General features: G+C 44.4%; 102 protein-coding genes (1 of these 102 cut by a window edge). 91 read left to right on the top strand and 11 right to left on the bottom strand.

All coding sequences use genetic code 11. The features are described 5' to 3' along the window. The 10 genes from KHZ77_RS05950 to nrdG form a co-directional block, all read left to right on the top strand. A protein-coding gene (locus KHZ77_RS05950) for a hypothetical protein (RefSeq protein WP_295196660.1) crosses the window boundary here: on the top strand, window positions 1-285 show its 3' portion. 147 nt of this gene lie to the left of the window's left edge; the window shows 285 of its 432 coding nt (coding positions 148-432); the start codon falls outside the window, past its left edge; its stop codon occupies window positions 283-285. Between the two features lie 18 nt (window positions 286-303). Beyond that, window positions 304-1500 carry a hypothetical protein gene (locus tag KHZ77_RS05955; protein WP_295196663.1) on the top strand — a complete coding sequence of 399 codons (1197 nt, stop codon included), beginning with the start codon at window positions 304-306 and terminating at the stop codon, window positions 1498-1500. 27 nt (window positions 1501-1527) lie between these two features. After that, on the top strand, window positions 1528-3141 hold the full coding sequence (locus KHZ77_RS05960; protein ID WP_295196665.1) for an OstA-like domain protein: 1614 nt from the start codon (window positions 1528-1530) through the stop codon (window positions 3139-3141). 94 nt (window positions 3142-3235) lie between these two features. Continuing rightward, window positions 3236-4120 (top strand): UTP--glucose-1-phosphate uridylyltransferase GalU, encoded by an 885-nt coding sequence (gene galU, locus KHZ77_RS05965; RefSeq protein WP_295196667.1) that lies wholly within the window; start codon window positions 3236-3238, stop codon window positions 4118-4120. Window positions 4121-4488: 368 nt separating this feature from the next. After that, window positions 4489-5169, top strand: a complete 681-nt coding sequence (locus KHZ77_RS05970) for a hypothetical protein (protein ID WP_295196670.1) — start codon at window positions 4489-4491, stop codon at window positions 5167-5169. Window positions 5170-5324: 155 nt separating this feature from the next. Beyond that, entirely contained in the window at window positions 5325-5843 is a 519-nt protein-coding gene (locus tag KHZ77_RS05975; RefSeq protein ID WP_295196673.1) for a biotin transporter BioY, read from the top strand. 66 nt (window positions 5844-5909) lie between these two features. Further along, the gene (locus KHZ77_RS05980; RefSeq protein ID WP_295196675.1) at window positions 5910-7088 is read left to right on the top strand and encodes a thiolase family protein; all 1179 of its coding nucleotides are present in this window, start codon (window positions 5910-5912) and stop codon (window positions 7086-7088) included. 61 nt (window positions 7089-7149) lie between these two features. Next, complete coding sequence (locus KHZ77_RS05985) at window positions 7150-8574, top strand: AMP-binding protein (RefSeq protein ID WP_295196678.1); 1425 nt, start codon at window positions 7150-7152, stop codon at window positions 8572-8574. 314 nt (window positions 8575-8888) lie between these two features. After that, window positions 8889-11039, top strand: coding sequence for an anaerobic ribonucleoside-triphosphate reductase (gene nrdD / locus KHZ77_RS05990; protein WP_295196681.1), 2151 nt, complete (start codon window positions 8889-8891; stop codon window positions 11037-11039). A gap of 261 nt (window positions 11040-11300) precedes the next feature. Continuing rightward, window positions 11301-11798, top strand: coding sequence for an anaerobic ribonucleoside-triphosphate reductase activating protein (gene nrdG, locus KHZ77_RS05995; protein ID WP_295196684.1), 498 nt, complete (start codon window positions 11301-11303; stop codon window positions 11796-11798). 65 nt (window positions 11799-11863) lie between these two features. Here the strand turns inward: nrdG and KHZ77_RS06000 are convergent, their stop codons facing one another. Together KHZ77_RS06000 and KHZ77_RS06005 are read right to left on the bottom strand one after the other, a co-directional pair. Next, a complete protein-coding gene (locus KHZ77_RS06000) occupies window positions 11864-12409 on the bottom strand; it encodes a gamma carbonic anhydrase family protein (protein WP_295196687.1) in 546 nt (181 codons plus the stop codon). Window positions 12410-12513: 104 nt separating this feature from the next. Beyond that, window positions 12514-13470 carry a nitronate monooxygenase gene (locus KHZ77_RS06005; RefSeq protein ID WP_295196689.1) on the bottom strand — a complete coding sequence of 319 codons (957 nt, stop codon included), beginning with the start codon at window positions 13468-13470 and terminating at the stop codon, window positions 12514-12516. A 631-nt stretch (window positions 13471-14101) separates the two neighbouring features. Here KHZ77_RS06005 and KHZ77_RS06010 point away from each other — a divergent pair. From KHZ77_RS06010 to KHZ77_RS06025, 4 genes are all read left to right on the top strand, one after another. After that, the gene (locus KHZ77_RS06010; protein ID WP_028255687.1) at window positions 14102-14236 is read left to right on the top strand and encodes a rubredoxin; all 135 of its coding nucleotides are present in this window, start codon (window positions 14102-14104) and stop codon (window positions 14234-14236) included. 292 nt (window positions 14237-14528) lie between these two features. Beyond that, window positions 14529-15047, top strand: coding sequence for a DUF177 domain-containing protein (locus KHZ77_RS06015; protein WP_295196696.1), 519 nt, complete (start codon window positions 14529-14531; stop codon window positions 15045-15047). A gap of 35 nt (window positions 15048-15082) precedes the next feature. Then, a complete protein-coding gene (rpmF, locus tag KHZ77_RS06020; protein ID WP_295196698.1) occupies window positions 15083-15265 on the top strand; it encodes a 50S ribosomal protein L32 in 183 nt (60 codons plus the stop codon). 234 nt (window positions 15266-15499) lie between these two features. Then, window positions 15500-16636 (top strand): acyl-CoA dehydrogenase family protein, encoded by a 1137-nt coding sequence (locus KHZ77_RS06025; protein ID WP_295196700.1) that lies wholly within the window; start codon window positions 15500-15502, stop codon window positions 16634-16636. On the opposite strand, the gene KHZ77_RS06030 is transcribed toward KHZ77_RS06025, so the two are convergent. Both KHZ77_RS06030 and KHZ77_RS06035 read right to left on the bottom strand, forming a co-directional pair. Then, window positions 16629-17195 carry a DNA glycosylase gene (locus KHZ77_RS06030; protein ID WP_295196929.1) on the bottom strand — a complete coding sequence of 189 codons (567 nt, stop codon included), beginning with the start codon at window positions 17193-17195 and terminating at the stop codon, window positions 16629-16631. The two genes, KHZ77_RS06025 and KHZ77_RS06030, sit on opposite strands and share 8 nt — an antisense overlap. Before the next feature lie 297 nt (window positions 17196-17492). Further along, on the bottom strand, window positions 17493-17693 hold the full coding sequence (locus tag KHZ77_RS06035; RefSeq protein ID WP_295196703.1) for a hypothetical protein: 201 nt from the start codon (window positions 17691-17693) through the stop codon (window positions 17493-17495). Here KHZ77_RS06035 and KHZ77_RS06040 point away from each other — a divergent pair. Then, window positions 17679-17795 (top strand): hypothetical protein, encoded by a 117-nt coding sequence (locus KHZ77_RS06040; RefSeq protein ID WP_295196706.1) that lies wholly within the window; start codon window positions 17679-17681, stop codon window positions 17793-17795. The genes KHZ77_RS06035 and KHZ77_RS06040 overlap by 15 nt on opposite strands. A gap of 194 nt (window positions 17796-17989) precedes the next feature. Here the strand turns inward: KHZ77_RS06040 and KHZ77_RS06045 are convergent, their stop codons facing one another. After that, window positions 17990-19771 (bottom strand): DUF438 domain-containing protein, encoded by a 1782-nt coding sequence (locus KHZ77_RS06045; protein WP_295196708.1) that lies wholly within the window; start codon window positions 19769-19771, stop codon window positions 17990-17992. A gap of 331 nt (window positions 19772-20102) precedes the next feature. Between KHZ77_RS06045 and fapR the strand changes: the two genes are divergently transcribed. From fapR to trxA, 31 genes are all read left to right on the top strand, one after another. Next, a complete protein-coding gene (gene fapR, locus KHZ77_RS06050) occupies window positions 20103-20663 on the top strand; it encodes a transcription factor FapR (protein ID WP_295196711.1) in 561 nt (186 codons plus the stop codon). 4 nt (window positions 20664-20667) lie between these two features. Continuing rightward, window positions 20668-21696: a phosphate acyltransferase PlsX gene (gene plsX, locus KHZ77_RS06055; RefSeq protein ID WP_295196714.1), complete on the top strand. Its 1029-nt coding sequence runs from the start codon at window positions 20668-20670 to the stop codon at window positions 21694-21696. Continuing rightward, window positions 21680-22675, top strand: coding sequence for a beta-ketoacyl-ACP synthase III (locus KHZ77_RS06060; protein ID WP_295196717.1), 996 nt, complete (start codon window positions 21680-21682; stop codon window positions 22673-22675). Before plsX ends, KHZ77_RS06060 begins: the two co-directional genes overlap by 17 nt. A gap of 11 nt (window positions 22676-22686) precedes the next feature. Continuing rightward, on the top strand, window positions 22687-23631 hold the full coding sequence (gene fabK / locus KHZ77_RS06065) for an enoyl-[acyl-carrier-protein] reductase FabK (protein WP_295196720.1): 945 nt from the start codon (window positions 22687-22689) through the stop codon (window positions 23629-23631). Window positions 23632-23647: 16 nt separating this feature from the next. Next, on the top strand, window positions 23648-24589 hold the full coding sequence (fabD, locus tag KHZ77_RS06070; RefSeq protein WP_295196723.1) for an ACP S-malonyltransferase: 942 nt from the start codon (window positions 23648-23650) through the stop codon (window positions 24587-24589). 1 nt (window position 24590) lies between these two features. Beyond that, window positions 24591-25334, top strand: coding sequence for a 3-oxoacyl-[acyl-carrier-protein] reductase (gene fabG, locus KHZ77_RS06075; RefSeq protein WP_295196725.1), 744 nt, complete (start codon window positions 24591-24593; stop codon window positions 25332-25334). A gap of 40 nt (window positions 25335-25374) precedes the next feature. Beyond that, complete coding sequence (locus tag KHZ77_RS06080; RefSeq protein ID WP_006554975.1) at window positions 25375-25611, top strand: acyl carrier protein; 237 nt, start codon at window positions 25375-25377, stop codon at window positions 25609-25611. Between the two features lie 69 nt (window positions 25612-25680). Beyond that, window positions 25681-26637, top strand: a complete 957-nt coding sequence (locus KHZ77_RS06085; RefSeq protein WP_295196728.1) for a nitronate monooxygenase — start codon at window positions 25681-25683, stop codon at window positions 26635-26637. Window positions 26638-26675: 38 nt separating this feature from the next. Then, window positions 26676-27920 carry a beta-ketoacyl-ACP synthase II gene (gene fabF / locus KHZ77_RS06090; protein ID WP_295196729.1) on the top strand — a complete coding sequence of 415 codons (1245 nt, stop codon included), beginning with the start codon at window positions 26676-26678 and terminating at the stop codon, window positions 27918-27920. Then, the gene (gene rnc, locus KHZ77_RS06095) at window positions 27921-28709 is read left to right on the top strand and encodes a ribonuclease III (RefSeq protein WP_295196732.1); all 789 of its coding nucleotides are present in this window, start codon (window positions 27921-27923) and stop codon (window positions 28707-28709) included. 94 nt (window positions 28710-28803) lie between these two features. Beyond that, a complete protein-coding gene (locus KHZ77_RS06100; RefSeq protein WP_295196736.1) occupies window positions 28804-29871 on the top strand; it encodes a radical SAM protein in 1068 nt (355 codons plus the stop codon). 60 nt (window positions 29872-29931) lie between these two features. Beyond that, the gene (gene smc, locus KHZ77_RS06105; RefSeq protein ID WP_295196737.1) at window positions 29932-33483 is read left to right on the top strand and encodes a chromosome segregation protein SMC; all 3552 of its coding nucleotides are present in this window, start codon (window positions 29932-29934) and stop codon (window positions 33481-33483) included. After that, window positions 33483-34394, top strand: a complete 912-nt coding sequence (gene ftsY, locus KHZ77_RS06110; protein ID WP_295196740.1) for a signal recognition particle-docking protein FtsY — start codon at window positions 33483-33485, stop codon at window positions 34392-34394. Before smc ends, ftsY begins: the two co-directional genes overlap by 1 nt. Before the next feature lie 5 nt (window positions 34395-34399). Further along, window positions 34400-34828, top strand: a complete 429-nt coding sequence (locus KHZ77_RS06115) for a hypothetical protein (RefSeq protein ID WP_295196743.1) — start codon at window positions 34400-34402, stop codon at window positions 34826-34828. A gap of 3 nt (window positions 34829-34831) precedes the next feature. Further along, window positions 34832-37054 (top strand): excinuclease ABC subunit UvrB, encoded by a 2223-nt coding sequence (gene uvrB, locus KHZ77_RS06120; RefSeq protein WP_295196744.1) that lies wholly within the window; start codon window positions 34832-34834, stop codon window positions 37052-37054. 27 nt (window positions 37055-37081) lie between these two features. Beyond that, the gene (gene uvrA / locus KHZ77_RS06125; RefSeq protein WP_295196746.1) at window positions 37082-39928 is read left to right on the top strand and encodes an excinuclease ABC subunit UvrA; all 2847 of its coding nucleotides are present in this window, start codon (window positions 37082-37084) and stop codon (window positions 39926-39928) included. A gap of 176 nt (window positions 39929-40104) precedes the next feature. Further along, window positions 40105-41949, top strand: a complete 1845-nt coding sequence (gene uvrC, locus KHZ77_RS06130; protein ID WP_295196749.1) for an excinuclease ABC subunit UvrC — start codon at window positions 40105-40107, stop codon at window positions 41947-41949. A gap of 159 nt (window positions 41950-42108) precedes the next feature. After that, window positions 42109-43464, top strand: a complete 1356-nt coding sequence (gene brnQ, locus KHZ77_RS06135; RefSeq protein WP_295196752.1) for a branched-chain amino acid transport system II carrier protein — start codon at window positions 42109-42111, stop codon at window positions 43462-43464. A 75-nt stretch (window positions 43465-43539) separates the two neighbouring features. Beyond that, window positions 43540-44457 carry an NAD-dependent epimerase/dehydratase family protein gene (locus tag KHZ77_RS06140; protein ID WP_295196755.1) on the top strand — a complete coding sequence of 306 codons (918 nt, stop codon included), beginning with the start codon at window positions 43540-43542 and terminating at the stop codon, window positions 44455-44457. A 198-nt stretch (window positions 44458-44655) separates the two neighbouring features. Further along, window positions 44656-45249 carry a rubredoxin-like domain-containing protein gene (locus KHZ77_RS06145; protein WP_295196758.1) on the top strand — a complete coding sequence of 198 codons (594 nt, stop codon included), beginning with the start codon at window positions 44656-44658 and terminating at the stop codon, window positions 45247-45249. Between the two features lie 219 nt (window positions 45250-45468). Beyond that, entirely contained in the window at window positions 45469-46467 is a 999-nt protein-coding gene (locus KHZ77_RS06150; RefSeq protein ID WP_295196761.1) for a nucleoid-associated protein, read from the top strand. 74 nt (window positions 46468-46541) lie between these two features. Further along, on the top strand, window positions 46542-47072 hold the full coding sequence (ybaK, locus tag KHZ77_RS06155) for a Cys-tRNA(Pro) deacylase (RefSeq protein WP_295196763.1): 531 nt from the start codon (window positions 46542-46544) through the stop codon (window positions 47070-47072). A 3-nt stretch (window positions 47073-47075) separates the two neighbouring features. Beyond that, window positions 47076-47855 carry a viroplasmin family protein gene (locus tag KHZ77_RS06160; RefSeq protein ID WP_295196766.1) on the top strand — a complete coding sequence of 260 codons (780 nt, stop codon included), beginning with the start codon at window positions 47076-47078 and terminating at the stop codon, window positions 47853-47855. 217 nt (window positions 47856-48072) lie between these two features. Continuing rightward, window positions 48073-49506, top strand: coding sequence for a glucose-6-phosphate isomerase (locus KHZ77_RS06165; RefSeq protein ID WP_295196769.1), 1434 nt, complete (start codon window positions 48073-48075; stop codon window positions 49504-49506). 123 nt (window positions 49507-49629) lie between these two features. Next, the gene (galE, locus tag KHZ77_RS06170; RefSeq protein ID WP_295196771.1) at window positions 49630-50622 is read left to right on the top strand and encodes a UDP-glucose 4-epimerase GalE; all 993 of its coding nucleotides are present in this window, start codon (window positions 49630-49632) and stop codon (window positions 50620-50622) included. Window positions 50623-50669: 47 nt separating this feature from the next. Further along, window positions 50670-51578 carry a hypothetical protein gene (locus KHZ77_RS06175; protein ID WP_295196773.1) on the top strand — a complete coding sequence of 303 codons (909 nt, stop codon included), beginning with the start codon at window positions 50670-50672 and terminating at the stop codon, window positions 51576-51578. Between the two features lie 63 nt (window positions 51579-51641). After that, a complete protein-coding gene (locus KHZ77_RS06180; protein WP_295196776.1) occupies window positions 51642-52829 on the top strand; it encodes a secretin N-terminal domain-containing protein in 1188 nt (395 codons plus the stop codon). A 71-nt stretch (window positions 52830-52900) separates the two neighbouring features. Further along, window positions 52901-54901, top strand: coding sequence for an ABC-F family ATP-binding cassette domain-containing protein (locus tag KHZ77_RS06185; RefSeq protein ID WP_295196779.1), 2001 nt, complete (start codon window positions 52901-52903; stop codon window positions 54899-54901). Continuing rightward, on the top strand, window positions 54880-56016 hold the full coding sequence (gluQRS, locus tag KHZ77_RS06190; RefSeq protein ID WP_295196782.1) for a tRNA glutamyl-Q(34) synthetase GluQRS: 1137 nt from the start codon (window positions 54880-54882) through the stop codon (window positions 56014-56016). The genes KHZ77_RS06185 and gluQRS overlap by 22 nt, the downstream gene beginning before the upstream one ends. A gap of 26 nt (window positions 56017-56042) precedes the next feature. Beyond that, window positions 56043-56417 (top strand): CoA-binding protein, encoded by a 375-nt coding sequence (locus KHZ77_RS06195; protein WP_295196784.1) that lies wholly within the window; start codon window positions 56043-56045, stop codon window positions 56415-56417. Window positions 56418-56561: 144 nt separating this feature from the next. Further along, window positions 56562-56885, top strand: a complete 324-nt coding sequence (trxA, locus tag KHZ77_RS06200; RefSeq protein WP_295196786.1) for a thioredoxin — start codon at window positions 56562-56564, stop codon at window positions 56883-56885. 207 nt (window positions 56886-57092) lie between these two features. Here trxA and KHZ77_RS06205 read toward each other — a convergent pair whose 3' ends face one another. Continuing rightward, window positions 57093-58448 (bottom strand): threonine/serine exporter ThrE family protein, encoded by a 1356-nt coding sequence (locus tag KHZ77_RS06205; protein WP_295196789.1) that lies wholly within the window; start codon window positions 58446-58448, stop codon window positions 57093-57095. Between the two features lie 422 nt (window positions 58449-58870). On the opposite strand from KHZ77_RS06205, the gene mraZ reads away from it, so the two are divergent. The 16 genes from mraZ (at window position 58871) to KHZ77_RS06285 (ending at window position 75092) form a co-directional block, all read left to right on the top strand. Further along, window positions 58871-59302, top strand: coding sequence for a division/cell wall cluster transcriptional repressor MraZ (gene mraZ / locus KHZ77_RS06210; RefSeq protein ID WP_295196791.1), 432 nt, complete (start codon window positions 58871-58873; stop codon window positions 59300-59302). Window positions 59303-59355: 53 nt separating this feature from the next. Further along, window positions 59356-60288, top strand: coding sequence for a 16S rRNA (cytosine(1402)-N(4))-methyltransferase RsmH (gene rsmH, locus KHZ77_RS06215; protein WP_295196793.1), 933 nt, complete (start codon window positions 59356-59358; stop codon window positions 60286-60288). Between the two features lie 27 nt (window positions 60289-60315). Beyond that, entirely contained in the window at window positions 60316-60738 is a 423-nt protein-coding gene (locus KHZ77_RS06220) for a septum formation initiator family protein (RefSeq protein ID WP_295196795.1), read from the top strand. A gap of 61 nt (window positions 60739-60799) precedes the next feature. Beyond that, window positions 60800-62287 carry a UDP-N-acetylmuramoyl-L-alanyl-D-glutamate--2,6-diaminopimelate ligase gene (locus KHZ77_RS06225; protein WP_295196797.1) on the top strand — a complete coding sequence of 496 codons (1488 nt, stop codon included), beginning with the start codon at window positions 60800-60802 and terminating at the stop codon, window positions 62285-62287. Between the two features lies 1 nt (window position 62288). Next, on the top strand, window positions 62289-63665 hold the full coding sequence (gene murF / locus KHZ77_RS06230; RefSeq protein ID WP_295196800.1) for a UDP-N-acetylmuramoyl-tripeptide--D-alanyl-D-alanine ligase: 1377 nt from the start codon (window positions 62289-62291) through the stop codon (window positions 63663-63665). Window positions 63666-63840: 175 nt separating this feature from the next. Further along, window positions 63841-64818: a phospho-N-acetylmuramoyl-pentapeptide-transferase gene (gene mraY / locus KHZ77_RS06235; protein ID WP_295196803.1), complete on the top strand. Its 978-nt coding sequence runs from the start codon at window positions 63841-63843 to the stop codon at window positions 64816-64818. Window positions 64819-64830: 12 nt separating this feature from the next. Then, the gene (gene murD / locus KHZ77_RS06240; protein ID WP_295196806.1) at window positions 64831-66228 is read left to right on the top strand and encodes a UDP-N-acetylmuramoyl-L-alanine--D-glutamate ligase; all 1398 of its coding nucleotides are present in this window, start codon (window positions 64831-64833) and stop codon (window positions 66226-66228) included. Then, window positions 66228-67334 carry an undecaprenyldiphospho-muramoylpentapeptide beta-N-acetylglucosaminyltransferase gene (gene murG / locus KHZ77_RS06245; RefSeq protein ID WP_295196808.1) on the top strand — a complete coding sequence of 369 codons (1107 nt, stop codon included), beginning with the start codon at window positions 66228-66230 and terminating at the stop codon, window positions 67332-67334. Before murD ends, murG begins: the two co-directional genes overlap by 1 nt. 54 nt (window positions 67335-67388) lie before the next feature. Further along, window positions 67389-68768, top strand: coding sequence for a UDP-N-acetylmuramate--L-alanine ligase (gene murC / locus KHZ77_RS06250; RefSeq protein WP_295196810.1), 1380 nt, complete (start codon window positions 67389-67391; stop codon window positions 68766-68768). Window position 68769: 1 nt separating this feature from the next. Then, a complete protein-coding gene (locus KHZ77_RS06255) occupies window positions 68770-69702 on the top strand; it encodes a D-alanine--D-alanine ligase (protein WP_295196813.1) in 933 nt (310 codons plus the stop codon). A gap of 15 nt (window positions 69703-69717) precedes the next feature. Further along, window positions 69718-70617: an FtsQ-type POTRA domain-containing protein gene (locus KHZ77_RS06260; RefSeq protein ID WP_295196816.1), complete on the top strand. Its 900-nt coding sequence runs from the start codon at window positions 69718-69720 to the stop codon at window positions 70615-70617. Window positions 70618-70630: 13 nt separating this feature from the next. After that, window positions 70631-71329 (top strand): DUF881 domain-containing protein, encoded by a 699-nt coding sequence (locus KHZ77_RS06265; protein ID WP_295196819.1) that lies wholly within the window; start codon window positions 70631-70633, stop codon window positions 71327-71329. Further along, window positions 71326-71670, top strand: coding sequence for a small basic family protein (locus KHZ77_RS06270; protein WP_295196822.1), 345 nt, complete (start codon window positions 71326-71328; stop codon window positions 71668-71670). The genes KHZ77_RS06265 and KHZ77_RS06270 overlap by 4 nt, the downstream gene beginning before the upstream one ends. Before the next feature lie 249 nt (window positions 71671-71919). After that, entirely contained in the window at window positions 71920-72927 is a 1008-nt protein-coding gene (gene ftsZ / locus KHZ77_RS06275; protein WP_295196824.1) for a cell division protein FtsZ, read from the top strand. A 90-nt stretch (window positions 72928-73017) separates the two neighbouring features. Beyond that, the gene (locus KHZ77_RS06280; protein WP_295196828.1) at window positions 73018-73596 is read left to right on the top strand and encodes an outer membrane beta-barrel protein; all 579 of its coding nucleotides are present in this window, start codon (window positions 73018-73020) and stop codon (window positions 73594-73596) included. Window positions 73597-73841: 245 nt separating this feature from the next. After that, entirely contained in the window at window positions 73842-75092 is a 1251-nt protein-coding gene (locus tag KHZ77_RS06285) for an aminotransferase class I/II-fold pyridoxal phosphate-dependent enzyme (protein ID WP_295196831.1), read from the top strand. Between the two features lie 352 nt (window positions 75093-75444). Here KHZ77_RS06285 and KHZ77_RS06290 read toward each other — a convergent pair whose 3' ends face one another. Further along, the gene (locus KHZ77_RS06290; protein WP_295196833.1) at window positions 75445-75678 is read right to left on the bottom strand and encodes a DUF896 domain-containing protein; all 234 of its coding nucleotides are present in this window, start codon (window positions 75676-75678) and stop codon (window positions 75445-75447) included. 237 nt (window positions 75679-75915) lie between these two features. Between KHZ77_RS06290 and nth the strand changes: the two genes are divergently transcribed. The 13 genes from nth to KHZ77_RS06355 all read left to right on the top strand — a co-directional run bounded on the left by nth (window position 75916) and on the right by KHZ77_RS06355 (window position 86860). Continuing rightward, window positions 75916-76554: an endonuclease III gene (nth, locus tag KHZ77_RS06295; RefSeq protein ID WP_295196835.1), complete on the top strand. Its 639-nt coding sequence runs from the start codon at window positions 75916-75918 to the stop codon at window positions 76552-76554. 94 nt (window positions 76555-76648) lie between these two features. Further along, the gene (locus KHZ77_RS06300) at window positions 76649-78211 is read left to right on the top strand and encodes a hypothetical protein (protein ID WP_295196838.1); all 1563 of its coding nucleotides are present in this window, start codon (window positions 76649-76651) and stop codon (window positions 78209-78211) included. Window positions 78212-78331: 120 nt separating this feature from the next. Continuing rightward, window positions 78332-78634, top strand: a complete 303-nt coding sequence (locus KHZ77_RS06305) for a PC4/YdbC family ssDNA-binding protein (RefSeq protein ID WP_295196841.1) — start codon at window positions 78332-78334, stop codon at window positions 78632-78634. 126 nt (window positions 78635-78760) lie between these two features. Further along, window positions 78761-78958, top strand: a complete 198-nt coding sequence (rpmE, locus tag KHZ77_RS06310; RefSeq protein WP_295196844.1) for a 50S ribosomal protein L31 — start codon at window positions 78761-78763, stop codon at window positions 78956-78958. Between the two features lie 133 nt (window positions 78959-79091). Next, window positions 79092-79922: a DUF1385 domain-containing protein gene (locus KHZ77_RS06315; RefSeq protein ID WP_295196932.1), complete on the top strand. Its 831-nt coding sequence runs from the start codon at window positions 79092-79094 to the stop codon at window positions 79920-79922. A 36-nt stretch (window positions 79923-79958) separates the two neighbouring features. Further along, window positions 79959-81044 (top strand): peptide chain release factor 1, encoded by a 1086-nt coding sequence (prfA, locus tag KHZ77_RS06320; protein ID WP_295196847.1) that lies wholly within the window; start codon window positions 79959-79961, stop codon window positions 81042-81044. Beyond that, window positions 81037-81915, top strand: a complete 879-nt coding sequence (gene prmC / locus KHZ77_RS06325) for a peptide chain release factor N(5)-glutamine methyltransferase (RefSeq protein ID WP_295196850.1) — start codon at window positions 81037-81039, stop codon at window positions 81913-81915. The genes prfA and prmC overlap by 8 nt, the downstream gene beginning before the upstream one ends. A gap of 162 nt (window positions 81916-82077) precedes the next feature. After that, complete coding sequence (locus KHZ77_RS06330; protein WP_295196852.1) at window positions 82078-83184, top strand: L-threonylcarbamoyladenylate synthase; 1107 nt, start codon at window positions 82078-82080, stop codon at window positions 83182-83184. A gap of 21 nt (window positions 83185-83205) precedes the next feature. Beyond that, a complete protein-coding gene (locus KHZ77_RS06335) occupies window positions 83206-83655 on the top strand; it encodes a low molecular weight protein arginine phosphatase (RefSeq protein ID WP_295196855.1) in 450 nt (149 codons plus the stop codon). A 211-nt stretch (window positions 83656-83866) separates the two neighbouring features. Beyond that, window positions 83867-84304 carry a ribose 5-phosphate isomerase B gene (gene rpiB, locus KHZ77_RS06340; RefSeq protein ID WP_295196857.1) on the top strand — a complete coding sequence of 146 codons (438 nt, stop codon included), beginning with the start codon at window positions 83867-83869 and terminating at the stop codon, window positions 84302-84304. Window positions 84305-84366: 62 nt separating this feature from the next. Beyond that, window positions 84367-85608 carry a serine hydroxymethyltransferase gene (gene glyA / locus KHZ77_RS06345; protein WP_295196860.1) on the top strand — a complete coding sequence of 414 codons (1242 nt, stop codon included), beginning with the start codon at window positions 84367-84369 and terminating at the stop codon, window positions 85606-85608. A gap of 97 nt (window positions 85609-85705) precedes the next feature. Further along, a complete protein-coding gene (upp, locus tag KHZ77_RS06350; protein WP_295196863.1) occupies window positions 85706-86332 on the top strand; it encodes a uracil phosphoribosyltransferase in 627 nt (208 codons plus the stop codon). Window positions 86333-86584: 252 nt separating this feature from the next. Then, window positions 86585-86860 carry a PepSY domain-containing protein gene (locus KHZ77_RS06355; RefSeq protein ID WP_295196865.1) on the top strand — a complete coding sequence of 92 codons (276 nt, stop codon included), beginning with the start codon at window positions 86585-86587 and terminating at the stop codon, window positions 86858-86860. A 291-nt stretch (window positions 86861-87151) separates the two neighbouring features. Here the strand turns inward: KHZ77_RS06355 and KHZ77_RS06360 are convergent, their stop codons facing one another. Both KHZ77_RS06360 and KHZ77_RS06365 read right to left on the bottom strand, forming a co-directional pair. Beyond that, window positions 87152-87616: a YjiG family protein gene (locus KHZ77_RS06360; RefSeq protein ID WP_295196867.1), complete on the bottom strand. Its 465-nt coding sequence runs from the start codon at window positions 87614-87616 to the stop codon at window positions 87152-87154. Next, entirely contained in the window at window positions 87603-88280 is a 678-nt protein-coding gene (locus tag KHZ77_RS06365; RefSeq protein WP_295196870.1) for a nucleoside recognition domain-containing protein, read from the bottom strand. Before KHZ77_RS06365 ends, KHZ77_RS06360 begins: the two co-directional genes overlap by 14 nt. Before the next feature lie 332 nt (window positions 88281-88612). Here KHZ77_RS06365 and KHZ77_RS06370 point away from each other — a divergent pair, with 332 nt between their 5' ends. From KHZ77_RS06370 to KHZ77_RS06425, 12 genes are all read left to right on the top strand, one after another. Beyond that, window positions 88613-89725: an amidohydrolase gene (locus tag KHZ77_RS06370; protein WP_295196872.1), complete on the top strand. Its 1113-nt coding sequence runs from the start codon at window positions 88613-88615 to the stop codon at window positions 89723-89725. A gap of 462 nt (window positions 89726-90187) precedes the next feature. Continuing rightward, window positions 90188-91213, top strand: a complete 1026-nt coding sequence (locus KHZ77_RS06375) for a sugar-binding domain-containing protein (protein WP_295196875.1) — start codon at window positions 90188-90190, stop codon at window positions 91211-91213. Between the two features lie 112 nt (window positions 91214-91325). Then, window positions 91326-92333: a type I glyceraldehyde-3-phosphate dehydrogenase gene (gene gap / locus KHZ77_RS06380; protein WP_295196878.1), complete on the top strand. Its 1008-nt coding sequence runs from the start codon at window positions 91326-91328 to the stop codon at window positions 92331-92333. 109 nt (window positions 92334-92442) lie between these two features. Next, window positions 92443-93621 carry a phosphoglycerate kinase gene (locus tag KHZ77_RS06385; protein ID WP_295196881.1) on the top strand — a complete coding sequence of 393 codons (1179 nt, stop codon included), beginning with the start codon at window positions 92443-92445 and terminating at the stop codon, window positions 93619-93621. 8 nt (window positions 93622-93629) lie between these two features. Then, the gene (gene tpiA / locus KHZ77_RS06390; RefSeq protein WP_295196884.1) at window positions 93630-94382 is read left to right on the top strand and encodes a triose-phosphate isomerase; all 753 of its coding nucleotides are present in this window, start codon (window positions 93630-93632) and stop codon (window positions 94380-94382) included. 141 nt (window positions 94383-94523) lie between these two features. Further along, entirely contained in the window at window positions 94524-96053 is a 1530-nt protein-coding gene (gene gpmI / locus KHZ77_RS06395) for a 2,3-bisphosphoglycerate-independent phosphoglycerate mutase (RefSeq protein ID WP_295196887.1), read from the top strand. A gap of 349 nt (window positions 96054-96402) precedes the next feature. Beyond that, window positions 96403-97692, top strand: a complete 1290-nt coding sequence (gene eno / locus KHZ77_RS06400; protein WP_295196890.1) for a phosphopyruvate hydratase — start codon at window positions 96403-96405, stop codon at window positions 97690-97692. A gap of 206 nt (window positions 97693-97898) precedes the next feature. After that, window positions 97899-98471 carry an RNA methyltransferase gene (locus KHZ77_RS06405; protein WP_295196892.1) on the top strand — a complete coding sequence of 191 codons (573 nt, stop codon included), beginning with the start codon at window positions 97899-97901 and terminating at the stop codon, window positions 98469-98471. A gap of 28 nt (window positions 98472-98499) precedes the next feature. After that, window positions 98500-99234 (top strand): YebC/PmpR family DNA-binding transcriptional regulator, encoded by a 735-nt coding sequence (locus KHZ77_RS06410; protein ID WP_295196895.1) that lies wholly within the window; start codon window positions 98500-98502, stop codon window positions 99232-99234. 240 nt (window positions 99235-99474) lie between these two features. Beyond that, entirely contained in the window at window positions 99475-99723 is a 249-nt protein-coding gene (locus tag KHZ77_RS06415) for a hypothetical protein (protein WP_295196897.1), read from the top strand. Window positions 99724-99873: 150 nt separating this feature from the next. Then, entirely contained in the window at window positions 99874-101391 is a 1518-nt protein-coding gene (locus KHZ77_RS06420) for an FAD-dependent oxidoreductase (RefSeq protein WP_295196900.1), read from the top strand. A 256-nt stretch (window positions 101392-101647) separates the two neighbouring features. Beyond that, complete coding sequence (locus KHZ77_RS06425) at window positions 101648-102832, top strand: cation diffusion facilitator family transporter (protein ID WP_295196902.1); 1185 nt, start codon at window positions 101648-101650, stop codon at window positions 102830-102832. A 110-nt stretch (window positions 102833-102942) separates the two neighbouring features. Here KHZ77_RS06425 and sstT read toward each other — a convergent pair whose 3' ends face one another. Beyond that, entirely contained in the window at window positions 102943-104232 is a 1290-nt protein-coding gene (sstT, locus tag KHZ77_RS06430) for a serine/threonine transporter SstT (protein WP_295196905.1), read from the bottom strand. Window positions 104233-104506: 274 nt separating this feature from the next. On the opposite strand from sstT, the gene KHZ77_RS06435 reads away from it, so the two are divergent. Then, entirely contained in the window at window positions 104507-105322 is an 816-nt protein-coding gene (locus tag KHZ77_RS06435) for a class I SAM-dependent methyltransferase (RefSeq protein WP_295196907.1), read from the top strand. 190 nt (window positions 105323-105512) lie between these two features. Here the strand turns inward: KHZ77_RS06435 and KHZ77_RS06440 are convergent, their stop codons facing one another. Continuing rightward, on the bottom strand, window positions 105513-106247 hold the full coding sequence (locus KHZ77_RS06440; protein WP_295196909.1) for an SIMPL domain-containing protein: 735 nt from the start codon (window positions 106245-106247) through the stop codon (window positions 105513-105515). A gap of 312 nt (window positions 106248-106559) precedes the next feature. Between KHZ77_RS06440 and KHZ77_RS06445 the strand changes: the two genes are divergently transcribed. From KHZ77_RS06445 to KHZ77_RS06455, 3 genes are all read left to right on the top strand, one after another. Beyond that, a complete protein-coding gene (locus KHZ77_RS06445) occupies window positions 106560-106949 on the top strand; it encodes a hypothetical protein (RefSeq protein ID WP_295196910.1) in 390 nt (129 codons plus the stop codon). A 135-nt stretch (window positions 106950-107084) separates the two neighbouring features. Continuing rightward, complete coding sequence (locus KHZ77_RS06450; RefSeq protein ID WP_295196912.1) at window positions 107085-107831, top strand: NADPH-dependent oxidoreductase; 747 nt, start codon at window positions 107085-107087, stop codon at window positions 107829-107831. A 179-nt stretch (window positions 107832-108010) separates the two neighbouring features. Next, the gene (locus tag KHZ77_RS06455; protein ID WP_295196914.1) at window positions 108011-108880 is read left to right on the top strand and encodes an NAD(P)/FAD-dependent oxidoreductase; all 870 of its coding nucleotides are present in this window, start codon (window positions 108011-108013) and stop codon (window positions 108878-108880) included. Window positions 108881-109330: the final 450 nt, after the last annotated feature.

The raw sequence follows: 109330 nt of genomic DNA on the forward strand, positions 1-109330 counted from the left end.
AATGACTTCTTGAACAAATTATTAAGCCAGAACAATTTGAGCACTACTTACACAACTAAAGTAGTTCCAATTGTCAGCGTTGGTAATAACGGCTACATCGGTGCCGCTCAGGTAACCGGCCCTGCATCAGAAGTCGAACGCGTTCAGGCGGTAGCACAGCTTGAAGCAAGCTTCAATAATGTGGCGCGTGTAAAAGGCTTGGTGCCAATTGACAGCACAAACCCTGTAAATGCTACTCGTATTCAAGGTGTAGGGGTATCAGCAATTATTGACGTTAAGTTTTAATGTAGTTGTGGAGGATATATGAAGAAACAAGTCGTACTGTTAGCGGTAGCAGCTTTGTTTTCCGGACAAGTTTGGGCTGCTCCTGAAACTGTATTAGAAAAAACAGATGCATTGGAAACCACTATTTATGGATCCGTTCAAGTAGGCGCTCTTGTGGACCGCGTTGATCAGATCGGCCAGACTGTATATGGTAAACAGGGAGATGGCACTTTAACATCTCGTGTAGACTCTTTATACAGCTCTATTGAAGGCAATAAACAGGGTAAAGTATCTGTACAGCAACAATTGGCCATGTTGGAATGGTCTTACCAGAATAAAGTGGGCTCCGGTTCTTTAATATCCCGCATCGAGCACTTGGAACGCAGCGTGAACGGCCGCATTGCCACCGGTTCGTTGGAAAGCCGTATTCAGTCTCTCAACAAAACAATTAACGGACAACCGTTGAAATTGACTTCTCAGGTGGGGACTGTAAGCAGTACTGACGTATTCTCCATAACATTGAACACGCCAATTTCTTCAAAAACCAATAAATTAGGTGACACATTCTCCTTTACCGTAGCGGACGATATTATGGACGGTAATGTACTTCTCGTTCCTGCCGGTACAGTCGGGGAAGGTCATATTTCTGAAATCAAATCGGCTTCTTCCTTCGGTCGAAGTGGCAAATTAGATATGGTGTTCGATAAGGTTCCAACGTTGGATGGCGGTTCTTTCACAGCTATTCAAGGTGAAGAAGCAAAAGAACGAACTAAACAGGAATTGAAAGCGGCCGGTGCTTCCGTAGCCGGTGCCGTACTTCTCGGACCTGTCGGTATTGTGGGCGGTTTCTTCGTAAAAGGAAAAAATATCGAATTGCCTGTAGGTTCTTTAGTGTATGTACAGCCGCAGGAAGCTGTTACTGTACAGGGCATCGTTATCGGTGGTGACGGGCTCGCTCATACGAATAACAGCGGCGTAAGCAGCTCTAATTATGACGACTATGAATTAGGTAATTCTGACGAATCCGTAACATTGGTTCCGGCTGATGATGCCGCTGACCATACGTCCACGGTTTCCGATGACAGTTCCGAACAGACTGTAGAAGAAAGTTCAGTAGAAGAAGATACAACAGATAACAGTGCAGACAATACAGAAAGCACTGTTCAGGAAGAAGAGGAGAGTTCCTCCGCAGCAACAGCACCGGCTCAGCCGATTATTGTAGTTAAGCGGAGCTAATCTAAGCAATAAATGAGGTATTAGTAAATGGTAAGGAAAAAAGCGACATATGCTTTAGGTGCGGCTTTGATGTTAATGCCCCTTATAGGTGTGCAGGCTGCCGACGGGACTGAACAGAATACAACTGATGCGCTGAGTACGGCAAATTCTTTGTCCACTCAGACAGCTTCTGAAGCTCGTTACAACGAGATCAATCGTCAGGCTGAAGCTGACAGTAAAAGTCAGAGTACGGCGGTGACTATGTACAGTGCGGATATACTGAATCCGCCTGTTCAAGTAGTGCGCCGAGGCAAGGTACAAGTTGCACAGGATCCGAGTACATTGCCGATTCGCATTGATGCGGACAGTATGTACTATAGCGACTTAACAGGCAATGTGGTCGCTGTGGGCAAAGTGGAAGCCCGGCAGGGGAATCGGGAGATGTTCTCCGAAAAGTTATTGGGCAATAGTAAAACACAGGACTATACAACGGAAGGTCCGTTCCGCTTTTTAGAGGATAAAGGGGCTACTAAAAATATTACCGGTAGTGATTTACAATTCAATAGTGGCACTAATGCCATGTCTGTACCTGATGTAATCGGCTTTGTGGCGCCTTACTATGTGAAGGCGGAACACGCAGATTTTGACGGGAATACAGGCCTTATTACCAATGGCTGGCTTACAACCGAGCATGCCATGGCTTTTAAAGGTGTGCCTGACTATCGTATTGAAGGTTCTACCATTGAGGTATATCCGGGCGATAAAGCCATTGTAAATGATGCAAGACTATATATTAAAAATGGTCAAATTTTGAGCATGAAGCGCTATGTAGTCTCTTTGCGCCGTGATAAAAGCAAATTTAACACCTTCAGTATTATTCCAAGACCATCGTATACCAGTGATGACGGCTTCGGCTTAAAAGGTAATATTGATTATCCTATCGGAGAAAATGGAGAACTGTATTACAATTACCAATGGATGACGAAGGAAGGCTTTAAGCCAAGTTACGGTTATCGTCATTACTTCCCTTGGGGCGGTATGCGCTTCGGTGTAAGTCGTGAGTCTTCTACTTTAAACGCCCGTACTGTATGGGTTAAAAAGAAACCGGAATTCTCCGTTTATACGAATACATACCATGTTGGCGATACACCATTTACCGTGCGTGGTGAAGCGAATATCGGTCATTGGAAAGAAGACTATATCAGCGGCAGTCACAATATGATTAAAGGTGAGTTAAGCCATGATACGGTTCACCCGCTAAAAAATGTAAATACACGTTTCTATATAGGATATCAACGCGACCATTATGGGTACAATGACTTAACGCGCAGTATGCCATATTGGGGTGTGAATAATAGCTGGCGTATTAATAGCAAGTTGACAGCATGGGCTAACTATCGTCAGCATAATATTGATCCTAAGCATAATTCGCCATATCCATTTGACCGTGTAGATGTTTTACATAACTTATCAACCGGTGTGTCGTATCAATTGACACGTCTCGATCGAATCAGCGTCAATTTGCAACGTGATGTGGAAAGTGGCGAGCTTCGCTATGTGGATTACACATGGTATCGTGATATGCACTCCTTTGAAGGTTGGTTAACCTATCAGTCAAAACAGAAAAAATGGTCTTACACAGTTGTAGCTAAGGACTTCTAATAGAGAAACCTGCCTCTTTTTGCGGCAGGTTTGTCTTATGTGATTACATAAATTAGGGAATGTAATGGTATAGCACATTGAAAAGAGGCTCATCATGAAAACAGTAAGAAAAGCAGTAATACCGGCAGCCGGTTTCGGTACACGTTTTTTACCGGCCACAAAGGCGCAGCCAAAGGAAATGCTTCCTATCGTAGATACACCGGCCATCCAGTATATCGTGGAAGAAGCGCTCGCGTCGGGTATTGAAGAGATTCTGATTATTACAGGGCGCAACAAGCGCGCCATTGAAGACCATTTTGATACCAGTGTTGAGCTGGAACAGTTATTGCAGCAGCAGGGAAAGAAGACGCAGCTCGATATGGTTCGCTCGCTGGCCAATATTCGCGTTCACTTCATTCGCCAGAAAGCGCCTCGCGGCTTAGGTGATGCGGTGCTCTGTGCAAAAGCGTTTATCGGCAATGAACCGTTTGCAGTACTGCTTGGCGATGATGTAGTGTACAATCCGGATAATCCTTGCTTAAAGCAACTTATGGACGTGTACAACGAACGGGGCGGCACGATTTTGGGCGCTCAATATGTATCGTCTGAAAAAGTAAGCTCCTACGGCATTGTATCAGGCAAGCTGATTGAGGATAATTTATATAAAGTGGAAGGTCTGGTAGAAAAACCAAGCCGTCATTTGGCACCGTCCAACTTGGCCGTGTTGGGACGCTACATTTTGGATCCGGAAATCTTTGATATTTTAGAGAAAACGCCACAAGGGGCCGGTAATGAAATCCAGCTTACTGATGCGTTGGCCCGTTTGAACTGCGATATTTATGCCTATAACTACGAAGGTCGACGCTATGATATTGGCGACCGCTTAGGGTATTTGCAGGCTACCGTGGAATACGGCTTACGCTCTCCATTAGTGGGTGAGGATTTTAAGGAGTATATCCTTGAATTGGCCCATGACCTGCAGAGCGAAGTACATAAATAGTCCGGACATTCGCTGCAAGGACGTTTATAAATGAACCTAACATCCATTGCAGTGGAGCTGTATAAAAATTGGTGAGATCTTAATCGACCTATTACAAAAAATAACTGAATATTAAAGAAGACTTTGAAGTTTGATGATGAAACGGCTGCGTTTTTTCACATCTTTCTTCAAAGTCTTTTTTGTTAACCTATAAATTTAACTAAGTTGACAAATAGAAAGGAGTTCTATATAATCAAGTCATGTTTCCAAATGAAAATAGCCAGATCAGGCAGGTTACATGTTAAAGAAAACTGCCTTTACAAGCAGGGAGATTTAAACTGTAAACACCTGTATTTAGGTTATTCGCTTACATTACCGCAGGAGGACTTATGACGGAATTACGACAATTGTTTAAAAAGATAATAGCGTCATATCCCGATTGTCCAAAGAATGTAGTTATCGGATCCTTACATTGGAAACAGCTCTCCGAATCGACAGAGCTTGTTCCTGCCGCCGCGCAGAATTTTGAAGAAGGGAACTCGAAACGAGCCTTTACTTTACAAGCGGTAGAACATGGTATGGAACTGGTTGAGTTGGTGACGATGTCTCATAAAGTGTGTGAAGCGACAGAGCGTGAAAGCCAAAGTGGAGCTCTATATAGCAGTGATGCTCCATGTACCGGTGATACTTCATATAGCAGCAACACCTCATATAGCCCATATAGCGGTGATACTCCATATAGCAGTACTCCACGTAAAGAAGTGACTGAAACAGTGGACGCGAACGGTTTACAATACAATGCGTCTCAAATCCTTCAGTTTGTCCGGTCTGTGAACGATGAAAACCCCATTCATCGCACAACTCATCCCATTGTACCGGGCTGTCTCTTGTTGGAAGGACTTATGGAGTGGCTTCATGGCAGAAATCACATGCCTACAGACATTTACATGCGGTTTAAGTTGCCCGTATATGCAGACGAAGTCGTAGAGCTGGTTGAACAACCGACCGGGCGATATAACTTGCACGGCCTTGTGCAGGGCCGTACAGTGTTTATGGTTAAATGGATGTAAGGGGCAGGTAGAACGTTTAAGTTTATTTAAGAGTGATTAAAAGCGACTAAGTACGTTCTGAATAATTTAGAGCCTGCAGGGAAACTAAGAATTATAGAATCAAAGACGTAAAAATGTATATAGGTATTTAGGTGAATTAGTTAGGAGTGTTTATTTTGACAACTCGCGATCTTACGAAAATGGCTTTATTGGTAGCCTTATGTGGTATTTCAGCATATCTTTCATTTCCGTTACCTTTAGTTCCGGGGATGGTAACGGCATTGACTATCGTGTTCTGCCTTATCGGCTTTTTATTGCCGCCAAAGCAGGCGTTTATTACGCTCTGTGTGTATGTACTGTTAGGCGCTGTTGGTGTGCCTATTTACATTGGGGGCACCAGCGGCTTTGCCAAGCTGTTCGGTCCTACAGGCGGTTTTATCTGGAGTTTCCCGATTGCGTACACATTGCTCAGCATATTTAAAGGTCCCAATAAGGTCCTTTCTTATTTTATTCGTGCTGCGCTGATTACTATTCCTGTTACACATTTAATGGGCATGGCCGGCGGTATGATATACAGTAACTTATCATTTACTCAGGCCTTTATGACATTCTCCTTGCCATTCATTCCATTGGATATTGTAAAATGTTTTGTAGCGGCATGGATCAGTGTACCGTTAGTTAAAGCCAAAATTTAATCGCATGAGCGGTCAGAATATTGTAGTGATTAATCATATGAACAGTCAGAATATTGTGGTGATTAAATGAATACAACTGCACAAGTTTACACTATGGGCGGCCTCAGGACGCCCATTGGTGTTTATAACGGACAATACAAATACATACGGCCCGAATTGTTGGGGGCGGCGCTGCTAAACGAGCTTTTTGAGCGCGAGTATAAGGCGGACGAGATTATTTGCGGTAATGCTGTAGGCACCGGCGGTAATATAGGGCGTCTTATGTCGCTGTATTCGTCTTACGGGATGAAGACACCGGCTTATACACTAGATATGCAATGTGCTTCCGGCGGCTTGGCGATTATCCAGGGATACCGGGCTCTATTGAGTGGTCAGGCGGAATATATATTGGCCGGCGGAATAGAGAGCAGTTCTTTGCAACCGCTCCGCACGTACGACGAACGAGACTCCCGTGATGGCTCCTATATGGTGGCGCAGTTTTCACCGCACACAAATAGTGCATACACTATGATTGAAGGGGCGGAAGCGGTAGGACTCCGTTATAGTATGACGAAAAGTGAATTGGACCGTCATGCACTGCGCAGTCACACGCTGGCGGCAGAGGCAAAAGAAAAAGACGTTTTACATTCAGTCATAGTGGAGGAACAGACTTTAAAATCCCGATTGGCGCCGTTATTAAGAGAGAATTTGTCATCTCAAACATCGGTGGATAAAGTGCTGGACAAACAATTCGTCGATGAGAGTATTCGAGCAAGAATAAGCAGCAAACTGTTAAACCGCATGCCTTTTATTTTGGAAGGCAGTCATTTGCTGACTGCAGGGAATACTTGTTTTACTCATGACGGGGCGGCTTTTGTTGGACTCAGCCTTACACCGGGACCGTTCCGTATTGTGGATACCTTAATTTGGAGCGGTGATCCGCGCTATAGCCCTGAAGGGGCGTGGCGCAGTACAGAGGCTTTATTGGAAAAGAATAATCTGTCTATGGATGCAATTGATGCGGTGGAATGGAACGAAGCGTTTGCGGTTATTGATGTGCTGTTCGAACGCAATTATGGCGACCATATGGAAAAATACAATAGCCTTGGCGGAGGTTTAGCTTACGGCCATCCGTACGGTTGTTCCGGGGCCATGAATGTACTTCACCTCATGTCAGCCTTGGAACAAAGAAACGGACGCTATGGGGTAGCGGCCGTGGCCGGGGCGGGCGGTATGGGCACGGCTATTTTATTGGAGCGGCAGTAAGAAGATAATTTATTGGTAAACGGATGGTTTACTTACAAGTGCAAGATGGGAAGGAATTTCGATGGCGGACAGATTGTTTCATGCTTTGGCAGACTATGGAAAAACGCAGCCACAGAAGACTGCCTTAGTGATTGAAGATAAAAAAATAACATACGGTCAATTGTGGGAATGTGTGACAGCACCCATGGATGCCGGTTGTGATACAGACGGGGTCAGTATGAAAGGCACCGTTTGTTTTATCAAAACGGAGAACATTGAGACACAGCTTATAAGCTGGCTCAATGCTATATACAATCAATCACGGCCTTTGCTCTGTCATGCAGATCTGAGTGAAGTGCGTACGGCGCAACTTTGCAAGAAGTATGCCCTGGACGATGTAGCTGAACAGGAACATATTATTCCGGAGAAGGCTTCTTTTGGCGTTCTTACATCCGGCACTACGGGTTTACCTAAAGTGCTTTGGCGCAATCTAAGTACGTGGTCTGATTTTTTTGACGAGCAAAATCGCGTATTCCTTACCGATAAGGAGTCTGTATTATTCGTACATGGCAGCATGAGTTTTACAGGGAACTTAAATAGTGTACTGTCTACTTTATATGCCGGCGGTACGGCGATTATCGCGCGTTATATGTCGCCGCGGCGATGGGTGGAACTGTTAAGGCTCCATCAAGTGACTCATATATATTTGTTGCCTACGAAGTTGCGCATGCTCTTACCTGTATTGCATGAAACCTTGCCGGACTTGCAGGTTATTTTTACAGGATCGCAGTTACTGGATTATAAGCTGGTTTTGGGGCTGAAAAAGCTCCAACCTCATACGACCTGTATTTTGTACTATGGAGCCAGTGAATTGAACTATATCACATATTGTACGTTTGAAGAGTGGCTTCGAGAACCGGATACGGTGGGCTATGCCTTTAAAGGTGTTGCGGTGAGTCTTGACAGAGACAATCGGATTGTTGTAGATACACCATATGGTATTGAGGGAATCAGCCGGCCCTTTACAGTGGGGGACTTGGGGGCGTTTACAGAAAGCGGCCGCCTGTTGTTTAGAGGGCGCAATGATGCGATTATTAATCGGGGCGGTTATAAATTATCCCTTCCGTATTTAGAATCTCAACTATTATGCGTTCCCGGTATAGCTGATGTGGTCGTGCTGGGGGTGAAGGATGACTTGCGCGGTGAGCAGCCGGTGGCCTTTATAGTGCCTGATGAGAAAATCAGAATAAAAGAGACTAACGAAGAGAATTCTTCTAATTTCTTCGTTGAAGATGAACATATTGTGGATGAATCGGATATTAACTCCTTGAAATGCGAAATATATGCTGAGGCAAAGGAAGCTGTTATACGGGCTGTCCACGAACGTTTACAGGCAAAAGAGTGTCCAAAGCACTTTTTCTGGTTAAGGAAATTGCCTTTAACCGGTGCTTCGAAGGTAAATAGAGCGGTTCTGACTGCATTCTATTTAAGTCAAGTGAAAAAATAAAATAACATAATGCATATTATATATAGTATAATTTATTGAAATGCTCTACTAGATATTGTATAATTAACAAGAAGTTAATTATACAATATTTTTTTTCACACATAGGGAAAAAGGCCGATATATGGAGACATGTAGCGAGTGTGACCGGATGCGTCACATATTTTTTTCGACTATTATTGGTCCTTTTTTCTAGTCGCTATACTACAACTTGTATAGGTTGACCGGTTTATATACAATCAGGGAAACGATAAACGGCGACCAATCAAGATGTAAGTAGGGCGAAATAAAGATTAAAATACTTAGGAGGAATAGTCGTGTTAGAGGTAATTAAACGAGATGGCCAAAAAGTGCCTTTCGATAAATCAAAGATTTCCATAGCTATCGAAAAAGCTATGAACAGTAGTACCGGTCTTTACGAAGAAGGTCTTGCAGATCGCATTGCCGATGAAATCGAAGAATATGCATTAAGTCTGCACAAAACAATGACAATTTATGCCATTGAAGATCAGGTATACTACAAATTGATTCAATACCATAACCCGGCTACCGCCAGAGCGTATGAAAACTATAAGGCTGTTCAGAGCTTCAAGCGCAAGGTAAATACAACTGACGAAGATGTATTCGGCTTGTTGGACCGTAGCAATGTAGCAATTTTAGATGAAAACTCCAATAAGGACGCCGCTATTGTTTCTACACAGCGCGACTTGATCGCCGGTGAAGTGAGCAAAGATATTGCCCGTCGTAAATTGATTCCTGCAGACATCGTGCAGGCCCATGACAGCGGTGCTATTCACTTCCACGACATGGATTATATTATTCAGCCTATGTTCAACTGCTGCTTAATCAACTTGGAAGATATGTTGACGAACGGAACCGTAATCAACGGCAAGAAAATCGACACACCGAAGTCTTTCCAGGTAGCTTGTACAGTAACGACTCAGATTATCGCGCAAGTAGCTTCCGGCCAGTACGGCGGTCAGAGCATCAATGGTATCGACCGTATTTTGGCGCCATTTGTTCGTAAGTCTTACGACAAATTATTGGCCAATGTATTGGAAGAACAGGTTGAAATTTACGGCATGAAGCCGAATATGGAAAAGGCGAAGGAGATTGCGTGGAAACGTACGCGCAAAGAAGTTAAGGACGGTATTCAGACGATTCAGTACCAGATTAACACCTTGATGACTACAAACGGTCAGGCTCCTTTCGTTACCTTGTTCATGCATTTCGACCCTAACAGCGAATATGCAAAAGAAGCGGCTCTTATTGACGAAGAAATCTTGAAACAGCGTATTCAGGGCGTTAAGAACGAAGCGGATGTTTACATTACGCCGGCGTTCCCTAAGTTAATTTATGTATTGGATGAACACAATATTCACCCTGATGCACCATATTATTATTTGACTGAGTTGGCTGCACAATGTACGGCAAAACGCATGTACCCTGACTATATTTCCGCTAAGAAAATGAAGGAAAATTACGAAGGCAACGTATTCAGTCCTATGGGTTGCCGTGCGTTCTTGTCTCCTTGGAAAAACGAAAAGGGCGAATATGTATTTGACGGTCGCTTCAATATGGGCGTAGTAAGCTTGAACTTGCCTCAAATTGGTATTTTAGCCCGTCACAGCGAAGAACGTTTCTTTGAAATTTTAGATAAACGCCTTGATTTGGTAGAAAAAGCGTTATTGCTTCGTTACAATTTGTTAAAAGACGTAACCAGCGATGTATCTCCAATTCATTGGCAGCATGGTGCTATTGCTCGTTTGAAAAAAGGCGAACCTATCGGCAAATTCTTAAAGGGTGGCTATGCAACGATTTCCATGGGCTATATCGGTATGTACGAAGCGACTAAGCTGATTACCGGTGAATCCAATACTGGCGAAAAAGGCCGTGTATTTGCCATGAAGGTTATGGATCGTTTGAACCAGGCAATCGACACTTGGAAAAAACGCCACAACATGGGCTTTGCCCTCTACGGCACACCTGCTGAAAGCTTGACAAACCGCTTCAGCTCCATCGACCGTGCTCGTTTCGGTGAAATCGAAGATATTACCGATAAAGGCTATTACACTAACAGTTACCATGTAAACGTACGAGAAGAAATTAACGTATTCGACAAATTCTCGTTCGAATCGGAATTCCAGAAAAAATCGACCGGCGGTTGCATTTCCTATGCGGAAATTCCAAACATGACGAATAACATTCCGGCCGTAATGACAATGATTAAGTACATTTACGATCACATTTCCTATGCGGAATTCAATACTAAATCCGACTACTGCCATGTGTGCGGTTTTGACGGTGAAATCAAGGTTAACGACGACAACCAGTGGGAATGCCCTCGTTGCCACAACAAAGACCGCGACAAATTGACAGTTATCCGCCGTACTTGCGGTTACTTAGGTGAAAACTTCTGGAACGAAGGCCGCACTAAGGAAATTAAAGACCGCGTAATGCACATTTAGTATGTAATATACTTACGCATTGTAACAAATTTATTACAAATAAATAACAGGTCATGTTACCATGGCCTGTTATTTTATCTTATAGAGCTTATATGGATTGTAATTTTAATAGAGACAGAGCTTTTATAGGGTGTAGATTTTATAACAATATGTGTTTTTATAGAGATAGTATATAAGGCTTATAGAGCTTGTAAGTTTTAAAGCAATGTGATTATTTTATAGAAGTAGTATATAAATGATGAACTTTTGGAGGCGAAGACAATGAATTATGGACAAATTCGCAAATACGATATTGCAAATGGCTCCGGCATTCGCACATCCATATTTGTAACCGGTTGTACCCATAAATGTTTTAACTGTTTTAATGAAGAGTACCAGGATCCAACAGCAGGGAAGCCTTGGACAGATAAAGAAACGGAAACGGTTGTATCCTATGTGACCGATCCGAATGTAGCGGGGCTTACTTTACTGGGCGGTGAGCCGTTTCAGAATGTAGAGGGTCTCCTGGATGTGGTGAAGGCTGTTCGAGCCGCTGCACCGGATAAGGATATTTGGGCCTATTCCGGCTATACTTGGGATCAATTAATCAGTTGCCCCGGTAAAAAAGAACTGCTTGAACAATGCGATATTTTAGTGGACGGCCGCTTTGAAGATGCCTTGAAAGATCCAAGTCTTCGCTTTAGAGGTTCAAAAAATCAGCGCATCATTGATGTGAAGAAGAGTTTGGCCGATGGTGAAGTAGTTATCGCTATGGACTAGATAAAGCTTAATGGATATAAATAAAAAACGGATGGTGAGAAGAACTCATCATCCGTTTTATTTTATTACACGATTTCTGAACCGTCGTATGTTTCCCCGTCCGGTTTATGGAGGAAGCCGTATTTTTCAGTCCAAAGTTGTTTGTATTTTAAGGCCTGGCTGTGAATGCGGTCTTTTTGTGATTCGTCGGTGCGAATTACTTTAGCAGGGCAGCCTACAACTAAGGAGTATGGAGGAATGGTTGTATTTTCCAACACAACGGCTCCCGCAGCAATAATGGAACCCGTGCCGATGTGACAGCCGCTCAGTACGACGGAGCCCATGCCGATGAGCACATTGTCTTCCACAGTGGAAGCGTGTACGATGGCGGAATGGCCTACCGTAACGTAGTCGCCGAGTACACAGGCTTTGTCGGAATCAACGTGAAGTACGGCGTTGTCCTGTACATTGGTGTAGCGGCCGATTTCAATTCTGTTGATATCACCGCGGGCTACCACATTAAACCAAACGGACGCATACTCTTTGAGTTCCACATCGCCGATTAGTTGAGCACCGGGCATAACATGGCTTTTCGCATCTAATTTAGGAAACTTTCCGTTAAAACGCATCATAATATAACATCTCCTGGAGAAGGGTAATAAAATAGAAATCAGAAATAATAGTTAAACATAACAGTTAGAAATAAAGGGTAGAAATAATAGTTGGAAAACTCGTATTACACGAATTGCTGGGCCTGTTTAATGGCGTTTTTAGCTTCTTCGATGATGGAGTCGATAATTACCTTGGCCGGCTCAATTTTTGTGAGGCGGTTTAAGCTTTGGCCGCATTGTACAGCACCGTTTACGATGTCCCCGTCAACGGCAGCCAATTTGTTAGTGCCTACAGACATAGCCGTTAATTCTTCTTTAGGGGTGCATTTGAACTCAGCTTCAATGTATTTCTTTGTAAATTCGCTCTTCAAGGAACGTACGCCGTGACCGCTGCTGAGGCCGGTAACGGCGGAGTCGGTGTCGGTTGCTTTAATGATGGCATCTTTGCAGTTCTGATGCATTTGACATTCTTCGGCCAAAATGAAACGGGATCCGATTTGAACGCCTGCAGCGCCCATGGTTAAAGCGGCTGCCAAAGCGCGACCGTCCGCAATACCGCCTGCAATGATTACAGGGATGGAAACTTCAGGAAGAACGTTTTCCATGAGGGCCATGGTTGTTTGCGTACCAATATGACCGCCAGCTTCCTGACCTTCCACGATGATTGCATCGGCGCCCGCATCGGCTACGCGTTTAGCAAGTTTTACATTTGGAACTACAGGAATTACTTTGATGCCGTGAGCGTGTAAGGGCTCAATGTAAGGAACCGGGTTGCCTGCACCTAAGGTTACGAAGGCCGGTTTTTCTTCGATGATAACGTTTACGATTTCATCCACATTGTTCGCCATGAGCATGAGATTCACGCCGAACGGCTTTGTAGTAAGCTCTTTGGCAGCGCGGATTTCGTCGCGTACCCAGTCGGCAGAGCGGCCGCCGGACGCAATAACGCCGGTTGCACCGCCGTTAGCTACGGCAGCGGCTAATTTATGTTCGGAAGTCCAAGCCATAGCGCCTTGGATAATAGGATATTGAATGCCTAACAATTCGGTAAGTTTCGTTTTCATAAATGCCTCCTTTGACATAAAATGACGATAGAGACGTAGAACTCCATAGGTAGCGGTTTCGCCTTTTATGGGCTTTGCGTCGTATTATTCTCTATTTTGGAAATTATATGTGTAATAAAAAATAGTACTTACCTGTTATTTTGTGGTAATTGAAAATAAATACTATTTCCTCTATATTATAAGGGATTTTAAGGAAAAAATATATAATTATAAAAAAATATGAAGGCTAGGTACTGTTAATTAAATTATACAGATCCTTGTTCCCGTAGTTACAATGAAGAGGTGATTGATGGTGCAATTCAAATTCCTAAAAGAGATACTAAGATTGCATACAACGAATAATTTATCAAAGTCCATGAATATGAGCCGTGAAAAATCAGCGTATCGATTCCCCCTGATATGAGGGCGGATAGATATTATTATACGTTGTTAAAATAGGATAAATTTAGTCTCCTATAGTTTTATTAATCATAAATCAAAAAAACAAAAGTTGAGTGAAATACCGTAAAGAAGCCCATAGAAAGGGCTTTTTTGCGAGTTGTATTAAAAATAAAAAATTAGCAAAAAAGATATTGAATATAATCGATATTTGTGTTAAACTTAATTCATAGATGAAGTGTCTATCTCAATTTAAAAGGAGGCAAGTGAAATGGATAAATATGTATGCGTAGTATGTGGCTGGATTTATGACGAAGCTGTTGAAGGCGTAAAATTTGAAGATCAACCTGATGATTATGTATGCCCAGTTTGCGGTGTAGGTAAAGATCAGTTCGAAAAAATGTAATAACAAGATTTGAACTTGTTTTATAAAAAAGTCTCCTTCAATGGAGACTTTTTTCTTTGCCAATCTTTTATAGTTTTTAATCTGTGATATAATATGTGTACCGATGCGGGGAGTAAGGTCTTTAGGAGTACCTGATGACCTACATCGGAAGGCTTTACTTAATCGGTGAACACGATTTAACGGAGCGAAAGCGACACATAAATCGTACCGTGTTTTTTCTTTATAACTTTATAGCTTATTTATTTGACAAAGCCCATATAGATAGCTATAATATTATAGTCGAGGTAAAATTATGAAACTGCAAGTAGAGCAAGCAAAAGAACACATAGGAAAGAAATTTCCTTTTAAATTTACTGAACCGGCCACTGTGCTGGGGGATGTAACTGCTTTTCCTTGGAGCCGTCATGATATAACCATTAGTGGTGATTTTCGTTACGATGGACAGAATTTCATTGTCGATGGCACAGTCAGCACCCAAGGCGATTATGAGTGTACCCGCTGCTTAGCGCCGGTACATCATGAGGAAACGATACCCTTCGGTGAAACTTTCAAAGTCTTTAAGGACTGGGAAGATAAAGAGGCGAGTGAGGTAGTTCCATTTGATGGTGAGACCATTGACTTAACGGAAGTCATTCGGGAAACATTAATCATCAATGAGCCCTCTCAAGTGTTATGTCAGGAAGATTGCAAAGGATTGTGCGTTCATTGCGGAGCAAACAAAAATGTTTCACCTTGTTCTTGTGAATCCTTTGTGGTGGATCCTCGATTGGCAGTGCTTCGCACACTGCTCGATGAAAAAGATGATGATTAATTTGTCCCAGTGATTATGTTAAGGAGGTGCAGATAATGGCAGTACCAAAGCGTAGATTGTCCAAATGCCGTCGCGACCGTCGTCGTGCGAACTGGAAGTTAACTGTTCCAGGTTATGTAGCTTGTCCGCAATGCCACGAACCTATGATGCCTCATCGGGTTTGCCCAACATGCGGTCATTATAAAGGAACTCAAGTAGTTAACAACGTAGCTCAATAAGACCTGCTGAGCTGAGCGAAAACGCTTACAGCTCTACTATAAAAGCGTGGATATCCAATGGATGTCCACGCTTTTGTCGTACAGGGAAAAATAGATTAACTTTAAGTTGTTAGATTAATTTTAAGTCCGTAGATTAATTTTAAGTCTGTAGATTAATTTTGAGCGGTAGATTATTTTTAAGACGATAGTGTAATTTTAAGGTGATAGATTGATTTGAAACAGTAGGAGAATAAAATGTATCCATTAACAGAAGCGCAAAAAGTCTGGAAGTCCAAGATAGGGGAGTTTTGCCGGGAAAAGGTTGAGCCTACCGTACTGGACCGCGATAAGCGCCGTTTCTTCGATCGAGGATTACTCGATGAAGTGTTGCAAACAGGCTTGTCGCGCATATATTGGCCTGAAGCCTATGGTGGCATGGACGGCTCGTATTTAGACTATATTACAGCCTTAAAAGAATTAGCCGTTCATGATGACGGTTTAGCTATCAGTGCGTCGGTAACGGCCGGTTTGTGCTGCGAACCCTTGCATCGCTTCGGCACGGATGAGCAAAAGAAAGCCTTTTTGAAACCGTTGGTAACCGGCGAAGCCTTGGGTGCCTTTGCTCTCACCGAGCGTGAAGCGGGTACTGATGTGGGCGGCATCAAGACGAGCGCTGTAAAAGACGGTGACTTGTATGTACTGAACGGTGAAAAGGTATATATTACGAATGGTGGCGAAGCGGAATACTATATTGTATTCGCTGCTACCAATCCTGAAGCAAGAACGAAGGGATTGTCCGCATTTATCGTAACCAAGGACATGGCCGGATTCAGTGCCGGTGAACGGGATTTCATGATGGGCCTTCACACATCGACTTGTTGCACCTTAACATTTAAGGATGTACAGGTGCCGGTATCGAATTTACTGGGCCGCGAGGGAGATGGCTATAAAATTGCCATGAGTGCTCTCGACAGCAGTCGTATTGGCGTGGCGGCGCAGGCAACCGGTCTGGCTGAAGCAGCGTTGCAACAGGCTGTGGCATATACTAAAAAGCGGGAGCAATTCGGTAAATCCTTGGCGCAGTTTCAGCATGTTCAATTTGAGTTGGCTCATATGGCCATTCAGGTGGAAGCGGCCAATATGATGCTTTACAATGCTGTGCAGGATAAAGAGAACAGCAGATCCTATACGGTGTCCGCGTCGATGGCGAAAAAGTTCTGTTCCGACGTTGCAGTCGATGTGACTGCAAGAGCCGTACAGCTTCTCGGTGGAAACGGATATTCTGAAGCGTATCCGGTGGCACGCCTTATGCGCAACGCAAAAGTGACTCAGATTTATGAAGGCACCAATGAAGCACAACAGATGGTTATCAGTGGAGCTTTGCTCAGATAAGTCCGGCCTGGCGGAAGAACCCTTTGTAGGCTGCGGCTTTCTTGTCTAAGCTTAATGGATAGGCCCGCGATGTGGATGGCAGGCGTGTTAACTGTATGGTCCGTTCACCGAAGTGGAGCTCCACGGTTTCACCGGTTTTAGGTAATTTAGGCGGATTGTCAGCTAAGCTTAAGAGCACTTCTGTGGCTTTACCGCCGGTAGTGCCGATAGCACGGCAGTCCGGTAATTGATCCAGTACTTCGTGAATGTGGACAGGCTCAACGACTGTTAGGAATGCATCGGACGCATTGCCGTGTTCGCGGATGGCTTTCCAAACTGTAGGACAGGAAGCGATGCCTTTTTCGCGAAGAAAGGTTTTGATCTTATCGGCGTCGAAGGCTTTCTCTTCGCCTTTTCGGAAATGCTCTTTATCGTTAAAGAATATCATGCCGTATACGCGCCACATATCATTTTGAAAGTTCGGGTAATGGAACTGCATGGCCCGTTTGTCTGTGGCAGGTGGGAATGTGCCCATCAACATAACCGTAGCATTGGTCGGCAAGAGGGGCGGGAATGGCATGCTTTCGATGCGAGGATCGTCCGGCGCGAAATCATGACTTGCTGTATTTGTATTTGCTTTACTATTTGATGTTTTATTTGAAGCATTCGTTGAAGTAGATTTGGTTGTTTTGCTCATAATAAAAACTCCTTTACATAACTGTCTATAGTTAGTATAGCACAGGGTTGTAAAGGAGTTTTTTCTTTTTATAAGTAAATTGTTGTCACGTTTTATAAGCTAATTAGCGTAAGCTTTACCGGCAAGTTGATGTTAGTTCTTATAGATACGTTGACGTTACGCTTTATAGGCGAGTTGCTGTTATGCTTTCGATGGTGCGGTTAGCTTATCTACAAGCCACTGAACCATGGTTTCGTTTACCAATTGTCCTTGATTGCCGTGAGGGGCTTCGGAGTTGGAAATGAAGAGGTTCTCTACGCCGTTGGCATTCAAGGCGTCACGTAAGCGATAGCTTTGAGCGATAGGCACCAAAGTGTCACGGCCGCCATGAGCGATGAACAAAGACAGGAACATTTCGGTCATGCCCTTATTCTTGAACGAGCTATTCGACGGGAACGAGATCAGCTGTCCTGGTTAAGTGACGCTTACAAACGACTGAAGTAACACTTTTGTCTACTATATAATAACTAATAAAGAAACAGCTCTTCCTCTGAATTGGGGAAGAGCTGTTTTGCATTAAGCAGACCTATTTTCTACTAAAATAAATATTATATTATTATTTTTACTGTTTTGTTATAGTCAATTCATTGCTGACAGCATATTCATCGCTGATAGTGTATTCATTGCTTAAAGTGAGCTTACTGTTTTTCTATAAATTCACTGATAGCGTCGATTAGTTCGCTTTCGCTCATGCCGGAGCGGCCGGCCGCTTTTGCGATGGTGGCATTTTTAGCCATTATTTTACCAAAGGTGGTGTTGAGCATAGCAAAGTTGCTGTTAATCTGTGGCATGTGATGGCGCAGACCGTCTACTTTGTTGAATAAGTCGAAGAGTTTTGTGTCAGGCGCAATAGTGATGCCTTTAACAGTTTTGCTAAGTGCTGAGGATGTTTCGTGGGATACAGTTGCTATTTCTTCAGAAGTCACAGTTTCTTTAGAAGTTGCAGCTTCGTTAGAGGATACGGTAGCTTTGTTCAAATCTGTTTCAGTGTTACTTTGCTTAGCTGTAGTGCCTTGTTCAGTTGCATTAGCGTGACCGGCTGCATCACCATGTACTTCATTGTCCCAAGTGAGCAATGTACGGGAGCCTTCCAAGCTGCGGATGCGGGTGCAGTCCTGCATCATTTCCAACACGCCTTTGAAATTGCCCTGTTCGTCGCGAACGGCGGTGTAGAGGATGTAAATGAATGCTTCCGGTTTGTTAATCCAGAATTCCGCTTTGTCCTGCTCGCCGGAGCGGAATTTTTCAATAATTTCCTCTACCAGGTGCACGCTCTTGGCAGGGTGGCAGTTGCGCACTTCGCGACCAATAACGTTGGCGCTGCGAGGGAAGATGCGATGTTTCGTATCGCTGTAGAATTTTACTAGTTCGTTTTCATCTACATAGGATAGGTCTACCGGCATATGTTTGAACAATAAGTTAATGCGTTCCAAGGAAAGTTTGCCCGTTGCCACATCGAGCTCTGTGTCAGGGGATGGCGCACTGTTTGGCGCTGCTATATTATATTTACCTAATAATGCAGCTAATTCGCTCATGAAGGACTGTTCTTTATGTGCGGCGTCGGAACCATGTGCACCGGCATGAGCGGTAGCATACATAGCGTTGTTTGACAAACCGTGAGTGTCTCCGTTATGGGATGACATGTTGGCAGTTGTGCCGGTTGCTGTTTTTGTTTCTTCGCCGTAGAATGGAGGTGCAGGGATAAGTGCAAAACCGATTTCGTGATCGCCAATGCTCATGTAGGAGAATTCATCATCACTAACTAATTTGATGGCTGTAGGGAAGAGGACTTCCTGTTCCTTGGCGGCCAAGTCGCGGAAGGCGTCAATCATGGCCGGTTGCAAGGCTACAAATTCAGCGTCTTTATCGGATTGAAGAAGTTGGCGGCTCTGACGGATAAGGTCACGCACTTTATCGTCAAAGGTCCACATAATTTTAGTCGGGCGGTCGAAGCCGTATTTTTCAAGAGCCGGATAGAGTTGATTTTGCTTGCGAGATAAATGCTTGGACCATTGGCTGAGGCTATCATAAAGACCTAACCAAGGGTTTTTAATGAAATGCGGCTTTTTTAACAATTCGTCCGCTTCGTCCATGAGGGCCAGGCCGGCGTTGATTTCCTGCATGTAAACCCATAGGGGGTGATTAACCGGATAGGTGTTGTCGGTGCGAACTAAAATGCCTTCGAAGAGGTTGAGAAGGTCATCCATGCGATGGGTAATTTCTTCGTCTGTGTAGGATCCCTTCAATTGCTGCTCACCATAGGCGAATTCGTCCGGTGTGCAGGTGCCGATTTTTTCTTTTAATAATTGGCGTGCTTCTTCAAGGGTAAGTTCATTACTTAAATAGCGGTCTTTAATATCTATCATTGTGGAAAGGCGGTCGTTGTTCTGAAAACCTAAGGCTTCTTTCAAAGTAGTCATTGTAGCAGCTCCTTTATATAGTAAAAAAATATTTAGCTTATACTGTATTAGTGGTATAATATAGTGATGCTTTTGCACAGAATCACATATCATATGAGTTAAACAACATTAAAAATTTGCGAAACTGAAAACGGGCTGTATTTGCGAATTTTTCATGCTGTTTGAGTTCTTGATGTATTTTTATTATAATTGAGTTGAAAATAGTTTTCAGTAGCTGAGGCTACAGTTTTTTAGCCGGGTAACAAAAAATTAATAGATTTACTTGCAATAATTGTGACGGTAGCATATAATTGTAACGAAGTATTATTACTTGGTCATAAAAGGTGGTACCATGTCTCGGAGAAAGAAACAAGAGCGACAACAGTTATTACAAGAAAAACTGAATACAACGCCTTTCCTTACCGATGAGGAGCTGGCCATCTTATTTAACGTCAGCGTTCCTACCATTCGTTTAGATCGGTTAGAACTGGGAATTCCTGAATTGCGTGAGCGCATAAAAGCAAAAGCAGAAGGATACGCTCATGAGGCTAATGATCACGACCACATCGAAGTGGTCGGCGAGCTGATTGATTTGACAGTCGGCGAGCAAGGTCTTAGTATATTACGCACAACCAACGATATGACGGATTGTGCAGGTTATGTAGAGCCTCAATATTTATATGCTCAAGCAGATTCATTGGCAAAAGCCGTACTTGGTGTGCCGGCCGCGTTAGCGGGTGTTGGTAATATTAAGTACAAGAATCCTGTTAAAGCAGATTGTAATTTAGTTGCGAAAGCATCAGTGATGCGGCAACGTGGTGAAAAGCATTTCATCTGGGTAACAATCAAGGATAAAGTTAACGAAGTCTTTAGGGCCAAATTTATAATGGAGCCCATCGAGGATAGGATGTAAAGATATGAAAATTGCAGTTGATGCTATGGGCGGTGATTTCGCTCCGGTCGAAATGGTACTGGGTGCGATTGAAGCTGCTAAAGCGTTTCCAAAAATGGAAATCGTATTAGTAGGTGACGAAACTAAAATTCGTGACGTACTAGTAGAACAAGGACAAGAAAATAACCCGCAATTGCTCATTCAACATGCCAGTGAAGTCATTGAGATGTGTGAACATCCCGGTACGGCTATTCGCAAGAAAAAAGATGCGTCTATATTAGTTGCTACGCGATTGGTTCGCGATAAAGTATGTGATGCAGTTATTGCGCCGGGCAGTACAGGAGCAGCTGTAGCGGCCGCTCTATTCGGATTGGGCCGGATTAAAGGCATTGATCGTCCCATGATTGCTACACCGATACCTACACCAAAAGGGGTAACGGTTATGCTTGATTCGGGCGCCAATGTAAACTCCAAAGCGAAACATTTGGTGCAGGGCGCCATTATGGGTTACAACTATGCGCGACTTATGTTCGGCAAGGAGCATCCTACAGTGGGGCTCTTGAACGTAGGGGAAGAAAACACGAAGGGCAATGAACTTTGCCTGTCTACATATCCTTTATTGGAACAGTTAAAAACAATTCCTTTTAAAGGCAATGTGGAAGGGCGCGACATTCCGAAGGGCACCGTAGACGTAGTTGTCTGCGACGGCTTTGTAGGTAATGTAGTGTTGAAGTTTGCGGAAGGCCTGGTTGGGGTAATGACCCAGCTGGTAAAGGAAGGCATCAAAAACGGCGGCATTATGGCTAAGCTCGGTGCGTTATTAATTTACCCGGTATTTAAAAAAATCCGTCACCGTTTGGATCATACGGAAAACGGGGGAGCTCCATTATTAGGTGTCAATGGGGTATTCCTGATCTCTCACGGCAGCTCCAGGGCGAAAGAAATTTTCACCGCCATCAAGATTGCCGGAGAACTGGTTGACAGAAAAATCATTGAAAACATTCAACATAGTATTGAAGAAGAAGGAGCAATCAAATATGACGATGTGGACTAAACCGGTGGGAATCGTCGGTACCGGCAGTTTTCTGCCGGACAATATTGTGACAAATGCGGACCTGGAGAAAATTGTTGATACAAGTGATCAATGGATCCGCGAACGTACAGGCATTGAAGAACGACGCATTGCACCGGAAGGCATGAACGCTTCCGATATGGCCACTGAAGCGGCCAAACAGGCATTGGAAGCGGCGAATCTTACCGCAGAAGATATTGACTGCATTATTGTAGCTACATTAACCGGTGATATGAGCATTCCTTCCACAGCTTGTCTTGTTCAGGCTAACCTGGGCGCAAAGAATGCGGCAGCCTTTGACTTAGGCGCTGCGTGCTCCGGATTTGTATATGGACTTATTACGGCCGGCAGTTATGTAAACTCCAATATGTTTAAGAATGTATTGGTTATCGGCGTAGAAGTATTATCCCGTGTTATTAACTGGCAGGACCGCAGCACATGCGTGTTGTTCGGTGACGGTGCCAGTGCGGCTATCGTATCTTCTGTAGAAGAAGGATACGGCATGCTCGGCATGGATATGGGTGCCGACGGGACAGGAGGAATGAGTCTTTGCATTCCTTCCAGCGGAACTGCAATGGTTCCAAATGATCAACGAATTGAAGAAGGCCTTACTTACATCCGTATGGATGGGGCCGATGTATATAAATTTGCAGTAAAAACTATGGGCAAAACCGTGTTGACTGCTCTCAAGAATGCAGGCTTGGAACTCTCTGACTTAGATTGTTTTATTCCTCATCAGGCAAATACGCGTATTATTGAGTCCGCTGCACATCGACTTAAATTACCTAGTGATAAGGTATTTGTTAATTTACCAAAATACGGTAACACTTCAGCTGCTTCTGTAGGTATTGCACTTGACGAAGCCATCCGTTCAGGATTTATTAAACGCGGTGATACCGTAGCCTTTGCAGGCTTTGGTGCCGGATTGACTTGGGCCGGTCTGGTAATGAAGTGGTACTAAGGAGGAGAACCATGATAAAGACTGATATTTGTGATTTGTTAGGGATTGAGTATCCCATATTTCAAGGCGGTATGGCTTGGCTAGGTACTGCTGAATTGGCAGCGGCTGTTTCTGAAGGCGGCGGACTTGGTATCATTGGTGCCGGTCATATGCCACCGGATGTATTCCGCAATGAAATTCATAAACTTAAAGAACGTACGAGCAAACCATTCGGTTGTAACATCATGCTCATGTCTCCTTTCGTAAAGGAAGTTATGCAAGTTGTTCTTGAAGAACGTGTACCGGTAATCACTACCGGCGCAGGTAATCCGAGTACTTACGTACCTGCTTTAAAAGAAATCGGCACTAAGGTTATCCCTGTAGTGGCATCCGTATTATTGGCAAAACGTTTATTGCGCGGCGGTATTGACGCAGTTGTTGCGGAAGGTACTGAATCCGGCGGTCACGTTGGTGAAATCACAACTATGTGTTTGATCCCTCAGATCGTTGACGCAGTTAATGTACCGGTTATCGCAGCAGGCGGTATCGGCGACGGCCGCGGTGCGGCAGCAGCTTTCGCATTGGGCGCAAGCGCTGTTCAGATGGGTAGCCGTTTCGTATTATCCGACGAATGTATTGCACATCCTAACTACAAGGAAGCAGTACTTAAGGCAAAAGACCGTTCCACAATCATGACCGGCCTTACTACAGGTCATCCGGTTCGTATTTTGGAAAACTTATTGTCCCATCAATACCAGGAATTGGAATTCAGCGGTGCTTCTAAAGACGTATTGGAAGAATTGGGCGCAGGCACACTTCGCAAAGCGGCTATCGAAGGCGATGTGAAGAACGGCTCTGTAATGATTGGCCAGATTTCCGGTATGTTACAAGATGTAAAACCTTGTGCAGAGATCATCAAAGATATTATGCGTGAAACTGAAACCGTTATTGGCGGTTTACAGAAAATGGTTAAATAATACAGGAGGCAGTAAGGTGAAAACAGCATTTGTATTTCCAGGTCAAGGTTCTCAAAAAGTAGGCATGCTTCAAGATTTATACAATGAGTATGCTATTGTAAGACAGCGTTTTGCTGAAGCTGATGAAGCGTTAGGTTACTCTATCAGTAAACTTTGCTTCGAAGGTCCTGACACTGAACTCGTTAAAACAGCTAACACTCAACCGGCTATTTTAACAGCCAGCGTGGCTTGCTATGAAGTGTTGAAAGAAAAAGGCTTTACCCCTGATATCGTAGGCGGTCACAGCCTTGGCGAATACAGCGCTTTGGTAGCTGCAGGCGTATTGGACTTCAAAGACGCCGTGTACATCGTACACAAACGTGGTCAATTTATGCAGGAAGCTGTGCCAATTGGCGAAGGTGCTATGGCGGCTATTCTCGCATTACCTCGTGAAACAGTAGTATCTATTTGTGAAAAGATCGACAAAGAAGTAGGATCTGTACAGGCTGTAAACTTCAACTGTCCGGGCCAGATCGTTATCGCCGGTGCAACAGCAGCGGTTGAAAAAGCGGCGGAAGAAATGAAAGCAGCCGGTGCAAAACGTGCTGTTATGCTTCCTGTAAGTGCTCCGTTCCACAGTCGTTTGATGGAACCGGCAGCGGCTCGTCTTAAAGAAGAATTAGATAAAGTAACTGTTAAAGACGCTCAGATTCCGGTAGTAGTAAACGTAACCGGCGAAATCTTAACAGATGCTGAAGCTATTAAAAAATCCTTGGTTATCCAGGCAGCTCACCCTGTACTTTGGGAAGACTGCGTAGCTACCATGGTAGACTATGGCGTAGGCAACTTCGTAGAAGTAGGCCCTGGTAAAGTATTGACCGGCTTCACGAAGAAAATTAATAAAGAAATGCAACTGGCTAATGTGGAAGATGTAGAATCCTTAGCTAAAACAATTGAATTTTTAGAGGGGGTTCGATAAAATGCATTTAGGAGATAAAGTAGCCTTAATCACAGGCGCATCCCGTGGTATCGGCCGTGCTATTGCGATTCGCATGGCGCAGGTTGGTGCTGACGTAGTTGTAAACTACAGTGGCAGCGAAGCGGCCGCTCAGGAAACTGTTGACGCGATTTTAGCACTTGGTCGCAAGGCCATCAAAATTAAAGCTGACGTTTCCAATGCGGACGAAGTAGCCGCTATGGTAGAAGAAGCTCATAAAACATTCGGCCATATCGATATTTTAGTAAACAATGCGGGTATTACTCGCGACGGCTTGTTAATGCGCATGAAAGACGCTGACTGGGACGATGTAATCAACATCAACCTTAAGAGCGTTTACTTGGTAACAAAAGCTGTTTCCAAGATCATGATGAAACAGCGCAGCGGCAAGATTGTTAACATGACATCCGTAGTCGGCGTAACCGGTAATGCGGGCCAGGCTAACTACAGTGCTTCCAAAGCCGGTGTTATCGGCTTCACGAAGACTTGTGCTAAAGAATTGGCATCTCGCGGTATCTGCGTAAATGCCATTGCACCGGGCTTTATTCACACAGACATGACTGACGTTTTGCCTGAAAAAGTGAAAGAAGCTATGGTGGAAACAATCCCGATGCGACGCATGGCGGAACCTTCCGAGGTTGCCAATGTGGCCGTATTCTTATCCAGTGGATTATCAAGCTATATTACCGGCCAGGTAATCAATGTTGATGGCGGCATGGTAATGTAGTATCATATACTAGATTCCATTGAAAGGAGGTGAAATCACAATGACCACGTTTGATAAAGTAAAAGCGATCGTTGTGGAACAGTTAGGCGTTGACGAAGCTGAAGTTAAAATTGATTCTACATTCATCGACGACTTGGGCGCTGACTCTTTAGACATCGTTGAATTGATCATGGCTTTCGAAGAAGAATTCAATGTAGAAATTCCTGATGATGTAGCTGAAAAAATTAAGACAGTAAAAGATACGGTAGAATATATTGATTCTATCAAAGAAGCGTAAGACTAAGACTTGTGCACCGATAGGAGGCTTCGGCCTCCTGATCGGTATACGTAACAGGAGGAATTTATAGTGAAGCTCCCTGAACTTCGCATAGGGAATCTGGTGGCAAAGGTGCCTATTATTCAAGGTGGCATGGCGATCAGGTTATCTACAGCACGCTTAGCGGCTGCTGTAGCTAATGAAGGTGGCATTGGTCTTATTGCGGCCTCCGGTATGCCATTTGATGAATTACGTTATGAAATTAGATTAGCTCGAAAATTATCACCTACGGGTATTATTGGTATAAATGCAATGGTGGCAGCAACTGAGTTTGCCGGCCTTGTAAAAACTGCTATTCAGGAAGGCATTGACCTTGTTGTAGCAGGAGCGGGTTTCTCCCGTGATATGTTCGGTATGGGTAAAGAGTCAGGTACTCCTATCGTGCCGATTGTTTCCAGCGGAAAATTGGCTCGTATTTCTGAAGGCTTAGGAGCGTCTGCAGTAATAGTGGAAGGCAGTGAAGCGGGTGGACATTTAGGTACTGACCGTTCGTCTCGTGAAATCGTGCCTGAAGTATTAAAAGCAGTAAAAAATATTCCTGTAATCGGTGCCGGTGGTGTTCTTGACGGTAAAGACATTGTTGAAATGTTGAAACTGGGAGCCCATGGGGTACAGATGGGGAGTCGCTTTGCAGCCAGTGTGGAATGCAACGCATCTGATGAATTAAAGAAAATGTACTTGCGTGCTGAAAAGCCGGAAGATATTGTTTTAATTGACAGTCCGGTAGGGTTACCGGGGCAGGCGATCCGCAACAAATTTGCAGCGTCTGTAATAGATGGTACCGTAGCACCGCCGAAGGTGTGCAATCGCTGTTTAAAGCATTGCTCTCATAAGTTCTGTCTGATCAAAGCATTGGAACGGGCGCAACAAGGGGACGTGGAAACGGGCCTCGTGTTCTCCGGCAATAATATGAGAAAAGTAGATGAAATTTTGCCAGTGAAAGAGATTTTTGCAAAATTAATCAAAGAAGTCTCCGCTATTGATTAATGTATTTCAATGCATAGTTTACATGTGAGGTGAATTAATTGGAAAAACGTGTTGTAATTACCGGTTTAGGTGCAGTAACACCTGTGGGAATTGGTAAAGAAGCATTTTATGAAGCGTTGTTGAAAGGTCAGTCCGGTATTGGCCCAATTACGCATTTTGACGCCACTGATTATGCTACACGCATTGCTGGTGAAGTTAAGGATTTTGATATTACGCAGTTTGGCGTAGACAAGAAAGAAGCTCGTCGTATGGACCGTTCTTCTGAATTTGCTATTGCCGCTGCTGTACTTGCTCTTCAAGACTCTAAACTTGATTTAGACGAAGAAGATCGCGATCGTTGTGGTACTGTAGTAGGTACAGGCATCGGGGGGATTAACTCCATCCATGATGTATATGTTACCTTGTTCGAAAAAGGACCTAATCGTGTAAGTCCTTTCGCAGTGCCAATGATGATTGCTAACATGGTGTCTGGCCGTGTATCCATCGAATTGGGTCTTCGCGGTCCGGCAATTACTGATATTACAGCTTGTGCTTCCGGCACAAACTCTATTGGTGATGCATTCCGTATTGTTGCTCGTGGCGACGCAGACATTATGTTTGCCGGCGGTACTGAAGCTGCTGTTTCTCCGGCTGCTGTTGCAGGTTTCGCTGCAATGAAAGCTATGTCCACACGCAACGACGAACCTGAAAAAGCATCCCGTCCATTCGACGCAGAACGTGATGGCTTTGTAATGGGTGAAGGGGCAGGCATCGTAGTATTAGAAGAGTTAGAACATGCTAAAGCACGTGGTGCCCACATTTATGCGGAAGTTATCGGCTACGGCAGCAATGGTGATGCTTATCACATCACAGCTCCGGCTCCTGGCGGACTTCAAGCTCGTAAATGTATGGAACTTGCTATTAACGATGCAGGTATCGATCCTAAGGAAATTAACTATATTAACGCTCATGGTACTTCTACAGGTCTTAACGACAAAAACGAAACCTTGGCAATTAAAGAGTTGTTCGGCGATCATGCAAAAGAAATCGCTATTAACTCTACAAAATCCATGACCGGTCACTTGTTAGGTGCTGCCGGTGCGATTGAAGCGATTGTAATGGCTATGGCTATTGAAACCGGTAAAATCCACCCAACTATCAACTTAACAAATCCGGATCCTGAACTTGATCTTGATTACGTTCCTGAAGGAGCACGTGAACTTAAAGTTAACTGCGCTCTTTCCAACTCCTTCGGCTTTGGCGGCCACAATGCGACACTCTTAGTTCGTCGCTACGAGGAGTAATTGAAGGGCCGTAAATCACATAAGGCAATGACGCGCCAAGCTCGAGAAGCCTCGCTTCAAGAGCTTGTGGCGCGTCTGCGCGTGCCTTTGACGGATTTGACCTTGCTGGATAGGGCATTCACGCATACGTCTTATGCGAATGAAAACAGGGCAAAACACGTACAGCACAATGAACGATTGGAGTTCTTAGGTGATGCTGTATTAGATTTAATTATTGGAGAATATCTCTTTAAGACATATCCTCAAATGACTGAGGGTGAACTGACAAAGATCAAAGCGGCTACAGTTTGTGAAACTGCCTTAGCGGCTTGTAGCGCATCATTAAATTTCGGCAATTATTTGCTGTTAGGCCGGGGGGAAGCCACATCAGGCGGACGGGCCCGTGCATCAATTTTAGCGGATACATTTGAAGCGGTTATCGGTGCGTTGTATGTAGGTACATCGTATGATACGGCCGCACAGTTTGTATTGAGTCATTTGCAAGGATATTTGGAAAAAGCAAAAGCCGGTAAATTGGGGAAAGATTACAAGACCATGTTGCAGGAATATGTGCAGCAGGACGGGGAAAAGCAGATTGTTTATACTCTCGTCAGTGAATCAGGTCCCGACCATGACAAAGTATTTTGCATGGAAGTCCGTATTGAAGGCAAGGCATACGGATCCGGCACAGGAAAAAGTAAAAAAGAAGCGGAACAACACGCGGCACAGGTTACCTTGGAATATTTACAAAGCCAACAGCTGTGTGAATGCGTTCCCTGTCACGAAATCATAGAGACTCGCAACGCGTAATAGATAGAGCCTCATATGAAGTTTGTTCTCATTTATAAAAGTAGAGGAGCGGATATCCGCTCCTCTTTCGTATATCATATGAGTAGGAGGATATATGGGATTGAATAGTAAATTTTATACAAAGCCGCTAGGAATGATTCCATTCTATATACCTCACGCCGGGTGTCCGCAACAGTGTATTTTCTGTAATCAGCATCGCATTGCCGCCCATGAGGCGCCGGCGTTTTCTGTAGACATTGACGCGACTATTGATGAATATATTGGCTCTAAACGAGACGAAAAATATTGGGAAGTGGCGTTTTACGGCGGCAGTTTCACAGCCTTGCCGGCAGATTTGCAGGAGTCCTTGTTGAAGCCGGCTTATGAAGCGTTAAAGGCAGGCCGTATTGACGGCATTCGCTGCTCTACACGGCCGGATGCTTTGGAGCAGGACGCCATTGACCGTTTAAAGGCGTACGGTGTAAGTACGGTGGAAATCGGCGTACAGTCCATGGATGATGACATATTGCGAAACTCTAAACGGGGCCATACATCAGATCAGGTAGTGGAAGCGGTAGGCCGATTAAAAGAAAATCACATCAAGGTGGGCATTCAGCTGTTACCGGGATTGCCCGGCGAAACCTGGAAGACTTTGGTGCATACAGCTGTAGCCATCGCGAATACGGAGCCGGACTTCGGACGCATTTATCCCGTCCTCGTCATTGAAGATACGGAATTGGCGGATCAGGTGAAAGACGGCACTTATACGCCGTTAAGCACTGAGCAGGCCGTGGTGTACAGCGCCTTCTTGAAGACCTATTTGGAATCTAAAGGGATTTATATTATTCGCACCGGATTGCAAAGCACGGAAGAACTGGATAATGGCGTTTCCCTTGTAGGCGGGCCTTATGAGCCGGCTATGGGAGAAATGGTTATTAATCGTCAGTGGCGGTTGCGGATTGAAGAGTTTATAGAAAAATATGCACATGAATGTCAGCAACAAACTGTCATAATTTCGTACGCACGTTCGCTAACTTCCAAGGTGCGCGGATTGAAGCGAAGTAATTATAATTATTTTAATAAGATGTACCCGCAATTTACCTGGAAGTGGGAAGAAGACCGCAATTTACATGATGAAGAGCATATTTATATTTACATAGATAATGTTAAATATATGCTCTGATTATGTTATAATAAAGGGTACACAAAAATTCGATGAATTGATTATTAAAAGGTGGTAGGCATGCAGCTCCTAAGATTAGAAATGAAAGGTTTTAAATCTTTCGCGGATAAGACAATTGTAAAATTTTCCCCCGGAATGACTGCCATCGTAGGTCCGAACGGAAGTGGTAAGAGTAACATTACGGATGCTATGCGCTGGGTATTGGGTGAGTCCAACGTACGCCAGTTGCGCGGTCAGAAGGCGGAGGATATTATCTTTTCCGGTACGGAGAAGCGCCGCCCCTTAAGTTCGGCAGAAGTAACTTTAATTTTTGATAATGCGGATCGCGGATTGGACACGGACTTTCCGGAAGTGGCCATTACACGACGCATTTATCGCAATGGGGACAGTGAGTTTTTAATCAACCGCAAAGCGTGTCGTCTAAAAGATATTCACGCTTTATTGGCTGATACAGGCTTGGGGCGCGATTCCATGGCCATTATCGGTCAGAACCGCGTAGATGCGATATTGAACAGTAAACCGGAAGAACGCCGTCTCATTTTCGAAGAAGTGGCCGGTATTGCCCGTTCGAAAATGGACAAAGAAGAAGCGTTGCGCCGTATGGGGCAAACGGAACGCAATATGGAGCGTGTGGCGGACTTGATGGCCAGCTTGGAGGAACAGATTGAGCCCTTAGCTGAGAAGGCGGAGAAGACGAAACTCTACGGCGAATTAAGTCGCACGAAGCGTATTTATGACGGCGCCTTAGCGTTCCATGACTACAAAGTGGCGGACCGCCTTTTTACGAAACAGGAAAATGAAAAAATCAGCTTAACCAATGAAGATGTGGAGCTGCAGACTGAGTTATCCAAGCAGGATGCGGCGTATGAACAGCTGAAACTGGATACGGAGAAGAAGGAAGAAATTCTCCGTGAGGCTGACGAAACGTACAGTGAAACGCAGCAAGCTGTAACGGCTTTGCAAGGTGATGTTAAGCTGGAAGACGAAAAGCTTCGCACGGCGCAAAAAAACTTGGAAGACTTAAATCGCCGCGCTACGGAACTCATCATGTCCCGTACGACGGATGAACAGAAAAAGTTGATGCACGAGAAGCTGGTGGCGGACAGTGTAGGCGAGTTAGAGGCGAAGGAAGCGGCAGCGGCACAGTTAAAATCCGTACAGGACGAAATGTATAAGGCCCTGTTGGTGAAGCAAAATGAACTGCAGACCTTGCAGGCGGAAGAAGAATCCCGCCACAATCGCCAACTTGAGTTGGTAGGCCAGGTGGAACAGAGCCGCCAGGAAGTGCAGAACTTGCAGGCACAGTCGGTGGAACTGGACCGACTGATTCAGACGTTAATCGGTGAAGAACAGGAAACCGGCGAAGAGTTGCAGACACTGCAGGCTAACTATGATGCGCTGTTGAAGGCACAGGAAAAAGCCGGCGCGGAGCGTCAGAGCAAGCGCGAAACATTGCAGGAGTCATATAACCAACGCCGCGGCCTTGAAGGTGAATTGCAGACTATTAAGCGGCAGATCCAAACCATTGACGGGCGCTTGGATGTGCTGGCTCAGTGGGAAGAGCAATATGAAGGCTATCAGGAAGGTACGCGCAATGTGCTGCGAGCGAAAGAGTCGTGGCGCAGCGGAGTACGCGGTGCTGTAGGTGACTTATTCACTGTAGAAGCAAAGTTTGTGACGGCCATTGATATTGCGCTGGGCGGTTCGATCAATCACATTGTTACGACCACACCGGCGGTGGCTTCCGCAGGGATTACCCATTTAAAACGAACCCAGGGAGGCCGCGTTACGTTCCTGCCTATGGAAACTGTGAAAGGTCATGTGGCGGAAACGCCTGCATTGGCTGAAGACGGCGTACTGGGCCGGGCCGTAGACTGCATTCAATTCGATGCAGATTACGAAGGTATTTTTAGATATTTATTGGGCCGCGTACTCGTAGTGACTACGATGGAACGGGCTATTGAGCTGCAAAAGAAATACAAGCAGCAATTGCGTATTGTCACCTTAGGGGGCGAGCAGTTCCAACCGGGAGGCTCACTGTCAGGTGGCCAGGTAAAACGCCGTAAAGCGTCTGTTATGGCCCGCAAAGAAGAAGTTCAGAGCCTGGAAGCAGATAAAGTAAAAGCGGAACAGGCGTTGCACGGGCTGGAGCAGAAACTGGACGATGTGAATCGTACTATCGGCGAACTGGAAGGAGCGGCGCAAACCTTAAACAGTGCGTACGAAGAAGCGCACATGCAGGTTATGAACGGCCAATCCGCATTGAAGCTCGGTGAAGAACGTCATGCCCGCAAAGGCCGCGTGTTGCAGGAGAATAAGGCAAAACAGGTTGACCTGGTGCAGCGCATCAAGTCAGCGGATGAGCTTCTTTTGAGCCGCACGGAAGAATTATCGGGCTTCAAGAAAAATGGCGAAGGCACGTCCAGCCAAAGTGAACTGCTGGAGGAATTATCCCGCTGTCAGACCGCTCATCAGGAAGCGATGACGACCTATAATGAGGCGCATCTGGCCTGTGAAAGTTTGCGACAGTTACAGAGTCACCGGGAAAGCCAGATTCAGGAGTGGGAAGTTTCTATTGAAGAAGCCACTCGCCGACTGGTACCGCTTCAGGATGAAGTGGCGCTCACAAAAGAGCAGGTGGACAAGGAACTTCCGCAGCGCATTGCAGCTCTTAATAAAGAGTTGCAAGCAAAACAGGAGGAGGCGCAGACGCTTAAAGAAGAACGAGAAGTTCTTTACACGGCGACGAAAGAGCAGCGCTCTACGTTGGACAGTATGAGCCGCAGCCGTATGGAAATGGAAAGTCGTTTGCGCAAATTGCAGCAGAGACTGGGCCATATGGAAGGGCTCTTGGCCAAGTATGAAATGGGCAGTACCCAGGCGTTGGCCCGACTGGAAGAATTGGGCTTTACCAAGGAAGAAGGTCAGGAGTTGAAGCCGGATGGTGTCGTGGCGGATTGGCGAGCTCAGGAAGAAGCGCTCAGTCAGGAGATTGAAGCGTTGGGACCAATCAACCCGGCCGCTGTGGAAGAGTACGAACAGGCATTGAAGAATCAGGAATTTTACCATAATCAGCATACGGATCTGGAACAGGCAAAGGCGCAGCTGGAAACAGTTATCCAGGAGATTGATGCGGCCATGTCTGAAAAGCTGAACGATGTACTGATTAAGGTAGGCGAACGGTTCCAAACTGTATTTGCTCAATTGTTCGGCGGCGGTACGGCACAAATTGCCTTAACTGATGAAACAGATATTTTAAACAGTGGTATTGATTTTTATATTCAGCCACCGGGAAAGAAACAGCAGCAGCTGACGCTGTTATCCGGTGGTGAACGGGCGTTAACCGTAATTGCATTGCTGTTTTCGTTTTTAGATTTTAAACCGGCTCCATTCTGTGTACTTGACGAAGTGGATGCCGCACTGGACGAAGCAAATGTGGAACGTTTCGGCCGATATTTACAGCGTTTAGGCGACGATACGCAGTTTATTGTAGTATCGCACCGCAAGCGCACAATGGAAGCGGCGCAGGTTCTCCAGGGTGTAACCATGGTGGAACGGGGCGTATCGCGCTTATTGACCGTAGCCTTTGAAGATGTGAAGGAGGATATGTAATGGGATTTTTTAATGCATTCAGCAATGCCCTTAAAGATACAAAGAAGAAACTGACTAAAACGATTGAAACGGTAATTATCGGCTATGCTGAAATTGACGACGATTTTCTTGATGACTTGGAAGTGGCCATGATTACCGGCGACTTAGGGGTAAAAACAACCGACTACCTCATGAAGGAAATTCGCCGCGGTGTTACGTCCGGTCAGATTAAAAATACCGGAGACGTAATGCCTGTTATTGAAGATTGTATTAAGCGACTGCTCGGTGAACAGGAAGAAGAATTACCGCTTCATTCACCGGAAGTTATCCTCGTAGTAGGCGTAAACGGCGTTGGCAAAACAACAACTATCGCCAAGTTGGCCAACTATTATAAAACACAAGGCAAATCCGTGCTTTTAGCGGCGGCCGACACATTCAGAGCGGCGGCGTCCGAACAGCTGACTATCTGGGCTGAGCGCGTAGGTGTGCCAATTGTAAAACATCAGGAAGGGGCCGATCCGGCAGCCGTTGTATTCGATGCGCTGGCATCTGCCAAAGCCCGTCAGGCGGACATTGTTATCATTGATACGGCCGGACGTTTGCATACGAAGACAAACTTGATGGAAGAATTGAAAAAAATCGGTCGCGTGGCGGACCGCCAGGTTCCGGGCGCGCCTCATCAGACCTTGCTCATCCTTGACGGCACAACCGGTCAAAATGCGGTGAGTCAGGCTAAATTGTTCGGTGAAGCAGTGCCGATTACAGGCATTGTGGTAACGAAACTTGACGGCACGGCCAAGGGCGGTGTAGTTATTTCAGTAAAAGAAGAGTTAGGCGTTCCTGTGCGCTGGATCGGCATCGGTGAAAAAATGGATGACCTGAAGCCGTTTAATGCAGCGGACTTTGCGAATGCATTGTTTGAAAAGGATTGATACAAGTGAATTTTAACTTAACGAGAGAAAAGTTGGAGGCTTACGCACGTCTGGAAAACAAGAACAACGGCTATGGCGCTCCTGAAGAGGTTATTCAACTCATTGGAGATTTAGTGGATTATGTGGCGGAAATGTACCGTCCTGTAACCCGTTTGGTATTGGCCAACTGGAAAGATTTGGACGAACGAATTAAAAACTTCACGTCCGAACAGTGGGAAATGCCGATGGAAATCAGCTTGCAGACCGGGGTAAATCAGAAAGCGGTAGCTTTGTTGATTGAAGTGTTGGAAGGACCTGATACGGCAGAACAGCGCGATGAAATTCGCCGCGAAATGAATGAACTTGAGCGGAAACAGTTGCAGGAACATATTGACCGTGTCCGCGAAGAAGAAGCGGCGGCGCGCGAGCAGGCCGCAAAGGGGAAAGGACATTAAGTAATGGCACATGCATCCATTCATCGAAACTATGAAGGACCGGGTACGCCTTTTAAAGTCGAAGCTCCCTTTGAACCTATGGGCGATCAACCGACGGCCATAGCGTCCTTAGTGAACGGTGTGGAGCAGGGCGACTGGGCCCAAGTGTTGTTGGGGGCTACGGGTACGGGGAAAACGTATACCATGGCGAAGCTTATTGAAGGCGTACAGAAACCGACCTTGGTTATTGCGCACAATAAAACATTGGCGGCACAGCTCTGTAGCGAGTTCAAAAGTTTCTTCCCTAATAATGCGGTGGAATACTTTGTTTCTTATTACGATTTTTATCAGCCGGAAGCGTATATTGCGTCCACTGATACTTATATAGAAAAAGATGCGTCTATTAATGACGAAATCGATAAATTGCGCCACTCCGCCACAATGAGTCTCTTTGAGCGGCGCGACGTAATCATCGTGGCCTCCGTAAGCTGTATTTACGGCTTAGGTGACCCGGAAGACTATAGCGACCTGGTTGTATCTCTTCGACTTGGCCAGGAGCGCAGTCGTGACGACATTTTGAAAAAGCTGGTAGACATTCAATATACACGTAATGACATCAATTTTACACGCGGTACATTCCGCGTGCACGGCGACGTTATTGAAGTGTTCCCGGCCGCCTATAGTGAGCGTGTAGTTCGCATTGAATTGTTCGGCGATGAAATCGACCGCTTATCGGAAATCGATGTGCTTACAGGCGAAATCATTGCGGAACGCAAGCACGTGGCCATCTATCCGGCTTCTCACTATGTTACGACGCAGGAAAAACTGCGGGTAGCCATCAGCCGTATTGAAGATGAGCTGGACGAACAGTTGCGCTTTTTAAAGAGCAAGGACCGTTTGTTAGAGGCACAGCGATTAGAGCAGCGTACTCGTTACGATATCGAAATGATGCAGGAAATGGGCTACTGTTCCGGCATCGAAAACTATTCGCGCCTCATGTCGAACCGCAAACCGGGGGAAGCACCATTTACCTTGATTGATTATTTCCCTGACGATTTTCTGATTTTAATCGACGAATCTCATGTGACAATTCCTCAGATTCGCGCTATGTATAATGGTGACCGGGCTCGTAAGACGAACCTTATTGAATATGGGTTCCGCTTGCCGTCCGCCTTGGACAACCGTCCTTTAAAATTCGAAGAGTTCGAAGAGCGAATCAATCAGATCGTATACGTTTCGGCAACGCCGGGACCCTATGAAATGGAATCGCAAACCAATATTGCGGAACAGATCATTCGTCCTACAGGCTTGTTGGATCCGGAAATTGAAATCCGTCCGATTAAGGGGCAAATGGATGATTTACTCGGCGAAATCAAGGACCGGGCGAAGAAGAATGAACGTGTATTGGTGACGACGCTGACGAAGAAGATGGCGGAAGACTTGACGGAATTCTTGAAAGAAGTGGGCGTACGGGTGCGTTATTTGCACTCCGATATTGCTACCATTGAACGTGCGGATATTATTCGCGATCTGCGAGCCGGCGTCTTCGACGTGCTCGTAGGGATTAACTTGCTCCGTGAAGGTTTGGACATGCCGGAAGTTTCTCTGGTGGCCATTCTTGATGCGGACAAGGAAGGCTTCCTGCGCAGTGATACGTCCTTGATTCAGACAATCGGCCGTGCAGCCCGTAATGAACATGGCCGCGTTATTATGTACGCGGACCGCGTGACGGGTTCTATGGAACGAGCCATTGGGGAGACGGAACGTCGTCGCGATGTGCAGGCTGCGTATAACAAAGAGCACAATATTACGCCGAAGTCGATTAAGAAGGAAGTTAAGGAACTTATTGAATTGACTAAACTGGAAGAAGAAAGTCAGGCAGTAGGTGAAGTAACGGAAGTATATGGCGTCAGTGAAGACGGCAAAGCCGGCACTGGAAAAGCGGGCAAAGCCAAATCCGGACGCGGTGCCTCCGGTAAGGCTTCCGGTAAAGCGGGGGCTAAGCGCGGTTCCAAGAAAGCCGCTGCAGATACAGCAGCTGCACCGGTGGCAGCTGCGGCAGATCAGGTGGAACCGGCTGTTACTATAGAAGATGTATTCAATGAAATTGAAGAAACAACCCGCCAGATGAAGGCGGCCGCCAAACAGCTTGAATTTGAAAAAGCGGCGGAATTACGAGACAAATTGGGCCTCTTGCGTCAGCAGTTATCCGATTTACAGGATGTGCGTGACCGTAAAGGACGTTAACATATATGCATTAACCGGGAGGTTATGGTGAAAGAAGAACTTATAGTAAAAGGAGCAAGACAGCACAATCTTAAGAACATTGATGTCGCCTTGCCTCGCGATAAATTTATCGTCATCACCGGCCTGAGCGGTTCCGGCAAATCGTCCCTCGCATTCGATACGATTTACGCGGAAGGACAGCGACGCTATGTGGAATCGTTGTCCGCCTATGCCCGTCAGTTCTTGGGCCAGATGGATAAACCGGATGTGGACTATATTGAAGGTCTGTCACCGGCCATTTCCATCGATCAGAAGACGACCAGTCGCAACCCCCGTTCCACCGTGGGGACCGTAACGGATATTTACGACTATTTGCGACTTTTATTTGCTCGCGTGGGCCGTGCCTATTGTCCAAGTTGCGGCAAGCCGATTACACAGCAGTCTGTAGAGCAGATGAGCGATGATGTACTCAGCCTACCGCAAGGTACAAAGATTTTAATCATGGCACCTCATGTGGCAGGTAAAAAAGGCGAACACAAACAGGTATTTGAAAAGCTTCGCAAAGAAGGCTTTGTCCGTGTTCGCGTAGATGGCGAAATTCGCCTCTTAGATGAAGACATTGAACTGGAGAAAAACAAGAAGCACTCCATTGATATAGTGATTGACCGTCTGGTAGTGAAAGACGGTATTACATCCCGTTTGACCGACTCCATGGAAACGGCGGCCAAATGGGGTGACGGCATGGTAATCGTTCAGGAAGTGGACGGCGAGCAGCATATGTACAGCCAGCACTTTGCCTGTCCTGATTGCCATATTTCCTTGCCGCCTATTGAACCGCGCATGTTCTCCTTCAACAGTCCGTTCGGTGCCTGTCCCGCATGCTCCGGCATCGGCAGCACCATGGAAGTGGATGAGGAGCGAGTGATTCCTGACGGAGATATTCCGTTTATTGATGGAGCGGTTAAACCGTTGAGCTCCAATATTAATGCATGGTTCATGCGTCAGTTGGATGGTTTGTTGCAGTCTCACGGCTACAGCTTGGAAAATACGTACAACGAATTGCCTAAGAAGTTGCAACAACTGGTCATGAACGGCAGTTCTGATTTAGTAAGCTTTGAATACGAAAATATGAGCGGCGAAGTGAAGACCTATCGTCAACCGTACGAAGGGATTTTGCCGATGGTGAAACGCCGTCACAGTGAAGCTACTACGGACTCCATGCGCGAAGCTTTTGAAGAATATATGTCCGTTAAGCCTTGTAAGACTTGTGGCGGTGCCCGTTTGAAACCGGAAGCATTGGCCATTCGCGTAGGCAGCAAGAACATTGTAGAAGTGACAGACTTATCTATCAGCGAAGCGGTAGAGTACTTCGACACTGTAGAATTGACGGACCGTGAAAAATTTATCGGTGCGCAGATTCTAAAAGAAATTAAAGCGCGACTCATGTTCTTGAACAATGTTGGTTTGGATTACCTCACAATGAGCCGTAATGCCGGTTCCTTATCGGGCGGTGAAGCGCAGCGTATTCGCCTGGCTACACAGATCGGTTCCGGACTTGTAGGCGTATTGTATATTTTGGACGAACCGTCCATCGGTCTTCATCAACGCGACAATGACCGCTTAATCGCCACCTTGAAAGGATTGCGCGATTTAGGCAATACATTGCTCGTCGTTGAACATGACGAAGATACTATGATGGCGTCCGATTATCTTGTAGACATCGGCCCGGGTGCCGGCGAAAACGGCGGCCAGGTGGTGGCGCAAGGTACGGTGGAAGAAGTGATGGCCAATCCGGATTCCATTACCGGCCAGTACTTGAGCGGCAAGAAGTTCATTCCGGTACCGGAAGAACGTCGTAAATCCAACGGCAACGAATTGGAAGTGCGCGGCGCCAAGGAAAATAACTTAAAGAATATTAATGTAAAATTCCCCCTAGGTGTGTTTACCGTTGTAACCGGCGTGAGCGGTTCCGGCAAATCCACGTTGGTTAATGAGATTTTATATAAAGGCTTGGCTAATCGCCTGTATCGCTCCTACCATAAAGTGGGTGCTCATAAAGAGATTCGCGGTGTAGAATATATTGATAAAATCATCAATATCGACCAGAGTCCAATCGGTCGTACGCCACGTTCCAATCCGGCGACATATACCGGCGTGTTTGATTCTATTCGCGAGTTGTACAGCCAGACACCGGAAGCGAAGATTCGAGGCTACAAACAGGGCCGTTTCAGCTTTAACGTGCGCGGCGGCCGTTGTGAAGCGTGTCGTGGTGACGGGATTATTAAAATCGAAATGCACTTCCTGCCGGATGTGTATGTGCCTTGCGAAGTTTGTAAAGGGGCCCGCTACAATCGGGAAACCTTGGAAGTGAAGTACAAAGGCAAATCCATCGCTGACGTATTGGACATGGTTGTAGATGAAGCGGTAGATTTCTTCAAGGCTATTCCTAAGATTCACCGCAAATTGGTAACCTTACAGGAAGTAGGTCTGGGCTATATCCGTCTCGGCCAGCCGGCTACCACCTTATCCGGTGGTGAAGCACAGCGTGTCAAACTGGCCACTGAGTTGGCTCGTCGCAGCACCGGCAAGACCTTGTACATTCTGGATGAACCGACCACCGGTCTTCATGCGGAAGATATTCGCAAGTTGCTCGATGTATTGCAGAAGCTGGTTGACGGCGGTGATACGGTAGTCGTAATTGAACACAACCTGGATGTAATCAAAACGGCGGACCATATTATCGACTTGGGGCCGGAAGGCGGTACACGCGGCGGTACCATCGTAGGCACCGGTACACCGGAAGCGATTTGCAAGCTGAAGGAAAGCTATACAGGCAAGTTCTTAAAACCTGTATTGGATAAAACAAGAGCTTTTATGAAAAAAGCTGCGAAATAAAATGGTTATATAAAGCAGCTATATAATCGCAGTTAGAGAGACTATATAAAGAAGCTATATAATCGTAGCTACAGCGACTATATAAAGTAGCTAAAAGTTGTATATAGAGTATCTAAAAGTTTAAAAACGTTAAATAGAGTGGCTTAATAGCAACCATATATGAAAGGCGGTATGTAATGGTCAGTGAAGAAGTACTGGAGAAAATAAGCCATTTGCCTACAACGCCCGGTGTATATATTTGGCGTGATCAATATAAGCGAATTATTTATGTAGGAAAGGCGGTCAATATTCGCAATCGCGTGCGCTCCTATGTGCGCCATGATGCGAACCGCGCCCCTAAAGTTACGGCTATGATGAAGCGGGCCGTCGACGTGGAAGTCATCCAGACCAAGACGGAGATGGAAGCGCTCATTTTAGAAAATACGCTCATCAAGGAACATCATCCGAAGTATAATATTATGCTCCGCGATGATAAAACCTATCCCTATGTAAAAGTAACGGTGCAGGAAGATTTTCCTCGCGTCATTATGGTGCGGCGCATGGAGCGTGACGGTGCCAAGTATTTCGGGCCCTTTACGGATGTGACGGCGGTACATCAGACGATTAAGCTGTTCCGCCGCCATTTTCCGTTGCGCACCTGTCAGAGCATGAAGGTGCAGCGCCCCTGCCTGCAGTATCATTTGGGCTATTGCGAAGCCCCTTGCGTGGGCCTGGTAAGCAAGGAAAAATATCGCACCTATATTGATCAAATTGTGCAGGTGCTGGAAGGCAAACATATTCCTTTGTTGGATGAATTGAAAGCATCGATGGAAGCGGCTGCGGAGGATTTGGACTTTGAAAAGGCCGCACAGCTGCGCGATCAGTTGCAGGCGCTGGATAAACTGAGAGAAAAACAGCGCATGGTAACACAGCGCGGCGACATTGATGTAATCGGTCTCGCCATGGAAGCGGCCATGGTATGCGTACAGGTATTTTTCATACGCCAGGGACGCATGCTGGGACGCGAAAATTTCTTTATCAGAAATGACGGCGACTCCGAAGCGGATATTATGACTGAATTTATTAAACAGTACTACGGCGGTGCCAGCTTTGTACCGAAAGAAGTACTGTTGCCGTATGAAACGGAAGAGCGGGCACTCTTTGAAGAATGGTTCTCCCAGATGAAGGGGCAACATGTGGAAGTATCAGTGCCGCAGCGCGGTTTCAAACGGGATTTAATTAAAATGGCTGAAGAAAATGCACAGAACTTCTTGGCCGAACGTCGTCGCCAATGGCAGTATGATCTGGACAAGAGCGGCGGAGCAGTGAAAAAAATGGCGGAAGTATTGGACTTGCCGCGACTGCCGGAACGTATGGAATGTTTCGATATTTCCCATACGCAGGGCAGTGAAACTGTAGCGTCCATGGTGGTGTTCGAAGACGGCAAGCCGGCGAAAAAAGAATATCGCCGCTTTAAGTTGAAAACCGTACAGGGCAAGCCGGATGATTTTAAATCTATGGCGGAAATTATGGCGCGCCGCTACGGCAATGAAACGGACTGGCCTATGCCGGACCTGATTATCATTGACGGTGGCAAGGGCCAGTTAAATGCGGCTTTGCCGCTCATTCGTGCCGTAGGCGTAACGGATGTGCCGGTTATTTCATTGGCAAAGCGAATCGAAGAAGTATTCGTAGAAGGGCAGTCGGATAGTATTATCCTTTCCCATCATTCGCCGGAATTGCAACTGTTACAGCAAATCCGTGATGAGGCCCATCGATTTGCCATTACGTATCATCGTAAATTGCGCGGTAAACGTAACTTGGAGTCCATTCTTGATCACATCGAAGGGATTGGACCGAAACGGCGCAAGGCCTTGTGGGACGCATTTAATACGCTGGAATACATCAAGGCGGCCTCTGTGGAAGAGCTCGCGGCGGTGCCCGGCATGAATCAGAAAGCGGCGGAAGCAGTTTACAACTTTTTCCGTTTGTCGAAAGATGAAAAAGATGCTACCATTAAGGGTAATGTAATTAATTCATAACAATCTGTACTGCCGGTGTACTTAGTGCGCAAGATTCATTTGCACAGGGCGGGTATAAATGTAACGCACTTTGCAGGCGAATCTTGAGCGCTTCTATGCTTGCAGGAATCGGATTGTTGTTGAATGTAAGAAGGGAAAAGAGAATTTGGAGGGATGCTTATGAATGGGAAATTGTCATTCAGTTCAAGTATTGTTATCGGATCTATGTTATTCGGTATGTTTTTCGGTGCGGGGAATTTAATCTTCCCGGTACACATGGGGCAGGAAGCGGGGGCTTCCGTCTGGGTTGCAACTGTCGGTTTCTTGCTGACCGCAATCGGGCTTCCATTTTTAGGGGTTGTAGCTATCGGTATTTCCCGAAGCTCCGGCTTATTTGATTTGGCATCGCGCGTACATCCGACTTATGCGAAATTATTTACTATTTTATTATATTTAACAATCGGACCTGCGTTTGCCTTGCCTCGTACAGCTACTGTATCGTATCAGATCGGCCTGGCGCCTTATATTGGAGCTGATGCACAGACTGCCAGTTTAGCCGCCTTTACCTTTGTGTTCTTTGCCGTAGGCTTGTTCCTGGCTATGAATCCGGGCAAATTGATGGTGTATATTGGTAAAATTTTGAATCCTTTATTCCTCATTTTCCTGGCCATTTTATTGGTAACGGCTTTGATTTCCCCAATGGGTTCCATCAGTACAGCACCTGTAAGCGGTGACTATCAGACGATGGCTTTCTTTAAAGGTTTTACAGAAGGTTATAATACGATGGACGCCTTGGCAGCCTTAGCCTTCGGTATCGTCGTTGTTAAAGCGATGCAGAATGTGGGGGTTACTGAACCGAAAGACTTGGCTGTAGGCATGGTTAAATCCGGTATTGTTGTAGTTATCCTCATGGTTGTTATTTACGGTTTCCTCGCCTATGTAGGTGCCAGCAGCCTGGGCGTATTGACCTTATCTGCTAACGGCGGTATCGCTTTGGCGGAAACAGCAAACTATTACTTCGGTTCCGTAGGGGCTATTTTGTTGGCTATCATCGTTACCTTGGCTTGTTTAAAAACAGCCGTAGGTTTGCTTTGTGCGTGCGGTGAAACCTTCGTTGAATTATTCCCTAATTCCATCAGCTACAAAAAGTATGTGTATGCATTCGGCATTATTTCGTTCTTAATCGGCAACGTAGGTTTAACTCAGATTATTACCTTGGCCATTCCGATTTTGATGCTCTTATATCCGCTTACAATTACGATCATTTTACTTACCTTCTTGGCGCCTCTTTTCAAAGAACGTCAGGCTGTGTATTTTATTACGACCATGTTCGCATTGGTGGCGGCTATCGGCGATGCATTGAACACATTACCGGAGGCCTTAGGAAAAACAGAGGCCGTTCAACAATTATTGGGCTTGTATAAGGCATTGCCTTTCTTTGACTTAGGCATGGGCTGGATTGTACCGTCCGCTATCGGCTTTGTGTTGGGGCTAATTTATATTGCTGTCAAAAAGAGCGACAAAGCGTTAAACTAATGTTCAGTGACAAGGCGTTAAATTATTCAAAAAAATTCTATTAGAAGATTCTATGAAAAGATTCGGGGTAGAGCAATGAAAATAAGTGTTACCGGTGGAGCCGGTTTTATAGGTTCCCATTTAGTAGACCGATTAATTGAACAGGGACATACGGTGCAGGTTATTGATAACTTAAGCACAGGTTCACTGTCTAATGTGAATGAAAAAGCTCAATTTTTGAACATGGATATTCGCAGCAGTGAGTTGACTAAAGTATGGGCGGAATTTAAGCCGGACTATGTATTTCATGAGGCTGCTCAGACCATGGTGCCTGTATCTATGAAAGATCCTGCACTTGATTGTGATGTAAATCTCATGGGACTTATTAATGTGCTTAACAGCTGTGTACAGAACGGCGTGAAGAAGATTATCATGCCTTCGTCCGCCGCTGTTTACGGCGATTTGGACAGCTTGCCTTTGGATGAAACCATGGCCGGCAAACCGAGCTCTTTTTATGGACTCACTAAATTGACGACTGAAAGTTATTTGGAATTATACGCAAAGAATTTTAACTTGCCTTACATTTGTTTCCGTTACGCCAACGTATATGGTCCGCGCCAGGGTCATGGCGGTGAAGGCGGCGTAATCAGCATCTACTGTGAGCATTTACAAAAGGGCCAGGACTTGGCTATTTTCGGTGACGGTGAACAGACCCGCGACTTTGTTTACGTTGATGATGTGGTGGAAGCGAACCTGTTGGCATTGGAAAAACCGGAAGTTACCGGCATCTACAATGTAAGTACAGAAAAAAGTACGTCGTTAAATGAACTGATTGGTCATTTTAAAGATATTGTAGGTAAATCTTTTACTGTTAATTACGAAGCGGAACGGGCAGGGGACATTAAACACTCTTTGTTAAGTATTCAGAAAGTGCATAAAGACCTGGCCTATTCGCCAAAAACAGAGTTGCGCGACGGCTTGGAAAAGACGTACAATTATTTTATAAAGAAATAAAAAATAATTGATAACTCTTGAAAAATATTTTAATTTTTTGTGAAATTCTATAGAGACAGTAATGGTTTTTCTCAAATTTTTATCATAGATTTATGACGGTAAAGTATGATAAAATAAATATATGAAGTATAGCATTTTATATGTTCAAAGTTGTAGCTATACATTGTTGTACCAAGTTGTTAATTATAGGAGAGTATTGTGGAAGCGAACAACGAAAAAACGATCAAGTACATTATTTGCCGTGTATGTGGGTATATTGAAACTGCAGATAAGGCTGATCAGCCATGTCCGGCATGCGGTTTTCCTAAAACTGTATGGGCCGAATATACTCCACGACGTTTAAATCCTACACGCAAAAAACTTTTGGATTTACATTTACATCCAATCGCAGTGCATTTCCCGATTACCGGCTCTGCACTTACTTTCGGTTTGCCTTTATTGGCTCTATTAGTGCCTTACAGCTTATCTTACCGCTTATTTGACTTCACTATGTTGGTAGCTCTTGTAATGCCATTATTATGCTTAGTTGGCGCCATCTCCGGTTATGTAGGAGGCAAGTTGCGCTATAAAACAACTTCAGCACCTACATTGAAGTTCAAAATTTATTTAAGCGTAGTTTACTTCATCATCACGCTGGCTCAAGCCTATATGGCCTGGACCTATGGTGTTGATGCGGGTAATGCACTGATTATGATTGCTTTAGGGGCAGTTTCATCTCTATGTGCAGCAATACTTGGCAAGAAAGGTTCTTACCTCTTTGCCGGTATGTTCGGCCCTTACGTTCAGGGTTAAGTAGATCGTATTAACAATGGAGAGGCCTTGTTCCGACGTTTTAAACGCGGGGCAAGGCTTTTTTCAAATTCTGAATCATTAAAATATAAATATATTCAAGTTGAACGTGTTAATTATATAAATTATGCGCATTGAGTTATATTAAGTTGTGCGTATGTTACATATTTAAGTTATACGTAGTAAGTTATGCAGCTTTAAGCTGTGGAGAAAGGCGTATTCATGCAAGTTAATAAGGCAGTATTGCAAATATTTGATTTTCATTCATCCTTGGCTGTGTTTTCCGAAGGTGAACTGGATTTAGGGGAAGCGACTATACAGGAATATATTAGCGCCCATGTGGAAAAAGCGATAAAGGACCCGGGCCTTCGTCAGGGGCATCTGAATCCGTCAAGTCCTGTGGGGCATATGGTGAGTGCTTACGCGAACGGCGACATGAATATGGTGGAATTCGGCAAGAAAATGGGTGAGTCTATTTTCAACTTTATGAAGCAGGCCACGGAACCTTCCATTATGGATGCCATCGTGTGTGAAGCGAAGGGGCATAATACGTATTTATGTGTGCTTATCTGTCAGGCTCACGACGGATATACTCACGGTACTGTAAGTGGGGAAGATGGTGAATTGGCTACGAAGCTTGTGTCGAATCGGGCTGTCTTGCCTATGCCAAGCCAGAAGTTGAGAGCCTTTTTAGCGATTAATCCGGAAAGTTTTGCTGTATCCGTATTTGAGCCGAAAGGTGAATACGACGGAGAAATTACGTATATCTTAGCGGATAAGGTATTGCAAATCGGTACGAATCCGTCATCCCGCGATACGGTAAACAAGGTGCGCCGCATTGTAGATAAAGTGGCAAAAGCGCATGAAGGTGACGGCGTGGCGGAATTGGTAGAAGTGCGTCAGCTCATTTCGAAGAATGCGGAAGTGTCTGATACGATTGATCCGGAAATTATTGTGGAAACCGTATTTGCCACAAATCCGGTGCAACAGGAAGCGGCTAAAAAAGAATTAGCCGAACAGGACATGCTCCGTCCGCTGCCGGTTAATCGCGAATTTGCCGCCAAAGTGGGAGAAAAGCATAAGATTAAAACTGACACGGGCATTGAAATCAGCTTCCCTGTTGAATATATGAAGAACAGCGATTTTATTGAAATTGTTACCAATCCGGACGGCACCTTGCGGATTGAACTGAAGAATATCAGCAAGATTTTGAACAAGTAAAAGTAGCTGAAATTAAAGAATAAAGATCAAAGAACAACGAATAAAAATAGAGAATAAAAAAAGAAGGTATTGTAATGAGTAAGAAGGATCATAAAAAAACGAATGCTATGCGCATGTTGGACACACATAAGGTGGACTATGAAGTGCTGACCTATGAAGTGGAAACACAGGGGCAGGTGGCACAGGTAGGCCGCAATGCAGGCCTTCATGTGGCGGAAGAAATGCATTTGCCGGAAGAGCAGGTATTTAAAACATTGGTGGGTAAGGGCAATGTGACCGGTCCTGTGGTGTTCTGTATCCCTGTAGCAGAGGAGCTTGATTTGAAGCAGGCGGCCCGCGTGAGCGGTAATAAGTCGGTGGAGTTAATCCATGTAAAAGATTTGTTGGGCCTTACAGGCTATGTGCGCGGCGGTTGTTCCCCTATCGGCATGAAAAAACTGTTCCCTACCTATTTTGATAACACGATGGAACAGTTCGACCATGTGTATGTCAGTGCCGGTATGATTGGTAAACAGGTAAAAGTAAATCCGCAGGATCTTCAGTCTGTGGTCCAGGCTAAGTTTGAGCCTCTCACAATGGGCGCTCGTGACGCAGGAAAGGAATAATTAATGGCAAAGAAATATTATGCTGTGCAGCAGGGACGTAAGCCGGGCATCTATGAAACGTGGGCGTCCTGTGAAGCACAGGTCAAAGGATTTAGCGGCGCTGTTTATAAATCCTTTCCCACATTAGATGAGGCGAAAGCATTTATGGGTGACGCCAGCACTTCAACCACTGCTAACTCCGGTTCACAGTCTACATCAGGTTCACCATCTAAAGCAGGTTCCAAAGCTTCCACAGGCGAGACTAGAGGCTCCTTAGCTGATTATTTTAGTGGAGCTGTGAGCGGGGGAAACAATAAGGGAACACAAAGTACATCTAACGCTTCAGGTGTTCCGGGCTCATTCGAGACTTCCGGTGCTTCCGGAAATGTGGATGGTCTAGTTGCTTATATTGACGGCAGCTTCGATAAGCACAACGGCAAAGTGGGGAGCGGCGGCGTTATTTTCTATGAAAACAACACGTGGGAGTTTTCCTTTGGCACGGCCGATCCATTTTACACGACCTATTGGAATGTGGCCGGCGAGTTGCTGGGGGCCATGCATGTTATGAAAGAAGCGAAGCGCGTCGGTGCTGAAACGGTTCATCTCTATTATGATTACATGGGCATCGAAATGTGGGCCACCGGTCGCTGGAAGACGAACAATCCGTTGACGCAGTCTTATGCGCAATTTTTCAAGGAATACCGTCCCTATATGAAGGTGCATTTTCATAAGGTGGCGGCGCATACAGGCGTTACGTATAATGAACGGGCGGACCAATTGGCCAAGGCGGGCACAAAAAAATAACCGGAAAAAAAGATACAATATCACTGAGAATGTAAAGGGCAAAAACAAAGGGATTAATATTTATATTGCATAATAAATCAAAATACTGTCTATTGCATACGGCTCATTGTAAAGGTACAATAATATGTAGGGCATGACAGACATGTCATCGGTATAGTTATTTAGATTCTATTTTTGAGATTATATACAAGTAAGTATTACATTAAAGGAGGATCTTATGGGGAAGATTGTTTTACCTTCAGGACTTACATTTGACTATACAAATGTATTAAGTGATTGGGCCGTTACAGAAGCTGACGTGCAAAGTGAAAAGGCTCATATCGAAAAAGCTGTGAAAGCGGCGGCTCAAGTTCGTGTTAACGGCGTTGTAGAAGGTCATTTATCTAAGGACGGCACTCCGGAATTAGTTTTATTCCCTCAATTGCCATATATTGAAGATGATCACTTGAATTCCGAAGCGGTAATGAAACGCTTGGAAGAATTGGGTGCTCATGCAAAAGCTGATATTGATGCGGTAGTAAGCTTCGGTATCGGCGGTTCCTATTTGGGCGGCAAAGTATTATTCGACGTACATTGCGGCGAATTCTGGAATCAAAAAACTCGCGAAGAACGCGGTGGCTATCCACAGTTGTACTTCAGTGGCAATAACGTAGATCCTAAGCGCACTGCCGAATTGATTGAAATGTTGAAAATCAATGCGGAACGCAAGGGCGGCCCATTCAAAGTAATGCTCATCGTTTTTTCCAAATCCGGTTCCACTATTGAGCCAATGTCCAACTTCATGGTTGCTCAGGAAGCTATGTTAAAAGCCGGTATCGGTGTAGAAGTGGTAGCTGTAACAGATCCTCGTTCCGACGAAAAAGAAACGTTACTTCATAAATTAGCCGTGTCTCAGGGCTGGCCGATTTTTGCAGTTCCGGACGGAGTAGGTGGACGTTTCTCCGTATTTACAGAAGTAGGTCTTGTAGTAGGTGCTGTTGTGGGCTTCGACATTCGTCAGTTCTTGGCCGGTGCTAAAGAAATGGACGAAGCCTGCAAGAGCGAAGACATGATGAAAAACCCTGCTTTGTTAAGCGCCATTTTAAAATACATCGCCTCTGAAAAATACGGCCGTATTATCGAAGTGATGATGCCTTACGGCGATTCCTTAAAATCTTTGGCTGAATGGTATGTACAGTTATTGGCTGAATCTTTGGGTAAAGAAAAAGACGATAAATCCGGTCGTTACGGTCGTACGCCGGTAGTTGCCGTAGGTACAACTGACATGCATGCGCAGACTCAGGAACATCAGGAAGGGCGCCTCAATAAAGTGGTAACCTTCGTAAAAGTAAATGAATGGGGCACTACATTGGAAGTTCCTCATACTTACAGCGATATTCCTACCTTGGAAGCGTTCAGCGGTCTTGATTTAGGCACTATCTTGAATACTGCTTTGGAAGCAAACAGCGAAGCACTTACAGGGGATAATCGTTTTAACTTGACCATCGAATTACCTAAAGCGGATGCGTATAATTTAGGTGCATTCATGTTCATGCAATGCTGGGCAATTTTCTACGAAGGCCAATTGGCTGAAGTAGATGCATTCAACCAGCCGGGTGTAGAAGTGTATAAAAAGTTATTGGGGCCTAAGTTAGCGGCACATAAAAAATAAAATTTATATACAAATCAGCAAGTATACAAATCAGCAAGACAATATAAACTTAACTATTTTGTTGCACATTAAACCGGTTCATTGAAAGACCGGTTGCACATACTAACTAAGGAGACCTTGATAATGAATATTTTAGTTACCGGAGGAGCAGGTTATATTGGAAGTCATACGGTGCGTGCCTTATGCAAAGCAGGGCATACGCCGATCGTATTGGATAATTTATCACGCGGTCATGTAGAATCATTACCGGCCGGCGTGGAATTCATTGAAATGGATATTGCCGATCCCGGCGTAGTTGATGTGATTAAAAAACACAACATTGAAGGGATTATGCATTTTGCCGCACATTCACAAGTTGGTGAATCCATGGTCAATCCGTCCATTTACTATGAAAATAATGTGGTCGGCTCGTATCGACTCATTGAATCGGCTCGCAACGGGGGCGTAAAATATTTTGTATTCTCCTCAACAGCTGCTGTATACGGTGAACCGAAAGAAGTTCCTATCGTGGAAACAGCCGCATTGAATCCTACAAATGTATATGGTCGCACAAAGTTGATGATTGAGCAGATGCTTAGCGATTATAGCCGTATTTACGGCATGCGCTATGTGGCATTGCGTTACTTCAACGCAGCCGGTGCGGACCAAAGCGGTGAAATCGGCGAAGACCATACACCGGAAACACATTTGATTCCTATTATTTTGGAAGCAGCTTTGGGTAAACGTGATGCGATTACGATTTTCGGTACCGACTACGATACAGAAGACGGCACTTGCGTACGCGATTATATCCATGTAACTGATTTGGCATCCGCTCATGTTTTGAGTATGGAATACTTGAAAAACGGTGGAGACTCCAATGTGTTTAATTTAGGTACAGGCAATGGCTTCAGTGTTCAATCCATTGTGGATACCACTAAAGAAGTAACTAATGTAGACTTTGCTGTAAAATATGGCGAACGCCGTGCCGGTGACCCGGGTATATTGATTGCTTCCTCTCAAAAAGCACAGACTGTATTGGGCTGGAAACCGACACACAGCGATGTGAAACAAGTTATCGGCGATGCATGGAACTGGCATCAAGGTCATCCTGACGGATATAAAGCAGCAAAATAAGAAACTTACATACTCTATTTGTAATAGATTGTGAAAGGATTACGAATATGAAAAGACTGACCCTACAAGATATGCGCACTTTTTTATATAAGAAAGGCCGCCTCTTGTACGGGGCGGTCTTTTTATTTTGCCTTGTTTTAGTATATGGACTTTATAGAACTTATGTAGCGCCAACGTTTGAGGGAAAGACAATGGCCGGCGGATCATCGGAAACTGAGGAAGTATTGAAGTCTGAAGGACGAAAGAATTTGGATGAGGTGAGGAAAAAGCGACTGCAATCCTCTAGGGATGAATCAGGACAGAATACGTTTAGTGCCAATGTTACTAATTCCGGTAATTCTACTAGCTCTTCTAATTCTACGAATACTACTAGTTCTATGAATCTGGATGACGAATCGTCGCTCCGGGGACGGCAGATTTACTCTTTAAATAAAAGCCTGCGCCCTTTGCCTTTTGAAGATCCGTTTTTTATACATCTTGTGGTCGACGGGAGTGTGGATACTTTGGATAAACAAAAGAGTAGCAGCCAAAGGAATGGGACTCAAACAAACAGTACTCAAGGGAGTGGTAATCAAAGCCGTAAGTATCGAAGAGGTAATACTGAAAGTAATAACAATGAAAACTACAATAATGAAAACAACAAGCAGCATAATAATCGGAGTAATTATATTCAAAGCAATAATCAAAGTAATAAGCAAAGTAATAATCAAAAACGTAGCAGGCAGAATCACACAGGGAATGAAGGATATATAGGAGGTAACTCAAGATCATCGGGAGATATTGTGCTGATGGGAATTGTGCAGGGTCATACTACATTGGCACTCATACAAACTTCTAATGGAGACGGCGCTTATGCCGAGGGAGAAGGCAATGGGGATCTCTATGTGAAGTCTATTGATTCCGGAAGCGTTCTAGTCGTTTACAACGGCGTGGAGCGGAGGCTTTATATACAGTGAAATAATTTTTTGGAGATTTAAGTCTAGTGTGTTTTAAATAAAGTAGGTTTATGGGAGTGTTATATGGGATGTGTTAAATGGTGGGGGCTGTTAATGCTCATTGTTGGATGGCTGGGCTCAGCAGGGGTTAGCAATTTAGTTTACGGCTTAAATATGACGGTCACGAACGGAAGTTTAAGTACTTTGGTTCAGTCCATTGCACGCAGTGAAGGGCTGTCTCTTATGGGGGCGGAGTCATTGTCCGGTACGGTAAGTGTGACTATCGAAAATGAAACAGCCTTAGAAGCATTACAGCAACTGGCAAAGTTAAAAAATTTCTCTCTTACGGAAGATGAGGGTGTATGGGTGGTAGACGGCAGCGGTATGGACAGCAAGGAGTCTCGCCAGGCTGTTTTGTTTACGCCCACACATATGAAGGCGATCGCATTGGAGCAGGCGCTGAAAACGATTGTGGGAGATAAATATGTAAAGGTCCTGGCCGATTCCAATCAGGTACTCGTATATGGAACTGCTGCGGAGCTTCGACAAATTAAAACTGTTATAGGTGAATTGGACGTCGTGCCTCGTCAGGTTCGCATTGAAGCGGCCATTGTGGCCATGGAAAACTCCTTTATGAGGGAAACGGGTATTCAGTGGTCATGGAAGAGTTTTACAGGTCACGGCGAGGATGAAACCGGTTCCTATGGCAGTATTCGTTTCGGCAAAGCCCCTTCAGGCGAGCCGTATTCGTTCTTTGTAAAGCCTGAACTGAAAGCGGAAGAAAGCGATGGGAAGAGCGTATTGATTGCTCGCCCATCCATTACGGCTGTAAATGGCCAGGAAGCTAAAATTTTAATCGGTGACCGCATTCCTGTATTGGTGGAAACCAGGGAAGGGAATGAAAGCTGGACTACGGTTCGCTATGAAGAGGCGGGTATCCGACTTACGTGCACGCCCAGCATCAGTGCCGACGGCAGTGTGGATGCACAGATTTATGCAGAAGTAAGTAATCCGGTCATGGTATCTGAACTGAAGGCATATCGGATTACGACACGGCAGGCGGAAACGCGAGTTCATCTCAATAAGGGAGATGTGCTGGTTATTGGCGGCCTCATGGATAATCGGGCCGGGAAACAGTCTTCGAAAATCCCGTTTCTCGGAGATATTCCATTGTTAGGTAAATTATTTCAGCATGCGCGGAAGACGAAGGATTCAGTGGAGCTGTATATTTTCGTGAAGGCGGATATTATTGAAAGCGAGACGGATATGTGAATATTCAAGGTCAAACAGGTCCTGTCTATGTTATAATAAGCTGTATACATATGGAACGGAGGAATTGGTGAATGGAACGAATCCGTATTATCGGCCTGTCAAAATCATTTGGGGTTCGCACGATTTTTACGAATGTATCGTTTGAATTGAAGCGTGGCGAACGGGTCGGTCTTGTAGGTCCTAACGGGGCAGGCAAGTCGACGTTGATGAAATGTATTTTGGGCCTTGAGGAAGCAGATGAGGGCCAGGTGGTGAAGGACAGTGCCACCACGATTGGCTATTTACAACAGGATATAAATTTGGGCGACGACAGCTTGAATGTGGAAATTCAGAAGGCTTTTGCGGACGTGCAGCACTGGGAGCAGGAATTGGCCGCTGTGAGCGCGCAATTGGAACAGAATCCGCAAGACGAAAGTTTGTTAAAGCGGTTGGCATCGGTACAGGACCGTCTTGAATGGCTGGGCGGTTACGACTATGAAATGCAGACACGCCGCATCGCTTACGGTCTCGGATTTTCCGATGAAGATCTGGCGAAATCCGTATCGGAATTTTCCGGCGGTCAGAAAACGCGCATTAATTTAGCGAAAGCCTTGGTGCGTCGTCCTACCTTTTTATTTTTAGACGAACCGACAAACCATTTGGATATGGACATGTTGGAATGGTTGGAAAATTATCTTACCTCTTACGGCGGCGGTATATTAATTATCAGCCATGACCGTTATTTTCTTGACCGTGTGACAACTCGCATTGTGGAAATGGATCATCACAGCGCCACTGCCTATCGCGGCAATTACAGCCGTTATGTGGAGCAGCGCGAAGCACAGCGAAAAGCGCAACAGACTGCCTATGAAAAACAGCAGGAGCATATTCGCAAAACGGAAGAATATATTGATAAGTACCGGGCGGGTATTAAGTCGAAGATGGCGCGAGGCCGTCAGTCTCAACTGGACCGATTGGAACGCATTGAAGCGCCGGAGACTTCGGAACAGTTGAAGTTTACGTTTCCGAAAGCGCAACTCAGTGCCGATAAAGTACTTACGGTGGAAGAGTTGTACTTGTCGTATGGCAATCGGGATATTGTAGAAGATATTTCTTTCATGGTGCGCCGCGGCGAAGCGGTAGCGCTTATCGGACCGAACGGCGCCGGGAAGTCTACTATTTTAAAATCCATTGTAGGTGAATTGAATCCGGAAGCCGGCTTTATCGATTTGGGCAGCCGTGTATCTATCGGCTACTTCTCTCAGGAGCATGAAAAGCTTCATCCTGAATGGTCTGTTGTGGAAGAAGTGATGAGCGAGTTCAACTTCAGTGAAGAAAAGTCCCGCAATGTGCTGGGCATGTTCCTGTTCCGCGGCGACGATGTGTTTAAGCTGGTTAAGGAATTATCGGGCGGTGAACGGGCACGACTGAGCTTGCTGAAACTGTTTTTACAGGGCGATAACTTCCTCATTCTTGACGAACCGACAAACCATTTGGACATTCCGACACGCGAAGTGGTGGAAGAAGCGCTCATGCATTATACAGGCACGATTTTGGTCGTATCCCATGACCGTTACTTCTTGGACAAGGTGGCAAAACGAACTTTGGTGCTTGGTGAAGACGGCATTACTTCTTATCAGGGGAATTATTCGTACTACAAGGATAAAATCCGAGAACAGGCGGCCTTGGCAGCCTTAGCGGAAGCGGAAAAAGCGCAGGCGCAAACAAAGAGCAACGCAGGAGCATCAAGTACGGCAGGAACTGCAGGAGTCGACACCGGTGCAGCTTCTTCGGGTAACAATGAGCAAGTTGGCGCAGCAGGGGAAGACAAGGAATCGAGTTCCTCAGGTACCGGTGCGGCACGCAACAATGCGGCACGTCCCGGCAACTCCTTTATGCAGGCGAAAGAACTGCAAAAGGTGGAAACTGAAATTGCCCGTTTGGAAGCGACGATAAAGATGTATGAAGTCCAGTTGCAGAATCCTGAAGTAATTGCTGATGCGGACTTGCTGGCGGAAACGTCGAAAGCTATGGAAGAAACCAATGAAGCTTTGGCCGGCCTTTACGAACGATGGGAGCAGTTGGCACAGTGATCTATGAGGGCGGGTTTAATAAATCAGTGAGTAATACAGCATCGTGCGATACAGCGAAAAAAGATATAGCAACCGGTAATGCAGTGATGGATAATATTGAGACGAGTAATACTGCGGCGAGCCATATAGCAACGAGCAATATTACAACGGCTACAAAGAAAGGGCGGTTCGCGCCCAGTCCTACGGGGCAACTTCATCTGGGTAATATTTGGGTAGCGTTATTAAGTTACTTGCATATTAAACAACAAGGTGGCCGTTATGTGGTGCGTATGGAAGATATTGATACGCAGCGGTCGAAGCGGAGTTTAGGCGAAGCGCAGCTGGATGACTTGGAGTGGCTCGGTATTGAGTGGGATGAAGGTCCTCGAGTGGGCGGACCGGACGGACCCTATTGGCAAAGTGAACGCTACGATTTATATGAAGCGCAGCTTGAAGAATGGCGTAAGGCAGATAAAATATATCCTTGCTACTGCAATCGGGCCCGTCTTCACAGCATAAGTTCTGCGCCTCATGGGCAGGACGGCATTGCTTATTACGACGGCAAGTGCCGCCATTTGACAGAAGCGGAACGGCAGGCCATGGAGAAGACGCCGTCCTGGCGGTTGAAGGCGGAATCAAGAAATTATCATTTTACAGATATTTGGCAAGGTGAGCATGACGTGATGCTACAGCCTGAAGTGGATGACTTTGTGGTAAGGCGGGCGGATAATATGTTCGCCTATAACTTGGCGGTGGTTTACGACGATATTGCCATGGGCATAACGGAGATAATCCGCGGTTACGATCTGTTGCCGGCCGTAGCGCATCAGTTGTGGATTTATGAACTGTTGGGCGCACAGCCGCCACAATATGGTCATGTGCCTTTAATTGTAGATGAGGAAGGCTATCGTTTATCGAAGCGTCAGCGCAGTATTACCATTAAAGAATTGCGTGAAAGCGGCTACAGTGCTTCTATGATTATAGGCAGACTGGCCTTGCAGGCGGGCTTTGTTAAGCCAGGACAAATCGATTTACAGACGGGATTGACGGTCAATCAGTTGTTAGCAATTAATTTTGATAATTTATCGCTAAAATTGCATCAAATCAAATTGACAAATTTCGATATTGAGATATAATATAGGAAGAGAGTTGAGGTGAATCTATGAATCTTGATGAAGCAATTAAAAAGAAAGTTTGGGCCGTAGTAGGCGCCACAAATCGCACCGAAAAGTTCGGTTACAAAATCTTTATGCATCTTCGTAAACGCGGTTACACTGTATATGCGGTGAATCCGAATGTAAGAGGGATCGATGGTTCTCCCTGCTTTGCTTCTCTATCCGATTTACCGGAAGTTCCGGAAATCGTGGATTTTGTAGTACCTGAGAAGGTAGGCTTGGCAACGCTGGACGAATGTAAAGCATTAGGTATTCCGGTAGTTTGGTTACAACCGGGTGCTGACAAACCGGCTGTTGTTGAGAAAGCACAATCCTTGGGAATCGATGTGATTCAGGACTGCGTGCTTGTACAAATCCCATAAATTGACGAATAAAATCTGAAACATGATTTTTATTCCATATAAATATTAGTAAATATACTCATATCCGTTTATAATGATATGGGCAGCATACGATTTAATTTAAAGCGGTATTGAAACCGCGACGTTATTAGGAGGTCATTTAACATGGCAAACATCGCAGAATTAACAGTAGAAAATTTTGAAAGCACAATTTTGAAACACGAAGGCGTGGCAATCGTAGACTTCTGGGCTCCATGGTGCGGTTATTGCGTACGCATGATGCCTATTTTCGAAGAATTGGCCGGCGAACTTGGTGATAAAGTACAATTCGGTAAAGTAAATACTGACGAAGTTGTTGCATTGGCTCAACAGTTCAATATCGAAGTATTGCCTACATTTGCAATCATTAAAGACGGCAAAGTAGTAGACCGTAAAATCGGTTATGTGCCAAAAGAAGAATTGAAATCCGCTATCGAAGCTCAGTTCTAATAACCGACTGTTGAATCTTTGATTCACTGTTAAAATTAATACAATTACATAAAAATAAAGCTGTGTCTTTATCTGTAAAATCCTTTGGGGGATTTAGATAAGACACAGCTTTTTTGTTTTTATAAAATGTTTGGAGTTATAAGACAAACCTAGAGTTAGCGTTATAGGACAACCCGGAAGTTATCGTTATAGGACCAAACGTGCCGGTTATTTCTCTTCGTCATAAATGTGATGATAGTGACGGCGTTTGTGAATGAACTGTTGTAGATTGAGTTCTTTTTTACGATCCAGGTAGCCACGTGCCAAAATGTGGGGAATGGATACGCCGATAGCGATGCAGACGATGATCAGACTGCCGGTGATGCCGCTACGCAAGGTTGTCATGAAACTTTCCGTGGATAAAGTATTGATGGTGAGCACGCCGTATAAGAAGCGATACAGCAATACGCCCGGAATCATAGGAATGACGGAAGGAATGGCGATAATCAACGGAGCGGTCCGCACTTTTTTATAAATTAACAAAGCGAGGAGACCGATGGTGGCTGCTGCTACAAAGCTGGCGCCGATTGACGTAAAGCCGAGCCATACAACAAGCGTGTTGCGGATCAGAATACTTACGGCCCCGCCGATACCGATAAGGTACAGCAGGCGATGCGGCGTATTAAAGATTAAGGAGAAGCTGATAGCCCCGATGGCTCCGGCCAACAGATTATACGGAGTTACCACGCTTGGCGTTACGCTCAGATTCGTAAATGTGGATACATGATCGAAGTAGAGCGCACTGGCAATACCCACCGCCATGCTGGCTACGATGAGAATCGTGTTGATAAGTCGGGTGGCACCGGAAATAATGTGGTTGTTGATTGTATCGTCAACCGCATTGATGAGCGGTATGCCCGGAACCATGAAGAGAGTACAACTGATCATGGCATATACGAGACCGTCCCAGCCGGTGACGGCGTAGATGAGGAACGATAAGGCGGTGGCCGCAAAGGATGCAATGGCAATACTGAAATAGAAATTAATCTGGAATTGATTGCAAACGCGCCGCACATAAAAACCAACCAGGGTACACACTAAGGCGACTAAAGCGGACAACATGTTGCCACCGAAGTTTATGGCAAAGGCTCCGCACGCTGCGCCCGCAGCCAAGGCTAAAATGGGAATAGGATATTTTGGCGGTGTTTTCGCAATTTCCTGTAACTCCCGTTCAAATTCGTCGAGGCTGAAGTTTTGATCCAGCGCACGCCAGGTGAGTTTGCTTAAAAACGACAGGGTGTTCATATTGACCCCGTGGTGTAAGGTTTTATGAAAGGCCGTGTAGGACTGTTCATCGGTGTGGACGTTGAGCATGAGCGTCGTATAGGTTACATGAATGTGTACATAATTGCGGGGAATCCCCATATATGTAGCGGCACGCATTACGTCGCGCACAATCTGATTTGTATTGGCACCATTTTCCATTAAAAGCCGCCCCAGGAAAAGAATCAAATTCATCTTGCGATGAATCTCTGAAAAGGGGTGATAAAACACTTGTGCTGTTTGAGCTGTTGTTGGAGACATGATCATATTCCTTTCTGCAATATATATTTAAGTATATCACAGGGGACTGCAGTTCGTACATTTCGAAGGTGGACGAACTGTGTAAAATGTGTATTCCTGCAGCACATGATTTATGAGGTATATGTGATTAAAAGAAGTGATTATAAAAAGTAAAAACACCTATGAGTTAAAAACATAGAAAATGAACAAAGTGGTGGTGAGAAGTGGGGCCACCGCTATTTTTTTAATCTTTAAAATCGAACAAACGAACTTTTTAAGGGTACAAAAAAACGATGAAATAAGCAAAAACAGTTAGGAAAAAAATTTTTTTGACAAATTTCAGTAAATTTTGTATATATTCTTGTTAAAGAGTGGGGGATTGTGGTAGAATTTACCATATAGTGGAGGATGGAGTAGAGTCAGTGTTAGGAGGTGAGACAATTATGTTTTTGGGTAATCATTCACATACGATTGATACGAAAGGCCGTATGATCATTCCCGCTAAAATGCGTGAAGAACTGGGCGAACGTTGTATTATTACCCAGGGATTCGATAATTGCCTTGCCGTTTATTCACTGGAACTGTTTCAACAAAAAGCTGACAAACTGAGTAAAATGTCTACCACTAAATCCACTGTTCGTATTTTGCAGCGTCATTTCTTCGGGAATGCGGCAGAAGTGGAGTTTGACCGCCAAGGTCGAATCTTAGTGCCTACCAATTTACGAAAATTTGCCGGACTTGGCAAAGAAGTGGTCGTTGTGGGACAAAGTAATTTCATCGAAATTTGGAGTCGCGAACGCTGGGATACGTATACTGCAACAACTGAAGGCAGTGTGGAAATGTATACGGAAAGTCTGGAAGACTTGGACTTTTAACACGATTAGGAAATTTAGGAAATATAGGTTTAGAGATAGAAAGGAGTGTCATTGTGGAATTCAATCATGTCAGTGTATTACTGACGGAAACTGTTGATGCTGTCATGAACAATCCTCATGGCACTTACGTGGATTGTACGTTAGGCGGTGCAGGGCATGCGATGGCCTTAGGCTCGCAGCTCAGCGAAGACGGATTGCTCATCGGCCTCGATCAGGACAGCGATGCATTGCGCGTGGCGGAAGAACGATTGCAGTCTTTAAAATGCCGCGTTATGACAATTCCCACCAACTTTCGCTATTTAAAAGACGCCCTCACGGAAAGAGGTATTCATGAGGTTGACGGTTTTATCTTTGACTTAGGCGTATCTAGTTACCAGCTCGATACGGCTGAACGGGGATTTTCTTATATGCATGACGGTCCGTTGGACATGCGCATGGATAAGGAAGGCAGCTTAACAGCCGCAACTATAGTCAACACCTATGATGAAAGCGAACTGGCCCGAATTATTTGGGATTATGGTGAAGAACGCTGGGCGAAGCGTATTGCCAAATTTATTGTGGAAGCGAGAGCGGAAAAACCGCTGGAACGGACCGGTGAATTGACATCGGTAATTAAAAAAGCCATTCCGGCCGGAGCACGCCGCGAAGGTCCACATCCGGCAAAACGTACATTTCAGGCCTTGCGCATCGAAGTGAATCAGGAGCTTACTATTTTGCATGACACCTTCGTTGATGCCGTAAGTCTTCTGAAACCGGGCGGACGCATCGGGGTTATTACATTTCACTCTTTAGAAGACCGAATTACGAAACAGACTTTTAAAGAGCTGAGTCAGGGATGTATTTGTCCACCGAATTTGCCTGTATGTGTATGTAACCATACAGCGGTGGTGAAGGCTCGCAACAAAGCGATTGAGCCTAGCAAAGAAGAAGTGGAAGCAAATAGTAGAGCGCGCAGTGCGAAGTTACGAGTTGCTGAAAAGTTGTAGTTATAAATAGTTGTAGGGGATGATGACATGTTGGCGAGAAAGACAATAGGTGCAAGAGCCTTAGAGCCGCAGGGGAAACTTTATATTCCTACACAGGCAGGGCAGGTAAGGCGCACCGGAGCACTTCGGAGTGCACATATAAGTCGTGAATTAAGATCTGTTATAATGCTCTTAGCTTTAATTATGGGATTTATGTTTATATATGAATACTTAGAGCATGTTAAAATAGATGCAGGGTACCGCTTAGTTGCCATGCAGCAGGATATGAAGCGACTTTCGAGAGAAAATGATGAATTAAACTTAAGTGTGGCGGAACTTCGTTCGCCTACACGTATTCAACAAATAGCGCAAGATAAGTTGGGAATGGTTTTGCCCGATGCTTTTGTGTTTAATAGCAAAGGTACAACTGTAGAGCGAGAGGTTAAGATTACCAAACCGATTGTTGACTAGTTACAGTGAGAGGCAGCTCTGAGTGGGAGCTGCTTTCATTGTTTGAAGTGGAGGAAATATCGTGAAAACCGTACAGGAATTATTACATCGTGTCAGTGCTGGCACATTGACGCAAGGGTCGGAAGACATTGTGGTTAAGCATATTACGGCTGATTCAAGAGCTGTAGAAAAAGACAGTTTATTTATTTGTTTAACCGGTGCACATGTAAATGGTCATACTTTTGTGGATAAGGCAATCGCAGGTGGTGCCACAGCTCTATTAGTTTCAGAGCCTGTTTCGGTACCTGAGCATATTGCCGTTATTACTGTTCCTGATACAAGAGTAGCCATGCAGGAATGTGTACCATTTTTTTATGACTACCCGGCCAATAAAATGCGCATGATCGGTGTAACCGGTACGAACGGTAAAACCACTACGACCCACATTATCGGTCATATCCTTCGCGCACAGGGGCACAAAGTGGGGATTATAGGTACAGTTCACACCTTAATTGGTGACAAATCCTATCCAATCCACAATACAACACCTGATGTGGTAGACTTACAACATATTTTGGCCCAAATGGTGGAAGAAGGTGTCACTCACTGTATTATGGAAGTGTCCTCTCACGCGTTGGCCTTGGATCGTGTAGCCGGTGTGGAATATGACACCGCTGTATTTACAAATCTTACACAGGATCACTTGGATTTCCATAAAACCTTTGAAAATTACCTGGCCGCTAAAGGCAAGTTGTTCCAACAGGTGAGCGCACCGGGACAGCATAAGCCTAATAAAGGCGCCGTCATCAACATTGATGATCCATATGGTAAACGAATTATGGACCTTAATTCCGCACCGCTCATTACCTATGGCACTAAAGGCGTAGGTACTTTGGAAGGGGAAAATCTTACGATTACGTCTAAAACAAGCGCTTACGATGTAGTTTATGAAGGTAAAAAGTACCCTATCCATATGAAAATTACCGGTCTTTTTAATGTATATAATACATTGGCGGCCATCGGAGCGGCGCTCTTCGAAGGCATTTCCATGGAAGCTGTCATTGAAGCACTCAGTACTTTTACAGCTGTACCGGGCCGTTTCGAATTGATTGAAGAAGGTCAGCCTTTCGCCGTTGTTGTAGATTATGCACATACACCGGACGGCTTGGAAAACATTTTAGAAACAGCTAAAAAAATTGTAGATAATAAAATTTTGGTAGTATTCGGCTGCGGCGGCGATCGAGATGCGACGAAGCGTCCGATTATGGGGCGTATAGCCGCACAATATGGTGATACCATTTACGTAACATCCGACAATCCTCGTACAGAAGATCCGGTGCAGATTGTAGAGCAGGTGGCAGCGGGCGTTAAAGAAGCATTGCGCGACGGTTCTTCCTACGAAGTGGTGGTAGACCGCAAGACGGCTATCTTTGAAGCTATCAAGGCGGCACAGCCCGGGGATGTGGTAATCATTGCCGGTAAAGGCCATGAAAACTATCAGATTTTAAAAGATAAAACGATTCATTTTGATGATCGTGAAGTAGCACGTGAGGCATTAAAGGAGAGATAATATGGCAGAGTTTACGCTCCGGGAGGTGTTGTCGGTTACCGGTGGCACCTACACGGGCAAAGAAACAGACACAGTAACGTTTTCCAGCGTGTCAACGGATACGCGCACTATCGGGGCGGATTCGCTCTTTGTGGCACTCACCGGTGACACCTTTGACGGACATGATTTCCTCGACCAGGCAAAAGCGAAGGGTGCTATCGGCGCCATCGTAAAAAAAGGCAAAGCACATGAGGGCTTAATTTGCATTGAAGTGGATTCACCGCTCTTAGGTTATCAACAACTAGCCAATTATCATCGCCGCCGTTTTGACATTCCTGTAGTAGCCGTTACCGGCTCTTCCGGAAAAACGACCACAAAGGAAATGGTGGCCGCCGTGTTAAGTACGAAGTTCAATGTACTTAAAACGGAAAAGAACTTTAATAATGAAATCGGGTTACCGAAAACCTTACTGCAACTTACGGACGAACACGAAGTGTGCGTCGTGGAAATGGGGATGCGCGGCCTCGGTCAGATCGATGAGCTGGCCCGCATTGCGGAACCGACTGTAGGTATCGTGACTAACGTAGGGAACAGTCATATTGAATTGCTTGGGTCCCGTGAAAATATCGGCAAGGCGAAAGCGGAATTGATTCAGCATATTCCCGCTGACGGCATTGCAATCCTCAACGAAGATGACGACTTAGTTCGGGAAATGACAAACCGCACAGAAGGTAAGACGATTTATTACGGCATTAAGGAACGAGCCACCGTATCCGGCTTCAACCTGCGCTATAAAAAAGACGGCATCAAATTTACCTGCCGTTGTTTCGATGAAGTGTTCGATGTGTTCTTGCCTATGATTGGGGAGCACAATGTATACGATGCGTTGGCTGCCATTTCGGCCGGCCGTGCTTTGGGCATATCGTCTCAGAAAATTGCCAAAGGGCTGGGCCAGTTCACCGGCATGCCGATGCGTCAGGAAATCATTTCCTTCCCTGATATTGTTGTATTAAACGACGCCTACAATGCAAACCCTGCGTCCATGGCGGAATCCATCAAAGCTTTGGGCCAGCTGGACGGTAAGCGCAAAATCGCCATGTTGGGTGACATGCTGGAATTGGGCGGATTTTCCGAAGAAAGCCATCGTGAAATCGGTCGCCTCCTCGTGGAAGAAGGGTACAGCGAAGTATACACATTCGGCGAAGCGGCTAAATTTATTGCGAAGGAAGCCAAATCTGCAGGGCTGAAAGCGGCTTACGTTTGCTCCAGTCACCTGGACATGGCAAACCAGTATTTTGACCATCGTAAAAAAGGCGATGTTATCTTGGTAAAAGGCTCTCGCGGCTTGCGCATGGAACGTGTTGTATCCGAAATTAAAGAACGGGAAGAACAGGCTTAAGCGTACGCACTCTTTTGGAGTAAAGTACATTAATTTGACAATCTGTCGTAAAGTGGCAAATTTTTTTCAAAAAAAGAAGAAATACATTTGCATTACCGTCGGTAATGTACTACCATAGATAACGGCCTATAAAAAAGGCCATATCTGATTAATAGAGTGAGGAGCGATTATTCGAATGACCATGCAGTTGTTATATACATTTATTACCGCGTTGGTAATATCATTAATACTGGGGAAAATAGGTATCCCTATGTTGCGGAGTTTACATGCGCAGCAAAGTATTCGTGAGGAAGGGCCGAAGGCGCATTTATCGAAGGCGGGAACACCGACTATGGGCGGTATTTTCATCCTCTTGGCTTTAATTGTAAGTGTGTTGATTTTCTCCCCTTGGAATACATCCACCTGGGTGCTCATATTCCTGACAATCGGGCATGGTTTACTCGGATTCTCCGATGATTTTATAAAATCTGTTAAAAAGCGTAATTTAGGACTTACGGCGAAACAGAAATTGTTGGGACAGATTATTATGTCCGCCATCTTCTGTTACATCGCCACAGAAGTGATGACCGTATCGACGGCGCTGTGGATTCCTATTGTAAATACTACTGTTGACTTAGGTTTCTTCTACTATGTATTAGTATTTATCATTATCGTAGGCACTACCAATGCGGTAAACTTAACGGATGGTCTGGACGGTCTGGCAGCCGGTACTTCGGCAGCGGCCGCCATTGCGTATACGGTAATCGGCATGATTCTCTATCCTGAGAACGGAGCCGGTGCAGGCGTGTCATTTTTCAGTATTGCTCTATGCGGCGCTGTATTGGGATTCTTATATTACAACTCCAATCCGGCCAAAGTGTTCATGGGCGATACAGGATCATTGGCCCTGGGCGGTGCTTTTGCAGGCATGGCCATTTTAACCAAGACGGAATTGTTGCTCATCTTGATTGGCGGCGTCTTTGTTATGGAAGCATTATCTGTTATCATTCAGGTAGTATCCTTTAAAACAAGAGGTGTACGCGTATTTAAAATGAGTCCGATTCACCATCACTTTGAATTATCCGGTTGGAGCGAACAGAAGGTTGTTGTTCGATTCTGGTTGGCCAGCTGCTTATGTGCAGTGCTTGGCTTGTTAGTATTTGCAATACGATAGGTAGGCGTTATTATGGAATATAAGGGAAAGCAGATTCTCGTGCTGGGCGCAGGCAGAAGCGGCGTCGGCGTAGCGCATGTGCTGGGAACGGCCGGTGCGCAAGTTGTGCTTAATGACTATAAAGAGATACAGTTTACGGAGGCGGAACAGAGTCTCCTGCAAGCGTCCGGTCATGTAACTGTCATTACAGGCCGTCAGGAGAACGATCTTTTGGACGGCGTGGACCGCATCGTCGTGTCTCCGGGGATTGCACTTACTATTCCTATTTTAGAAGAAGCGAAGCGTCGCGGCCTTGAAATTGTAGGCGAAGTGGAAGTGGCTTATGATTTATCGAAAGCGCCTATTTTAGGCATTACCGGTACGAACGGTAAGACCACAACGACTACCTTGTTGGGTCAAGTTATGGCGGCTACGGGGAAACCGGTTCGCGTGGGCGGCAATATCGGCCAGTCCCTCAGTGAAGAAGCGGCCCGCATTTCGGCAGACGGTTATTTGGTGGCGGAATTATCCAGCTACCAGTTGGAAAGTGTTAAAGACTTTCGCCCGATAGGTGCGATTATGCTCAATATCACACCGGATCATCTGCAACGTCATAAAACCATGGAAGCCTATCAACAGGCAAAAGAAAATATCTTTAAGAATCAGCAGCCCGGCGATGTAACTGTTTTGAACATTGATGACAAAGCGGTGGCAGGCATGGCGGATCGTGTACCGGGACAAGTACTTTGCATCAGTCAGCAAGAGGCGGTGACTGATGGAGCGTATTTCTCTCAGAATACATGTTATGCCGTAGCGGATGGTCGTGCAGAAGCGATTATCGGCACTGATGAAATCCATATTCCTGGACATCACAATATTGAAAATATTTTGGCGGTTATTGCCTTGGCCTATAAGCTGGGCGTGAGTCGTCAAATTTTGCACGATGTGATTGCCGATTTCCACGGCGTGGAACATCGCATTGAACGAGTGGCAACGATTCAGGGCGTAACATTTTATAACGATTCGAAAGCAACGAACACAGATTCAGCCATTAAAGCGCTGGAAGCGTTTGAAAAACCGGTTATTTTACTGGCCGGCGGCTATGATAAAATGACAGATTTAACAGAGTTCATGCAGCTTGTGGCCAAGCGGACGAAACATCTCGTTCTCATGGGCGCGGCGGCGGAACGCTTCGGCAAAGAAGCCAAGGCGGCAGGTGTGCCACATATTACCTTTGTAGATTCTATGGAGCATGCGGTTCGCACCGGTTATGAATTAGCCGAATCCGGTGACATCGTATTACTTTCACCGGCTTGTTCAAGTTTTGATTGGTACCATTGCTTTGAAGAACGGGGCGATGATTTTAAGCATAAAGTACAGTCTCTGGCAGCATCATTGGCAGGCACTGACACTCATGAAGGAGCACAGTAATGAAGCGTATTATTATTTCCGGTGGCGGCACGGGAGGGCACATTTATCCGGCCATTACGATTTATAAAGAAATAGCAGCTATGACCGATGCGGAGTTCTTGTATGTCGGTACGGAGCAGGGCCTGGAAGCAGGCATTGTACCGAAGGAAGGAATCCCTTTTAAAACATTGTCGGTACAGGGCTTAAATCGTAGTTTGTCCTGGCGCACACTGGTTACATTAGGTAAAACGCTGGGCTCTTTAGTACAGGCCAATAAAATTATTTCCGACTTTAAACCTGATATTGTCATCGGCACAGGAGGTTATGTGTGCGGTCCTATTCTCTTGGCCGCAGCACTTCGCAAGATTCCTACACTCATTCAGGAGCAGAACACCATCGCCGGTGTAACGAATAAAATTCTGAGTCGCTTTGTCGATGTGGTAGCTGTAGGCTTTGAAGAAGCGAAAGCTGCGTTCGGCAAGGCGAAACGCGTGGTGTACACAGGCAACCCGGTTCGTCCGGAAGTACTGGTGGATACGCGCGAAGCAGGCCGTGAATTTTTTGGACTGAAAGATGACGAATTCGCTGTTCTTATTGCCGGCGGCTCTCGCGGCGCGCGCAGCATCAATACAGCGATGATTGAAGTTCACCAACACTTTAAAGACGTAAAGGGGATAAAATTAATCCACGTTACGGGCACCAATGAATATGATCGCGTGCTGAAGGCATTGGGTGTTACTGATGGTAAGGAATTCAGCGAATCTTCGCTCATTGTTCCTTATATGTATGAAATGCCGAAGGCGTTGGCGGCCGCAGATCTGGCTGTGTTCAGAGCCGGAGCGGTAGGCCTTGCGGAATTGACCGTTCGCGGTATTCCGTCTCTCTTGATTCCGTATCCATATGCGGCGGAAGATCATCAGACGTATAATGCCCGTTCCTTGGTAAGTGCGGGTGCGGCGCGCATGATCGTAGATAAAATGCTGCGCGGCAAGGATTTAATATCGGACATCGAGTTCTATTTAGCCAATCCCGGAGAACTTGAACGCATGGCCAAGGCGGCCAAAACATTGGGGAAACCCGGTGCGGCCCGCCACATTGCGGAATTAGCCTTGGAAATTGCTAAATAGTAAATAGTATAATAGAAATATACATCAAAAATAAAATGTTAGGAGTACCAGTCCATGTTAGAAGGTATACATAAAATTCATCTCATTGGCATCGCCGGTTCAGGTATGCGCGCTATTGCCAACATCTTAATCAGCCAGGGCTTCGAAGTGTCCGGGTCTGATATTCAGGAATCCCCGACGACGGAAAAATTCCGTAAAATGGGTGCGACGATTCACATCGGTCACAATGCGGACTATGTGAAAGGGGTGGATGCAGTTGTTCGTTCCACTGCCATTCACCAGGACAATCCGGAGTTGTTAGCGGCACAGGAATTAGGCATTCCTGTATTGCATCGTTCCGACATTGTAAAAGCGGTACTTGATGTAACTACCGGTATTGCCGTAGCCGGTGCGCATGGCAAAACCACTACCACTTCCATGTTGGGACAGATTTTCGTGGAAGCCGGTCTTGATCCATCCGTTATTATCGGTGGGGAAGTAGATTACCTTGGTGGCAGCAGCACTTGGGGCCACGGTAAATACAGTATTGCCGAAGCGGATGAAAGTGACGGTTCTTTCTTGAAGCTCAACCCGGCATACATTGTTATTACCAATATTGAAAATGACCATATGGACCACTACGGTACTATGGAAAATCTTCTTCAGGCTTTTGAACAGTTCGTTGAAAAAATGCCGAAAGACGGTGTAGCCGTAGTTTGTGGTGACAATAAAAATATTCGTAAGGTTATGTCTGAAGTGGACCGCAAGTTCATTACTTACGGTTTGAACGAAGACAATGATGTAACAGTTAAAAATGTTCACTACGAACAAGGTATCCTTGTGTACGAAGCGGTGACGAAAGCGGGCGAAGTGTTAGGCGAAGTACGCCTTCGCGTACCGGGTACTCACAATGCGTTGAATTCATTGGGCGCGTTGATGTTGGCACGCCAGTGCGGCGTTTCCATGGAACACATTTTACAGGCATTGGCCAAGTTTACCGGTGCTAAGCGCCGTTTTGAAACAAAAGGCCATGAAAAAGGAATCTGGGTGGTTGATGATTATGCACATCATCCAACTGAAATTAATGCTACTTTGAGTGCGGCCAAGGCATTGGAATCGCATCGCGTAGTATGTATTTTCCAACCGCATCGTTTTACGCGTACAAGCTTATTGTTAAAAGAATTCGGTACAGCCTTTGAAAAAGCGGATGTATTGTATATTACAAATATTTACAGTGCCGGTGAAGATCCTATTGCAGGCATTGACGGCCACTCCATTCCGGATATGGTAAAATCCATGACCGGCAAAGAAGTACATTATATCGACAATGTAGATGATGTACCTGCTGTTGTGGCACCTGCGTTAAAAGCAGATGATTTAGTAATTACTATGGGCGCAGGCAGTATCAGTTTGTATGGGCCTAAATTATTGGATATCCTGAAGAGAGAGGCATAAGATGAAAGACAAACATATTATTGTATTGATGGGTGGTCCGTCCAAAGAGGCGGAAGTATCTCGCCGTACAGGCCAGGCAATTGCTGATGCATTATCCGGCTTAGGTTATAAAGTATCTCCGTTGGAATTGGAACCTGCTACAGTGGTGCAGGACATTCAACGTTTGCAGGGCGATGTTGTTTTCATTGCGATTCACGGCAAATTCGGTGAAGACGGTGCCGTACAGGGTCTCTTGGAAATGGCCGGCATTCCATATACCGGTTCCGGTATTATGGCGCAGGCTGTGGGCATGAACAAGAAAATCAGTAAAGATGTATTCTTAGGTGCTCACATTCCTACAGCTAAATCTGTTTCTTATAATGGTGCCGTTATGACATCGGAACAGATTATTGCTGATATTGAAAGTAAGTTCCAATTACCGGTTGTATTAAAACCGGCTACGCAAGGATCCAGTATCGGTGTGACTATCGTTCGCGACGCCAAGGCTTTGGCTGAAGGTGTGGCGGAAGCTCTCGTTTATGATCCGATTTTAGTAGTGGAACAATTTTTGGGTGGTAAAGAATTTACCGTGTCTATTTTGGACGGCAAAGCATTGCCGGTGATTGAGATTCGTCCACACTCCGGTGCGTACGACTACAAATCCAAATACACAACCGGTGCTACAGATTACCTTGTACCGGCTCCTATTGATGAAGAATTAACTAAGAAAATGCAGGCTATCGGCGAGCAAGTGTATCGCGAGTTACAGTGTGCAGGGACTATTCGTGTAGATATTATGACTGATGAAGCGGGCGAACCGTTCGTATTGGAATACAATACGATTCCGGGCATGACCGCCACATCCTTGGTGCCTAAAGCGGCCAGAGCTGTAGGTATCGAATTCCCTGAACTTTGTGAACGCATCTTGCACTCGGCAGGGCTTGGCAAATTTTAATAATGGAGTATGCATATGAGTGAAGAATATCGTAATCATACGTCAAAACCTCATATTGTAGAACCAAAACGGATTGCATCCTTTGCGGAAGATTTGGAAAAATCTAAAGTACAAAGTCGACCGCTTTATGATTTTAATCCCGAACCGGAAGAGCCCGTGGAGGAGATGGGGGAAGAGCAGGGTCAACGCGCCCCGCAAAAGCCACCCACTCCCAAAACAGGCTGGCGCCGCCGTTTGACTATCACAGGTATATCCTTGTTTGTCATTTGGCTTATCTTGGTGATTTTCCCAATTCCCTTCGGCACCATACAGGTGGTGGGGAGTCAGAAGGTGACTGTAGCCGATGTGATGGCGGCCGGGAATATTCGCAATCCGGTCAATTTATTACAGATTAATCCGGGACATCTGGAAGAACGTTTGCAGCACGACTTGCGCGTAGAAACTGTAAAAGTTTCTTACGCATTGCCTTTGACGTTACAAGTAACTGTTACGGACCGCAAAGCGGCAGCCGTAGTGGCTACACAGTTCGGTTTTGCCACCTTGGACAAAACGGGCCGAGTAATTAACTTGGGACCTGCCATTGAGGACACGACGGCACCGATTATTTCCGGTGTCAAACTGGGGAATGTTCTCTTGGGTGACATGATTGAAAATCAGGCAATAAAGGGTGCGCTTACGTATCTATCCTCTCTCAGCGAAGAAGGCGTGAAGAATATTGCGGAAATCAATGTGGGAGACACGAAGCAGTTGGTGGCTTACACGGTTGACGGATTGCCGCTTCGTTTGGGCGATATGACTGAACTGGATAAAAAAGGGCCTTTATCTGAAAATATGCTGCGGGATATTAAGGCTCGTGGAGTTGCAGCTGAATATGTTGACGTAAATTTGAAGGCGCCTTTTATTAAGACGCCATAATGGAAGAGGAATCATGTTAAAGCAAGGTCGTTGGGCCATAGCGGCCGTGAGTATGCTCATGGGCATCATGTTTGTCAGTCAATATCGGATGACACAGACAATTGCGCAGAGCAATGTAAACTTACAACGTGCAGGTGATTTAGCTCGCGAATTGACGGCAGTTCAAAAAGAGCGGGACGACTTGCGCGATCAATTAGAACAAGTCCAACAGGGAGAAGCGTCGGCCAGCGCTGTAAAGGATATTAATTTATTGAAACAGCGTGCGGGGCTTACCGATGTAAGCGGTCCCGGCGTGCTAATTACTATTAATGACAGCAAAGTGCCTGTGAAGGACAATGAGAATCCGAATTTATATTTAATCCACGATGAAGATATTTTGCGAGTTCTGAATGAATTAAGAGCGGGCGGTGCGGAAGCCATCGCGGTGAACGATCAGCGTCTCTTGGGAATTTCCGAAGTGCGCTGTGCGGGACCGACGATTATGGTAAACGGCAAAGTGTTCGGACCTCCGTTCGTTATTAAGGCAATCGGCGATCCGAAGACATTGTCCGCATCGTTGACGATGCGCGGCGGTGTAGTGGATACGCTGAAATATTGGGGCATTGAGCTGAATATTCAGGAAGCCGACAATATAGTAGTTCCCGCCTTCTCCGGTACGTTTAGAGAAGATCACATAAAGACGGTGGGAGAAGGAGGCGGTAATAAAAAATGATTTATGTATTTATCGCCGGCGGACTGATTATAGGCGTGGTTCTGGGGATTATGTCCCCCATGGAAATTTCGCCGATTTACGCCAAGTACACATCCGTAGCTCTCTTGGCTGCGCTTGACAGTGTGTTTGGCGGTACCCGGGCGGCATTAGAACGGGTCTTCAATTTATCTATTTTTTTGACAGGGTTTTTCTCCAACTCTTTACTGGCGGCCTTACTGGTATTCTTGGGAAATCTGGTAGGGATTGATTTGTATTATGTAGCGCTTATCAGTTTCGGGTTGCGGTTATTCCAAAATACGGCGGCTATTCGTCGTCTTATCCTGTCCCGTCGCACAAAATAAACGGGGGCGCTAAATAAAATATAAACTGTTCATATAAATAGTAGAAAAATTCAAAAAAATAGTGTAAAATGAAATGAAACTAGTTATACTAATACTGAAACCGAGAGGGAATGCGCTGTAGAGAAGGGCTGAACAGGCTTTTATCTAGGGCGATTCTTCAGGTTTACATGAATTGAATAAATATAACAGAAATAATAATTCCAAATATAATCGCAATAAATTTTACGGGCAACAGGAGGAGGAACGTAAATGTCAGAATTCGCAAACATTAAAGTTATCGGTGTTGGTGGCGGCGGAAGTAACGCTGTAAATCGCATGATTGATAGTGGTCTTCAAGGTGTAGACTTTTTAGTAGCAAATACAGAAACTCAAGCCCTGGAAAATTCTAAAGCAGAAGTAAAACTTCAAATCGGTGAAAAATTAACTAAAGGCCTTGGTGCCGGCGGTAATCCTGAAATCGGCGAACAGGCCGCTCAGGAAAGTCGTGAAGAAATTGTAAAATCCTTACAAGGTGCAGATATGGTATTCGTTACAGCCGGCATGGGCGGCGGTACCGGTACAGGTGCAGCTCCTGTAGTTGCAGAATGTGCTCGTGAATTGGGCGCTTTAACAGTTGGCGTTGTAACTAAGCCATTCACATTTGAAGGTAAAAAACGTAAAACTCAGGCTGAAGGCGGCGTAGATATGCTGACCAGCAAAGTTGATACAATTATCGTAATCCCTAACGACCGTTTATTACAGATCGTAGACAAGAAAACTCCTTTATTAAGTGCATTCAGCACAGCTGACGACATTCTTCGTCAAGGTATTAAAGGTATTTCCGACTTGATCACTGTACCTGGTCTTATTAACCTTGACTTCGCTGACGTTAAATCCATTATGTCCAATCAGGGCGAAGCTCTTATGGGTATCGGTGTAGGCGAAGGTGAAAACCGTGCCGTTGATGCTGCTAAGATGGCAATCAACAGCCCATTGTTGGAAACTTCCATTGAAGGTGCTAAAGGTATTCTCTTGAACATTACCGGCAGCAGCGATTTAAGCTTGTTCGAAATTAATGAAGCGGCAGAAATTATTTCTGAAGCGGCAGATCCTGAAGCTAACATTATCTTCGGTTCCGTTATCGATGAAAACTTGGGCGACCGCATTCAGATTACAGTAGTTGCTACAGGCTTCGGTAAACAGCCTAAAACAGGCGTAACAAAATCACCTTTCGGAACTATTGGTGGAAATGATATTCCTACTTTCATGAAGCGTTAATATTTGTTATAATATGGTTGAAATATTTTAATAATATGTATTATTCATATTATTTATGTAGTTTACATACTATCTAAGGGAGGACTAACTATGAAAAACAAATTTTTAGTAACTACTTTAGCGGCTATGATGGTAACTGGCGCAGCTTTTGCAGCATCCGTACCTATGACTCAGATTGAAGAAGGTCAGAGCAAAATCGGTGTTGATTACTCTTTCAGCCAAAACGTAACAGGCGAAAGCGGTCATGCTGACGGTTATGGTATCAACTTACAAACAGCTCTTACTGACAAATGGGGTCTTCAATACTCCTATAGCCGTGTAAACTTGGACGACAGAAGCGATGTTAAAGATCATCAGTTAAATGCTGTATATAACATCCATCCAAACTTCAACGTTTATGCAGGCGGTACTTACGTGCGTGCAGCAGGCGACCATGAAACAGGTTTACAGGTTGGTGTAATCGGTTACATGCCTTTAACTGACCGTATCCAAGGTTTCGCAAAAGTAGGTTTCGGTAACGACCTTAAGAATACATACCAAGTAGGTGCAACTTATGCATTGACTAACGAATGGGATGTAAGCTTATACTATCAATACGACAAATATGATGTAGATAACGACACTATGTCCGTTAAAGGCTTCCATGCAGGCCTTGGCTACAACTTCTAATTGTCGATTTTCAGCAGTTAGCTATTGTAACAAATAATATAAGAGCACTTCATGGGGCTTTACGCCTCTTGAAGTGCTCTTTTTATTGGTACAGAGACCAAACAATAATTTATATAGTGTATACAATATTCTTTTCACAAAATACACATTTCGCACGGTTTTGAACGTTTTTCCTCTTGTAAGAGACTCTTATTTTCGATATTATAAAAGAGTAATTTACTTATAAAGATAGGATGGTGTTCTGTATGGCGGTAAGTATGGCAGCCTCGCACGCACGAGGAAAGAAATCTAAGGATCGTATTTTTGCGTTAAACTCCCAGGCTCAGGAAGAAGCTAAGGTATTAGGCAAAGATAAGGTAATTAACGGTACCTTAGGTTCCATTATGGATGAAAACGGAGATATTGTATTCTTGAAGGCGGTAGAACAGGAATACTTAAATTTGCCACGCAATGAATATGTGGCATATGCTCCAATTGCAGGTTTGCCTGAATTTTTAGATGCCGCAATTTCAGAATGTTTCGGTGAATCCCGTCCTGACGCATATATTGAAGCAGTCGCTACGGCCGGTGGCACCGGTGGCATTCATCATTTGGTGCATAACTACACGGATCAGGAAGATACGGTGTTGACAGCTGACTGGTACTGGGGTGCCTACAATCAGATTTGCAATGACAATCATCGGTATTTGAAGACTTACACATTATTCGATGAAAATCGCGAGTTCAACTTTGCCAGCTTCAAAGAAGAAGCTGATAAATTGGCGGCGAAACAGGAAAACATTGTACTTATCTTCAATTCTCCGGGTAACAACCCTACAGGCTTCAGTTTGACTGACAATGATTGGGATAAAGTAATTGCTTATGCAAAAGACTTGGTAAGCAACGGTAAGAATAAAGTTATCATCGCTTGTGACGTGGCCTACATTGATTACTCCGGCGAAAAACAGACAGTACGCCGTTTCTTCAAGAAATTCGGCCAATTGCCAAAAGAAATCTTAGTGGTGGCTTGCTACAGCTTGTCCAAAGGCTTTACCTTATATGGCCAACGCGTGGGCGCTATGATCGGTGTAAGCTCCGATCGAGAGATTGCGGACGAGTTCAAAGAGGTAAACTCCATTACCTCCCGTGCTACATGGTCTAATATTTGTCGTCCGGCTATGCGCACTATGGCGAATATTGTGAGCAATCCGGAAAAGAAAAAAGCCTACGAAGAAGAACGCGAAGGCTATTGTGAATTGATTCAAGAACGTGCCCGTATCTTTGTGGAAGAAGCGAAAGAAGTAGGACTTCCTTGCTTGCCATATTGCGGCGGTTTCTTCTTAACGATTCCTACAGAGCACAGTGAAGCTATCGTTAACGAATTGACGAAGTCACACGTTTACATCGTTCCATTGGGACATGGTGTTCGCGTAGCGGCTTGCAGCATTCCAAAAGCGAAAATTAAAGGCTTGGCTACAAAAATCCATGATGTTATGAAACAGTTGGGCTATTTATAATTTGCAACGTTAGAGTACCAATAAGCCGGCAACGGTTAGAGTGCCAATAAACCGGCAACGTTCGGTGTTTATAATTTCCAAACGTTAGGCTTGTTATAGCAGAGTAGCGTTGGGACATATACCATCTAACAATAAAAAACAGGTTAGTTACACAATCGGTTTTAGTGCCACCTGTGTCATGCAATGCATGATGCAGGGACGGCTTGGCCGGTGTAATTAACCTGTTTATCTTTTTGTTTATAATAGTTTGTCTATAATCAGCTAGGCGTGTGTGATTACAAATAGCTTGGCTTGTGTGATTACAAATAGCTTGGCTTGTGTGATTATAATAAGTTTGTTTTTTTAATTATAATCAGTTTGGTTTGTTTGTTTTATTATTCGCAGCAGCTACAGGATTATTGCTATCAGGCACTTCATCGACAAATTCGATGCGATCTAGTTGAGATTTTACCTGATTTCGGATAAAACCTAAGTACTCAGCATAGAGCTCTTTTTTTTCTGCCAATTCGGCATCAGTTAAAGGAATGCCGGATTTCTTTTTATGTGCTAATTCATTAATTCGTTTTAAAGTTTCATTAATGCCCATAGAGACCTCCTATATTAATGTCTATAATATTATAACATAGGTAGACCTAATTGTTTTGATTTTTTTAGATATATAATGCTATAATAAAGCAGCACAGGGTGTGAATGTAAACACCGGTGAATTAGTGCTAACATATATTATTTTATAGATTATATTACTTCATGGACTTTACTTCATAGACGGGAAATTTCCGGCTCGGAAGTAAATTTTTACATATTTCTTAAGTTGGAGATACATATGCGCGTAACTAAAGCGATTAAAAACGAACAAATACATATATTGGAAACCGTGTACAAAGACGCCAAAGTGGCATTGGATTTCAATAATCCTTTTGAACTTCTTGTGGCGGTGGTTCTGTCGGCGCAATGCACGGACGAACGGGTAAATATTATTACGAAACGATTATTTCCTACTTACAGCGATCCTGCGGATATGCTCGCATTGGGAACAGCCAAACTGGAAGTATTAATCCGTGACTGCGGTCTTTACAGAGCGAAGGCGGCTAACTTAATAAAAACTTGTGAAATCCTTGTTAATACCTATGGCGGCGAAGTGCCGAAGACATTTGATGAATTGGTCGAGTTGCCTGGCGTAGGCCGTAAAACGGCGAATGTTCTGATTTCAGTTCTATATAACACACCGGCTATTGCCGTAGATACCCATGTATTCCGCGTATCCAATCGATTAGGCTTGGCAAAAGGTAAGACGCCTGATGAAGTGGAAGAAAAATTGAAAAAGGCAATTCCTATGGAGAAGTGGAGTGCGGCCCATCACTGGATTATTTGGCACGGCCGCAAAATCTGCAAAGCCAGAAAGCCACTTTGTTTGGAATGTCCTTTAGCTCATGTATGTCCTTCTGCGGGCAAAGAGGCATGATTACGTAGGCCATTTTGCAAGGGAAGAAGCGAACGTTTGAGAGCGATTGTTAGAAAGCGATTTCCTATGTGAGGAAGGAGATGAGGTAAAGCTTATGAACAATGAATTATTTGAAAATGCTAATATGAACGAAGCGAAGGCGGATAGGGTTGCAACCAACAAAACAAACGCAGAAGCAATGTCAGCCATGGTTCGTCTTGTTCGTGCCTTTGGTGAAGCACAGATACAAGGCAGCCAGGTTGTTAATGAAATGCTTCGTTTTTACCATATAGATGAACAAATAAAAGGGAACAGCGCTTACGCACTGCGCGGTGTAGGCGGTGATGAACTGTATGCTCTGGCGAAGGCGTCAGAGGCGGAGTTCGGCGAGCTGCTGTATGACCAGGGGACGTTGGAACGGTTATACCCATTGTCATTTTCAGTGGAGCTTATTGATTTAATCAGTGAATTCGGATTGGTGGATGGTTTGGTAAACGGTTATCAATGGCGTCTTCCACTGGAGCCGATTATTGAAGACTATATGGATCGGGAAGGCATTATTCTTTTTGCGTACGTAGAAGAATATGCAGGCCTTTTGCCGTATATTATGAAAATGCTGCCACAGGAGCGGCTGATTTTTTATACGCCGTCGGACAGCGCGTTCATCGTGTTGAAGCAACTGTATCCGACAGCAACCATTACCATGGAGTGGCCTGATGATGTGATTTTTGATCATGTGGTGGCTGCTACCACCGGACTGTTCCGTGCACCGGTTACGATTATGGAAGAGCTCGCTATGCGCGTAGGCAATATTAGTGAATTCGGCTCGGCTCACTACTTCATTCCTTTAGGAGCCGTACAGGACCAATTAGGCATGAATCGCATGGCTATTCAATTTATGTTGTTGCAAAAACGACTGCATTCGATTTGTGAATGGGCGCCGCTGAGTACCTATGAATTTGTGTATGGCGAAGGGGAAGTCAAGAAGGTGGGCCTGCAAATCAATGAAGTGGTTAATGAGCGACAGATTCGCACAACGCCGTTCATCAAGCTGCCTCATGAAGTGTTAGGCGCGATGGAAACATTCTCCATGGTGGCCTACGCCTTGTCATTATGCGGCGTGGAACCGGCCATGCAGGCTCAATTGCCGACGCTCGGCGAAGACGGCTATATGAAGGTAGACTACAAGTTGCCGGCGTACATGCAGAAAATTACCAATGCTTATGAAGGCCTGCGACTGGAAGTATCCCGTCAAGGCCGAGCCATTGAACTTGCCTTGGCAACTCATGAAGGACATCCCGTTGGCAGCGCTTTGACGGAAGAGGCGTTCATGGCCATCGTTGAAGGCTATAATGAAGCGGCCCATACTGATTATTGGCTGTTCAGCGATCCTCGAGCCGCCTATATATGGTATATATTCTTTACGAGTCAAAAAGGGCAGTTGGTACTTGAGAAGTTGGGGCAGATGGTTACGACTACACCGGCTTTATTACAGCTTATGAGCAGTGTGCGCCGTCAGATTTTAAAAGATGATCAGTTGGACAAGTTGGCCTCATCGTTTGAGCAGATAAAGGATACCTATGAAGCCGATCTGGAACGATTAAGCGAAAATTTTGAACATGATGTAGATGTGTTAAGCAGCGCTGTCGTACCTCCTGAAACAGAAGTTGTTGAATGATAGCAGCTTATATATTAAAATTATATGAGACTTCGCAGAAGTCATCGGTTAATCGTTGTTAATGTATTGACAGACTTATATAATTAAGCTAGAGTATAAAAATAGATAAGGAGGGTTACTATGGCAGTAGTAAATTTTGAAATATACAAAGTATTAGGGACTTTATCTGAAAACAAAGACGGTTGGAAAAAGCAGTTAACTTGTACAAGCTGGGGTCGTTACAATCCTAAATTCGATTTGCGCTCCTGGGACAGTGAATATAATGGCATGACAAAGGGTATTACTTTGTCTTTGGAAGAAATTATCGCATTGCGCGATCTTTTAAATGAAGTGGATTTGGAAGAAGCCATGGAAGAATCTTTAAAAGAAAGAGCGGAAGCGAAAGCAGCTGAAAAAGAAGCGGAAAAGAACGCTGAAGAATAATAGAAAAAGCGCTTAAAATCAGTGTTAAAAGCGCATCGTAAATTTTATGTCCAACAGTTGCATAAAGTGATTGACCATGATATAATCAATAGGCATAGTTTTGGACAGTGAAAAGAGGTGTATAGAATGAAACAAGGAATTCATCCTAATTATGGTGAAGCTACCGTAACTTGCGGTTGTGGCAATACATTTAAAACCGGTTCTGTGAAAAAAGATCTTCGCGTAGACGTATGTTCCGCCTGCCATCCGTTCTTCACAGGACAGCAACGTACTGCTCAAGCTCGCGGTCGTATCGAACAATTCAACAAGCGTTACGGTAAATAATTACTGTAGTCTAGCTATACAAATAATGCGGCAGAGCTTCGGCTCTGCCTATATTTGTTTATGAGAGGAGACGCTTTTGACTAAGAAGAGAGTTAAGAAATTCGTAGGAGGCCAGGCTGTCATTGAAGGTGTAATGATGCGCGGCCCAAAACATACAGCCACAGCTGTGCGTGAAGCGGACGGGAATATTGTGGTAGATACGTATGACACCACATCGATCAGCGATACGTATCCTATCTTGAAGAAGCCCTTATTGCGCGGTTGTGTAGCTCTTTATGAATCTTTGGTCATCGGCATGAAGGCGTTGGCTTTCTCGGCGAAAGCGGCCGGTGAAGACGAAGAAGAAATGACGAGCAAGGAAATTGCGTTGACTATGGTGTTTTCCACTGTAGCGGCCATCGCCCTGTTTTTAGCATTGCCAACCTATGCGGCAAAGTTAATTCCGGGCATTGGTGATAATCATTTCGTATTAAATATTGTGGAAGGGAATATCCGCCTCATTCTGTTTTTGCTCTATGTGTGGGGCATTGGCCAGACAAAGGACATTCAACGCGTATTCCAATATCATGGTGCGGAGCATAAAACGATTCATACGTATGAAGACGATGAACCGCTTACCGTAGAAAACGTACGTCGCCACTCGCGTTTACACGCCCGTTGCGGCACTAATTTTTTGATGATAGTAATGGTAACCAGTATTTTCGTATTTGCATTTTTAGGCTGGCCAAGTCTTTGGGAACGTATTCTTTCCCGCGTAATACTCATGCCGGTTGTAGCAGGCATTGCTTATGAAGTCATTCGCCTGGCAGGCCGCAGTGACAGCGGGATTGTTAAGTTTTTCATCGCCCCCGGACTTTGGCTTCAATATATGACGACCAGAGAACCTGACGACGATCAGATTGAAGTGGCCATTAAAGCCCTGGAATCTGTACGTCCTGCCGAAGCTGATGCGTACGAAAGTTGATAGAATATATTTGTACCTGAAAGGGGTATGCGGTCGATGGTATTAGTTGATAAACTACAAGTAATTGAAGATAAATATATGGACTTGGAGCAGCGCATTAGTGACCCTGAGGTAATTGCCCGTCAACAAGAGTGGCAAAAATTGACGCGCCAGCATGCAAGTCTCACTGAAACGGTGACTACATTCAGAGAATATAAAACCGTGCTTCAAGGCATTGATGAAGCTCTTGAAGTGTTGGAAGACAAGTCTATGGATGAAGAGTTCCGTGAAATGGCGCAGGAAGAATTAAAAGAGTTAAAAGAACGTAAAGAAGTGTTGGAAGAACAGCTTCACATTCTTTTACTTCCAAAAGATCCTAATGATGAAAAGAACGTAATCGTGGAAATTCGCGGTGGTGCCGGCGGTGACGAAGCCGCTTTGTTCGCCGGGGATTTATTCCGCATGTACACAAAATATGCGGAAGCACAGGGATGGCGTTGTGAAATCATCGATGCGAACGCACCTGAATTGGGTGGTTTCAAAGAAGTGGTGTTCTCTGTAGACGGCAACAGTGCTTATTCGAAATTGAAGTTCGAAAGCGGTGTACATCGTGTACAGCGCGTACCGGAAACTGAATCTTCCGGACGTATTCACACATCCACTGTAACCGTAGCCGTATTGCCGGAAGCGGAAGATATTGATATTGAAATCAACGATAAAGATTTGCAAATCGATACGTATTGCGCCAGCGGTGCGGGCGGACAGCACGTTAACCGTACGGAATCGGCTGTTCGTATTACCCACAAACCTACAGGTATCGTTGTAGCCTGTCAGGATGAACGTTCACAATTAAAAAATAAAGATAAGGCAATGCGCGTTTTGCGTGCTAAGTTGCAAGATAAAGCGGAACAGGAAGCGGCTGCCAGTGTGGCGGCGGACCGTAAGAGCCAGGTGGGCACAGGTGACCGAAGCGAACGTATTCGCACCTACAATTTCCCACAAGGCCGTGTAACGGATCATCGCATTAACTTAACCCTTTATAAATTAGATCAGGTTTTAAATGGCGATTTGGATGAATTAATCCAAGCTTTAATTGCCGCCGATCAGGCAGCTAAGATGCAGGAGACGGATAACAATGCCTAAGGAGCTATGGACAATTGGCCGACTGCTCCAATGGACAGAGCAGTATTTTCGCAATAAGGGCGTCGAATCAAGTCGCCTTGATGGGGAAGTACTGCTTTCTCATATATTAGGGGTGGACCGGATTTACTTGTATACTCATTACGACCAACCGCTGACCAAAGAAGAGTTGGATAAATTCCGCCCCCTCGTCATTGAACGAGGCGACGGTTTCAGTGTGGCGGCCGTTATTGGGAAAAAAGAATTTATGGGCCTCACGTTTAACGTATCAAAAGACGTACTCATACCGCGTCCCGATACGGAAACCATTGTGGAAGATTTGCTCAGTGTGATTCCGAAGGACAGTGCGCCATATATACTTGATGTATGTACCGGTCCGGGAACAATCTTGTATAGTTTGTTACATTATGTACCGGCAGCTACGGGACTGGGCTTGGATATTTCAAAAGATGCCTTACAAATAGCGGCACGAAATCGAGAAGACTTAAAGCTTATGGACCGAGCTAAATTGTGGCAGTCCGATATGTTCACAGCCTTACATGGTGATTTGCCAACTTATGAAAATGCCTTCGATGTTATCGTGTCCAATCCGCCATACATTCCCACGGCGGATATGGAGGACTTAGCCATTGAGGTGAAAAATGAGCCGCAAATCGCTTTAGACGGCGGTGCAGACGGGCTCGACTTTTACCGCATCTTGCTTCAGGAAGCGCCGCGCTTTTTAAAATCAGGCGGTACGTTAGCCTTTGAAATCGGTATCAATCAGGCGGAAGATATTGCGGCACTGGCTGAAGAAACCGGTGCTTATGGACTGGTGACGATGACGAAAGATTTGGGCGGCATTGTTAGAGCCTTGCGTTGGGTGAAAAAGTAAGCATAACAGCTTTTGATATACGTTGAATAGAAGCTGATATATATGTTAAATATATGTTAAATAGATGCTGAACTATATGGTGGATAGAAGTTGAAAGCTCTGTTGAACGAATTAGTATGTATTAGGTGACCCGGAGCGGCCATTGGAAAGGAAGCTTTAGTAATGGAAACAAAGCTATATAATGACTTCAATGATAAGACAATTGAAGAATTAGGCGCTTTATTGCGTAAGGGGAGCCTTGTAGCCATTCCTACCGAGACTGTATATGGCCTTGGGGCGAATGGGCTTGATGAGGCGGCTATGTCCCGCATTTATGAGGCGAAGGGAAGACCGTCGGACAATCCGCTCATTCTTCATGTGCCGGGGCAGGAGGAAGTGGCACCGTTGGTAGCTGAAGTATCGCCGACGGCAAAAGCGCTGATGGATGCGTTTTGGCCGGGCCCGCTCACCATTATTATGCCTAAGTCGGACAAGGTCCCTCTACGGGCTACCGGTGGTTTAAATAGTGTAGCCTTGCGTTGCCCGGACCATCCCGTATGCCATGCCATATTAAAAGCGGCGGGCGTACCTGTGGCGGCTCCTAGTGCTAATATTTCAGGACGTCCGAGCCCGACGACGGCGGACGATGTGTACCGAGATATGAACGGACGCATTGAAGCTATCGCCGATGCAGGCCCTTGTGAAGTGGGACTTGAATCGACAATCGTGGAATGCGCTGATGACAAGGTTGTTATTTTGCGTCCCGGAGCGATTACGGCAGACATGCTCAAAGAAGTAGTCAGTGATGTATCTTTCGATCAGGCCATAGTATCGCCTGATGTAGCCCCTAAGGCGCCGGGAATGAAATATAAGCACTACGCCCCTAATGCGAACTTAATTACCCTGGTAGGCGAAACTAAGGCATTAGGTGAGGCGCTAAGCTATATACTGGACCATAAGGGACATGTAGAAGTCGACACATATCCACAGTTGAGCGGTTTGATAAGTTCTTTTGAGGCTGACGAAAAATTGGGATTACTCCTCAGTGAAGAGGTGGCGGAAGCGGTGAAACCGCATTTGGAAGAGCTCCACATTCCGTATCATTTAATCGTATATGGTGAAGCGGAAGATTATGCGAGCTTGGCACGTATTTTATATCGTTCCCTGTTAGAATTTAATGACGCCAATGTAAGCCGCATCTTTGCTACCGGCGTTGGCACGGAAGGATTGGGCAAGGCCATCATGAATCGCATGGATAAGGCCAGTGCTCATCATGTAGTGGAAGTTTAAATATAAAAAGGATGTTGTAATATGAATATATTATTTGTATGTACAGGCAATACTTGCCGCAGCCCTATGGCGGAAGGTTTACTTCGTGCGAAAGCGGAGAAGGAACAAAAAGATATTGTTACATTGTCGGCCGGATTATTTACGGTACCGGGCGGCACCGTATCTCCTTATGCCCGTGAAGCTGTAAAGGATCAGGTAGATATTTCGTCTCATCAAACAAGACCGCTCAGCATCGCCCTTATGGAAGCGGCCGATCTTGTGGTAGGCCTGGCATCAGGCCATAAAAATACATTGCTTCGTCAATTTCCGGCTATGAAAGATAAGATCGTAACATTAGGCGAATTGGCAGGCACCGGCGAAGATGTACAGGATCCGTTCGGAGGCACACAGGAAGAATATTTCGAATGTGCCAAACAGATTGAAGAGCTCATCAATAAGAGCTGGCCAAACATTGTAGAGAAGTTAATATAAATATAAATCTAAAGATATGAGGTTATTCTAGACCTCATATCTTTTTTGCTGTATTATTAGTAATAGACATACGTATTATAAAAATACTATATAGGGTAAATTCTGATTTTATAAATTACACATAGTAGAATATATCAGCATATAGTATAATAGTAAAAGCTGAATGCTTGCTGTCACAGTAGGCAAAAGAGTAAATTGACAGGAGGAATATATGAAAGTAGCTATTGGATCAGATCACGGCGGATTTAATTTAAAAGAAGCAATTAAACCTGTGTTGGAACAATTAGGCGTTACTTATGAAGATTATGGAACTCATTCCGTAGAATCTGTTGATTATCCGGATATTGCAGAACGAGTAGCTCATGATGTGGCGTCCGGCAAGTTTGATCGTGGTATTTTAATCTGTGGCACCGGCATCGGTATTGGTATTGCAGCCAACAAAGTGCCGGGAATTCGTGCTGCATTATGTCATGATACATTTTCTGCCCATGCATCAAGAGAACATAATGATGCCAATATTTTAACAATGGGTGAACGTGTAATTGGACCGGGCTTGGCCGGCGATATTGTTAAAATCTGGCTCAATGCTGAATTTGAAGGCGGCCGTCACGCACGACGCATTGCTAAAATTACTGACTTGGAAAAATAATCAAGTCCTTATAGAATGAAGAATTATATTGAGAGAGTACATAATATGTAGGAGGTAATGTGATGAGCACATTAAAAGGACAAGATCCTGAAATCGCAAAATATATTGGTTTGGAATTAGGACGTCAGCGCAACAAGTTGGAAATGATTGCGTCTGAAAACTTTGTGTCTCCTGCCGTTATGGAAGCACAGGGCAGTGTATTGACCAATAAATATGCGGAAGGATACTCCGGCAAGCGCTATTATGGCGGTTGTGAATATGTAGATATGGTGGAAACATTAGCGATTGAACGAGCTAAGAAATTATTCGGTGCGGAACATGTTAATGTGCAGCCTCATTCCGGATCACAGGCAAACTTTGGGGTTTACTTTGCTTTGTTACAGCCGGGCGATACCATTATGGGTATGAACTTGTCTCATGGCGGTCATTTAACTCATGGTTCCTCCGTTAACGTATCCGGTACTTATTTCAATATCGTACCTTACGGTGTAGATGCTGAAACACAACAAATCGATTATGATGAAATGCGTAACATTGCCCTTGAAGCAAAACCTAAATTGATCATTGGCGGCGGCAGTGCGTATTCCCGCATTATCGACTTCAAGAAAATGGCTGACATTGCTCATGAAGTAGGAGCTATTTTCATGGTAGACATGGCTCATTTCGCCGGTCTGGTAGCAGCAGGTCTTCATCCAAATCCTGTTGAATACGCTGACATCGTAACAACAACTACCCATAAAACATTACGCGGTCCTCGCGGCGGTATGATTCTTTGCAAAGAAAAATATGCAAAAGCTATCGACAAAGCGATTTTCCCTGGTATCCAAGGTGGTCCTTTAATGCACGTAATCGCTGCTAAAGCTGTTGCTTTCGGCGAAGCGTTGCAACCTGAATTTAAAGAATATGCAAAACAAGTAGTAGCTAATGCAAAAGTATTGGCTGATGCTTTAATGGCTGAAGGCTTTACTATTGTTTCCGGTGGTACAGACACTCATGTAATGCTTGTGGACGTTCGCAGCTGCGGCTTAACCGGTAAAGTAGCGGAATTCTTGCTTGATGAAGTGGGGATTACTTGCAATAAGAATACAATTCCGTTCGACCCTGAAAGCCCATTCGTAACAAGCGGTATCCGTCTTGGTACACCTGCTTTGACTACACGTGGTCTTAAAGAAGATGATATGAAAGAAATTGCAGCCATCATTGCCATGGTACTTAAAAATGCGGAAGATAAAGCCATTCACGAAGATGCGCGCAACCGCGTGAACGCACTTTGTGAAAAATATCCTATGTACCCTGGTTTATAATCCTTTTATACGAGAATAGAGAGACAGAGACTGATATGTTATAATCGTCTTAGAACATACTGACCGTATGTCGGAGTATATAAGGAGGTTCTCACCTATGAATGTTAATGTTATGACACATCCTTTGATTCAACACAAAGTGACTCTAATCCGCAGTGTTGAAACAGGTTCCAAAGTTTTTCGCGAGCTTTTAGAAGAAATTACACTTCTCATGGGCTATGAAATTACACGCGATTTACCATTGGAAGAAGTGGAAGTACAGACTCCGCTTGTTAAAACAATCGGTAAACAAATTGCGGGCAAAAAATTGGCTATTATTCCAATCCTTCGTGCCGGTCTCGGCATGGTAAGCGGCTTGCTCGACCTTATGCCTATGGCAAAAGTTGGTCACATCGGTTTATACCGCGACCCTGAAACTCTTAAACCGGTTGAATACTACTGCAAATTGCCTTCCGATTTAACGGATCGCCGCATTATCGTAACAGATCCAATGTTGGCTACCGGCGGCAGTGCTGCAGCAGCAATTACACTTCTTAAAGAAAAAGGCTGTAAAGATATTCAGTTAATGTGTCTTGTAGCCGCTCCTGAAGGGGTAGAAGTGGTAAATAAAGAACATCCTGACGTGCGCATTTACGTGGCTGCTCTTGATGAAGGCTTGAACGAACACGGTTATATCTTGCCTGGTCTTGGTGATGCGGGCGACCGTATCTTCGGTACAAAATAATATAGCTATATGCAATTATAAAAAGCTCTCCCTTGGGAGAGCTTTTTTGTATTTCAAGTTACGGGAAGTAAATATAAGCAACTTTTTAAGGTGTTTTACTATTTCAATTTCCAGGTAACAGAGGAGCAGTTAGGGGTTAATACGATTTCAAATACTAGTTAACAAATAATGTGATTAATGATATAATATTAAATTATAAAATATATTTGATTTTTTCGATATAATTGTTAGTGCACAGGAAGGAGCAGGACAATGAAGAAACTAGTAAAAATGTTAGCAGTAGCGGCTGTTGTGGCCGGTACATTTTCATTAGCGCAGGCAAATGGTGAGATTACTGCGGATCAGGCGACGGCTATTGCCCTTGCCAGAGTACCGGGTGCTAATGCATCACATGTATATAAAGTTCATCCTGATTTTGAAGACGGGCGTAAAGTTTACGAAGGCAAAATTTACTTCAATGGTGTGGAGTACGAATTTGAAATTGATGCTGCTACAGGTCAAGTAACGGAGTGGGATGTAGACCGTTAATAGTAAGCTGATAGAATTGATTATTTTAGCTGCTTATGGTGGGGAATTATAAACAGAGTGTTAATTACCATATATTAATGGATAGGGATTAATAACAATTTGTTACTAATCAAACTTAGTTTATAGGCCAAACTTACAGTTAAATAATTAATCAGTTTGTTAAATAATTACATATTATTTAGAACGGATAATAAAAAAATAGCTGTGCTCAGTGCACAGCTATTTTTTATTTTCTTACTGTAATACCGTTACGAAGTACAAGATAAATTTCTGTTATATTCTATACCTATATTACACGATAAAGCGCATAACTAACATGGATAATACGGCGTTTACCACGCTTAAGAGAATGAGTAAAGGCCAGTATCTTACAGGTACGTCAGCTACACCGAGAAGTCGTCCAAGGTATTGTAACTGGGAACCGATAAGGAAGATGGCAGGCATAAGAATTGTAGCACCTTGACCATCTAATACGCCCTGATTCATGAGACCTACGGCAATACCAACGCCGGCGGAAGAAGATAACCAGGAAGTAAGGAGAACTGTAATCGCTTCACCGGGTAATCCGAAGATAGCCATAACAGGACCGAAAACGACGCCGATCATATCGAGGACGCCTAATAATTTTAAGATTAACGCTAAGGTGTACGCCATCATAACGTTAGGCAAGAGGTTGTTAGTACCTACTGCAAAACCTTTACGGGCGCCGATGATAAATATATCAAAAGGATTTTTGCTTTTCTTATTGTTGCTCATCTTGGAAATCCCCCTTGTAAATTGTATTTAAGGCAAGACGACAGAACACGGCGCCTACGAATTTGAAAATGAAGATAAGTACTAATGGAATGGATAATGGCAAGGTGAGCACGCCGAAGAGGGCCGCACCGTTGGAGAAGTAGTTGGAGATCATCCCCGCACCACTGTACTGCCATTGGGTGATAACGATTAACTCTTTCATGGTAACCATTTTGTTATCATATAATTCCTTGGTAAGGGCTGCGCCCGCATCGGTACTCTGTAAGTCTGTAATCAAGGCAAGGCCTGTACGACCAGGTACGCGCATAATAGGATATAAGAGCGGAGTAAGAAGTTTGTGCGCTGCACGAATTGCACCGTATTCGGTGAGTACTTCCAGTACGCCGAGAGCGAGCATGATGGATGGAATTAAGGAAAGGGCGAAGATAAAGCCTTGACGGGCACCCTGACCACCGGCACCTAAGAAGTTTGTTTTACTTTCAGGACCACCGATAACACCGAATTTACCACCTAATGTCGTAAAGTCAAACGCGCCAAGCCATTCATATCCTTGGACTTTCATAAACACCCCGGAGAAGAACAGTATTGCCACTGCCAGTGCAATATAATCAGTCCATTTAGTTTGGGGGTTCCAATCAGTTTGCATGTTTTCTTGATTGTTCATTTGTTAACCTCCTTAGAATATCTGTACTTGTACAGTAGATAAAATTATTATAATATATAGACATATTCTCTTTCAATCCTTTTATAGAAAAAATTTAATTAAGTTATTAATTAATATAGTATATAGAATGTAGGAAATGAAATGATAAAGGATGAGAACGTAGGACGATGGAGAAAACTCGCTGATAAAGTGGATGAAGAGAAAGTTTGGTTTTACCGGGGCTTTATCCTTCTATAAATTCCGTTTCGTTACTGTTTTATAGTAGAATATTTAACGAAACGCATATTTAAAAATCGGTCAGTACCGATGCATTTTCAAAAGGAGGCTTTATTATGAGTCATGTATTAGAGTATTACAATCATCTGCACACCATTCCTGAATTAGGCTTTGAAGAAGTGAAGACATCCGCCTTTATTGCAAGCAAGCTCAAAGAATTCGGATTCACTGATGTTCAAACCGGAGTGGGCGGAACAACCGGTGTAGTTGCCACCTTGGACAGCGGCAAGCCGGGTCCTGTAGTATTGCTCCGTGCAGATATGGATTGTCTGGCTCATAATATTGAAGGTGAAACCGTGCTCCGCCACACTTGCGGTCATGACGGCCATTCCTCCATGCTCCTTGCCACAGCGGAAGAAGTCATTAAGAACCATACTGTAAAATCAGGTACGTTGAAATTCTTATTTCAACCTGCAGAAGAGTTGGGTACCGGTGCACATGCCATCGCCGATGCCGGTGTATTGGAAGGCGTTGACTATGCCTTCGGCGCTCATGTGCGTCCTATTGAAGAGGCGGCAAACGGTCAAGCTGTAGCTGCTATTTACTATGCATCATCCGCTACTATTCAGGCTACCTTTACAGGCGTAACCAGCCATGCGGCGCGTCCTCATTTGGGTGTAAACGCACTGGATGCGGCCGTACTGGCTATTAATGCAGTAAATACAATCCACTTACGTCCGACCGAATCATATAGTGTAAAAGCAACGCAGTTCCATGCGGACAGCGGTGTAACTAACAGTATACCGGGCAAAGCGTTCGTTACATGGGATTTGCGCGCACAGATGAATCCAACTATGAAAGAGCTCCACGAAAAAGTTATCATGGCCATTACGAATGCCGGTCAGGCCAACGGCTGTACGGTTGAATACGATGACAGCAAAATGTTGACTGCAGCGGAACACAACGAAGAGTGTGTGGCATTGTTGGAAGATGTTATCAGCGATGTATTGGGCAAAGAAAACATGGTACCGGCTGTAATTACGCCGGGCGGTGAAGACTTCTGGGTATATACAAACCGCTATCCAAACCTGAAAGCCGGCTTCTTCGGCTTAGGCTGCGACTTAAAACCGGGCTTACATCATCCTGATATGAGCTTTGATACGTCTGCATTAGAAAACGGTGTAAAAATCTATTTGGCATTACTGGCTAAATTGGGAACTGTGGCTTAATAATTTACATTGATTAAGGCTTCAGGAGATAGTCTGAAACTGCCAATCTGAAAGGATTGGCAGTTTTTTTGTTGCAGTGAATCGGCAATCTTTTAGTCGTTGATCTTGGCTTTTTTTCCGGTTGATCAGTATATGGAGTTTACATTGGCAATGTACAAAAATTTATACCCTATGACAAATTATGGCAGGAAAAATTCATGTTATATGACATAGTTTGCAGTGAACAGGATGGTGTATTATATTCACGTGAGGTACGGAGAATAGGTTAACTGAGCCGTTTTTTACCATATGTTGTCCATATAGATACGTTGTGACGCTATATTGTCAACTGCGTAAGGTTTCAGTTAATATTTTGTAAAATGACTTGCGTGAAACTACTATGTTGAGGTAGAATAAATGCGAGGATATTTTTTTGGTAAATGCGGGACGATTTTTGCTCCGGCGGGATGAAAGAGGTACAACGTGAAAGATTTATCAGAAGTGTATCAACGAATAGCGCCAGAGTTAATGCGTATTGTGGAAGAGCGATATTTGTTGCTGAACCATATCTCATATGCACAGCCAATCGGCCGACGCATGCTGGCAACGCTCAGCAAGCTGTCTGAACGAGTAGTGCGCTCCCATGTGGAGATTATGAAAGATAACGGTTTAGTAGCGTTTACGCAACAAGGCATGGTACTCACGGAAGAAGGCAAGCGCATCTTGCCTGAACTCAATTCGTCGATGCATGAATTCAATAAAATCAGTGAATTGGAGAGTAAGATTAAGAAAGCCTTGCAGATTGATGAAGTTATCATTGCAGGCACTGACAGCGACACTCCGAAAGACCGCAAGGAATTGGGCTTTAAAGCAGCCAAAACATTACAGCGCGTGTTGCGCAGCGGTACAGTCCTGGCAGTGAGCGGCGGTAGTACGATGGCGATTATGGCTGAGTCGTTGCCACCGAAGAAATGCGATGTGACAGTAATTCCGGCCCGCGGGGGCATTGGTGAACGGGTTGAATACCAGGCCAATGTAATCGCTTCGGTCATTGCGGAAAAACTGGGCAGCTCGTATCGGATGATTCATCTGCCTGACGGCTTGTCGCAAGAATCGCTCAATATCCTGATGAATATGGAACCTCAAATTAAAGAAGTTATGGAACTGGGGAATCAGACGGAAGTTCTGATCTTCGGTATCGGTGAAGCCATGCATATGGCGGCACAACGACATATCAGCGACAAACAGCGTACAACCTTGCGGAATAAACGGGCTGTAGGCGAAGCACTTGGTTACTACTGCGATGTGGCAGGCAATATTGTGTATGCCACCAACAATGTGGGGATTGCCTTATCCAATGTGGTAAACATCCCTCATGTAATTGCTGTAGCGGGCGGTGCGGAAAAAGCCAAAGCCATCGTAGGTGTTATGCGGGCTTGCGGTAAAGGAACCTTGATCATTGATGAAGGGGCCGCCGAAGCGATGTCAGCGTTGCTGCATCTGAGCTAATGTTATATTAGGTTATTTTCTAGGCTATTTTTCGAGGATAGTGGCTTAGCGAATATATAGTTATACAAATAGAAATTGTATATGTAAGAGTTAATCGTAGGAGGAATGAATCATGGCAGTAAAAATTGGTATTAACGGGTTTGGTCGAATTGGTAAATGTGTTATGCGTGCCACTTTAAACAATCCTGATGTAGAAGTTGTAGCAATCAACGACCTTGGCGATATCGAAGGGTCTGCGTTACTATTCAAATATGATTCTGTTCATGGCAACTTAGATCATGAAGTTAAAGTAGAAGGCGACTACATGCTCGTAGATGGCAAACGTGTACGCGTATTCCACGAAGCAAATCCTGCCAATATTAACTGGTCCGAAGAAAATGTTGATATCGTAGTTGAAGCTACCGGCCGTTTCCGTAAAGGCGCTGAAGCTGCACAACATTTGGGCGGCACTGTTAAAAAAGTTATTATCTCCGCTCCTGCAAAAGAAGAAGATATTACTATCGTAATGGGTGTTAACGAGGACAAATACGATCCTGCAAAACATCATGTTATTTCCAACGCAAGCTGCACAACTAACTGCTTAGCTCCATTTGCTAAAGTTCTTAATGACAAATTCGGCATTAAACGCGGCTTAATGACAACTGTTCACTCTTACACCAACGATCAACGCATTTTAGATACTCCGCACAGCGACCTTCGCCGTGCACGCGCAGCTGCTTTATCCATCATTCCGACAACTACAGGCGCTGCTAAAGCGGTAGCACTTGTATTGCCTGAATTGAAAGGCAAATTGAACGGTTTCGCACTTCGCGTACCAACTCCAAATGTATCTATTACAGACCTCGTAGCTGAACTTGATCGTGAAACAACTAAAGAAGAAATCAACGCAGCACTTCGTGAAGCTGCAGAAGGCGAATTAAAAGGTATCTTGGGCGTATCCGATTTACCATTAGTTTCCCACGATTTCAACGGCGATTCCCGCAGCTCCATCGTTGATGCTGATTTAACGATGACAATGGAAGGCAATATGGTTAAAGTTGTTTCCTGGTATGATAATGAATGGGGCTATTCCAACCGCGTAGTTGACTTAGCGAAATTCATTGGTGAAAAAGGCCTATAATTATAACGGGGGACTGAGGTCCCCCTTTTTTCACATGTGAAACTGAGTATTGGTGTAATACGTATGTGTAATGCGCTCATACTCAGCAGGTAAATTATGGAGTGATATTATGAAAAAAACTTTGGAAGCCATTGATGTAGCTCATAAAAAAGTCTTTGTCCGTGTAGACTTTAACGTACCTTTGAAAGACGGCCAAATTACTGACGACACTCGTATTCGTGCCACATTGCCGACCATTAACTATTTAATCGGCAAAGGGGCAAAAGTTATTTTGGCATCTCACTTGGGTCGTCCTAAGGGAGAACGGAAACCGGAATTTACATTGGCACCTTGTGCTAAACGCCTTAGCGAATTGTTGGGCAAACCGGTTGCCTTCGCTAACGACTGTGTAGGTCCTGAAGCGGAAGCGGCAGTTAATGCGCTCAATGACGGCGACGTACTTCTTTTAGAAAACCTTCGTTACCATAAAGAAGAAGAAAAGAACGGCCCTGAATTTGCCAAAGAATTGGCAAGCTTGGCTGAAGTAGGCATCAATGATGCATTCGGCGTATCTCATCGCGCGCATGCATCCGTTGAAGGCATTACCGCTTACTTACCAATGGTGGCAGGCTACTTATTGGAAAAAGAAATTAAATACGTGGGCGGCGCTGTGGCAAATCCGGAACATCCATTTGCAGCTATCATCGGCGGTGCTAAAGTAAGTGATAAAATCGAAGTTATCTCCAACTTGCTTCCTAAAGTGGAAGTACTGATTATCGGCGGTGGCATGGCCAATACATTCATTGCCGCTAAAGGATATCCTACCGGTTCATCCTTAGTAGAAGCTGATAAAATCGAATTGGCAGCCTCTCTTATTAAACAGGCTGAAGAAAGCAAGACTCAGCTCTTGTTGCCTACAGACTTTGTAGTGGCTGACGCGTTCAGCAATGATGCAAATCATAAAGTAGTGCCTGCAGACGGCATCGAAGAAGGCTGGATGGCTCTCGATATCGGTCCTGACAGTCAGAAAGAATTTGCGAAAGCGTTGAATAATATGAAGATGATCGTTTGGAACGGTCCAATGGGCGTGTTCGAAATGGACAACTTCGCAGCCGGTACGAATGCGGTGGCAAAAGCAGTGGCAGAAGCTAATGCAGTAACTATCGTTGGTGGCGGTGATTCCGTGGCAGCTATTGAAAAGAGCGGCCTGGCCGACAAGATTTCTCATATTTCCACCGGCGGCGGTGCATCTCTTGAGTACTTGGAAGGGAAAGCGCTTCCAGGCATTATGGCATTACAAGACGCATAGGAGGCAGTATGAGACAGCAGATTATTGCAGGTAACTGGAAAATGCATACTAACTTGGCGGAAGCCACCATTTTAGTAGAAGGATTGAAACAGGCTCTCAGCGAAAGCACAACTGACCGCGAAGTGGTAGTGTGCCCTCCGTTCACAGGCCTCAGCACTGTGTGCGATTTGGCGGAAGATACGGCGATTCGCGTAGGTGCTCAGAACATGCACTATGAAGAAAAAGGCGCTTTTACCGGCGAAGTATCTCCTGTAATGGTAGCCGATTTAGGATGCCACTATGTAATCTTGGGCCATTCGGAACGACGCCAATACTTTGGTGAAACTGACGAATTGATCAACAAGAAAATCAAAGCGGCTTTCCAAAACGACATTGTACCTATTTTATGCGTAGGCGAAAGCTTGGAACAGCGCGAAGCTAATGAAACACAGGCTTTCATCGACAGCCAGTTGGAAGCAGGTCTTGTAGACTTGAGTGCTGAACAAATCGGTCAGATGGTTATTGCTTATGAACCGATTTGGGCTATCGGCACCGGTAAAACTGCCACAGCTGAACAGGCCGGTGAAGTTTGCACGGCAATCCGCAGCAAAGTGAACGCTTTGTTTGGCCAGGAAGCAGCCGATGCTGTACGTATTCAATACGGCGGCAGCGTAAAGGGCAGCAATGCAAAAGAGATTTTATCTCAACCGGATATTGACGGCGCTCTTGTGGGCGGTGCGTCTTTAAAAGTTGAAGACTTTATGGCAATTATTAATGCATAATGACCATTATTGATGCCGGTATTTTGGGGCGATTAACAATGGCTTGATTTTATGCCATTGTTAATGCCTTCAGGTAACAATGCATGGTCATAGGCAAATAATAATATATTTTTAAACTTATAATAGGATGAAAGGATTGTTATGGCAAAATTAAAAAGTCCTGTTATGCTCATGATTTTAGACGGTTTTGGTTTAGGGGATATTAATGATCCGACGAATGCTGTTGTACAGGCGAAACCTTCCAATTTCTTAAAGCTTTGGGAAACTTACCCACACACAACACTGAAAGCTTCCGGGCTTGCAGTTGGTTTACCGGAAGGCCAGATGGGCAATTCCGAAGTGGGACACTTGAATATTGGAGCAGGCCGCATTGTATATCAGGAATTGACTCGCATCACGAAGGATACACAAGAAGGGGCATTCTTTGAAAAGGCTGTTGTCAAAGACTTGTACGCACAAGCTAAAGACCATCGCCTTCAAATTATCGGCCTTCTTTCCGACGGCGGCGTTCACAGTTCATTGGATCACATTAAGGCAATTTTAAAAGGCGCCAAAGAGGCCGGTGTAAAAGAAGCGTATGTACATGCGTTGCTTGATGGCCGCGATGTACCACCTAAGAGTGCATTAACCTTTGTGGCTGACCTGGAAAACTATATGAGTGAATTAGGCCTTGGCAAGATTGCTACTATCGGCGGCCGCTATTACGGAATGGACCGCGATAAACGCTGGGAACGTGTAGAGCTTGCTTATAAGGCGATTGTAGACGGCGAAGGCCCTACAGCACCGAGTGCGTCCGCAGCGGTGGAAAACTCATATAAAGAAGATGTGGTAGACGAATTCGTTGTACCGGTTGTAGTGGATAAAGCGGGCGCTATTGCAGCTGAAGACGGCGTTATTTTCGCCAACTTCCGCCCTGACCGTGCACGTCAGTTAACACGTGCTATTGTGGATCCTGAATTTACAGGATTTACTCGTGCGAAAGGGGTAGTACCTGTTTACTTTGCCACGATGACGAAATATGAAGACGGATTGCCTGTACACATCGTGTACGAAAAAGAAGTGCTTACTAATACATTGGGCCAAGTGTTGGCCGATGGTGGCTATAAACAGCTTCGCATTGCGGAAACTGAAAAATATGCCCATGTAACATATTTCTTTAACGGCGGCGAAGAAGTTCCATTTGAAGGAGAAGAACGCATTTTAGTTCCATCTCCGAAGGTGGCAACCTACGACTTGCAGCCGGAAATGAGTGCTTTTGAAGTGACTGACAAAGTAATTGCGGCTATTGAAAGCAAAACCTTTGACATGATCGTGTTGAACTTTGCCAACCCTGACATGGTAGGTCATACGGGTGTGTTGGAAGCGGCAGAAAAAGCAGTGCAAACTGTTGACACCTGCTTAGGCCGTATCGTTGAGGCTCTTAAAGCTGTAAACGGTCATCTGCTCGTAACAGCAGACCACGGCAACTCGGAAATGATGGTTGACCATACGACGGGAGCACCGCATACGGCGCATACTACCAATCCGGTACCGCTCATTTTAGTCAGCGAAACATACAAGAACAGCACCTTATCGGAAGGCAGACTCTGCGACTTGGCACCAACCATGCTCGACTTGGGCGAAATCAGCCAACCTGCTGAAATGACCGGTAAGAGCTTGCTCAACCGCTAATTGCGCTTGCGCCGGTAGTTTCTGCTTGGTTAGTAGTTTCTGCTTGGTTAGTAGTTTCTGCTGGGCTAGTAGTTTCTGCTTGTGCTAGTAGTTTCTGCTTGGCTGGCAGTGCTGTTTGTATCAATCGTTGCATTGCCTATTAGCAAATGTTAACGTGTTTTTAACGTAACAGTTTTTACGATTTTTACGTACTTAACTATTATTCTGAGTTCCGTCACAGGTGGAACTTGTTCTCTGTAATATAGGCAGAGGGTGACGGGCTCGGATATAATAAAAAGTAAGAGTGAATACTGGCTATCAGTATTTTTTAGCCTTAGTATATTAGGTTACTGTATAAGGAGGTCCTATCATGGCAATTATTACAGACGTTTACGCAAGAGAGATCCTTGACTCCCGCGGCAATCCTACTGTGGAAGTAGAAGTATATTTGGAAGACGGTACAATCGGTCGTGCCGCTGTACCATCCGGCGCATCTACAGGTCAATTCGAAGCTGTAGAACTTCGCGACGGCGACAAAGGCCGCTATTTAGGCAAAGGTGTTGAACAAGCTGTTCATAACGTAAATGAATTGATCGCTCCTGCTATTATGGGCTTCGACGCATCCGAACAAGTAGCTATCGACAAATTGATGATCGAACTTGACGGCACACCTAACAAAGGTAAATTCGGTGCTAACGCAATTCTTGGCGTATCCATGGCCGTAGCTCAAGCTGCTGCAGCTTCCTACGATTTGCCATTGTTCCAATACTTAGGCGGTACTAACGGTAAAGAATTACCTGTACCTATGATGAACATTTTAAATGGCGGCGCTCATGCTGATAACAACGTAGACATCCAGGAATTCATGATTATGCCTGTAGGCGCTGAATCCTTCAAAGAAGCATTACGTGCTTGCGCTGAAGTATATCACACACTTAAAAACGTATTGAAAGCAAAAGGTTTGGCTACCGGTGTAGGTGACGAAGGCGGTTTCGCTCCAAACTTAGGCTCCAATGAAGAAGCATTGCAAGTTATTTGCGAAGCTATCAAAGAAGCAGGTTATGAACCTGGTACTGATTTCAAATTGGCTATTGATGCGGCTTCCTCTGAATTCTTCAAAGACGGCAAATACAACTTAGCCGGCGAAGGCAAAGTTAAAACGGCTGCTGAAATGGTAGATTTCTACGAAGACTTAGTAAGCAAATACCCAATTATTTCCATCGAAGACGGCCTTGCTGAAGAAGATTGGGAAGGTTGGAAATTGTTAACTGACCGCCTTGGCAAAAAAGTTCAATTAGTTGGCGACGATTTATTCGTAACTAACACTGAACGTTTGGCTCGCGGTATCAAAGAAGATACAGCTAACGCTATTCTTATCAAAGTTAACCAGATCGGTACTTTGACTGAAACTTTCGACGCTATCGAAATGGCTAAACGTGCCGGTTACACTTGTGTAATTTCTCACCGTTCCGGCGAAACTGAAGACAACACTATTGCTGACATCGCAGTAGCTGTTAACGCAGGCCAGATTAAAACCGGTGCTCCTGCCCGTAGCGAACGTGTAGCTAAATACAACCAATTACTTCGCATTGAAGATTTATTGGCTGAAACAGCTCAATATCGCGGACTTGACGTGTTCTACAACTTAAAACACAAATAATTCGCTTTGTTAGACCGGCTTTATAAACGCTGCGTACACAACTAAACGAAAAATAAAACTGCCACACTAAGGCCGTATGTATATCATGCGCGCTCACTAGTGGGGCAGTTTTTTGTTTTATAAAAATTTTCGCATCCGTTGAGGAATGGTGTATAATAGATAGGTGTTCAATCGAGTATATACTAATACGTTTAGGGGGAATCTAATTGGCTAATCTATATATCGGCCTGGTTCATTATCCGATTTACAATAAACATATGGAAGTGATTACTACGGCGGTAACCAATTACGACGTACATGATATTGCCCGTGCGGCCATTACATACGATGTGAGCCGCTATTTTATCATTCATAATATTCCCGGTCAGCGTGAGCTGGTGAGTCAAATCATGGAGCATTGGAAGGCCGGCTTCGGCAGCACGTACAATCCGGACCGCAAGGAAGCGTTCAGCGGTGTGGAACTGGTCAATTCCATTCGGTCAGCCATTGATATGGTAACAGAGTTGGAAGGCGTACGTCCCCTTGTGTGCACGACCGATGCGCGCACCTATGATAACACCATCACATACCGTGAAATGCGTAAAAACCTTGAACAAGGGGCCCTTCCTGTGTTAGTATTATTTGGTACCGGGTACGGTATGACTAAGGAAACCATGGAAGAGTTTGACTATATTTTAGAACCTGTTTACGGACATGGTGCATATAACCACTTATCGGTTCGAAGTGCCGTATCGATTATACTTGATCGACTTCGTGGTGAAGCTTGGTGGAACAAATAAATAGTATCATTATATAGGAGGTAATACGATGTCTGGACATTCAAAATGGGCCAATATTAAGCACAAAAAAGGAAAAACTGATGCGCTCAAGGCTAAGATTACAACGAAAATCAGCCGTGAAATCACGGTAGCTGCGCGCATGGGCGGCGGCGACCCGGTTGGCAACATGCGTTTGAAACTGGCTCTTCAGAAAGCTCGCGAAAACAATGTGCCTAAAGACAATATCCAACGCGCTATTGCTAAAGGTGTTGGCGCTACCGATATGGATAGCTATGAAGAAATTACATACGAAGGCTATGGTCCCGGCGGCGTTGCATTAACAGTTGATTGCCTCACAGACAATCGTAATCGTACAGCAGCTGATGTGCGTCACGCATTCTCCAAAAATGGCGGCAACCTTGGTGAAACCGGTTGCGTTGCGTGGATGTTTAAACGTAAAGGGATTTTCGTAATCAATGCGGAAGGCCATGATGAAGAAGAATTGACTTTATTGGCTTTAGACGCCGGTGCGGAAGATCTTAAAAACGAAGACGATTCCTTCGTAATCTACACAACTCCGGAAGATTACGACGCTGTAGAAGCAGCTTTGGAAGCGGCTAATATTGAAACAGAAGTAAGCAAAATCACTATGGTGCCTGACAACAGCATCGAACTTGACGGTGATAATGCAGTAAAAATGCAGAAAATGCTGGATGCATTGGATGATCTTGATGATGTACAGGATGTATATCATAATGCCATCCTTCCTGATGAAGAAGAATAATCAGCTTTATAGCCATTCAGTTTATGTGATATAAGTATTGAGTCTTTTTGAGACTTTAATTCATCACATAGGCCACTACTTGATCAATCGATCAGGTGGTGGCCTTTTTGCATTTATATTGTATATACGAAGAGGAAATCCATATAGTATAATTAATAGTGAGGTAGTCTGCAATGGAACGGTAAATTAACTCATGTCTGTTTTTATCTGTTTTATAATGACGAAAGGTGGCGGGACATCATGGTAAGTGGGAAAGCACGGGAATTTTCTGATATGACCTGGGGTGTTGAAGCGTATATCAGAAACCACGCAAAAGGGTTTAAAACAGCAGGTAAAGTTATTTTATGTATTGTGTCGTTAATGATTGTCATGGGGTATTTAGGTTCCTGTAAGAAAGCGGAAGAAAAAGAGTACGGCGGCGCCCATTCAACAAACCAGGCCGTTACAGTACAACTTTCAGAATCGAGCATGAATACAGCGGGGAAATAATTTTATATATTAGCACTTATTTTTTCATACCCCCTAGTGTATTTATATATCTCGATATGATATAATAGGTAAGGTAATTAGTATTAATTATCGATTGTAAAAGCATTAACATTTTTACTTCCTATTTCAATCTGAAAGGACGATAAGTAAATGAAACAATATGATATCATTGTCATCGGTACCGGTGGCGCAACAATTGTAGCGGATTTAGCCATTAAAAAGGGCAAGAATGTGGCCATTATTGAAAAAGGCAAGTTTGGCGGCACATGTTTGACCCGCGGTTGCATTCCTACAAAAGTTATGGTTACCGTAGCTGATGCAGTACGCGAAATCGAAGAGCTTCCTAAAATCGGCGTAAAGGTTCAGCCGGCTACTATCGACTGGGATCTCATGTCCGATCGCGTGTGGAATCGAATTAACCTCAGCATTCCTATGGAAGAGTACTACAAAGAGTTTGAAAATGTAGACGTTTATAACGGTGCAGCAACCTTTGTAAAAGATAAAGTATTAACCGTAACATTAAAAGACGGCAGCGTAACTGAAGAAATTACAGCGCCAATTATCGTATTAGGCGTAGGCGGCCATACAAAAGTAAATCCTATTAAAGGTCTTGAAGAAGCAGGCTACATGACCAGTGAGTCCTTATTCGGCGATAAATATCCGAAGAAACCGTTCAAGTCCCTTATCGTAATGGGCGGCGGTCCTATCGGTACTGAATTTGCTCACGTTTTTGCTGCAGCGGGTACAGAAGTAACATTAATTCAGCACAATGTGCGCTTACTTCCAAAAGAAGACGAAGAAATTTCCGCACAGATTTACAAAGATATTACCGGCTTGGGCATCAATGTAATTCTTAACCAGGAACCGCAGGAAGTACGTGTGGAAAATGGTGAAAAAGTGGTAGTCATTGAAGACCGCAAGACCGGCGAAATTCGCGAAGTGCGCGGTGAAGAAATTCTTATGGCATCCGGTATCCAGCCGGCTACTGAAGAATTGAAGCTTGAAAACACTTCCATTGAAACGAAACGTGGCGGATGGATTAAGACGAATGAATTCTTGGAAACGTCCGTTGAAGGCGTATACGCTATGGGCGACGTGAACGGGGAAGCTCCATTCAGACATAAAGCTAACTATGAAGCGGATATTATTGCCCATAATCTATATCGTGCCGAAACTCCACAGGATTTCCGTTGGGCTCGTTACGATGTAGTTCCTGCAGTAACATTCACATACCCACAGGTAGGTCATGTGGGTCTTACTGAAAAAGAAGCTCGTGAACAGGGCTATGATGTGAAAACAGGCAAGAATTTCTATTCTTCCACAGCAAAAGGTTTCGCTATGGGCTTTGATCCGGGCGATGATAACGACGGTTTCGTAAAAATCGTTGTTGACGGTGCAACTAACCGCATCCTCGGTATTCACATTATCGGGCCTCAGGCATCCATTCTGTTCCAGCCTTATGTAAACCTCATGAACAGTGGAGACACTCCGTTAATTCCTATCAATGAAGAAATCGGCTCCGCATTGACTAAACAGCTTCGCAGCGAAGGTTTAGTTCGTAAAATGGATCCGCATTCTGTTATCACAGTGGGCGAAACAATGGCTCCACATCCAAGTCTTTCCGAAGTGGCAATGTGGACACAGAGCTTCTTTGAAAACCGCTGGTAAGAGGAGAAGGGGATACATAAGTTAAATTGCTGTTTGAGAAGGCTTCTTAAAACAGTGATTTATATGAAAATTCTTCATATTCCGTATTAAAAAATATTATACTATTTTAGTGAAATAAATATTGATAATTGATGAGAAAAGATGTACAATAATCATCAATAAGTAAATGATAATCCGTTAGTAACTTGTTACTGGCGGATTATTTACACGTTGCACTAGATACTAATAGGATATTAACGGAAAGAGGATATATAAAATGAGGGACTTGCTTATCGAAAGGTTCGTGCCTGACAGTGATTGTGTAAAGGCGCCGAGCGTAAGAACTAAATATGGTGATTTAACAAGTATTGTAGGGATTGCAGTTAATTTAATCATTTGCCTGGGTGAGGTGATTGTAGGATTTCTTATCGGATCTCTGGCTATGATTAGTGACGGCATTCATAATGTGACTGATGCGGGCGGCTCACTCATATCGTTTATCAGTTTTCGATTGGGCGCCAAGAAGGCCAGCGATTCACATCCCTTCGGTTATGGACGTATTGAGTACTTGCTGTCCATTGGCTTCGCTTTGTTGCTTTTTGTATTAGCTATTCAGATTTTAATCGAATCAGTCCATCGTATTTTAAACCCTGAAATTGTGGCCTTTTCCATAACATCCGTAATTGTTATGCTTTGTGCCATGGGGCTTAAACTTTGGTTGTACTCCTTTTTTAAATATGTAGGCAATTTGATCGATTCGCCGATTTTGCGTGCTAACAGTTTAGAAGCATTGTCGGATATATGGGGCATCGCCGGTGTAACGGTAGGTCTGATTATAGGCGGTGTTTTTGAACTTCCTGTAGACGGTTATTTGAGCTTTTTGGTGGCTATTTTAATCGGCCGAGCCGGTTTCCATGTTCTTTCTGATGCGATTACACGTATTTTGGGGCGCGAGCCAAGTCCTGAATTGGTAACATCCATTGTAGAATTTGTAAAATCTTATAATGGGGTAAAAGGGATTCATGACCTGGTAATCCATGACTATGGTCCGGGTAATGTATTTGCCAGCATTCACGTGGAAGTGGATGCCAAAGTAGACGTTATAAAAAGCCATGCATTAGTTGACCGTATTGAACGGGATATAGCAACGAAGCTCTACGTGAACCTAACTATTCACATGGATCCGTTGGTAATTAATGATGAAATGGCAGCGCTCTATAACATGGTCAATAAGGTGGCCAAAGCGTATAATACCGACATTTGCGTGTATGATGTGCAGGCCATCAAAGAAGGGGATAAAACGCGCGTATCCTTTGATATGACCATGCCATACTCTTGTACAGAAGATGTAAATGAGGTAGCGGATCGAATTAAAAGCATTATAGAAGCGGTTAATCCGGAATTTGACGTGCATATTAACGCAGGCCGTCGCTATACGGGCAGTCAGTATGTACATCCTTAATAGTCTGGTTGAACATCGGAAAACAGCATATATAAAAACAAAGCGAATGAAGACCCATCTTTCGATGGGCCCTCATTCGCTTTTTGTATGTTAGGATATGGTGAAAGTAATTATTTAGCTGCTGCGCTTACAACCTTAGTTGCTTCATCAGCTGTCATAGCATGTTCTTTTTGAGCTACATTATTAAGATCTTCCGGATAGCCGTGAGCAGCGAAATCAGCTGCGGCAGTGAACAGAATGTCTGTGGAAGAGTTCAAAGCAGTTTCAGTGGAGTCTTGAAGAACGCCGATGATGAAACCAACGCCTACGACCTGCATGGCAATATCATTGGAGATACCGAACAGGCTACATGCTAACGGAATCAGTAAGAGGGAACCGCCGGCTACACCGGATGCACCGCAGGCACCGATAGTAGCGATAACACTGAGAAGTAAAGCTGTTAAGAAGTCTACCTGAATATGCAATGTATTGGCTGCTGCCAATGTCATAATAGTGATTGTAATAGCGGCGCCGGCCATGTTGATTGTTGCGCCTAAAGGAATCGCGATTGAGTAGGTATCAGGAGATAAACCAAGACGTTTTGCTAAATCCATGTTTACAGGAATATTGGCTGCAGAGCTGCGTGTAAAGAATGCATATACGCCGGATTCTCGTAAACATTTAAAAGTAAGTGGATATGGATTGCGTTTAATAGTGGCAAATACGATGATTGGGTTAATAACTAAGGCTACAAAGAACATGCTGCCTAATAATGTTACTAACAATACTGCGTAGTCTACCAATGCTTCAATACCGTTAGTAGCGATAGTTTCAGCTACGAGGCCCATAATACCGAATGGAGCCAAGCGAATAACCCATTGTACACATTGAGTTACGGCTTCGGAAATACCGGAGAATACGTCTTTTACTTCGTTAGATGCTTGGCGAAGGGCAAAGCCGATTACGATAGCCCAGCTGAGGATACCGATATAGTTACCGGACATAATAGCGTGAAGCGGGTTGTCTACAGCATTTTTAAGAAGGGTGATCAGCACTTCGGAAATACCTTCCGGTGCACTGGCTTCCTGTGCTACGTTAGTTAAATGCAGTACAGAAGGGAACATCATACTTACGACTACAGCTAAGGCTGCGGATAAGAACGTACCTACGATGTACATGGTGATGATTTTTCGCATCCCTGTTTTTTGTCCGGATTTGTGACGACATACAGCGGCAATTACCAGGAAGAATACTAATACCGGTGCAATCCCCTTTAAAGCACCTACGAAAATAATGCCAAGTAATGATAAGTTCTTGCCGATCTCCGGATTGATGAGTGATACGGAAATACCAATGATAAGTCCGATGATGATTTGTTGAATGAGGCTCAACTTGTTGAACAAACGTAATACGCTCTTCATAAAAATATCTCCTTTTTCTACTGAATTGTGTCCTTATATAATTCTCTTGTAATGGACATATGTCATTATAGAACGGATATCGAATAATGGCAAGAGTTTTTTTCGAAAAAAATGAAGATTTTATCATATTATTCACAAAACTTTACAATTCGGGTATAATTTTAGTATACTTTAGGAACGGTAATAGACTTGAAACGAATAGGAAACCGGTATTGGGTTAGAGGTTTGGGAGACTGAACTTTTATTGTGGAATATAAATTTACAGTAAAGTGATGTGAAGCAGAAGATGGATTTAAAAGATAAGGCATCATTGCCGGAATTGGAATCAGAAAAGAATATAGAAATCGTATCCGGTGTAGCCGAGTCGAACTTGCAGTTTAAAAGCAATCAGGATAAGGAAGTATATGTGCAAAACGTATTTTCCCATATTGCGAAGCATTACGATTTGATGAATACCATTTTGAGCTTTCATCAGGATGCGTATTGGCGAAGATTTGCTGTATCAAAATTGAACTTGCAGGAAGGAAGTCGCTTGTTGGATGTGGCCTGTGGCACAGGCATGCTCACTATTGAAGCACTTCGTCAAAATCCGCATATGCAGGTGGAAGCATTGGACTTCAGTCCGGAAATGCTGCGACGCGGTAGGGAACGTCTCCATGAATTGGGATTATTGGGGAAAGTCAATCTGGTAGAAGGGGATGCTATGAGCCTTCCTTATGAAGAAAATACCTTTGACTGCGCCATGAGTGCTTTTGCCCTGCGCAATGTGCCAAGCATTACTGTAACCCTTCAGGAAATGATGCGGGTTGTGAAACCGGGCGGCTATGTAGTCACCTTGGAATTGGCGAAGCCGACGTTGATCGGATTTAAACAACTTTACTATTTATACTTTGAAAAAATATTGCCTTTCTTAGGAAAGTTGAGCAAAGACAGTTCCTCGTATGCATGGCTACCGGAATCATTACGCCGTTACCCTCATCAGGCGGAAATACTGGATGTATTTAAAGCCGTAGGGTATGAAGAGGCGGAGTACTTTGAATTGACCGGTGGCATCGTGGCAGTTCATGTAGGGCGTGTGCCACAAAAGTAGAGCTGTATAAGAGAAGCGCTATTTTGCTATATAATAGAAGCGTTATATAAAATAAAAAAGATTTACAATACGAAACCTTTATATAAAAGTAAAAAAAGGAGCTCCCGAAATAAATCGGGAGCTCCTAATGTATTTTAGATTCAAAATATTGCTTGCAGAGCGTTTTGAATCTAGTATTTAGCTTTTAATCTTACTGTACGTAGAATACTAAGTTTACAGTTTTAACTACGGACAAGTCGCCTTGTTCTACAGGAGTGCTGGTGCTAAGAGCAGCTGCTTTGAAGAGGCGAGGTGTGTTATCCATTTCGTAAGTGCTAGTGGAACTTACAGATGCTTCTTTAATACCTTTTAACTGTTGGCCTAATGCAGCGGCAATGACTTCAGCCTGATGACGGCCGTTGCGTACAGCTTCCTGAGTCATCTGATCAGTTAAGTCCTGGGAGATGTCAGCATCGAAAGATAAAGACTGAATGTTGTTGGCACCAGAGTTTACGGAGCTGTCAATAACCTGGCTGATTTTGTTTAAGTCGTTAATTCGAACGGTTACGTCGTTGGATACAGTGTAAGAAAGAACTTGTCTGTCTCGTTGACCTTTTACGGTTTGATAATCGTACTGTGGGTTAACGGAGAAGTTGGACGTTTGAATGTTGTTCTTAGTGATACCCAATTTAGCCAAGTTAGCGATGAGTTCGCTCATAACGCGGTCGTTTTCGCTCTTAGCGGCGCTAACATTGTCAGCCATGCTGGTAATACCTAAACGCAAGGTTGCATACGTAGGGGCAATGGTGCGGTTAGCAACACCGGTTACTGAAATCTGAGCTGTTTCAGTAGTTTCAGGTGCAGCCAGCGCCATGTTAGTAACACCGAACGCTAATGTAGCAGCCAATACGGCGCGAGTTAAATGTTTAGCAAATTTTAATTTCATAATAATCTCCTTTGTTCAAACATACGAGTAATAAGCTAAAAATAGCAGTTATGTCGTAGTCTTAAGCCATACAACATATTAAGCATTCATGGGAACGCTTTTTGCTAATGAACTATTTATAGTATAACAAAAAAATTCGAACCATGCAAAACTTTATGGACAAAATTGGTTTTATGTCCGCGTCAAAAGAACTTGTGAACATTACGTATAGGCGATATAAAATTTTGGCATATATATTGATATAGTTGATTTTTTCATATACTATATTTAGTAGAGAGATTTTTTTGTTATTTTGAAAAAAGAGGTGGATTCATGAAACTTTGGAAAAATGCAGTGTTAGCATTAGGCGTACTAAGTGTATTAAGCTTTGGCGGTGTTTTTGAAGTAAATGCGGCCAGTTGGTATTATATTGGTGAAAATATTGACGGTGAGCAATATTCTGTAGATAACGATTCTGTAGTAAAAAATGATCAAGAAGCTACTATGTGGATCCGCGTAAACAATCTAAATGGTGAATACTACTTGGAACAAGTAAAGATTACCCGCGATAAGAAGACAATGCAGACATTGGATGTAAAACCTTTCTATGCGGATGGCACTCCATATGCACCGGATGAATATTATTTTGATACTTCCGTAGATACTATTGAAGAAGGAAGTATGGGCGCTGAGTTGTACCAACTTGTATGGGCTAATAAATAATATATTAATCGTGTATACCTGCCGGTAATAGGGACCGTACTGGACAGTTTACTGAAATAGTGGTACCTTATAGAGAGAAAATTCGATATATTTGAGATAATACTATATACGGTATTAATGTAAGGAGCTGATTCCATGAATCCAATAGACGTACTATTAAACCATCGCTCAATTCGCGAGTTTAAATCAACACCGGTTTCGCCACAGCAATTAAATGTATTGCTAGATGTGGCAAAACGTACGGCTAGCAGTCAAGGAATGCAGAGCTTCAGTATTATCCATATAACGAAGCCGGAACTGAAAGCTGCCATTGCAGACATTTGTCATCAAGAGTATGTGGCACGTGTTCCGGAATTATTGATTTTCTTAGTTGATGCGTATCGCAATTCCCGTCTTGCTCGCGAGCAGGGAGTGGAAGGTACGGCAGAACGTGATAGCGACAGATTCTTTCAAGGCTGGACCGACGCGTCATTAGCGGCGCAAAATGTAGTAGCCGCAGCAGAAATGGCCGGATTTGGCACAGTATACTTTGGAAGTATTTTAAATAATGTACCGAAAATGATTGAGTTGTTGGGACTGCCTGAGTTAACATTCCCTATGTTGGGACTGGGAATCGGAGTGCCTGCACAGGAACCTCAATTGAAACCGCGTATGCCGAAAGAAGCAAATATTTTTGAGGATCAATATAAGGTATTTGACTCCTACTTGGAATTATTGGAAGACTATGACGAAGAGATGAGCCAATACTATGATTTGCGAGATACGAACAAACGAGTTGACTCGTTCAGCTTGCAAATTGCCAAGAAGACGCAAAGTCCGGTACCGATGCGTCAAAAATTAATTCAACAGGCCGAAGCGCAGGGATTTAGATTTGACTTATAGAATTGCAAGTGCAGTTGCAATAATTTTGAAGTAATAAAATATATAAGTTCATTTAAAACTATGACATGAAATAGCCGGTTGCTAATGCAGTATCCGGCTTTTTTTTTGTACTACGGGGAGGTGCAAGGGAATTCAATAGGGAATACAAACTATTATTTTACTGATAAAAAGGAGGCTACATGTCAACATATGATGTAGCAATTGTAGGTGGCGGTCCGGCCGGACTGTCAGCTGCTGTAACGGCGCGAGTGCGCGGTAAATCCGTAGTGCTCTTTGAGTCGGGCGGATTTAGTGATAAATTACGCCGGGCGGAAAAAATTAATAATTACTTAGGATTCCAAACAATCAGCGGCACTGATTTGATGGATATGCTGGTAGCACAAACAAAGACATATGAACCGGAGATCGTACATGAACGGGTACAGTCCATATTTCAGGGTGAACCATTTACCATTTTGACTGATGAAGCGGTATATACAGCTAACAGCGTTATTTTAGCGACCGGTGTAACTATGAACGGTGTTATTCCGGGCGAAAAGAATTTATTGGGGCGTGGTGTAAGTTACTGCGCAACTTGTGATGGGCATTTCTTTAAAGATAAGAACATTGCCATTTATTTGAACACGGCCAGCGGTATGGATGATGTAAAACTATTGGCGGACTTGGCACGGACAGTCGCACTTTATGTAGATCCCCTCATGGGACTTGAAATGGTGGCCAATGGTGGCTTACCTGATTCTGTGACTTTGTATCATGATCGTATTGTTCGCGTAAATGGGACAGATAAGGTGGAAACCGTATCGAGCCGTTCTAAAGAACATACAGTAGACGGATTCTTTATATTGCGTGATTCCAATCCTCCGGACAATATGATAGACGGATTGGAAGTTACTAATAATGCCATTGAAGTAAATCGTTTTATGGAAACTAACTTTGCCGGACTGTTTGCTGCAGGTGATGTGGCAGGCGGACCTTTGCAGGTGTCAAAAGCGGTGGGGGATGGTCAAATGGCGGCCTTCAGTGCAGTTGCATATGTAAATAGAAAATAATTTAAAAATAGGGCTTGACGAATGAACCGGAAATCGGTATACTAATCAAGTCGCTGTTACTACGGCGGTGCAAAACACGAACTGATTCGTCTGCTTTGCAGAAGCAACAGTGAGTGTTTGCACTGAAAAGTTTTTGAAAATTTTTTGCTTGCAAAAAGTAAAAAAATATCAAGATACTGTATAGTTTTTTCAGACATTATACTTTATATATAACAGTATAAAATTACTGAAAAAATTATGTAAAAAAGTAGTTGACATGAAATGTGTGACATGGTAGTATATACAAGACGTCGCACCAAGCGACATCAGATCTTTGAAAACTGAACAATGTAAGGTAATCATTTCTAACGGAATGAACATATGCCAGAGTGCGGGTTTCACTAAGTTGAAACCAACCAAATAAATTCTAACCGGATGTAAATCCGGGACAACAAATTAAATGAGCTATCA

The organism is Veillonella sp. (assembly GCF_018364065.1).
Taxonomy (GTDB): domain Bacteria; phylum Bacillota; class Negativicutes; order Veillonellales; family Veillonellaceae; genus Veillonella_A.

Coding starts and splice junctions, on each gene's coding strand:
- galE (WP_295196771.1), top strand. CDS start 49,630: ATGAATATTTTAGTTACCGGAGGAGCAGGTTATATTGGAAGTCATACG.
- KHZ77_RS05985 (WP_295196678.1), top strand. CDS start 7,150: ATGGCGGACAGATTGTTTCATGCTTTGGCAGACTATGGAAAAACGCAG.
- KHZ77_RS06265 (WP_295196819.1), top strand. CDS start 70,631: ATGTTAAAGCAAGGTCGTTGGGCCATAGCGGCCGTGAGTATGCTCATG.
- KHZ77_RS06415 (WP_295196897.1), top strand. CDS start 99,475: ATGGTAAGTGGGAAAGCACGGGAATTTTCTGATATGACCTGGGGTGTT.
- KHZ77_RS06140 (WP_295196755.1), top strand. CDS start 43,540: ATGAAAATAAGTGTTACCGGTGGAGCCGGTTTTATAGGTTCCCATTTA.
- KHZ77_RS06300 (WP_295196838.1), top strand. CDS start 76,649: ATGAACAATGAATTATTTGAAAATGCTAATATGAACGAAGCGAAGGCG.
- KHZ77_RS06185 (WP_295196779.1), top strand. CDS start 52,901: ATGGAACGAATCCGTATTATCGGCCTGTCAAAATCATTTGGGGTTCGC.
- murG (WP_295196808.1), top strand. CDS start 66,228: ATGAAGCGTATTATTATTTCCGGTGGCGGCACGGGAGGGCACATTTAT.
- fabK (WP_295196720.1), top strand. CDS start 22,687: ATGATAAAGACTGATATTTGTGATTTGTTAGGGATTGAGTATCCCATA.
- mraY (WP_295196803.1), top strand. CDS start 63,841: ATGACCATGCAGTTGTTATATACATTTATTACCGCGTTGGTAATATCA.
- rpmF (WP_295196698.1), top strand. CDS start 15,083: ATGGCAGTACCAAAGCGTAGATTGTCCAAATGCCGTCGCGACCGTCGT.
- ftsZ (WP_295196824.1), top strand. CDS start 71,920: ATGTCAGAATTCGCAAACATTAAAGTTATCGGTGTTGGTGGCGGCGGA.
- KHZ77_RS06030 (WP_295196929.1), bottom strand. CDS start 17,195: ATGCCATTCCCGCCCCTCTTGCCGACCAATGCTACGGTTATGTTGATG.
- KHZ77_RS06080 (WP_006554975.1), top strand. CDS start 25,375: ATGACCACGTTTGATAAAGTAAAAGCGATCGTTGTGGAACAGTTAGGC.
- KHZ77_RS06045 (WP_295196708.1), bottom strand. CDS start 19,771: ATGACTACTTTGAAAGAAGCCTTAGGTTTTCAGAACAACGACCGCCTT.
- sstT (WP_295196905.1), bottom strand. CDS start 104,232: ATGAAGAGCGTATTACGTTTGTTCAACAAGTTGAGCCTCATTCAACAA.
- mraZ (WP_295196791.1), top strand. CDS start 58,871: ATGTTTTTGGGTAATCATTCACATACGATTGATACGAAAGGCCGTATG.
- KHZ77_RS06445 (WP_295196910.1), top strand. CDS start 106,560: ATGAAACTTTGGAAAAATGCAGTGTTAGCATTAGGCGTACTAAGTGTA.
- gap (WP_295196878.1), top strand. CDS start 91,326: ATGGCAGTAAAAATTGGTATTAACGGGTTTGGTCGAATTGGTAAATGT.
- KHZ77_RS06100 (WP_295196736.1), top strand. CDS start 28,804: ATGGGATTGAATAGTAAATTTTATACAAAGCCGCTAGGAATGATTCCA.
- nrdG (WP_295196684.1), top strand. CDS start 11,301: ATGAATTATGGACAAATTCGCAAATACGATATTGCAAATGGCTCCGGC.
- KHZ77_RS06450 (WP_295196912.1), top strand. CDS start 107,085: ATGAATCCAATAGACGTACTATTAAACCATCGCTCAATTCGCGAGTTT.
- gpmI (WP_295196887.1), top strand. CDS start 94,524: ATGGCAAAATTAAAAAGTCCTGTTATGCTCATGATTTTAGACGGTTTT.
- murD (WP_295196806.1), top strand. CDS start 64,831: ATGGAATATAAGGGAAAGCAGATTCTCGTGCTGGGCGCAGGCAGAAGC.
- KHZ77_RS06015 (WP_295196696.1), top strand. CDS start 14,529: ATGAAACTGCAAGTAGAGCAAGCAAAAGAACACATAGGAAAGAAATTT.
- KHZ77_RS06370 (WP_295196872.1), top strand. CDS start 88,613: ATGAGTCATGTATTAGAGTATTACAATCATCTGCACACCATTCCTGAA.
- KHZ77_RS06420 (WP_295196900.1), top strand. CDS start 99,874: ATGAAACAATATGATATCATTGTCATCGGTACCGGTGGCGCAACAATT.
- gluQRS (WP_295196782.1), top strand. CDS start 54,880: ATGGGAGCAGTTGGCACAGTGATCTATGAGGGCGGGTTTAATAAATCA.
- KHZ77_RS06255 (WP_295196813.1), top strand. CDS start 68,770: ATGAAAGACAAACATATTATTGTATTGATGGGTGGTCCGTCCAAAGAG.
- glyA (WP_295196860.1), top strand. CDS start 84,367: ATGAGCACATTAAAAGGACAAGATCCTGAAATCGCAAAATATATTGGT.
- KHZ77_RS05970 (WP_295196670.1), top strand. CDS start 4,489: ATGACGGAATTACGACAATTGTTTAAAAAGATAATAGCGTCATATCCC.
- nth (WP_295196835.1), top strand. CDS start 75,916: ATGCGCGTAACTAAAGCGATTAAAAACGAACAAATACATATATTGGAA.
- ftsY (WP_295196740.1), top strand. CDS start 33,483: ATGGGATTTTTTAATGCATTCAGCAATGCCCTTAAAGATACAAAGAAG.
- KHZ77_RS06440 (WP_295196909.1), bottom strand. CDS start 106,247: ATGAAATTAAAATTTGCTAAACATTTAACTCGCGCCGTATTGGCTGCT.
- KHZ77_RS06205 (WP_295196789.1), bottom strand. CDS start 58,448: ATGTCTCCAACAACAGCTCAAACAGCACAAGTGTTTTATCACCCCTTT.
- KHZ77_RS06165 (WP_295196769.1), top strand. CDS start 48,073: ATGGGGAAGATTGTTTTACCTTCAGGACTTACATTTGACTATACAAAT.
- KHZ77_RS06180 (WP_295196776.1), top strand. CDS start 51,642: ATGGGATGTGTTAAATGGTGGGGGCTGTTAATGCTCATTGTTGGATGG.
- KHZ77_RS06360 (WP_295196867.1), bottom strand. CDS start 87,616: ATGAGCAACAATAAGAAAAGCAAAAATCCTTTTGATATATTTATCATC.
- KHZ77_RS06220 (WP_295196795.1), top strand. CDS start 60,316: ATGTTGGCGAGAAAGACAATAGGTGCAAGAGCCTTAGAGCCGCAGGGG.
- KHZ77_RS06005 (WP_295196689.1), bottom strand. CDS start 13,470: ATGTCAAAGGAGGCATTTATGAAAACGAAACTTACCGAATTGTTAGGC.
- KHZ77_RS06410 (WP_295196895.1), top strand. CDS start 98,500: ATGTCTGGACATTCAAAATGGGCCAATATTAAGCACAAAAAAGGAAAA.
- tpiA (WP_295196884.1), top strand. CDS start 93,630: ATGAGACAGCAGATTATTGCAGGTAACTGGAAAATGCATACTAACTTG.
- KHZ77_RS06260 (WP_295196816.1), top strand. CDS start 69,718: ATGAGTGAAGAATATCGTAATCATACGTCAAAACCTCATATTGTAGAA.
- galU (WP_295196667.1), top strand. CDS start 3,236: ATGAAAACAGTAAGAAAAGCAGTAATACCGGCAGCCGGTTTCGGTACA.
- smc (WP_295196737.1), top strand. CDS start 29,932: ATGCAGCTCCTAAGATTAGAAATGAAAGGTTTTAAATCTTTCGCGGAT.
- KHZ77_RS06040 (WP_295196706.1), top strand. CDS start 17,679: ATGAGCGATGAACAAAGACAGGAACATTTCGGTCATGCCCTTATTCTT.
- plsX (WP_295196714.1), top strand. CDS start 20,668: ATGAAAATTGCAGTTGATGCTATGGGCGGTGATTTCGCTCCGGTCGAA.
- KHZ77_RS06425 (WP_295196902.1), top strand. CDS start 101,648: ATGAGGGACTTGCTTATCGAAAGGTTCGTGCCTGACAGTGATTGTGTA.
- murF (WP_295196800.1), top strand. CDS start 62,289: ATGGCAGAGTTTACGCTCCGGGAGGTGTTGTCGGTTACCGGTGGCACC.
- KHZ77_RS06060 (WP_295196717.1), top strand. CDS start 21,680: ATGACGATGTGGACTAAACCGGTGGGAATCGTCGGTACCGGCAGTTTT.
- KHZ77_RS06335 (WP_295196855.1), top strand. CDS start 83,206: ATGAATATATTATTTGTATGTACAGGCAATACTTGCCGCAGCCCTATG.
- KHZ77_RS06305 (WP_295196841.1), top strand. CDS start 78,332: ATGGCAGTAGTAAATTTTGAAATATACAAAGTATTAGGGACTTTATCT.
- rpmE (WP_295196844.1), top strand. CDS start 78,761: ATGAAACAAGGAATTCATCCTAATTATGGTGAAGCTACCGTAACTTGC.
- KHZ77_RS05980 (WP_295196675.1), top strand. CDS start 5,910: ATGAATACAACTGCACAAGTTTACACTATGGGCGGCCTCAGGACGCCC.
- rpiB (WP_295196857.1), top strand. CDS start 83,867: ATGAAAGTAGCTATTGGATCAGATCACGGCGGATTTAATTTAAAAGAA.
- ybaK (WP_295196763.1), top strand. CDS start 46,542: ATGAGTAAGAAGGATCATAAAAAAACGAATGCTATGCGCATGTTGGAC.
- upp (WP_295196863.1), top strand. CDS start 85,706: ATGAATGTTAATGTTATGACACATCCTTTGATTCAACACAAAGTGACT.
- KHZ77_RS06010 (WP_028255687.1), top strand. CDS start 14,102: ATGGATAAATATGTATGCGTAGTATGTGGCTGGATTTATGACGAAGCT.
- KHZ77_RS06365 (WP_295196870.1), bottom strand. CDS start 88,280: ATGAACAATCAAGAAAACATGCAAACTGATTGGAACCCCCAAACTAAA.
- fapR (WP_295196711.1), top strand. CDS start 20,103: ATGTCTCGGAGAAAGAAACAAGAGCGACAACAGTTATTACAAGAAAAA.
- KHZ77_RS06150 (WP_295196761.1), top strand. CDS start 45,469: ATGCAAGTTAATAAGGCAGTATTGCAAATATTTGATTTTCATTCATCC.
- eno (WP_295196890.1), top strand. CDS start 96,403: ATGGCAATTATTACAGACGTTTACGCAAGAGAGATCCTTGACTCCCGC.
- murC (WP_295196810.1), top strand. CDS start 67,389: ATGTTAGAAGGTATACATAAAATTCATCTCATTGGCATCGCCGGTTCA.
- uvrC (WP_295196749.1), top strand. CDS start 40,105: ATGGTCAGTGAAGAAGTACTGGAGAAAATAAGCCATTTGCCTACAACG.
- KHZ77_RS06330 (WP_295196852.1), top strand. CDS start 82,078: ATGGAAACAAAGCTATATAATGACTTCAATGATAAGACAATTGAAGAA.
- KHZ77_RS06175 (WP_295196773.1), top strand. CDS start 50,670: ATGAAAAGACTGACCCTACAAGATATGCGCACTTTTTTATATAAGAAA.
- KHZ77_RS06285 (WP_295196831.1), top strand. CDS start 73,842: ATGGCGGTAAGTATGGCAGCCTCGCACGCACGAGGAAAGAAATCTAAG.
- KHZ77_RS06280 (WP_295196828.1), top strand. CDS start 73,018: ATGAAAAACAAATTTTTAGTAACTACTTTAGCGGCTATGATGGTAACT.
- KHZ77_RS06315 (WP_295196932.1), top strand. CDS start 79,092: ATGATGCGCGGCCCAAAACATACAGCCACAGCTGTGCGTGAAGCGGAC.
- KHZ77_RS06000 (WP_295196687.1), bottom strand. CDS start 12,409: ATGATGCGTTTTAACGGAAAGTTTCCTAAATTAGATGCGAAAAGCCAT.
- fabG (WP_295196725.1), top strand. CDS start 24,591: ATGCATTTAGGAGATAAAGTAGCCTTAATCACAGGCGCATCCCGTGGT.
- KHZ77_RS06355 (WP_295196865.1), top strand. CDS start 86,585: ATGAAGAAACTAGTAAAAATGTTAGCAGTAGCGGCTGTTGTGGCCGGT.
- uvrB (WP_295196744.1), top strand. CDS start 34,832: ATGGCACATGCATCCATTCATCGAAACTATGAAGGACCGGGTACGCCT.
- KHZ77_RS06160 (WP_295196766.1), top strand. CDS start 47,076: ATGGCAAAGAAATATTATGCTGTGCAGCAGGGACGTAAGCCGGGCATC.
- brnQ (WP_295196752.1), top strand. CDS start 42,109: ATGAATGGGAAATTGTCATTCAGTTCAAGTATTGTTATCGGATCTATG.
- KHZ77_RS06025 (WP_295196700.1), top strand. CDS start 15,500: ATGTATCCATTAACAGAAGCGCAAAAAGTCTGGAAGTCCAAGATAGGG.
- KHZ77_RS06385 (WP_295196881.1), top strand. CDS start 92,443: ATGAAAAAAACTTTGGAAGCCATTGATGTAGCTCATAAAAAAGTCTTT.
- KHZ77_RS06455 (WP_295196914.1), top strand. CDS start 108,011: ATGTCAACATATGATGTAGCAATTGTAGGTGGCGGTCCGGCCGGACTG.
- KHZ77_RS05955 (WP_295196663.1), top strand. CDS start 304: ATGAAGAAACAAGTCGTACTGTTAGCGGTAGCAGCTTTGTTTTCCGGA.
- trxA (WP_295196786.1), top strand. CDS start 56,562: ATGGCAAACATCGCAGAATTAACAGTAGAAAATTTTGAAAGCACAATT.
- KHZ77_RS06290 (WP_295196833.1), bottom strand. CDS start 75,678: ATGGGCATTAATGAAACTTTAAAACGAATTAATGAATTAGCACATAAA.
- KHZ77_RS05960 (WP_295196665.1), top strand. CDS start 1,528: ATGGTAAGGAAAAAAGCGACATATGCTTTAGGTGCGGCTTTGATGTTA.
- KHZ77_RS06195 (WP_295196784.1), top strand. CDS start 56,043: ATGAATCTTGATGAAGCAATTAAAAAGAAAGTTTGGGCCGTAGTAGGC.
- KHZ77_RS06270 (WP_295196822.1), top strand. CDS start 71,326: ATGATTTATGTATTTATCGCCGGCGGACTGATTATAGGCGTGGTTCTG.
- prfA (WP_295196847.1), top strand. CDS start 79,959: ATGGTATTAGTTGATAAACTACAAGTAATTGAAGATAAATATATGGAC.
- prmC (WP_295196850.1), top strand. CDS start 81,037: ATGCCTAAGGAGCTATGGACAATTGGCCGACTGCTCCAATGGACAGAG.